The 115,343-nt window shown below is 51.7% G+C and carries 108 protein-coding genes (1 of these 108 running past the window's edge); 52 read left to right on the top strand and 56 right to left on the bottom strand.

The window, feature by feature from the left end:
- Positions 1–515: 515 nt before the first annotated feature.
- Positions 516–1,151 carry a hypothetical protein gene (locus tag E6Q52_RS05990; RefSeq protein ID WP_292819762.1) on the bottom strand — a complete coding sequence of 212 codons (636 nt, stop codon included), beginning with the start codon at positions 1,149–1,151 and terminating at the stop codon, positions 516–518.
- Between the two features lie 207 nt (positions 1,152–1,358).
- On the opposite strand from E6Q52_RS05990, the gene yajC reads away from it, so the two are divergent.
- The 11 genes from yajC (at position 1,359) to E6Q52_RS06045 (ending at position 15,407) form a co-directional block, all read left to right on the top strand.
- Positions 1,359–1,673 carry a preprotein translocase subunit YajC gene (yajC, locus tag E6Q52_RS05995; protein ID WP_292819765.1) on the top strand — a complete coding sequence of 105 codons (315 nt, stop codon included), beginning with the start codon at positions 1,359–1,361 and terminating at the stop codon, positions 1,671–1,673.
- Between the two features lie 45 nt (positions 1,674–1,718).
- Positions 1,719–3,548 (top strand): protein translocase subunit SecD, encoded by a 1,830-nt coding sequence (gene secD / locus E6Q52_RS06000; protein WP_292819768.1) that lies wholly within the window; start codon positions 1,719–1,721, stop codon positions 3,546–3,548.
- A gap of 43 nt (positions 3,549–3,591) precedes the next feature.
- Positions 3,592–4,536 carry a protein translocase subunit SecF gene (secF, locus tag E6Q52_RS06005; protein ID WP_292819771.1) on the top strand — a complete coding sequence of 315 codons (945 nt, stop codon included), beginning with the start codon at positions 3,592–3,594 and terminating at the stop codon, positions 4,534–4,536.
- A 108-nt stretch (positions 4,537–4,644) separates the two neighbouring features.
- Positions 4,645–5,916 carry a CNNM domain-containing protein gene (locus E6Q52_RS06010; RefSeq protein WP_292819774.1) on the top strand — a complete coding sequence of 424 codons (1,272 nt, stop codon included), beginning with the start codon at positions 4,645–4,647 and terminating at the stop codon, positions 5,914–5,916.
- A 94-nt stretch (positions 5,917–6,010) separates the two neighbouring features.
- Positions 6,011–6,322 (top strand): ATP-dependent Clp protease adapter ClpS, encoded by a 312-nt coding sequence (gene clpS / locus E6Q52_RS06015; protein ID WP_019881392.1) that lies wholly within the window; start codon positions 6,011–6,013, stop codon positions 6,320–6,322.
- Between the two features lie 291 nt (positions 6,323–6,613).
- A complete protein-coding gene (gene clpA, locus E6Q52_RS06020) occupies positions 6,614–8,869 on the top strand; it encodes an ATP-dependent Clp protease ATP-binding subunit ClpA (protein ID WP_292819777.1) in 2,256 nt (751 codons plus the stop codon).
- Between the two features lie 206 nt (positions 8,870–9,075).
- The gene (locus E6Q52_RS06025) at positions 9,076–9,411 is read left to right on the top strand and encodes a hypothetical protein (RefSeq protein ID WP_292819779.1); all 336 of its coding nucleotides are present in this window, start codon (positions 9,076–9,078) and stop codon (positions 9,409–9,411) included.
- A gap of 107 nt (positions 9,412–9,518) precedes the next feature.
- Complete coding sequence (locus E6Q52_RS06030) at positions 9,519–10,769, top strand: TolC family protein (RefSeq protein WP_292819782.1); 1,251 nt, start codon at positions 9,519–9,521, stop codon at positions 10,767–10,769.
- 10 nt (positions 10,770–10,779) lie between these two features.
- Positions 10,780–11,931 carry an efflux RND transporter periplasmic adaptor subunit gene (locus E6Q52_RS06035; RefSeq protein WP_292819785.1) on the top strand — a complete coding sequence of 384 codons (1,152 nt, stop codon included), beginning with the start codon at positions 10,780–10,782 and terminating at the stop codon, positions 11,929–11,931.
- Between the two features lie 3 nt (positions 11,932–11,934).
- Positions 11,935–15,036: an efflux RND transporter permease subunit gene (locus tag E6Q52_RS06040; protein WP_292819788.1), complete on the top strand. Its 3,102-nt coding sequence runs from the start codon at positions 11,935–11,937 to the stop codon at positions 15,034–15,036.
- 38 nt (positions 15,037–15,074) lie between these two features.
- Positions 15,075–15,407 (top strand): P-II family nitrogen regulator, encoded by a 333-nt coding sequence (locus E6Q52_RS06045; RefSeq protein WP_292819791.1) that lies wholly within the window; start codon positions 15,075–15,077, stop codon positions 15,405–15,407.
- A 21-nt stretch (positions 15,408–15,428) separates the two neighbouring features.
- On the opposite strand, the gene E6Q52_RS06050 is transcribed toward E6Q52_RS06045, so the two are convergent.
- Genes E6Q52_RS06050 through dapA form a run of 3 tightly spaced genes read right to left on the bottom strand, consistent with a single transcriptional unit; the run spans position 15,429 to position 18,383 of the window.
- On the bottom strand, positions 15,429–16,196 hold the full coding sequence (locus tag E6Q52_RS06050) for an MBL fold metallo-hydrolase (protein WP_292819793.1): 768 nt from the start codon (positions 16,194–16,196) through the stop codon (positions 15,429–15,431).
- Positions 16,197–16,208: 12 nt separating this feature from the next.
- Positions 16,209–17,465: an outer membrane protein assembly factor BamC gene (gene bamC, locus E6Q52_RS06055; protein WP_292819794.1), complete on the bottom strand. Its 1,257-nt coding sequence runs from the start codon at positions 17,463–17,465 to the stop codon at positions 16,209–16,211.
- Positions 17,466–17,495: 30 nt separating this feature from the next.
- The gene (gene dapA, locus E6Q52_RS06060; RefSeq protein ID WP_292819796.1) at positions 17,496–18,383 is read right to left on the bottom strand and encodes a 4-hydroxy-tetrahydrodipicolinate synthase; all 888 of its coding nucleotides are present in this window, start codon (positions 18,381–18,383) and stop codon (positions 17,496–17,498) included.
- Positions 18,384–18,552: 169 nt separating this feature from the next.
- On the opposite strand from dapA, the gene E6Q52_RS06065 reads away from it, so the two are divergent.
- The 9 genes from E6Q52_RS06065 to E6Q52_RS06105 all read left to right on the top strand — a co-directional run bounded on the left by E6Q52_RS06065 (position 18,553) and on the right by E6Q52_RS06105 (position 23,851).
- A complete protein-coding gene (locus tag E6Q52_RS06065; RefSeq protein ID WP_292819798.1) occupies positions 18,553–19,215 on the top strand; it encodes an RnfABCDGE type electron transport complex subunit B in 663 nt (220 codons plus the stop codon).
- Between the two features lie 28 nt (positions 19,216–19,243).
- Positions 19,244–19,903, top strand: a complete 660-nt coding sequence (gene nth / locus E6Q52_RS06070; RefSeq protein ID WP_292819801.1) for an endonuclease III — start codon at positions 19,244–19,246, stop codon at positions 19,901–19,903.
- A 2-nt stretch (positions 19,904–19,905) separates the two neighbouring features.
- Positions 19,906–20,355: a DUF1841 family protein gene (locus tag E6Q52_RS06075; protein ID WP_292819803.1), complete on the top strand. Its 450-nt coding sequence runs from the start codon at positions 19,906–19,908 to the stop codon at positions 20,353–20,355.
- A 20-nt stretch (positions 20,356–20,375) separates the two neighbouring features.
- Positions 20,376–20,918, top strand: a complete 543-nt coding sequence (locus E6Q52_RS06080) for a sigma-70 family RNA polymerase sigma factor (RefSeq protein WP_292819805.1) — start codon at positions 20,376–20,378, stop codon at positions 20,916–20,918.
- Positions 20,919–20,934: 16 nt separating this feature from the next.
- Entirely contained in the window at positions 20,935–21,183 is a 249-nt protein-coding gene (locus tag E6Q52_RS06085; RefSeq protein ID WP_292819807.1) for a zf-HC2 domain-containing protein, read from the top strand.
- 37 nt (positions 21,184–21,220) lie between these two features.
- Entirely contained in the window at positions 21,221–21,535 is a 315-nt protein-coding gene (locus E6Q52_RS06090; protein ID WP_292819810.1) for a hypothetical protein, read from the top strand.
- Between the two features lie 30 nt (positions 21,536–21,565).
- Positions 21,566–22,444, top strand: coding sequence for a DUF692 domain-containing protein (locus E6Q52_RS06095; protein WP_292819813.1), 879 nt, complete (start codon positions 21,566–21,568; stop codon positions 22,442–22,444).
- Complete coding sequence (locus E6Q52_RS06100) at positions 22,444–23,205, top strand: putative DNA-binding domain-containing protein (RefSeq protein ID WP_292819816.1); 762 nt, start codon at positions 22,444–22,446, stop codon at positions 23,203–23,205. The genes E6Q52_RS06095 and E6Q52_RS06100 overlap by 1 nt, the downstream gene beginning before the upstream one ends.
- Positions 23,206–23,383: 178 nt before the next feature.
- Positions 23,384–23,851: a MarR family transcriptional regulator gene (locus tag E6Q52_RS06105; protein WP_292819819.1), complete on the top strand. Its 468-nt coding sequence runs from the start codon at positions 23,384–23,386 to the stop codon at positions 23,849–23,851.
- 96 nt (positions 23,852–23,947) lie between these two features.
- Here the strand turns inward: E6Q52_RS06105 and E6Q52_RS06110 are convergent, their stop codons facing one another.
- From E6Q52_RS06110 to E6Q52_RS06120, 3 genes are all read right to left on the bottom strand, one after another.
- On the bottom strand, positions 23,948–24,133 hold the full coding sequence (locus tag E6Q52_RS06110; RefSeq protein WP_292819822.1) for a DUF1289 domain-containing protein: 186 nt from the start codon (positions 24,131–24,133) through the stop codon (positions 23,948–23,950).
- A 22-nt stretch (positions 24,134–24,155) separates the two neighbouring features.
- Positions 24,156–26,888: a preprotein translocase subunit SecA gene (secA, locus tag E6Q52_RS06115; protein WP_292819825.1), complete on the bottom strand. Its 2,733-nt coding sequence runs from the start codon at positions 26,886–26,888 to the stop codon at positions 24,156–24,158.
- Between the two features lie 108 nt (positions 26,889–26,996).
- Entirely contained in the window at positions 26,997–27,929 is a 933-nt protein-coding gene (locus E6Q52_RS06120; RefSeq protein ID WP_292819828.1) for a M23 family metallopeptidase, read from the bottom strand.
- Positions 27,930–28,037: 108 nt separating this feature from the next.
- On the opposite strand from E6Q52_RS06120, the gene E6Q52_RS06125 reads away from it, so the two are divergent.
- Positions 28,038–28,484 (top strand): DUF721 domain-containing protein, encoded by a 447-nt coding sequence (locus E6Q52_RS06125; protein ID WP_292819831.1) that lies wholly within the window; start codon positions 28,038–28,040, stop codon positions 28,482–28,484.
- Positions 28,485–28,645: 161 nt separating this feature from the next.
- Positions 28,646–30,676: a sodium-translocating pyrophosphatase gene (locus E6Q52_RS06130; protein WP_292819834.1), complete on the top strand. Its 2,031-nt coding sequence runs from the start codon at positions 28,646–28,648 to the stop codon at positions 30,674–30,676.
- 62 nt (positions 30,677–30,738) lie between these two features.
- Here the strand turns inward: E6Q52_RS06130 and ppa are convergent, their stop codons facing one another.
- From ppa to gap (E6Q52_RS06150), 4 genes are all read right to left on the bottom strand, one after another.
- Complete coding sequence (gene ppa / locus E6Q52_RS06135; RefSeq protein ID WP_292819836.1) at positions 30,739–31,287, bottom strand: inorganic diphosphatase; 549 nt, start codon at positions 31,285–31,287, stop codon at positions 30,739–30,741.
- 72 nt (positions 31,288–31,359) lie between these two features.
- A complete protein-coding gene (locus tag E6Q52_RS06140; protein ID WP_292819838.1) occupies positions 31,360–31,656 on the bottom strand; it encodes a YkvA family protein in 297 nt (98 codons plus the stop codon).
- A gap of 6 nt (positions 31,657–31,662) precedes the next feature.
- Positions 31,663–32,562: a phosphoribosylaminoimidazolesuccinocarboxamide synthase gene (locus E6Q52_RS06145; RefSeq protein ID WP_292819841.1), complete on the bottom strand. Its 900-nt coding sequence runs from the start codon at positions 32,560–32,562 to the stop codon at positions 31,663–31,665.
- Positions 32,563–32,639: 77 nt separating this feature from the next.
- Positions 32,640–33,701, bottom strand: coding sequence for a type I glyceraldehyde-3-phosphate dehydrogenase (gene gap / locus E6Q52_RS06150; protein WP_292819845.1), 1,062 nt, complete (start codon positions 33,699–33,701; stop codon positions 32,640–32,642).
- A gap of 146 nt (positions 33,702–33,847) precedes the next feature.
- On the opposite strand from gap (E6Q52_RS06150), the gene E6Q52_RS06155 reads away from it, so the two are divergent.
- Entirely contained in the window at positions 33,848–34,837 is a 990-nt protein-coding gene (locus E6Q52_RS06155; protein ID WP_292819847.1) for a sensor domain-containing diguanylate cyclase, read from the top strand.
- Between the two features lie 25 nt (positions 34,838–34,862).
- On the opposite strand, the gene E6Q52_RS06160 is transcribed toward E6Q52_RS06155, so the two are convergent.
- On the bottom strand, positions 34,863–36,056 hold the full coding sequence (locus tag E6Q52_RS06160; protein ID WP_292819850.1) for a phosphoglycerate kinase: 1,194 nt from the start codon (positions 36,054–36,056) through the stop codon (positions 34,863–34,865).
- 98 nt (positions 36,057–36,154) lie between these two features.
- Complete coding sequence (gap, locus tag E6Q52_RS06165) at positions 36,155–37,156, bottom strand: type I glyceraldehyde-3-phosphate dehydrogenase (protein WP_292819853.1); 1,002 nt, start codon at positions 37,154–37,156, stop codon at positions 36,155–36,157.
- 164 nt (positions 37,157–37,320) lie between these two features.
- Here gap (E6Q52_RS06165) and msrA point away from each other — a divergent pair, with 164 nt between their 5' ends.
- A complete protein-coding gene (msrA, locus tag E6Q52_RS06170) occupies positions 37,321–37,836 on the top strand; it encodes a peptide-methionine (S)-S-oxide reductase MsrA (RefSeq protein ID WP_292820107.1) in 516 nt (171 codons plus the stop codon).
- Between the two features lies 1 nt (position 37,837).
- On the opposite strand, the gene E6Q52_RS06175 is transcribed toward msrA, so the two are convergent.
- Together E6Q52_RS06175 and E6Q52_RS06180 are read right to left on the bottom strand one after the other, a co-directional pair.
- Positions 37,838–38,371, bottom strand: a complete 534-nt coding sequence (locus tag E6Q52_RS06175) for an RNA pyrophosphohydrolase (protein ID WP_292819856.1) — start codon at positions 38,369–38,371, stop codon at positions 37,838–37,840.
- 151 nt (positions 38,372–38,522) lie between these two features.
- On the bottom strand, positions 38,523–39,245 hold the full coding sequence (locus E6Q52_RS06180) for a hypothetical protein (protein ID WP_292819859.1): 723 nt from the start codon (positions 39,243–39,245) through the stop codon (positions 38,523–38,525).
- Positions 39,246–39,467: 222 nt separating this feature from the next.
- Here E6Q52_RS06180 and E6Q52_RS06185 point away from each other — a divergent pair, with 222 nt between their 5' ends.
- The 9 genes from E6Q52_RS06185 (at position 39,468) to folE2 (ending at position 47,035) form a co-directional block, all read left to right on the top strand.
- Entirely contained in the window at positions 39,468–40,457 is a 990-nt protein-coding gene (locus E6Q52_RS06185; protein ID WP_292819862.1) for a YncE family protein, read from the top strand.
- A 158-nt stretch (positions 40,458–40,615) separates the two neighbouring features.
- Entirely contained in the window at positions 40,616–41,161 is a 546-nt protein-coding gene (locus E6Q52_RS06190; protein ID WP_292819865.1) for an SRPBCC family protein, read from the top strand.
- 456 nt (positions 41,162–41,617) lie between these two features.
- Entirely contained in the window at positions 41,618–41,944 is a 327-nt protein-coding gene (locus E6Q52_RS06195) for a prepilin-type N-terminal cleavage/methylation domain-containing protein (RefSeq protein ID WP_292819868.1), read from the top strand.
- 55 nt (positions 41,945–41,999) lie between these two features.
- Positions 42,000–42,332 (top strand): prepilin-type N-terminal cleavage/methylation domain-containing protein, encoded by a 333-nt coding sequence (locus E6Q52_RS06200; RefSeq protein ID WP_292819871.1) that lies wholly within the window; start codon positions 42,000–42,002, stop codon positions 42,330–42,332.
- 89 nt (positions 42,333–42,421) lie between these two features.
- The gene (locus E6Q52_RS06205; protein WP_292819874.1) at positions 42,422–43,087 is read left to right on the top strand and encodes a dienelactone hydrolase family protein; all 666 of its coding nucleotides are present in this window, start codon (positions 42,422–42,424) and stop codon (positions 43,085–43,087) included.
- 82 nt (positions 43,088–43,169) lie between these two features.
- Entirely contained in the window at positions 43,170–43,415 is a 246-nt protein-coding gene (gene xseB, locus E6Q52_RS06210) for an exodeoxyribonuclease VII small subunit (protein ID WP_292819877.1), read from the top strand.
- A gap of 26 nt (positions 43,416–43,441) precedes the next feature.
- A complete protein-coding gene (locus E6Q52_RS06215; protein ID WP_292819879.1) occupies positions 43,442–44,332 on the top strand; it encodes a polyprenyl synthetase family protein in 891 nt (296 codons plus the stop codon).
- A 2-nt stretch (positions 44,333–44,334) separates the two neighbouring features.
- Positions 44,335–46,179 carry a 1-deoxy-D-xylulose-5-phosphate synthase gene (gene dxs / locus E6Q52_RS06220; RefSeq protein WP_292819882.1) on the top strand — a complete coding sequence of 615 codons (1,845 nt, stop codon included), beginning with the start codon at positions 44,335–44,337 and terminating at the stop codon, positions 46,177–46,179.
- A 49-nt stretch (positions 46,180–46,228) separates the two neighbouring features.
- Positions 46,229–47,035, top strand: a complete 807-nt coding sequence (gene folE2, locus E6Q52_RS06225) for a GTP cyclohydrolase FolE2 (RefSeq protein ID WP_194740434.1) — start codon at positions 46,229–46,231, stop codon at positions 47,033–47,035.
- Between the two features lie 60 nt (positions 47,036–47,095).
- Here folE2 and E6Q52_RS06230 read toward each other — a convergent pair whose 3' ends face one another.
- Positions 47,096–48,268 carry an MFS transporter gene (locus E6Q52_RS06230; RefSeq protein ID WP_292819888.1) on the bottom strand — a complete coding sequence of 391 codons (1,173 nt, stop codon included), beginning with the start codon at positions 48,266–48,268 and terminating at the stop codon, positions 47,096–47,098.
- Positions 48,269–48,325: 57 nt separating this feature from the next.
- Positions 48,326–49,417: a chorismate synthase gene (gene aroC / locus E6Q52_RS06235; RefSeq protein WP_292819891.1), complete on the bottom strand. Its 1,092-nt coding sequence runs from the start codon at positions 49,415–49,417 to the stop codon at positions 48,326–48,328.
- A gap of 121 nt (positions 49,418–49,538) precedes the next feature.
- On the opposite strand from aroC, the gene corA reads away from it, so the two are divergent.
- Positions 49,539–50,630, top strand: a complete 1,092-nt coding sequence (gene corA, locus E6Q52_RS06240; protein WP_292820110.1) for a magnesium/cobalt transporter CorA — start codon at positions 49,539–49,541, stop codon at positions 50,628–50,630.
- Between the two features lie 3 nt (positions 50,631–50,633).
- On the opposite strand, the gene E6Q52_RS06245 is transcribed toward corA, so the two are convergent.
- The 5 genes from E6Q52_RS06245 to waaC all read right to left on the bottom strand — a co-directional run bounded on the left by E6Q52_RS06245 (position 50,634) and on the right by waaC (position 56,806).
- Positions 50,634–51,425 (bottom strand): ParA family protein, encoded by a 792-nt coding sequence (locus tag E6Q52_RS06245; protein ID WP_292819894.1) that lies wholly within the window; start codon positions 51,423–51,425, stop codon positions 50,634–50,636.
- 452 nt (positions 51,426–51,877) lie between these two features.
- A complete protein-coding gene (gene dnaJ / locus E6Q52_RS06250) occupies positions 51,878–53,005 on the bottom strand; it encodes a molecular chaperone DnaJ (protein WP_292819897.1) in 1,128 nt (375 codons plus the stop codon).
- A gap of 116 nt (positions 53,006–53,121) precedes the next feature.
- On the bottom strand, positions 53,122–55,044 hold the full coding sequence (dnaK, locus tag E6Q52_RS06255; RefSeq protein ID WP_292819900.1) for a molecular chaperone DnaK: 1,923 nt from the start codon (positions 55,042–55,044) through the stop codon (positions 53,122–53,124).
- Positions 55,045–55,147: 103 nt separating this feature from the next.
- Positions 55,148–55,681: a nucleotide exchange factor GrpE gene (gene grpE, locus E6Q52_RS06260; protein ID WP_292819903.1), complete on the bottom strand. Its 534-nt coding sequence runs from the start codon at positions 55,679–55,681 to the stop codon at positions 55,148–55,150.
- Between the two features lie 126 nt (positions 55,682–55,807).
- On the bottom strand, positions 55,808–56,806 hold the full coding sequence (gene waaC, locus E6Q52_RS06265) for a lipopolysaccharide heptosyltransferase I (RefSeq protein WP_292819906.1): 999 nt from the start codon (positions 56,804–56,806) through the stop codon (positions 55,808–55,810).
- Positions 56,807–56,809: 3 nt separating this feature from the next.
- Here waaC and E6Q52_RS06270 point away from each other — a divergent pair, with 3 nt between their 5' ends.
- Positions 56,810–57,943, top strand: a complete 1,134-nt coding sequence (locus E6Q52_RS06270) for a glycosyltransferase family 4 protein (RefSeq protein WP_292819909.1) — start codon at positions 56,810–56,812, stop codon at positions 57,941–57,943.
- On the opposite strand, the gene E6Q52_RS06275 is transcribed toward E6Q52_RS06270, so the two are convergent.
- From E6Q52_RS06275 to bioB, 6 genes are read right to left on the bottom strand one after another with little or no spacing between them, the layout of a single operon-like run.
- Positions 57,940–58,992 carry a rhomboid family intramembrane serine protease gene (locus E6Q52_RS06275; RefSeq protein WP_292819912.1) on the bottom strand — a complete coding sequence of 351 codons (1,053 nt, stop codon included), beginning with the start codon at positions 58,990–58,992 and terminating at the stop codon, positions 57,940–57,942. The genes E6Q52_RS06270 and E6Q52_RS06275 overlap by 4 nt on opposite strands.
- Positions 58,992–59,636 (bottom strand): dethiobiotin synthase, encoded by a 645-nt coding sequence (gene bioD / locus E6Q52_RS06280; protein ID WP_292819914.1) that lies wholly within the window; start codon positions 59,634–59,636, stop codon positions 58,992–58,994. Before bioD ends, E6Q52_RS06275 begins: the two co-directional genes overlap by 1 nt.
- A 2-nt stretch (positions 59,637–59,638) precedes the next feature.
- On the bottom strand, positions 59,639–60,514 hold the full coding sequence (bioC, locus tag E6Q52_RS06285; protein WP_292819916.1) for a malonyl-ACP O-methyltransferase BioC: 876 nt from the start codon (positions 60,512–60,514) through the stop codon (positions 59,639–59,641).
- Positions 60,514–61,305 carry a pimeloyl-ACP methyl ester esterase BioH gene (gene bioH / locus E6Q52_RS06290; protein WP_292819919.1) on the bottom strand — a complete coding sequence of 264 codons (792 nt, stop codon included), beginning with the start codon at positions 61,303–61,305 and terminating at the stop codon, positions 60,514–60,516. The genes bioC and bioH overlap by 1 nt, the downstream gene beginning before the upstream one ends.
- Positions 61,302–62,486 (bottom strand): 8-amino-7-oxononanoate synthase, encoded by a 1,185-nt coding sequence (gene bioF, locus E6Q52_RS06295; protein WP_292819922.1) that lies wholly within the window; start codon positions 62,484–62,486, stop codon positions 61,302–61,304. The genes bioH and bioF overlap by 4 nt, the downstream gene beginning before the upstream one ends.
- Positions 62,486–63,478 (bottom strand): biotin synthase BioB, encoded by a 993-nt coding sequence (gene bioB / locus E6Q52_RS06300; RefSeq protein WP_292820113.1) that lies wholly within the window; start codon positions 63,476–63,478, stop codon positions 62,486–62,488. Before bioB ends, bioF begins: the two co-directional genes overlap by 1 nt.
- A gap of 103 nt (positions 63,479–63,581) precedes the next feature.
- Here bioB and E6Q52_RS06305 point away from each other — a divergent pair, with 103 nt between their 5' ends.
- Positions 63,582–64,343, top strand: a complete 762-nt coding sequence (locus tag E6Q52_RS06305) for a ComF family protein (RefSeq protein WP_292819925.1) — start codon at positions 63,582–63,584, stop codon at positions 64,341–64,343.
- 22 nt (positions 64,344–64,365) lie between these two features.
- Here the strand turns inward: E6Q52_RS06305 and E6Q52_RS06310 are convergent, their stop codons facing one another.
- From E6Q52_RS06310 to E6Q52_RS06380, 15 genes are all read right to left on the bottom strand, one after another.
- Entirely contained in the window at positions 64,366–65,541 is a 1,176-nt protein-coding gene (locus tag E6Q52_RS06310) for a lipopolysaccharide assembly protein LapB (protein WP_292819928.1), read from the bottom strand.
- A gap of 19 nt (positions 65,542–65,560) precedes the next feature.
- Positions 65,561–66,451, bottom strand: coding sequence for an AAA family ATPase (locus E6Q52_RS06315; protein ID WP_292819931.1), 891 nt, complete (start codon positions 66,449–66,451; stop codon positions 65,561–65,563).
- 12 nt (positions 66,452–66,463) lie between these two features.
- A complete protein-coding gene (gene mshL / locus E6Q52_RS06320; RefSeq protein ID WP_292819934.1) occupies positions 66,464–68,233 on the bottom strand; it encodes a pilus (MSHA type) biogenesis protein MshL in 1,770 nt (589 codons plus the stop codon).
- Between the two features lie 63 nt (positions 68,234–68,296).
- Positions 68,297–68,722 (bottom strand): hypothetical protein, encoded by a 426-nt coding sequence (locus tag E6Q52_RS06325; protein ID WP_292819936.1) that lies wholly within the window; start codon positions 68,720–68,722, stop codon positions 68,297–68,299.
- A gap of 1 nt (position 68,723) precedes the next feature.
- A complete protein-coding gene (gspM, locus tag E6Q52_RS06330; RefSeq protein ID WP_292819938.1) occupies positions 68,724–69,443 on the bottom strand; it encodes a type II secretion system protein GspM in 720 nt (239 codons plus the stop codon).
- A 2-nt stretch (positions 69,444–69,445) separates the two neighbouring features.
- Entirely contained in the window at positions 69,446–70,300 is an 855-nt protein-coding gene (locus E6Q52_RS06335; protein WP_292819941.1) for a PilN domain-containing protein, read from the bottom strand.
- On the bottom strand, positions 70,297–71,235 hold the full coding sequence (locus tag E6Q52_RS06340) for a hypothetical protein (RefSeq protein WP_292819944.1): 939 nt from the start codon (positions 71,233–71,235) through the stop codon (positions 70,297–70,299). Before E6Q52_RS06340 ends, E6Q52_RS06335 begins: the two co-directional genes overlap by 4 nt.
- Positions 71,236–71,512: 277 nt before the next feature.
- Positions 71,513–74,503, bottom strand: coding sequence for a DUF6701 domain-containing protein (locus E6Q52_RS06345; protein ID WP_292819946.1), 2,991 nt, complete (start codon positions 74,501–74,503; stop codon positions 71,513–71,515).
- 12 nt (positions 74,504–74,515) lie between these two features.
- On the bottom strand, positions 74,516–74,986 hold the full coding sequence (locus E6Q52_RS06350; RefSeq protein ID WP_292819949.1) for a hypothetical protein: 471 nt from the start codon (positions 74,984–74,986) through the stop codon (positions 74,516–74,518).
- Positions 74,983–75,726, bottom strand: a complete 744-nt coding sequence (locus E6Q52_RS06355) for a prepilin-type N-terminal cleavage/methylation domain-containing protein (RefSeq protein WP_292819951.1) — start codon at positions 75,724–75,726, stop codon at positions 74,983–74,985. Before E6Q52_RS06355 ends, E6Q52_RS06350 begins: the two co-directional genes overlap by 4 nt.
- 16 nt (positions 75,727–75,742) lie before the next feature.
- Positions 75,743–76,363: a type II secretion system protein gene (locus E6Q52_RS06360; protein ID WP_292819954.1), complete on the bottom strand. Its 621-nt coding sequence runs from the start codon at positions 76,361–76,363 to the stop codon at positions 75,743–75,745.
- Between the two features lie 33 nt (positions 76,364–76,396).
- Positions 76,397–76,900: a prepilin-type N-terminal cleavage/methylation domain-containing protein gene (locus E6Q52_RS06365; RefSeq protein WP_292819957.1), complete on the bottom strand. Its 504-nt coding sequence runs from the start codon at positions 76,898–76,900 to the stop codon at positions 76,397–76,399.
- Positions 76,869–77,267 carry a Tfp pilus assembly protein FimT/FimU gene (locus E6Q52_RS06370; RefSeq protein WP_292819960.1) on the bottom strand — a complete coding sequence of 133 codons (399 nt, stop codon included), beginning with the start codon at positions 77,265–77,267 and terminating at the stop codon, positions 76,869–76,871. The genes E6Q52_RS06365 and E6Q52_RS06370 overlap by 32 nt, the downstream gene beginning before the upstream one ends.
- Before the next feature lie 180 nt (positions 77,268–77,447).
- Positions 77,448–78,662 (bottom strand): type II secretion system F family protein, encoded by a 1,215-nt coding sequence (locus tag E6Q52_RS06375; protein WP_292819963.1) that lies wholly within the window; start codon positions 78,660–78,662, stop codon positions 77,448–77,450.
- A gap of 20 nt (positions 78,663–78,682) precedes the next feature.
- The gene (locus tag E6Q52_RS06380; protein ID WP_367124952.1) at positions 78,683–80,335 is read right to left on the bottom strand and encodes a GspE/PulE family protein; all 1,653 of its coding nucleotides are present in this window, start codon (positions 80,333–80,335) and stop codon (positions 78,683–78,685) included.
- A 142-nt stretch (positions 80,336–80,477) separates the two neighbouring features.
- Between E6Q52_RS06380 and trmL the strand changes: the two genes are divergently transcribed.
- The 3 genes from trmL to E6Q52_RS06395 all read left to right on the top strand — a co-directional run bounded on the left by trmL (position 80,478) and on the right by E6Q52_RS06395 (position 86,008).
- Positions 80,478–80,942: a tRNA (uridine(34)/cytosine(34)/5-carboxymethylaminomethyluridine(34)-2'-O)-methyltransferase TrmL gene (gene trmL, locus E6Q52_RS06385; RefSeq protein WP_292819969.1), complete on the top strand. Its 465-nt coding sequence runs from the start codon at positions 80,478–80,480 to the stop codon at positions 80,940–80,942.
- Between the two features lie 973 nt (positions 80,943–81,915).
- Positions 81,916–84,096 (top strand): DNA helicase II, encoded by a 2,181-nt coding sequence (gene uvrD, locus E6Q52_RS06390; RefSeq protein WP_292819972.1) that lies wholly within the window; start codon positions 81,916–81,918, stop codon positions 84,094–84,096.
- A 127-nt stretch (positions 84,097–84,223) separates the two neighbouring features.
- Positions 84,224–86,008 carry a GGDEF domain-containing protein gene (locus E6Q52_RS06395; protein WP_292819975.1) on the top strand — a complete coding sequence of 595 codons (1,785 nt, stop codon included), beginning with the start codon at positions 84,224–84,226 and terminating at the stop codon, positions 86,006–86,008.
- Between the two features lie 46 nt (positions 86,009–86,054).
- On the opposite strand, the gene E6Q52_RS06400 is transcribed toward E6Q52_RS06395, so the two are convergent.
- The 4 genes from E6Q52_RS06400 to E6Q52_RS06415 all read right to left on the bottom strand — a co-directional run bounded on the left by E6Q52_RS06400 (position 86,055) and on the right by E6Q52_RS06415 (position 89,030).
- The gene (locus tag E6Q52_RS06400; RefSeq protein ID WP_292819978.1) at positions 86,055–86,840 is read right to left on the bottom strand and encodes a BPSS1780 family membrane protein; all 786 of its coding nucleotides are present in this window, start codon (positions 86,838–86,840) and stop codon (positions 86,055–86,057) included.
- Positions 86,841–86,869: 29 nt separating this feature from the next.
- Positions 86,870–87,796 carry a homoserine kinase gene (locus E6Q52_RS06405; protein ID WP_292819981.1) on the bottom strand — a complete coding sequence of 309 codons (927 nt, stop codon included), beginning with the start codon at positions 87,794–87,796 and terminating at the stop codon, positions 86,870–86,872.
- Positions 87,797–87,835: 39 nt separating this feature from the next.
- Positions 87,836–88,180 (bottom strand): DUF2782 domain-containing protein, encoded by a 345-nt coding sequence (locus tag E6Q52_RS06410; protein ID WP_292819984.1) that lies wholly within the window; start codon positions 88,178–88,180, stop codon positions 87,836–87,838.
- 124 nt (positions 88,181–88,304) lie between these two features.
- Positions 88,305–89,030 (bottom strand): TIGR00730 family Rossman fold protein, encoded by a 726-nt coding sequence (locus E6Q52_RS06415; protein WP_292819987.1) that lies wholly within the window; start codon positions 89,028–89,030, stop codon positions 88,305–88,307.
- 95 nt (positions 89,031–89,125) lie between these two features.
- Here E6Q52_RS06415 and polA point away from each other — a divergent pair, with 95 nt between their 5' ends.
- The 3 genes from polA to E6Q52_RS06430 all read left to right on the top strand — a co-directional run bounded on the left by polA (position 89,126) and on the right by E6Q52_RS06430 (position 92,519).
- Positions 89,126–91,888: a DNA polymerase I gene (gene polA, locus E6Q52_RS06420; RefSeq protein WP_292819990.1), complete on the top strand. Its 2,763-nt coding sequence runs from the start codon at positions 89,126–89,128 to the stop codon at positions 91,886–91,888.
- 56 nt (positions 91,889–91,944) lie between these two features.
- Positions 91,945–92,163 carry a hypothetical protein gene (locus E6Q52_RS06425; protein WP_292819993.1) on the top strand — a complete coding sequence of 73 codons (219 nt, stop codon included), beginning with the start codon at positions 91,945–91,947 and terminating at the stop codon, positions 92,161–92,163.
- Between the two features lie 116 nt (positions 92,164–92,279).
- A complete protein-coding gene (locus tag E6Q52_RS06430) occupies positions 92,280–92,519 on the top strand; it encodes a GlsB/YeaQ/YmgE family stress response membrane protein (RefSeq protein ID WP_292819996.1) in 240 nt (79 codons plus the stop codon).
- 21 nt (positions 92,520–92,540) lie between these two features.
- Here E6Q52_RS06430 and E6Q52_RS06435 read toward each other — a convergent pair whose 3' ends face one another.
- Entirely contained in the window at positions 92,541–94,139 is a 1,599-nt protein-coding gene (locus E6Q52_RS06435; protein ID WP_292819999.1) for a diguanylate cyclase, read from the bottom strand.
- A 259-nt stretch (positions 94,140–94,398) separates the two neighbouring features.
- On the opposite strand from E6Q52_RS06435, the gene E6Q52_RS06440 reads away from it, so the two are divergent.
- Positions 94,399–95,139 (top strand): molybdopterin-binding protein, encoded by a 741-nt coding sequence (locus E6Q52_RS06440; RefSeq protein ID WP_292820115.1) that lies wholly within the window; start codon positions 94,399–94,401, stop codon positions 95,137–95,139.
- 6 nt (positions 95,140–95,145) lie between these two features.
- Positions 95,146–95,424 (top strand): YkgJ family cysteine cluster protein, encoded by a 279-nt coding sequence (locus E6Q52_RS06445; protein ID WP_292820002.1) that lies wholly within the window; start codon positions 95,146–95,148, stop codon positions 95,422–95,424.
- Here the strand turns inward: E6Q52_RS06445 and lgt are convergent.
- From lgt to E6Q52_RS06470, 5 genes are all read right to left on the bottom strand, one after another.
- The gene (gene lgt / locus E6Q52_RS06450; RefSeq protein WP_292820004.1) at positions 95,421–96,212 is read right to left on the bottom strand and encodes a prolipoprotein diacylglyceryl transferase; all 792 of its coding nucleotides are present in this window, start codon (positions 96,210–96,212) and stop codon (positions 95,421–95,423) included. The two genes, E6Q52_RS06445 and lgt, sit on opposite strands and share 4 nt — an antisense overlap.
- A gap of 45 nt (positions 96,213–96,257) precedes the next feature.
- Positions 96,258–97,529: an MFS transporter gene (locus E6Q52_RS06455; protein ID WP_292820007.1), complete on the bottom strand. Its 1,272-nt coding sequence runs from the start codon at positions 97,527–97,529 to the stop codon at positions 96,258–96,260.
- A gap of 117 nt (positions 97,530–97,646) precedes the next feature.
- The gene (locus tag E6Q52_RS06460; protein ID WP_292820010.1) at positions 97,647–99,110 is read right to left on the bottom strand and encodes an efflux transporter outer membrane subunit; all 1,464 of its coding nucleotides are present in this window, start codon (positions 99,108–99,110) and stop codon (positions 97,647–97,649) included.
- Positions 99,107–102,241, bottom strand: coding sequence for an efflux RND transporter permease subunit (locus E6Q52_RS06465; RefSeq protein WP_292820013.1), 3,135 nt, complete (start codon positions 102,239–102,241; stop codon positions 99,107–99,109). Before E6Q52_RS06465 ends, E6Q52_RS06460 begins: the two co-directional genes overlap by 4 nt.
- Positions 102,242–102,327: 86 nt before the next feature.
- The gene (locus E6Q52_RS06470; protein WP_292820016.1) at positions 102,328–103,500 is read right to left on the bottom strand and encodes an efflux RND transporter periplasmic adaptor subunit; all 1,173 of its coding nucleotides are present in this window, start codon (positions 103,498–103,500) and stop codon (positions 102,328–102,330) included.
- A 199-nt stretch (positions 103,501–103,699) separates the two neighbouring features.
- Here E6Q52_RS06470 and E6Q52_RS06475 point away from each other — a divergent pair, with 199 nt between their 5' ends.
- The 8 genes from E6Q52_RS06475 (at position 103,700) to E6Q52_RS06510 (ending at position 112,471) form a co-directional block, all read left to right on the top strand.
- Positions 103,700–104,326 carry a TetR family transcriptional regulator gene (locus E6Q52_RS06475; protein WP_292820018.1) on the top strand — a complete coding sequence of 209 codons (627 nt, stop codon included), beginning with the start codon at positions 103,700–103,702 and terminating at the stop codon, positions 104,324–104,326.
- Between the two features lie 80 nt (positions 104,327–104,406).
- The gene (gene dusB, locus E6Q52_RS06480) at positions 104,407–105,450 is read left to right on the top strand and encodes a tRNA dihydrouridine synthase DusB (protein ID WP_292820020.1); all 1,044 of its coding nucleotides are present in this window, start codon (positions 104,407–104,409) and stop codon (positions 105,448–105,450) included.
- Positions 105,450–105,686 carry a helix-turn-helix domain-containing protein gene (locus E6Q52_RS06485; protein ID WP_029148035.1) on the top strand — a complete coding sequence of 79 codons (237 nt, stop codon included), beginning with the start codon at positions 105,450–105,452 and terminating at the stop codon, positions 105,684–105,686. The genes dusB and E6Q52_RS06485 overlap by 1 nt, the downstream gene beginning before the upstream one ends.
- Positions 105,687–105,760: 74 nt before the next feature.
- Positions 105,761–107,365 (top strand): bifunctional phosphoribosylaminoimidazolecarboxamide formyltransferase/IMP cyclohydrolase, encoded by a 1,605-nt coding sequence (purH, locus tag E6Q52_RS06490; RefSeq protein ID WP_292820026.1) that lies wholly within the window; start codon positions 105,761–105,763, stop codon positions 107,363–107,365.
- Between the two features lie 128 nt (positions 107,366–107,493).
- Entirely contained in the window at positions 107,494–108,762 is a 1,269-nt protein-coding gene (gene purD / locus E6Q52_RS06495; RefSeq protein ID WP_292820028.1) for a phosphoribosylamine--glycine ligase, read from the top strand.
- A 21-nt stretch (positions 108,763–108,783) separates the two neighbouring features.
- Positions 108,784–109,698 carry an oxygen-dependent coproporphyrinogen oxidase gene (gene hemF, locus E6Q52_RS06500; RefSeq protein WP_292820030.1) on the top strand — a complete coding sequence of 305 codons (915 nt, stop codon included), beginning with the start codon at positions 108,784–108,786 and terminating at the stop codon, positions 109,696–109,698.
- 2 nt (positions 109,699–109,700) lie between these two features.
- Positions 109,701–111,005 carry a M18 family aminopeptidase gene (locus tag E6Q52_RS06505; protein WP_292820032.1) on the top strand — a complete coding sequence of 435 codons (1,305 nt, stop codon included), beginning with the start codon at positions 109,701–109,703 and terminating at the stop codon, positions 111,003–111,005.
- A gap of 68 nt (positions 111,006–111,073) precedes the next feature.
- The gene (locus E6Q52_RS06510; protein WP_292820034.1) at positions 111,074–112,471 is read left to right on the top strand and encodes an amino acid permease; all 1,398 of its coding nucleotides are present in this window, start codon (positions 111,074–111,076) and stop codon (positions 112,469–112,471) included.
- A gap of 60 nt (positions 112,472–112,531) precedes the next feature.
- Here E6Q52_RS06510 and E6Q52_RS06515 read toward each other — a convergent pair whose 3' ends face one another.
- The 3 genes from E6Q52_RS06515 to ilvD all read right to left on the bottom strand — a co-directional run.
- On the bottom strand, positions 112,532–112,855 hold the full coding sequence (locus E6Q52_RS06515) for a c-type cytochrome (protein ID WP_194741069.1): 324 nt from the start codon (positions 112,853–112,855) through the stop codon (positions 112,532–112,534).
- A gap of 204 nt (positions 112,856–113,059) precedes the next feature.
- Positions 113,060–113,995: a D-hexose-6-phosphate mutarotase gene (locus tag E6Q52_RS06520; protein WP_194740378.1), complete on the bottom strand. Its 936-nt coding sequence runs from the start codon at positions 113,993–113,995 to the stop codon at positions 113,060–113,062.
- Positions 113,995–115,343, bottom strand: partial view of a dihydroxy-acid dehydratase gene (gene ilvD, locus E6Q52_RS06525; protein ID WP_292820037.1) — the 3' portion only. 508 nt of this gene lie beyond the right edge of the window; the window shows 1,349 of its 1,857 coding nt (coding positions 509–1,857); its start codon lies off the right edge, out of view — the gene reads right to left on this strand; its stop codon occupies positions 113,995–113,997. The genes E6Q52_RS06520 and ilvD overlap by 1 nt, the downstream gene beginning before the upstream one ends.

The raw sequence follows: 115,343 nt of genomic DNA on the forward strand, positions 1-115,343 counted from the left end.
AAAAAACAGATTCTGTTTTTATTCAGTTCGCGAACAGTTGCAGTCGCATGGTGTTCGGGGTCCCCATCTGCAGCGCCGAGCAACGCAGGGTTGGCGGGAGCTTTCTCGGCCATCGGCTGTCCGAATCCCGCAGCAGCTCACGCTTTGTGTGAGATGCCAGGTTGAGTTTCGATGGACGCCCTGCAAGCCGAGTAGCACAGGAATCAAGCGGAAGCTGGGGTGCACTTTCTTTTGGTTACTTGTTCTTTGGGCAAGCAAAGAACAAGTAACTCGCTGAAAAAGCGAAAAGCAACATCACAAACAACCACAAAACACGCGTGAGCAAAAATGCCCACCCTACAACGACCAGATCCCGCCGAAAAGGCGAAAAGAAACCGTCCAGTCATAGAATAACTTTTTATTTTAATCTCACCACGCGCGAACTCCACTGCCCCTCTGAAACAACAAAAAAGCCAGCACGCTAAACACGCACCGGCTTTTCAAACTTGACTAGCCTCATCCACTAACAGCACCCATCAGGCCTTTCTGCGCAACCTTAAGCAAACAGGAATCAGCCCGGCAGCAAACAAAGCCAATGGCTCAGGTTCAGGCACCACGGTTGCCGTGCGGAAAACCACTTCACCCAATCCAGGCTGTGCACCGCCATCGGTGGTCAGAATCTCCATGTGCACATAACGGGTAGAAACATCGCCGAAAGTGAATGCCTGACCAGGATCTGCCGTTGTGTAATTCGAGCCTAGCGCAGTAAAACCACCCAGCAGGCCGCTGTTGCCATTGCTAAAGTCATTGTCACTATCTGCATATAAGTTAAAATTCAAAACTGACCCGGTATTGTCGGTCGCCCATAGTCCAATGGAGTCAATATTGTAGACGGCGCCGAGGTCATAGCTAAAGCTGCCAAAAGGGCCGACACTGAAGCCGGAATTTAATGCAGCCAGTCCATCATGTGTGGTGCTGGCGACAAAGCTGTCAAAATCCGTGACGCCTGCGACATAACCAGCAGATAAGCCTGACTGGTTGATCTGATTGACCAAGGCATACGAGCCACCGAAGTCGGGATGAGAGGCGCTAATCGCCGTTGCCTGCACGATGACGCCGGCTTGCGCGACCTGACACGAAACTGCTAAAGAGACGGCTGCGAGACACTTCATGTAACTTTGCATATGCTTCTCCAATATCAAAAATGTTGTCATCAAAACACTTGGACGCCAAACCGCACCGGCGAACAAATATTAAAATATCTTTACAATTATTAGTCAAGTCTTTATTGCGATGCAGGCAGGCGGACGGTCGGTGACAGATTAAGGAGGCTCTATGATAGAATCATGCGTTATTTTCAGTATGACTTAGGAACAGATATGTTTATCAGCAACGCTTACGCCGCTGCCGCGCCAGCCACCGACATCATGAGTTTTTTGCCTATGGTGGTAATTTTTGTCTTGTTTTACTTTATGTTGATTCGCCCGCAAATGAAGCAGGCCAAACAACACAAGTCTATGCTAGAGACATTAAAGGCGGGCGATGAAGTCGCGACCACCGGCGGCATTGTCGGCAAGGTGACCAAAGTCAGTGAACATTTTGTCAGCATTGAAATTGCCGCCAACACCGTCGTCAATGTGCAAAAACACACGGTACAGACCTTGTTGCCTGCTGGTACATTGAAGTCTATTTAACCCACACAAGACGCGCCTGTCTTTCATTCTGACCAAGAGTTTGTTATGAACCGTTATCCGATATGGAAATTCGTGCTGATTGGCACAGTGTTTATCATTGGCCTGCTGTACACGATCCCCAACTTTTTTGGGGAATCGCCAGCTGTGCAAATCAGCCCGGCCAAAACTTCATTAAAAGTAGATGAAGGCTTGCTACAAAAAGTGGAGAGCACGCTGCAACTGGCCAACATTCCGTTTGACGGTTTGTTTATGGATGCCAGTGGCGTCAAAGTGCGTTTTGCCAATACGGATACGCAATTGCTGGCCAAAGACAAACTGGTCAGCAACCTGGGCAAAGACTACACCGTAGCGCTCAATTTGGTACCACAAACGCCAAACTGGCTGCAAAGCATCGGCGCCAAGCCGATGTATTTGGGTCTGGATTTGCGAGGCGGCGTGCACTTTTTGCTGCAAGTCGACATGAAAGCGGCGCTGGATAAAGCAGCCGAAAGCACCGTGGGTGACTTCCGCATGTCTTTGCGCAAAGAAAAAATCAATTACTACGGTATTGAGCGCCAAGGCCAGGTAGTGGTGATTAAATTTGAATCAGAAGCCGAAGCGACCAAAGCGCGCAATCTGCTGGCCAAAGACTTTTCTGACCTGACCTACAAAATTGCAGGCAGTGACAAAGACTTTAACCTCACTGCCAGCATGAGCGTGATGGCGCAAAAACGCATCCAGGAGTTTGCGCTCAAGCAAAACCTGCAAACCCTGCATAACCGGATTAACGAGCTAGGCGTGGCTGAGCCTATCGTGCAGCAACAAGGCCTGGACCGCATTGTGGTGCAATTGCCAGGCGTGCAAGATACGGCAAAAGCCAAAGAGATTCTCGGTCGTACGGCAACGCTGGAAATCCGCATGGTCGATGAAGAAAAATCTGACATGGCCACGCTGCAAAAAGCGCAGGCAGGCCAGGTGCCGTTTGGTGACGAGTTATTTTCTGACCGTGAAGGCCGCCCGGTATTAGTGAAAAAGAGCGTGGTGCTGACGGGCGACCGTATCACCGACGCGGGCCCTGGCGTCAATGGTCAAAATGGTTCATCCGTGGTCAACGTGACGCTGGATGGCCGCGGTGCAGGCATCTTTAAAAACGTCACCCGTGAAAACGTCGGCAAACGCATGGCGATTCTGCTGATTGAAAAAGGCAGCACCGAAGTGGTCACTGCGCCGGTGATTAACGAAGAAATTGGTGGTGGCCGCGTACAGATTTCTGGCATGGCCAATGCGCAAGAAGCGACAGATATTTCACTGCTGCTGCGTGCCGGTGCCCTGGCTGCACCGATGGAAATCATCGAAGAACGCACGGTAGGCCCAAGCATGGGTGAAGAAAACATCAAACGCGGCGTGCATTCAACGCTGTGGGGCTTTGCCGCCATTGCGGTGATGATGATTGTTTACTACATGGTGTTTGGTGGTGTGTCTGTGATGGCGCTGGGCGTGAACCTGCTATTGCTGGTGGCAATTTTGTCCATGCTGCAAGCGACACTGACCTTGCCTGGGCTGGCGGCGATTGCGCTGGCACTGGGCATGGCGATTGATGCCAACGTGCTGATTAACGAGCGTATCCGTGAAGAGCTGCGCAATGGCAACACGCCACAAGCCAGTATCCACGCTGGCTATGACCGCGCATTTGATACCATTCTCGACTCCAACGTCACCACCTTGATTGCCGGCCTGGCCTTGTTTATGTTTGGCACTGGCCCGATCAAAGGCTTTGCCGTGGTACACGTGCTCGGCATCATGACTTCGATGTTTAGTGCTGTGCTGGTCTCGCGCGCCCTGGTTAACTTGCTATACGGCTACCGCCGCAAGATCGAGCATCTGCGGATTGGCTAATCGCCGCCTTGCACGCTGACAACGCATACTAAGAGAATAGATTATGGAATTATTCAGAATTAAAAAAGATATCCCGTTCATGAGCTACGGGCGTCTCACCACCTCAATTTCGCTGATTACGTTTGTATTGGCGATCCTCTTCCTGCTGCATCGCGGCTTGAATTACGGCGTGGACTTTACCGGTGGTACGGTGATGGAAGTGCATTATCCGGCTGCAGCCAATATCGAGCAAATACGTCAGGTCATGGATGGTGTGGGCCTGAAAGACGTGACAGTACAAAACTTTGGCTCTAGCCAGGATGTATTGATCCGCCTGCCGGTCAAGAAAGAACTGTCGATTGCTCAACTCTCTGAAAAAATCTCCAGCGCGCTGAAAGCAGCTGATGCTGGCGCAGAAATCCGCCGCGTGGAATCTGTGGGTTCACAAGTCGGTGAAGAGTTGTATGAAAACGGCGCACTGGCTTTGCTGCTGGTGTGTGCAGGCATCATGGGCTACCTGGCTTTGCGCTTTGAGTGGCGCTTTGCGGTGGCGGCGATTATCGCCAACATGCATGACGTCATCATCATTCTGGGGTTCTTTGCGTTCTTCCAGTGGGAGTTTAACCTCACGGTGCTAGCAGCGATTCTCGCGGTGTTGGGCTACTCGGTGAATGAGTCCGTGGTGGTGTTTGACCGCGTGCGTGAAAACTTCAAAAAAATGCGGAAAGCCAGTGCAGTGCATGTGATCGACAATGCGATTACCCGCACTATGTCGCGCACCATCATCACTCATATGATGACGCAGACCATGGTGTGCTCGATGTTGTTTTTTGGTGGCGAAACCCTGCACAACTTCTCGCTGGCGCTCACCATTGGTATTTTGTTCGGCATTTACTCTTCAGTCTTGGTCGCTTGCCCAATTGCCATGTGGCTGGGTGTGAGCCGCGCCAACCTGATTGGTGACAGCGAGAAAAAACCGAAAGAAGACGAAGCCGCTGTTGCACCTTAAGCAAGCGTAATAGGGCAATTTAGCTCTACAAGCACTTAGTCTGTCTTTTTCTTGATTTTTAGCCACTGGTGAGTACACTAGTGGCTTCTTGTTTTTAATCCCACTCTTTTGGACAACATCCCCTTAAGCTGGCAGATTGGTCTGCTATTGCTACTGCTGTCACTGACAGCCTTTTTCTCCATTGCCGAAACCAGCCTGATGTCGCTCAACCGTTACCGGATGCGACACATGGCCAAAGAGGGTCATCGCGGCGCCAAGCTGGCCAGTCGCCTGATTTCACAAACAGATAAAACACTGGGCGCCATCCTGTTAGGCAATACCTTTTGTATCGTCGGCTCCTCCACCTTAGAAGTCGTGATTTCAGAGCGTCTGTTTGGCGAAGGCGATTATGTGCTGATGTTTGGCTCACTCGCCATCACCTTTGCCATTTTGGTGTTTAGTGAAATCTCGCCCAAAGTCATTGCTGCTGCACATGCCGAAAAACTGGGGTTTGCCACTAGCTACTTGCTGTATCCGCTCATCTGGTTATTTACACCGGTGGTCTGGTTTGTCAATCTGTTCGTCAAAGCTTTTCTCAAGCTGCTGGGGGTGCGCGTCAACTTTGACGGCCAGGCACAATCAGTCACCACCGAAGAACTGCGCAGCATTGTCAGCGATGCCGGGCAATATATCCCGTCGCAAAGTCGCACTATTCTGCTCAATCTGCTAGACCTGGAAGACATTATTGTAGACGATGCGATGACCGCGCATACCATGGTGGAGTTTATCGACCTGGATCACCCGATAGACCAGATCATGGAACAACTGACATGCAGTCACCACTCACGCCTGCCGGTGCGAGAAGGTGACAACGAAGATATCGTCGGCATTTTGCATGTGCGTAAAGTCCTGCCCTTGCTGCGCGACTTTCATATCGGCAAGGCGCCATCCAAAGCCTTATTACAAGCGGCCATGAGCCTGCCCTACTACATTCCCTCTGGCACCCCGCTTTACACCCAGTTGCAGCAGTTTCAAAAAAGGCATGAGCGGATTGCGTTGGTCGTCGATGAATACGGTGAATTCAAAGGCTTGCTGACGCTGGAAGATATTCTGGAAGAGGTGGTCGGTGAATTCACCACCCAATCCCCCGAGCACGCCAGCCATTACCATCAACATGAAGACGGCAGCTGGCTGGTTGACGGCGCCAGCTTATTGCGCGACCTCAACCGTAAATTGAAACTCTCCCTGCCGACTGACGGTCCACGCACATTGAATGGCTTAATTCTTGAGCATTTTGAAGGCATTCCAGAACCAGACACCAGCTTTAAAATTGGTGAGCACAAACTGGAAATCTTGGATGTTGAGGATCGCGTCGTCAAGCGCGTCAAAATTTATCTTTAATTTATCTTTGAAAAAGCCGGAATTCTCCTGCATCAAGCCCTTGAATTTTTTACTACAAGGCGCAAAATAGGTCCTAAGACAGGTATACAAAACTATGGTACGACCCAAGCGTGAAGGTGATTTGGCACTTGAATCCCAAGTGGCCAAACCCAAGCCTCCAGAGTTATATAAGGTGTTGTTGCTGAACGACGACTACACCCCAATGGAGTTTGTCGTCGCCGTCATTGAACGTTTTTTTAACAAGTCTCGTGAACAAGCGACACAAATCATGCTCCAAGTACATACAGAGGGCATGGGCGTCTGTGGCGTGTATCCACAAGATATTGCCGAAACCAAAATGCATCAGGTCTTGGAGTCTGCCCGTGAAGCACAACACCCTTTGCAATGTGTGATTGAAGCCGCTTGAAACGTAATGATGTGAGGCTAAAGGCGTTTGACTCATGGTGGCATCCTGAGAATATCGGGCAAATACACTGACATACTCGCGGTTCAACTGAGCGTTCACAGTGGTAGCATGGTAATGAGGTGATTCTGTCGCGCTTGACTCATATAAACGTGAGCCAAAAGTAGCGACGGAGCATTGAATTTTTTGAAAAAAAGCACGATAACAATAAACGGACAAGTGTTGCCGGATTGCATGGATTGGCATCTGTGAATGAGGCGTTTTTTGTAGTGTAGTGTATTAAGGAAAGTCATCATGATTGCTCAAGAACTTGAAGTTAGCCTGCACATGGCGTTTATGGACGCGCGACAAAAGCGTCACGAATTGATTACGGTTGAGCATCTGTTACTGGCTATGTTGGACAACCCGACTGCCGCAGAAGTCCTGCGTGCCTGCGGTGCCAAGTTTGATACGCTGCGTAATGAACTGACCCAATATATCGAAGAACACACACCCACCGTGGCCGGGACTGAAGAAGTCGATACGCAGCCAACCCTGGGTTTTCAGCGTGTGATTCAGCGTGCCATGCTGCACGTACAATCTTCAGGCAAAAAAGAAGTCACCGGCGCCAATGTGTTGGTGGCGATTTATGGCGAAAAAGATTCCCATGCGGTGTTCTTCCTGCATCAGCAAGGCGTGACCCGTCTAGACGTGGTCAACTTTATTTCGCATGGTGTGGCCAAAATTCAGGAAAGCGAACCTAAAGCCACCGGCACCGAGCAGGAAACGGAAGGCGAAAGCGTCAGCACCGGCGCGCTGGAGAGCTTTACATTAAATCTCAACGCACAAGTGATTGCTGGCAAGATCGACCCTTTGATTGGCCGTAGCCAGGAGCTAGAGCGCGTGATCCAGACCTTGTGCCGTCGCCGCAAAAACAACCCCTTGCTGGTTGGCGAAGCCGGTGTGGGTAAAACTGCCATTGCCGAAGGTCTGGCCTCGCGTATTGTCAGCAACGACATTCCAGAAGTGCTGGAAAACGCCACCGTTTACTCACTCGACATGGGCGCCCTGCTGGCAGGCACCAAATACCGTGGTGACTTTGAGCAACGTTTAAAAGCCGTCATGAAACAGCTGGCAGAAAAGCCGGATGCGATTCTGTTTATTGACGAAATCCATACCTTGATCGGCGCGGGTTCTGCCAGTGGCGGTACGCTGGATGCCAGCAATTTGCTGAAACCAGCGTTATCTAACGGCTCGCTCAAATGCATAGGCGCCACCACTTACCAAGAGTATCGCGGCATCTTTGAAAAAGACCATGCGTTATCACGCCGCTTCCAGAAAATCGACGTGCAAGAGCCAAGTGTGGCCGAAACCATTGAGATTCTCAAAGGCCTCAAAACCAAGTTTGAAGAGCATCATAGTGTCAAATACAGTGCCAGCGCACTGACGGTTGCGGCAGAACTGTCCGCCAAGTACATCAACGACCGCCACTTGCCAGACAAGGCGATTGACGTGATTGATGAAGCCGGTGCTGCGCAACGTATTTTGCCAAAAAGCAAACAGAAGAAAATTATTGGCAATAAAGAGATTGAAGAAATCATTGCCAAAATTGCGCGTATTCCGCCCAAAAACATTTCCAGTGACGACCGCAATGCGCTCAAAACCCTGGAACGCGACCTCAAAGCCGTGGTCTTCGGTCAGGACAAAGCGATTGAAGTGCTGGCTTCTGCCGTCAAAATGGCCCGTAGTGGCTTGGGTAACAGCAGCAAACCGATTGGTAGCTTCTTGTTTGCAGGCCCAACCGGGGTTGGTAAAACCGAAGTAGCCAAACAATTGGCTTATGTGCTTGGCATCGAACTGCTGCGTTTTGACATGTCCGAATATATGGAGCGTCATGCGGTTTCACGCCTGATTGGTGCGCCTCCGGGCTATGTGGGATTTGACCAGGGCGGTCTGCTGACTGAAGCCGTGACTAAACAACCTTACTGCGTATTGCTGCTGGACGAAATCGAGAAAGCGCACCCGGATATTTTCAATATCCTGCTGCAAGTGATGGATCATGGCACGTTAACGGACAACAATGGCCGCAAAGCCGATTTCCGCAACGTGACCATTATCATGACCACCAACGCCGGTGCCGAAAACCTGTCTAAATCCAGCATAGGCTTTACCAACAGTAAAGACAGCACTGACGAAGCCGCAGATCTCAAACGCTTATTTAGCCCTGAGTTCCGCAACCGTCTGGATGCCACCGTCTCATTCAGCGCCCTCAGCCAGGACGTGATTCTGCGCGTGGTCGACAAGTTCCTCATGCAGTTGGAAGATCAATTGCACGAGAAAAAAGTCGATGTGACCTTTAGTGACGAACTCAAAGCTTATCTGGGCAGAAAAGGCTTTGACCCACTGATGGGCGCACGCCCGATGGCCAGACTAATTCAGGATACTATTCGTAAGGCATTGGCTGATGAACTACTGTTTGGTCGCCTGAACGAAGGTGGTCATGTGCATATCGACATCGATGATAAGGATCAGATCAAACTGATTTTTAAAGAAGAAACGATTTCGGCCTAGCCTGGCTCAAACTTTGATCCCACAGTGACATCTACTATCATGTCACTGTGGTTTTCACGCACCAGTCTGGTGCAAAAAATTCTTATTGTGCGATCAACCCAGCCAATATTGGTCACGGATGATGTTAGAATCAATCACTTAGATGTGGTCGCATAGCTGGTATACTTATTGCTGTAAATAGATTGCCAGACTGATATGATTTTGTAATGCAAAAGATATTTTATTTTCTACATGCGTTGTGTTTGATGTTTGCTTTGCAGACAACCGCTGCCGAACCGGCAGTCACAACTACGCTACTAGAAACCGGTATTTCAGCAACCAGCCTGTCGAATGCCATTGATGATAGCTTATCGGCCGACTTTGGCGAAGGATATTGTTGCGTCGACATGCTGGAAATCGCTGAGGTCGATGTCGACAAAATCCTGTTACCAGGATTTAGTTATCCGCTGCACAAAACCACTCACCTCGCCCCAGAACATCAACCCTCCTCCTACCATCTGCTCCTCAGCTTCTGGCTAGACCGGCCCCCGCAACGCGCTTAAAAAACTGTCCAACGCTATTTGCCATCCAGGCAGACAGCGTCATTTTAATCATAAGTTAAGATGACTGTGACATCATGCGATGAACAGTCATCTGAAAAAGGATCGTTATGTTAAGTCAGACCCGCTGGCGGAAAGCATGCAGGCTCTTGTGGCTATATTGCTGCATCACTCCCGTTGCGTTTGCAGAAACCACTTTTGACCTGAAAACCCTGTTGGATAAAGCCGTCGCCGAAAACCCGATGATGGCAGTGAGCAAAGCACAAATTGAGGCCGCTGCGGCAGGCATTACTGTCGCCAGGTCGTTTTATAATCCGGATATGGAAGTGATGGCAGGCCCGGCCAGATACCGCGGTGTACCAACACCAGGCGCCACTGAGAGAAACTACGGCATCACCATTTCGCAACCGCTTGATTTTCCTGGCACACGGACCTCACGCCGCGAACTGGCTGAACAGCAACTGACTTACGCGGAAAAAGGCATACACACCACCAGCTTTGACTTACGCAACCTGATCAAGCAGGCCTATTTAACCGTGCTGTTGCGCCAGCAGATTCTGCAAATGCTGGGTGCCAACTTGAGTATTCTGCAGGAAATCCAGACCAAAATTAAACGTAAGGTGGATGTCGGCGAAGCCGCCAGATATGAGCTGATCAAGGCCGACACTGAGGTGCTGGCCGCCGAGCGTGATTATGCCAGTGCGCAAACTCGTATTGACGAGGCCAAGGCTATTTTGCGCGGCATGATAGGCAATATGCCAGACACGTTTGAGGTTAAATCTGAGCTGCCTGCAATTTCTACCTTGCCCAGCATTATTGAGTTACGCAAATCTGCCGAAAACAATCCTTACTTACAGCAGCTGATCACCGCAAAAGACAGTGCGGAAGCTAAGTTAAAGCTGGAGCAAGCTTTGCGTTTTCCCGGCCTCACTTTGAAGTCTGACTTCACCCAAGACCCCGACCTGAACACCTTCAGGGTGGGCGTGGTGGTGCCATTACCTGTTTGGAACCGTCGTGAAGGCCAGATCGCACAAGCGGCGGCAGGCATTGATGAGGCAGATGCCAATATCAAACTTCAACAACAGATATTGCGCAAAGAAATCGATAGCGCCTATCAGCGCACAGTGATTGCCAGCAACCAGCTCAAAGTGTTTGAGAATGGCTTGCTGCAACAATCAGAAGCGACTCTGAGTCGCGCACAAGCCGCCTATAAGTTCGGAGAACGCGGCATCCTGGAATATCTGGATGCACAACGCGTCAATCGTGATGTCAGACGTGACTATCTGATTGCCAAATTCGATTATTTTTTCAGTGTATTGCAAATCGAACGCTTCATCGGTTCGGATTTGGTTCAACCATAAGGGGATGGTCATGTCTCGTATTTTATTCTCAACTTTGCTGACTGCCGCGCTGGCCGTCATGTCCACCGCGTGTAGCGAAAAACCCGCCCCGGCCGCAGAAACTAAAGAAGTCGTCGACCCCAACTTGGTGATGCTGACCAAAGAACTGGAAGCCAATGTCAAAACTGGGCCAGTGACAGAATTTCAGTTTGTCGACACCCTGCGTATCCCTGGCCGTATTCAGGTCGATGAACAGTATGAATCCAGAGCCGGTGCATCCATCACAGGACGTATCAGCACGCTGGATGTGAATCTGGGCGACGAAGTGAAAGCAGGCCAGCGTTTGGCAACCATTAAAAGTACTGAACTGGCGCAATACCAACTCAGCTATATTAAAGCCAGCCAGCAAATGCAGTTGCAAACCAAAGCCGTCGACCGCGCCAAACAATTACTAGAAGCAGACGTGATCAGCCTGGCAGAATTACAGCGCCGCGAAGGTGAGCTCAATGCAGCGAACGCCGAACTCAACGCCGCCCGCGATCAGTTACTGGTATTAGGCATGGCACCGGCCAGCATCTCGCAACTAGGCTTGCACAACAGTGGCATGTCTACCAGCCAGGTCAACTCTAAAATCACCGGCACCGTCATTGCGCGTAAAGCCCGGCTGGGCCAAGTGGTGGCGCCGGCAGAAGAGCTGTTTGTGATTGCTGATTTGTCACACGTGTGGGCCGTGGCAGAAATCCCTGAGCAGCAAATTGCACATATTAAAGAAGGCCAGTCGCTGGATATTGAAGTCCCCGCCCTCGACGATGCAGAACTGACCGGCACGCTGGCCTTTGTCGGTGACATTGTGAATCCGGCCACGCGTACCGTGATGGCACGCGCCAACATCAGCAATGACAAAATGCTGCTCAAGCCTGACATGCTGATCACCATTTTGCTCGAAGCCAAACCGGAAAAAGTGATTGCCATCCCCTCCACCGCGGTGGTACGTGAAAACAATGCCGACCATGTATTTGTACAAACCTTAAAACCGACGCAGTATAAATTGCTGCCAGTGACCCTGGGCCGTACTTATCAGGACAAGAGAGAAGTGCTGCAAGGCCTGCAGCCTGGCGATCAAATCGTGCTCGATGGCGCGTTTCATGTGAACAATGAACGCAAGCGCAAAGAAATGGAGTAAAGCATGATTGAATCGCTAATTAGAGGCGCGCTGAAGCAGCGCCTGATTGTGTTGGTCCTGGCTGTCGGTTTTATTCTTGCAGGCTTGTTTGCAGTCAAAAAATTGTCTGTCGATGCGTTTCCTGATGTCACCAACGTGCAGGTGATGATTGCCACACAAGCCACCGGTAAATCACCGGAAGAAGTCGAACGCTTTATCACCGTGCCGCTCGAAATCGCCATGACCGGCTTGCCCGGCCTGACTGAAATGCGCTCGGTGAATAAAAATGCGTTGTCGCTGATCACCTTGGTCTTTACCGATAGCACCGACGTCTATTTTGCCCGCCAACTGGTGATGGAACGCTTGATGGAAGTGATGGAACGCATGCCGCAAGGCGTGACGCCCATCCTCGGACCGGTCTCGACCGGTTTGGGTGAGGTCTATCAGTTCACGCTGGATAAACCCGATGACGGTAAAAAAGCGCTGACGCAAGCCGACCTGACAGAACGTCGCGCCATCCAGGACTGGGTAGTGCGCCCCTTGCTGCGCGGCATCCCCGGCGTGGCTGAAATCAACTCGCAAGGCGGCTACGTTAAGCAATATCAGGTGCTGGTCAACCCGGACCGCATGACGCATTTTTCAATCAAACTCAAAGATGTATATGAAGCGCTAGCGCGCAACAATGCCAACAGCGGCGGTGGCATTTTGCCGCATTATGCCGAACAGTACCTGATTCGTGGCGTCGGCCTGGTGCAAAACCTGGACGACATCCGCAACATGGTGCTCAAGGAAGAAAACGGCATTCCGGTCTATATCCGCGATGTGGCGGAAGTGACCATTGGCCATGAAGTGCGGGTAGGCGTCGTGCTTAAAAACGGTGACACCGAATCCGTCGGCGGCATTGTGATTATGATGCGTGGTGGCAACGCCAAAGAAGTGGTCAGCCGTATCAAAGCGCGCGTTGAAGAAATCAACAGCAAAGGCATGTTGCCACACGGCTTGCAAATTGTGCCCTACTATGACCGTAGTGAGCTGGTCGATGCCGCGCTGCATACGGTGACCAAGGTGCTGATTGAAGGCATTATCCTGGTGATTGTGATTTTGTTCCTGTTTTTGGGCGATGTACGCTCCAGCCTGATAGTGGTCGGCACCTTGGTCCTGACACCGCTGATTACATTCATGGTCATGAATCACTATGGGATTTCTGCCAACCTGATGTCACTGGGCGGGCTGGCGATTGCCATTGGCCTGATGGTCGATGGCTCGGTGGTGGTGGTTGAAAATACCTTTCACCACCTGGGTCATCGCAAAGACGAAAGTCGCATTCGGGTAGCGCTAGAGGCGGCGACTGAAGTGGCGACGCCGGTACTGTTTGGCGTCGGCATCATTATTCTGGTGTTCTTGCCACTGATGACGCTGGAAGGCATGGAAGGCAAAATGTTTGCCCCCTTGGCTTACACCATCGCCATTGCGCTGTTTGTGTCACTGGTCTTGTCGCTGACCCTAACACCTGCCTTGTGCTCGTACGTTCTCAAAGGTGGTAGCGGTGACGATACCAAACTGATACAAGCCATCAAGCGGCCCTATTTATCAGCGCTAAACTGGGTACTCGACAACGAGAAAAAAACCATTTTAGCCTCGGCGTTGGTGTTTGTCGGTACGATTGCGCTGTTTCCGTTTCTGGGCACCTCATTTATCCCAGAAATGAAAGAGGGCTCTATTGTGCCCGGCATTAACCGCGTGCCGAATATCTCGCTCGAAGAATCCATGAAAATGGAAAACAAGGCGATGAAGCTCATTATGGAGCAAGTGCCAGGGGTCAAATCAGCGATCTCCGGCCTGGGCCGTGGTGAAAGCCCGGCCGATGCGCAGGCACAAAACGAATCTACGCCGATTATCAGCCTCAAACCACGTGACCAGTGGCCTTCAGGCTGGACCCAGGATGACATTGCCGAGAAAATGCGCGCCGTGCTGGAAAAATACATTCCTGGCGTGCAAATCATCATGGCGCAGCCGATCTCTGACCGCGTCGATGAGTTGCTAACTGGCGTGCGTGCGGATGTGGCGGTGAAGATTTTTGGTGAAGACCTCGATACACTCAAGCAAAAGGCGGACGAAATCGCCAAGATTGCCGGCTCGGTGACTGGCGCGACCGAAATCAAGGTCGAAAAAGTATCGGGGCAACAATACCTGAATATCACCATCGACCGTCAGGCGATTGCCCGGCATGGCATCAATGCGTCGGATGTGCATGACGTGATTGAAACCGCAATTGGCGGCAAGATTGCCACCGAGATTTTTGAAGGCCAGCGTCGTTTCTCAGCCGCCGTGCGTTATCCGGAATCGTTCCGCAATAATGAAGAAGCGATCCGCAATATCATGCTCACCTCGCCCAATGGCTCACGCGTGGCGCTGGAGGACCTGGCAGACATTGAAATCAAGGATGGTCCGGCGCAAATCAGCCGCGAGCTAGCCAAACGTCGCATCGTGATTGGCGTCAACGTCAAAGACCGTGACCTCGGTGGGTTTGTGGCTGAGCTTCAGCAAGTGTTAGGACAAAAACTGCAGTTACCGGATGGCTATTATCTGGAGTACGGTGGCCAGTTTCAGAACATGGAACGCGCCATGGGCCACCTGATGATTATTATCCCAGTCACGATTGCGGCGATTTTCTTCTTGCTGTTCCTGCTGTTCCAGTCATTGCGGTTTGCCACCATGATTATTCTGGTGCTGCCATTTGCTTCGATTGGCGGCGTGATCGCCTTGTTTGTCACCGGCGAGTATTTGTCAGTGCCAGCATCAGTCGGCTTTATTGCCTTGTGGGGCATTGCCGTGTTGAATGCGGTGGTGTTGGTCTCGTATATCCGCACACTGCGTGAAGAAGGTCTGAGCCAGCTAGAAGCCATTCGCAAAGGCTGCGCCCAGCGCTTTAGACCGGTGATGATGACGGCGACCGTGGCCATGCTGGGCCTGGTGCCTTTCCTGTTTGCGACAGGGCCGGGGGCCGAGGTACAACGGCCATTGGCGATTGTGGTGATCGGCGGCCTGATTACCTCAACGCTGCTCACCCTGATTGTGGTACCCACACTCTATCGTAAGTTTGAAGAAAGCAAGATAGAGGCATAATGCCGACCCAGTGAGTCTATGCACAAAAGGATACTTTTATGAAAGAAATCAAAGCAGTCATACAACCGTCGCGATTGCCTAAGATACGTTCCGCACTGCGTAATATCAAAGGCTTTCCCGGCATGTCGGTCAACAAAATGGAAGGGTGCGGCCCCCACTTGCAAAAGCCGAGTGTGGGTGTACGCGAGGAGCTGACCGACTACAGCCCCAAAATGTATTTGTATATGGTGGTGCCGGATGAACTGGTCGAAGGCGTCTTGCAGACCATTGTTGAAGTGGCACATACTGGCAATGTCGGTGATGGCATCGTCTGGGTGACGCCGGTGGAACGCATGATCCGTTTATCAGAACAGATTATGGTGCTGGATTAAATAGCACTGGATTAAATGCGCTTATAAACAACGCCAGTCCAGCCCCATGTGCTGGCTGGCAATTTGTACCCAGTCCTCGCTGCAATTCAACACCCCACTCAACGCCTGCTGTGCTAACGCAGGCGTATTATTTTTTTCACTTAAATGTGCCGCCACCAGGTGCTTCAGTTTACTGTTATCCAGTTGGGCAAGGAGCTGCGCACTGGACTGATTATCCAGGTGCCCCAGCCAGCCGCCCACACGCTTTTTCAATGAGTGGGCATACGGGCCGCTACGCAACATCTCCAGGTCATGATTGCACTCCAGCAGCAATCCATCACACGCTTGCAACATCGTCACAATATGCGGCGTTACGCTGCCGACATCGGTCAATACACCGAATTTACGCACGCCGTCAGCAAACACAAATTGCGCCGGTTCACGCGCATCGTGCGGCACTGGATACGGCTGTACCTCGATTTCTTGCAACGCAAAAGTCGTATGAGCATCGATGATGTTAATGGTCACAGATTGTGTGGGCAGGTAGCGCTGGCACATGCTGTAAGTGCCATGCGTGAGCCAGACCGGGATTTGGTAACGGGCGGCAAGTTTGAACACCCCGCGCGCATGATCGTCATGCTCATGCGTGACCAGAATGCCTGAAAGTTGTTCAGGTTGCAGCGACAGGCGCGCTAAACGTTGTACGGTTTCTTTGACGCTAAAACCGCAGTCAAGCAAAAGCCGGGTTTCCCCGGCCTCTACCACAGTGGCATTCCCTGCACTGCCACTGCCTAATGATGCAAATCGCACGCGCTGCCTCGGTTACTTCAATTGCTCATATAGCAGTGAAATAATGCGGTTAGCCGTCGTCGACGTATTACGTTTGTTATCCACAGTGAGCACATAGACATCGGTCGTGTCATCCGCGTTTTCCAGCACCTGAATACGATATTGCTTACTGGATTTGTCACCGTCTGAGGTACCTTTCCAGAATCTGGTTTTATCGCCGGGTTTCACTTCTGCCGGTGCTGGCGCTTTTTCGTCTTCATCGCTGCCCCAGAATTTCAGGCGCTCCAGCAACCCTTTTTTCTGCTTGATTGGGTCTTCAGCATCAGTATCTGCATAACGCACATAGAAAATGCCTTCAGAACGATTTTTGTCTTCGGTGACAAACCCAATACGATCCAGTGCCAAACCTACACGACGCCAGGCGCGGTCAAACGGCTCATTGAGTTTTAACGTCACACTCTGATCAGGCTCTTTAATCACATCTGCGCGCTTGTCAGAAGCCACTTGCGTCATCACATGATCTGCTTTTTGCTCATCCAGACCCAACTTGACCATCATGCGGCGCAACAACTCAGCATCAAGGTCTGCATCAAACTCCTGACCAGCGTTGTTTTTATTGTCAGCCGCATTGACACGATAACCCGTATCAATCCTGCCCAACTGCGTGTTGACATAGTTTTTGCCATCATCCGGCGCACCCGCCACCGTACGATGCGTCATATAGATTTCGGTGGTGCCTTCTTTTTCACCGCGCTCCAGCCGGGTGCGGAATTTGCGTCTGTCAGCAAAGCCGGATAACTTGTCCAGCCAGGCATCAAACTTTTCACCGTAACCACGGTTATCTTCTTTTGGTTTAATCACATCTGACTGCAACCACTCGGTTTCAATCACACCCAGTTCAGGATTTTCTACCTTGACCGCGAAGCCCTGGTCTAACCAGAAATCACGCACAATCGGCCAGATTTTTTCAGCCGGGGCATTCACCACCAGCCAGCGTTGTTGTCCGGCTTTGACCATGCGCACATTTTTCATGTCGGCCAACACAGGTTGCGGGCCATTTTGCTCCTGCGCATCCTGATTCTGGCTATAAGCAGAATAACTGGTACTACCCGGCACGTTGTAGGTGCTGCTGGTGCGTACAGAGGTCAGGTCAGGAGGCACTTCCAACGGCTTGGAGCGCCCTGCGCCCTTGTAGTCTGAGCTGTTATTCATAAACGGGATAGAATCACAAGCAGCCAGCACTGTGACCAGGCTGACCAACACCGCCCGTTGTAACCAAACATGATTCATGTATTTCACTTATTTCACCCTAAATTAGTCTTAGCCCACTGAAGCGGCAATCTCGGCCTGCTGCATGGCGCTGCGTAATACTGCATGATATTGGCTGGACAAATTGACCAGCGGCAAACGAATGCCGGTCGCAATCAAGCCCATTTGCTGTAATACCCATTTCACTGGAATCGGATTTGCCTCGACAAATAATTTTTGATGCAGGGCAAACAATTTGGTGTTGGCAGCTTTGGCGGCAGCAACGTCGCCCTTCAAGGCATGCACACACATCTCGTGCATCAATTTTGGTGCCACATTGGCGGTGACTGAAATCACGCCTTTACCGCCTAGCAACATCAAGGCCAGTGAAGTAGCATCATCGCCGCTGTAAACAGCGAATTCGGCAGGCACACGCAACAATAAATCGGTGCCGCGCTCAATGCCGCCGGTGGCGTCTTTAATGCCCACAATATTCGGCACCTGGGCCAAACGCACCACTGTATCGTTGGTTAAATCGCAGCCAGTACGGCCAGGCACATTGTATAAAATTTGTGGAATGGCAACCGCCTCGGCGACGGCTTTAAAATGTTGATACAAGCCCTCTTGTGAAGGCTTGTTGTAGTAAGGCGCGACCAACAGGCAGGCATCGGCACCCAGGCTTTTCGCTTTTGCTGTCAGTTCAATCGCCTCGGCGGTCGAGTTAGCGCCGGTACCAGCAATCACCGGCACCCGCTTGGCCACATGCTCAACCGTGGTTTTAATCAGCAAACAATGTTCGTCCACATTGACGGTGGGCGACTCGCCGGTGGTGCCGACGATGACGATGCCATCGGTGCCAGCATCGACATGAAAATCGATCAGCTTTTTGAGCGCGTCCAGATCCAAACGACCATCTTCAAACATCGGGGTCACGATTGCGACCAAACTGCCCGTAAACATACCTAGCGCCATTCAATAATAAAGCGAATATTTTAACTGATTATGCGCCTGAACGCCAAAGAAGCCGTCTACCCAGCCAGCGTGGCCTGTCAAGCCATCGTCAAACAGGCTTTCAGTTATAATGACAGCCTTTGCAACAGGGATTGAATAGCGTTTTTGCCAGGGTAATATGCAGACGACACGCCGACTCACGCAGGAGACATTGATTGCGCAGATTGATGCCCTGCTGCCGCAAACACAGTGCCGCCAGTGTGGCTATGACGGCTGTAAACCCTATGCGACGGCTATCGCCAATAGTGAAGCAGACATCAATCAATGCCCGCCAGGCGGCGATGCAGGGATACACGCATTGGCCGCCTTACTGCAACGCCCCTACCAGCCGTTAAATCTCGCCCATGGCGTGACCAAACCCAAAGCCGTCGCGGTGATTGACGAGGCCACATGCATTGGTTGCACCCTCTGCATCAGCGCCTGCCCGGTCGATGCCATCCTCGGCGCCGCCAAATTCATGCATACCGTGATTAGCCAGGAATGTACCGGTTGTGAACTGTGCCTGCCGCCCTGCCCGGTCGATTGCATCAGCATGCACACGGTGACCGGCCGTGAATTGGCAATGAATACTGAGGAGGCAACCCTGGCGCGACGCCGCCACGAGCAGCGAAACCAGAGGCAGGCGCTTGAAAAACACCACAAAGCCCAAACCTATCACAAGCCAGCCACTGCACATACTGACCATGCAGCAGCTGAGACCACAAACACCAACGCAGAAGCGCTTAAAAAAGCAGCGATCGCCGCCGCGATGGCCCGAGTAAAAGCACAAAAAGCAGGTTAAGCCTGGCTTTAATCAACGAATTTTTGATATGAATGCCCAAAAAAGACTGGCGATTTTCGAGAGACTATCACAAGCCATCCCTAACCCCACCACAGAGCTGGAGCATGACTCTACCTTTGAATTACTGATTGCGGTGATTTTGTCGGCGCAAGCAACTGACAAAGGCGTAAACATTGCCACACGCAAACTGTTCAAAGTTGCCAACACACCTCAAGCCATTCTCGACCTCGGTCTGGAAGGCCTGGAGAGCTATATTAAAACCATAGGCCTGTACCATGCCAAAGCCAATCATGTGCTCAAATGCTGCCAGCAATTGCTGGAGTTGCATGGCGGCGAAGTGCCAGATACCCGCGCGGCGCTTGAGGCGCTGGCCGGGGTCGGTCGCAAAACAGCCAATGTCATTCTCAACACCGCTTTTGGCCAACCAACGATTGCTGTCGATACACATTTGTTTAGGGTCGGCAATCGCACCAAACTGGCGCCAGGAAAAAATGTGCTTGAGGTCGAGCAGCGCTTTTTAAACACTACCCCCAAGCCATTTTTAAAAGACGCGCATCATTTGTTAATCTTGCATGGTCGCTACACCTGCACGGCGCGCAGCCCCAAGTGTGGCGAATGCTGCATCGCCGACTTATGTGAATTTCAAGACAAGCAAATACAACCGGTTAAACCACCGGCAGAGAGTTAACCATGGCCTTATTCAACCCCAGCCGCGATGAAGTCCGCCAATTTTTCTTTGACGCCTGGTCAAAATTTAAGCAACAAAACACACTGACTGACCTTGAAAAAATGGCGGTGAGCATTATGCATATGCATCCGGAATACCACGCGATTCTGGACAATCCCGAGCACTACCTGGCGCAAGCCTATTACCCGGAAATGGGTGAAACCAACCCGTTTTTGCACATGAGTTTGCATTTGTCGATCCAGGAGCAAATCAGCATTAATCAGCCGATCGGTATTACCCAAGCCTACGGCAAACTATGCACGCGCTTTCAGCAAGAACATGACGCGCAACACGTGTTACTCGAATGCCTGGCCGAAACCATCTGGCTGGCGCAGCGCAACCAGACCGGACTGGATGCCGCGCATTACCTGAACCTGATCGAGCAGCGCGCCGGCATTGCTCCGTCGGCCTAAACTATGCTTCAATAGCCGGCATGACCTCTAACTCGCACGACTGGCTTAATGAACATGGTGACTATTTATACCGTTTTGCGCTGACACGGCTGCGCGACCCGCATCAGGCGGAGGATGTGGTACAGGAAACCCTGCTGGCGGCGATCAAAAATCCTAGCTTTGCACAACAATCCAGTCCGCGCACCTGGTTAACTGGCATCCTTAAGCACAAAATCATTGATTGCATGCGCAAGCAGGTGCGCGAAATCCCTGCCTCGACTCTGATGTCTGAGGAAGACGCCAATATGGATGAGTTTTTTGACGACACCGGGCATTGGGCAGAAAAACCGCAAGCGTGGGATGTGCCGCAAGATGCCTTGCAGCAAAAACAATTTTTGCAGGTCTTACAGCAATGTATGGACCGTTTGCCACAAAAACTGGCTGCTATTTTTTCCATGCGCGACGTCGATGACATGGACAACGAGGAAATCTGTAAGGCGCTGGAGATTACCGCGACCAATGCTTGGGTGATGTTATATCGGGCCAGAATGGGGCTAAGAAAATGTCTGGAAATGCATTGGTAAATACGGTGGAGTGAATATGTTGAGTTGCAAACAAGCCAGCCTGCTGGTCTCACAATCACTAGACCGCCGGCTGCGCTGGCGCGAAAGAATGTCGGTGCGCATGCATCTGTGGATATGCGTCTATTGCCGACGCTTTACACAACAGCTCGCCTTGATTCGTCGCATGATGCACGCCTGGCAAGATCAAGCGACAGATCAAAGTGAAGTGGCGTTATCCCAAGCCGCACGCGAGCGAATTGCACAACAACTGGACAAGTTTTACTGATGTCCGACTTTAACCCCTGTTTTAAAAAGGAATCGAGATGACAACACCTAAAATAGCTGTTATGACTGGCGCAGTTGCGTTATCGATTGCAGCGGCGACGGCCCATGCAGACATTAATCCATTTGAGGTTAAAGCATTAAACCAAGGCTACCAGGTAGCCGATGCCACTGATAGCAAAGCCAAAGAGGGCAAATGCAGTAGCGGCAAATGCGGCGCCGAGAAGAAAAAAATGAAAGAAGGCAGCTGTCATCATGACAAAGCCAAAGAAGGGAGTTGCTCTGCGGACAAGATGAAAGAAGGCAGTTGTTCGGCTGAAAAAATGAAAGAAGGCGCTTGTCACGCAACTAAATAATTCGCAACGTGATTAGCGGCGCGTAAACGCATGGCAGAACTATCAGAGATTCGGGGGGCAGGCCTGGGACTTAAGCGCGAGCTCCTTCCGCAGCTGATGCAACAACATGGGCAGCCCTTGCTCAGCCAGTTGCAGTTTGTAGAAATTGCGCCCGAAAACTGGATAGAGGCCGGTGGTAAATATGCCGCCGAGCTAGACTGGTTTGCCCAGCGCTATCCAATCGCATGTCATGGTTTATGCTTGTCACTGGGTGGGCCGGACCCACTCAGCGTTAAATTTCTCAAACAGATCAAACAATTTTTAACTGATTTTGAAATCCCGCTTTACACCGAGCATTTAAGCTATTGCACTGATACCAGCAATGGCTACATTTACGACCTGTTACCTATCCCGTTTACTGAAGAAGCCGTGCAGTATGTGGCGCAACGCATCCGGCAAACACAGGAGATTCTGCAACGCCGGATTGCCGTAGAAAATACTTCTTTTTATGTGGATTCGCCGATCTCGGAAATGGATGAGATCAGCTTTATCAACGCTGTATTGACTGAAGCCGACTGCGATTTACACCTGGATATCAATAATGTCTATGTGAATAGCGTCAATTTCGGCTTTGATGCGTATGCTTTTCTGGATCAAATCCCCGCGCAGCGCATTGTATATGGGCATCTGGCCGGGCATTTACAGGTAGCGCCCGACTTACTGGTGGATACGCATGGCGAAGCGATTATTGAGCCGGTGTGGCATCTGCTCAAATACGCCTATAACAAGCTTGGCGTGTTTCCAACCCTACTGGAACGCGATAGCCATATTCCCCCCTTGCCTGTGCTAATGACCGAGGTCAACCGTATCGCTGCACTGCAACAGCCGACACGTCCTAGCCATACGCACCCCTTGCAGCAAGTCGCCTGATGAAAGCGTTTCAAGCCTACCAAACAGCCTTTACCACGCACTTGCGACAGCCTGCCCTGCATGCCAAACCAGCGGGATTGAGCGATAAACGCATGCGGATTTATCGTGAAATCGTCTTTAATCATTTTTTAGCCAGTATTCGCGCCTGCTTTCCGGTACTGCACGAGATTCTCGGCAAACGGCGCTTTAGCACACTGGTGCGTCAATGTTTCTACTCACAGCACTTTAACAGCCCCTTGTTTAGAGATATTCCCGGCAGTTTCGTGACCTTTTTACAAACACAAACAGTGGCCGACCTGCCAGCCTACACCGCGCAACTTGCGCATTACGAATGGATAGAGCTGCACCTTAGCCAGCAACTTGAGACCACATCGGCGGCGTTCTCCAGCGTGCCAGAGACTAGCGAGAAGGCATTGCTGCAGCGCGTTGTGAGGCTATGCGAGGTGCACCGATTATTGCATTACGACTATGCAGTGCATCAGCTATCTAAAAAACACAAAACGGCTGCCCCCATCGCCACCTTTTTATTGGTCTATCGCACGCCAGCATTCAAGGTGTGCTTTATCCAGTTAAATGCAATCACTTATCAACTCTTGCAACAACTGCACACACAAACCGCGACCGCACATCAGCACCTGCTGCAGTTAGCGCAGTCGATGCCGCATTTGCCGGTTGAGACTGTCATCCAATTTGGCCTGCAAACGTTATATACGCTTTATCAGCAACTGGCCATCACAGCCGATGGACAGTTGGCAAAATAAGCCTCATTTCAGACAGACCGGTCTGGCAAAACAGCTGATCGGTTGTGATTAAAAACGACTTTTTTGTCTAAAATCACTGAATATCCCGGGAATTTTTATCGCGCGAAACATCGAGAATTCATGTTATCTAGAGGAAACTGGTAAAATGAACATATAAAATATTTACATTAAATTAATCATGCAAAACTCACTCGCCAAAGACGCTTTAAAACAATTTCGAATTATTTTCGGTACAGTCAGACAACATTTTAGAGAAATTGAAGCGTCCTGCGGCATCTCCGGTTCACAACTGTGGCTGTTACATGAAATCGCCAGCCATCCTGAACTCGGCGTCTCACGTTTGGCAGAAAACTTGGCCATCCACCAATCCACCTGTAGCCTGCTCGTTGAAAAACTGGTTAAAAAACAGCTGGTCGAAAAACAGCGCCTGAGCCAAGACCAACGCAAGGTCGGGCTGATTGTCACCGAAAAAGGGCATGCCGTGCTGGCCAAAGCGCCTGAGCCCGTTGATGGAATTTTGCCGCAAGTCTTGGCCACGCTAGATGCAGAGGCTCTCGAAACGCTGAATATCTCCCTCAAAATGGTGATCGGTAAACTCGATGCACAAGCAAACGCGCTGTCCAATCAGCCACTGGCTGACATGTAATTAGCGCCACCCCGCATATCAAAAAAGCCGGCGATTGCCGGCTTTTTACTTTGTCATATGAAACGGAGTGATGTAAAACGGATATTGATTTGCCGTTTATTCCCCAAATACAGCAGATTCACGCGCATTGGCAAGCTTGATCACTTCGGCTTTCCCGGCGTGATCAAGGTCCCACCACTGGCGGATTTCTTCTATGGTTCTAAAACAGCCCTGGCAAAAACCGTTACTGTCATCAATACTGCACACCCCGACACATGGGGATGGGATTTCCTGTTCAGACATATTCAAGCTCCTTGTGTATTGATTAGCTCAATGCGCCATGGCAGTTTTTAAAACGTTTACCAGAACCACATGGGCAAGGGTCGTTACGACCAACGCGCACACCTTCTGGCAAGCCCGGTGCAGACTCAGTTGCATCTCCACTATTGGTCAAGGCTGAGTCATAGTCGGTGTGCTGATACTGCAAATTACCCACATCAGTGGCACGCATCGCCTCTTCAGCACGACGCTCTTCTTCTTCAAGTTCTTCGCGCGAGCGCACTTGCACCTGCATGGTGACCTTGGTGACTTCACTCTTGACCGTGTTCAGCAAAGACTCAAATAGCTCAAACGCCTCACGTTTGTATTCCTGCTTAGGATTCTTTTGCGCATAAGAGCGTAAGTGGATCCCTTGACGCAAATGATCCAGCGCTGCCAGGTGCTCACGCCAGTGATTGTCCAGGCTTTGCAACATGACTGCGCGCTCAAAATTGCGCATATTGTCATTGCCCGCCATTGACTCTTTTCCGGCATAGCTCTCATTCGCCGCATCCATGATGCGCTCACGCAAGGTTTCTTCGTGCAAGTCTGGGTTGTTCTCCAGCCATTCGCCAACCGGCAAGCGGATACTCAACTCGTCTTGCAACGCCTGCTCCAGCGCAGGCACATCCCATTGCTCTTCCACGCTGCCTGGTGGCACATAGGTATTAAACAGACTGTTAATCACATCTTCACGCATGGCGCGGATGGTCTGGCCCACATCAACGGATTCCAGCAACTCATTACGTTGCTCGTAAATCACCTTGCGTTGATCGTTAGACACATCATCATATTCCAGCAACTGCTTGCGGATATCAAAGTTACGGCCCTCAACCTTGCGCTGTGCATTTTCAATCGCACGCGTCACCATGGCATGCTCAATGGCTTCGCCCTCTGGCATATTGAGGCGAGTCATGATCGCCGCCACGCGCTCACCAGAGAAAATACGCAGCAATTGATCTTCAAGTGACAAATAGAAACGGCTGGAGCCCGGGTCACCCTGACGGCCGGAACGGCCACGCAACTGGTTGTCAACACGACGCGATTCGTGGCGCTCGGTACCGATAATATGCAAGCCACCCGCTGTCAGCACGGCATCGTGGCGTTGTTGCCACTCGGCTTTGAGCTGGGCAATTTTGCTTTCTTTGTCAGCCTCGCTCAAACTGGCGTCATTGCGAATCGCGTGAATTTCACCTTCTGAGTTACCGCCCAAGACAATGTCGGTGCCGCGACCGGCCATATTGGTCGCAATCGTGATCATGCCTGGACGGCCTGCTTCAGCGACGATGGTCGCTTCGCGCTCATGCTGCTTGGCGTTTAAGACCTGATGTTCCAGCTTGGCTTGCGTCAGCAATTGCGAAATCAATTCGGAGTTTTCAATCGACGTCGTCCCGACCAATACCGGTTGCCCTTTGGCCTGACATTGCTTGATATCTTCAATCACCGCCTTGTATTTTTCCATGCCGGTGCGATAGACCTTGTCCATCGCATCCTGGCGTTGTACCGGTCTGTGGGTTGGAATCACCACCGTTTCCAGCGCATAGATCTGGTTAAACTCGTAGGCTTCAGTATCTGCTGTACCGGTCATGCCGCTGAGCTTTTGATACATGCGGAAGTAGTTCTGGAACGTAATCGACGCCAGGGTCTGGTTTTCTTTTTGTATCGCCACGCCTTCTTTGGCTTCCACCGCCTGATGCAAACCATCAGACCAGCGGCGACCTGGCATCATACGGCCAGAAAACTCATCCACAATGACGATTTCATTATTACGCACGACGTAGTGCTGATCGCGGTGATAGAGGTTTTGCGCGCGCAACGAGGCATACAAGTGGTGCACCAGCGTAATATTGGCTGGCTCGTACAGGCTGGAACCAGCTGTCAACAAGCCGGTTTGCTCCAGCAGTTGCTCGGCATGCTCGTGACCGATTTCACTCATGGTCACGCTTTGCGCTTTTTCATCGACCCAGAAATCGCCCTCACCGTCTTCAACTTGCTGGCGCACCAATTGCTTGGCGACTTCGTTAATCGCGCCATACAAATCAACACTGTGCTCGGCCTGGCCAGAAATAATCAGCGGTGTGCGCGCCTCATCAATCAAAATAGAGTCGACTTCATCCACCAGCGCATAATGCAAAGGACGCTGGACGCGCTCTTCTTTGCTAAACACCATGTTGTCACGCAGGTAATCAAAACCAAATTCGTTATTGGTTCCGTAAGTGATATCTGCGGCATACGCCTGCTGCTTGGCGTCATGCGTCATTTGCGACAGGTTGATGCCAACGCTCAACCCCAAAAAGTTGTAGAGTTGCCCCATCCATTCCGCGTCGCGTTTGGCCAAGTAATCGTTTACCGTCACCACATGCACACCTTTGCCGGTGAGCGCATTCAAATAGGTTGGCAGGGTCGCTACCAGGGTTTTACCTTCACCGGTACGCATTTCGGCAATTTTGCCTGCATTTAGCACCATGCCGCCGATCAGCTGCACGTCGAAATGGCGCATGCCTAAGGCACGCTTACTGCCTTCACGCACCACCGCAAACGCCTCTGGCAACAATTTTTCCAGAGACTCGCCATTGCTGTAACGCTGTTTAAACTCTTCAGTTTTTGCACGCAATTGCTCGTCGCTCAAGGCTTGAATCTCGGGCTCTAACGCATTGATTTGTTTGACGGTTTGCTGATACTGTTTGACCAGTCGATCATTACGACTGCCAAAGACTTTTTTAAACAACGAGGCTAACATGAGTCACACCGATTTCCGCATACGCGGCATTAAATTGGAATAAAGCGAGATTGTATAAGATATAGAGGGCGGTTGTCTCAATTATTGCATGTCACTGCCGGAATTCCCTCAGGAATGGTTCCTGAGATATTCACGCGGATCCAGCGGGTTACCATTGAGTCGAATTTCGTAGTGCAAATGCGGGCCCGTTGAGCGACCTGTGCTACCGATCAAGGCAATTTTCTGCCCTTTCATCACGCGGTCACCCGATTTCACCAGTAACTTGGAATTGTGCGCATAACGCGTTTCCAGGCCTGATCCGTGATCAATCTTGAGCAGGTTACCGTAGTCTGGCGTTTGCACAGCGGTGATCACGATACCATCTGCCGCGGCATAGACCGGCATACCGACAGAGGCGGGAAAATCCAAGCCCTCATGAAAAGCGCGATGACCATTCAACGGGTCAATTCGCCAGCCGTAACTGGATGAACTATACGCCGCCGCGACCGGGCTGCTGTTAGGCAGCATTTCGCGCAGTACACTCTTTTGCAACAGTTTTGCTTCAATTTTGCCCTGATACTCATCCCTAAAATCGAGATCAGCGGACATTTGCTCAATCGTCGCTTTCAAGTCTTCTTCGCTTAATGGTGAATCCTTCACCAACGGGCCGCCCTGCCCTAATGACTCACTGATTGGCGGCTCGCCAACCGGCAGTTCATTGACCGTCGTTCTTTCGTTAATCGGCTCCGCGGTCGATTTAACGCCAGCCAATTTGGACAAACGCTGGTTCTGCGCATCCAGGCGCAAAATACGCGCCTGTAGCTCGCCAATTTGCTTGGCATAGGCATCGAGGTGGTTTTGGGTAGACAGCATGGCGCCGCGCAAATGCGGCGGCAACATGGCTTTCACGCCCTGTGATTTGATCACTTGCTGTGGCGTAATAAATAGTAGGGTTAACACAACTGGCACCAGGATCAACGCCAGCAGCAGGCCAAGGCTCTCAAACACGCCCAGTGTTTTCGGCTTGGCCATTTTTTCTGAAACAATAATGATATTTATCATGCTAAGAACTCTCGCTATTCACCGGCACGCAATGATGACCCAACGGGTTAACCAACGCTTTCTGGCCTGGTGGTGTACAATATTCATGCATTCTGTGGACAACCCGCCATGTTCAAAATCAATCAGATTTTCAAGCATCATCACGATCTCAAGCCGCTATTACAAGAAGCGGATGATAGGCAGCAATTACAGCAATGCTGGTCAGCAGTTGCCCCGGAATTTTCCAGATTTTCGCATGTGCTGGCACTGCATGATGGCGCTCTGACGATTGCGGTGCAATCAGGCGCGGCGGCCAGCAGAATCAAGTTAATGGAAACCCAACTGTTGCAAAAAATCCGGGATTTTTGTCAAAATTCCAGGAAAATCAAAGGCTTAAACCTTAACGCAATTAAGGTCAAAGTGCAAGTAAAATCTCGCCCGCAAAGCAAGCATAAACGTATCAAAGCCCCTTCAAATCGCGCTTTAAATACGCTGGAGACCTATGCTAATGAGGCCAATAATCCAGCACTTGAAGCCGCTTTACGTCATTTTATTGACCAGCAACGCCACGACTGAGTGAGTCTTTTCCGGCTTAAAAACCGCCCTGAAAACCCGCTTGTAGACGCACTTTAATAGTGCAATAATGGCCCAACCTGTTACATTTTATTTACAACTAAAATAGCAGGGGATCAGCAGTCATTACGTTTAACGCAGTCTCATCAGGAACAGGAGAAGTCATGTCAGTCGCATTAATGTTAGCGCTCGGTGCTGCAGTGTTGGCGGTGCTCTATGGCGTAGTAATGAGCAAGTGGATTTCAGGGTTACCCGCTGGCAATGCCCGCATGCAGGAGATTGCGGGTGCCATTCAACAAGGGGCAGCAGCCTATTTGTCCAGGCAATACAAGGCGATCGCGCTGGTCGGTATCATCCTCGCCATTTTGATCGGCGTCTTTTTGAGTCTACAAACAGCCATTGGCTTTATCGTCGGCGCAACATTATCTGGGGCCTGTGGTTTTATTGGCATGAACGTGTCAGTCAAAGCCAATGTGCGCACCGCACAGGCCGCGACCAATGGCATCGGCGCGGCGCTGGATGTCGCGTTTAAAGGTGGCGCCATTACCGGCATGCTGGTGGTTGGACTTGGCCTACTCGGTGTGGCAGGCTTTTATATCTACCTGGGCGCAGAGCAAGCCACCGACTTAAATCCACTGATAGGCCTGGCGTTTGGCTCGTCATTAATTTCTATCTTTGCCCGGCTGGGTGGCGGTATTTTCACCAAAGGCGCTGATGTCGGCGCTGATCTGGTCGGTAAGGTAGAAGCAGGCATCCCCGAAGATGACCCGCGCAATCCGGCCGTGATTGCCGATAACGTCGGTGACAACGTTGGCGACTGTGCGGGGATGGCAGCCGACCTGTTTGAAACTTATGCAGTGACCTTAATCGCTACCATGGTATTGGGTGGCCTGATGGCGGCAGAAGCAGGTGCCAACGGCGTGATTTATCCCTTGCTGCTGGGTGCGGTTTCGATTGTGGCCTCGATTATTGGCTGTTTTTTTGTGAAAGCCTCCCCCGGCATGAAAAACGTCATGCCCGCGCTTTATAAAGGCCTGGCCGTGGCTGGTGTGTTATCCCTGATCGCATTTTACTTCGTCACACAATATGTGTTTCCGCAAGGCTACACACATGGTGAAGTGACAGTCACCAGCCAGGCCCTGTTTGGCGCCTGTGCGGTCGGCCTGGTATTAACTGCAGCGCTGGTGTGGATCACCGAATATTACACCGGCACCGACTACGCCCCCGTCAAACACGTGGCGCAAGCCTCGACCACTGGCCACGCCACCAACATCATTGCTGGTATAGGCGTTTCAATGAAATCGACCGCCCTGCCCGTACTGTCGGTCTGCCTCGCGATTTATGTCGCGTTTCACCTGGCAGGCTTGTATGGGGTAGCGATTGCCGCCATGGCCATGTTGAGCATGGCCGGTATTGTGGTCGCGCTGGATGCCTACGGACCAATTACCGATAACGCAGGCGGCATCGCCGAAATGGCCGAATTACCTAGCAGCGTGCGCGACGTGACTGATCCGCTGGATGCGGTAGGCAATACGACCAAAGCGGTCACTAAAGGGTATGCCATTGGCTCCGCGGGCCTGGCATCGCTGGTGCTGTTTGCCGACTACACACACAAACTGGAAAGTGCAGGCATCACTGCCAGCTTTGATTTAAGCGACCCTCAGGTGATTATCGGCTTGTTTATTGGCGGCCTGATTCCTTTCCTGTTTGCCGCCATGGCAATGGAAGCGGTAGGCCGCGCCGCGGGCAGTGTGGTGGAAGAGGTGCGCCGCCAGTTCCGCGAAATCAAAGGGATTATGGAAGGCACCGCCAAACCTGAATATGGCAAAGCGGTAGACATGCTCACCAGCGCAGCGATCAAGGAGATGATGCTGCCGTCCTTATTACCAGTCGCCGCGCCTATCCTGGTCGGATTATTCTTGGGCCCAGTGGCATTGGGTGGTTTACTCATGGGCACGATTGTGACTGGTCTGTTTGTGGCGATTTCGATGTGTACGGGTGGTGGCGCCTGGGATAACGCCAAAAAATACATTGAAGACGGCCATCATGGCGGCAAAGGCTCGGATGCGCACAAAGCGGCTGTCACAGGTGATACAGTCGGGGACCCTTACAAGGATACCGCCGGCCCGGCAGTGAACCCGTTGATTAAAATCATCAATATTGTGGCACTGCTGATCGTTCCGCTGTTGCATTAACCTGTCGCACAAGCAATAAAAAAGTCGGCCTAGGCCGACTTTTTTGTCACACGTCATACAGATTAAAACGCGGGCTTCACTTCTAACGCGTTGTAACGTTCAACGCCGCCTAGGATTTCAGCATGGGCAGACTCAATGCCTTCCCAACCTTCGATTTTCACCCATTTACCTTTGTCCAAATCTTTATAGTGCTCAAAGAAGTGGGCAATCATGTCCAAACGCCATGGGGACACATCGCTCAATGTTTTTTGATAAGCATACAAACCGCACACTTTTTCAATTGGCACCGCCAGCACTTTGGCATCGCCACCGGCTTCGTCAGTCATTTTCAGCATGCCCAATGCGCGGCAACGTACTACCACACCCGGCAACAATGGCACTGGTGTAATCACCAACACATCCACCGGGTCTCCGTCGTCACCCAAGGTGTGTGGAATGTAACCGTAGTTACATGGATATTGCATGGAGGTACCCATGAAGCGATCCACAAACAGCGCGCCACTTTCTTTGTCGACTTCATATTTAACCGGGTCGCCGTTGGCCGGAATTTCGATAATGACGTTAAAGTCGTGCGGCAAATCTTTGCCGCTAGGCACCAAATTCAAAGACATCTTCTTAAACCCATTTCAACAAAAAAGCGCCATTATAGGCGAATAATATGAACATTTGACTGACAAACAGCACTATTTTTGATCTTGCGCAACACGTATGGTATCGCGGCAGGCTTGCCGCACCGCGACCGGCGTCAGCTTCAATGCCAGGTAAAGCAGCAGTGGAATAATCACCAATTCATCCAGTTGGCCAATCACCGGAATAAAGTCAGGGATCAGGTCAAACGGCAACACCAGGTAAGCCAATGCCAGCCACAACAAGGCCTTGGCCAGCCAGGGCGTTTGCGGATGCGCATGCAAGGCACGGTAAAAAACCACCTCTTGTTTAAAGCGGCTAGCCAAGGCCGCCAGTTGCGCGCGCAAACCCATGTGTGATTAATCCACCTGCAAGGTACGACCGGTCAGCTTGGCAAACGCTTCCATATACTTATCAGAAGTCCGTTGTGCGACATCGGCGGGCAATTCAGGGCCAGGGGCAACCTTATTCCAGCCGCAACTTTCCAGCCAGTCGCGCACGTATTGCTTGTCATAACTCGGTGGATTACTGCCAATCTGGTATTGGTCGGCCGGCCAAAAGCGTGAAGAATCCGGCGTTAACGCTTCATCCATCACATGTAACACGCCGTGCTCGTCAACGCCAAATTCAAACTTGGTGTCGGCAATAATAATGCCCTTGGTGCGCGCATATTCCGCCGCACGCGTGTACAAAGCAATGGCGGCTTTTTCCACCTGGGCAGTCATGTCTTTGCCAATTAAGGCTTCGACGTGCGCCACACTGATATTTTCATCGTGCTCGCCAACCGCAGCCTTGCTTGAAGGCGTAAATAACGGTTTAGGTAATTGTTGTGCCAATTGCAGTCCGGCGGGCAATCCGATCTCGCACACGGTGCCCTTGGCTTGATATTCTTTCCAGCCACTACCCACCAGATAACCACGCACAATCGCTTCCAGTGGCAAGGCTTTGAGCTTTTTCACCACCACCGCGCGCCCTTTAACCTGCTCAACTTCGTCAGGGGCAACGACAGATTCAGGGGCAATCCCGGTGAGATGGTTAGGCACCACATCCTGCAATTGCTCAAACCAGAAATTGGCCATTTGCGTCAGCATGGCGCCTTTGTTGGCAATGCCCGTCGGCAAAATCACATCAAACGCACTGAGGCGATCAGTGCTGACCAGTAACATTGTGTGCGCATCAATATCGTAAATATCACGCACCTTGCCCTGGTGCAGTTTTTTCAGGCTTTTGATGGAAGTTTCGAGCAAAGGCGCACGCATAATGTCTATCACACAAGTAAAAACAGCATTATAAATGCGTGACGCGATTGCTGGCGAATAAATTGAAGTGCAACCAATTAGGCCGCGACCGCTTCGTCGTCTTCAACCGCAGGCAGGTTGGCCATGGATAATTTGGCATATGCCACATAGCGCGTTAAGCGCAACAGGTTGCAGGTATAGCCGTATTCATTGTCATACCAGCCGATCAATTTAACAAACGTGGGGTCGAGCATAATGCCTGCACCGGCATCAAACACACTGGCCGCCGAAAACCCGCGAAAATCGCTGGAAACCACAGCGTCTTCGGTGTAACCAAGCACGCCTTTTAAATCGCGTTCTGCCGCGTACTTCATCACGGCACAAATCTCTTCGTAACTGGTTTTTTGCTGTAACTCAACGGTTAAATCAACCACTGACACATCGGCCGACGGAATGCGCATCGCCATACCCGTGAGTTTTTTATTGAGCGCCGGAATCACCTTGCCCACTGCTTTGGCCGCGCCAGTACTGGAAGGAATAATGTTTTCAAATACACCGCGTCCGCCGCGCCAGTCTTTATTGGAGGTGCCATCGACTGTTTTTTGCGTGGCCGTGGCTGCATGAATGGTGGTCATCAGGCCGCGTTTGACGCCAAAATGGTCATGCAGCACTTTGACAATAGGCGCCAAGCCATTGGTGGTGCAAGAGGCCGCCGAGACAATATCTTCACCGTGGTAATGATAGTGATTAACGCCATAGACATACATGGGTGTATCGTCTTTGCCGGGCGCAGACTGCACCACGATACGCGCGCCACCGGCAATATGCGCCGCACAGGTTTCCTGGGTCAGAAAAACACCAGTACATTCGATCACCACATCCACCGCTTCCGCTTTCCAGTCGATGTCTGCCGGTTTGCTGTGCGCAGTCAGGCGGATTTTTTTGCCATCCACCACTAAAAAATCGCCCTCTAAGCGTGCATCCTGCGCCAGCCTGCCGTGCACAGAGTCATATTTGAGCATATACAACATATGGTCGGGGGCTTCGATGCCGTTAATGGCCACTACCTCCATATCTTTAAACTCAACCTGATTTAATGCGGCCCGCAACACCATACGACCAATCCGGCCAAAGCCGTTAATGCCAACCCGAATACCCATTTTTGACTCCTTTGTCACTGGATAAGGTAAGAACAAGCAATTTTGATGCTAATGTTCAATATTTAGCATTAGACAGGCGCGATAGCCTTGAATAGAATAGTATTGAATCTTTTGAATGTTGCAAGCCACTGACCATCGGATATTTTGTGAACATTGCAGAGCAATTACTGAGTGGTATCCTGGACACATTACCCCTGCAAATTGCAGTGATTGATGAGACCAGCAGCATTATTTACGTGAACCAAGCCTGGCGAAAATTTGGGCTGCTTTACGGCCTGGATCTGGAAACAGACTGGTTTGGCATCGCTTATCTTGATGTTTGCCGCGCCAACGAAGACACCAACCAACCTTTGTTAGTCGACGGCATTGAGCGTGTACTCAGCGGCTCTATAGCACTTTTCACGACTGACTATTTGTGTCACACGCCGACCCAGGAACCCACCTGGCTGACCCTCAGTTTACAGCCCATGCAAACCACGCTGGCAGACGGCAAACTATTTCTGCTGTCACTCACCAATATTACACACCACAAACAGACGGAAGATCGCATCTCGGCCCTCACTTTAACCGACCCGCTGACCGGGCTGGCCAATCGCCGTCGGCTGGAGCAGTTTATGCGTGACGAGTGGTCACGCGCCATCCGTCATCAATCCAGCCTGAGCGTGATGATGGTGGATGCCGACCACTTTAAACAGCTGAACGACAGTATGGGGCATGGTGCGGGGGATGAGTGCTTGCGCCAGTTGGCGGGCATCTTAAAACGCTACAGCAACCGCCCGGGAGACCTGGCAGCGCGTTTTGGCGGTGAGGAGTTTGTCCTGGTGCTTAGCCAAACCACGCAGCAAGAAGCCGCTAAAATTGCCGAACGTATCCGCCAAAAAGTCATGGCATTGGATATACGCTTTGCTGGTCACCGCCTGATGACCGTGAGCATCGGCGTAGCCTCATTGGGCATACAGCAGTCACAGTCACACAAAGAGCAGCATGCGCGCAACCAGTGGCTCAACTTCAGCGAAGACGGTAATTTATTGATAGAACAGGCTGACAAAGCCTTGTATGTGGCCAAAAAACAGGGCCGCAACCGGGTAGAAGTCTACGATAAACACCACAGGCTGACGGTGCCGCTCTCCGTGTAGCGACACGCATCAGCCCATAGACATCTTAAGCTGCGCGCGCTTCCAGAATCGCGACTGCTGGCAAGGTTTTACCTTCCAGGAACTCAAGAAAAGCACCACCGGCGGTTGAGATATAAGACACTTTGTCATAAATATCATACTTCTGGATCGCGGCAATGGTGTCGCCACCACCCGCCAGTGTAAAGGCCTTGGTTTCAGCAATCGCCTTGGCAATGGTTTTGGTGCCCTCACCAAACTGGTCAAACTCAAACACGCCAACCGGGCCGTTCCACACCACGGTGCCTGCTTTCATGATGATCTCCACGAGCTCAGCGGCTGATTGCGTGCCGATGTCAAAAATCATCTCATCGGCCGCGACTTCTGTGGCCGATTTTTTCACTGCAGGTTCATTGGCATCAAATTGCTTGCCGACCACCACATCTTTGGCAATTGGTACGCAGGCGCCACGCGCAGACATTTTGTCCATCAGGCATTTCGCGGTGCCAATCAAGTCATCCTCACACAAAGATTTGCCGACTTCCTGGCCAGAGGCTTTGAGGAAGGTGTTAGCGATACCGCCACCGACCACCAGTTGGTCGACTTTATCGGACAAGCTCTCGAGCACGGTCAATTTGGTAGACACTTTGGAACCACCGACAATTGCTACCAGTGGCCGCGCAGGGGCCAGCAAGGCTTTACTTAACGCATCTAGCTCTTGCGTCAACAAAATACCGGCACAGGCGACTGGCGCAAACTTGGCAATACCATGCGTAGAGGCTTCGGCACGGTGTGCGGTACCAAACGCATCCATCACAAATACATCACATAAGGCGGCGTACTTCTTGGCCAGCTCATCATTGTTTTTCTTTTCGCCGACGTTAAAGCGGCAATTTTCCAGCAAAATCAGCTGACCATCTTCGGTGGTCAAACTGTCTTCTGGCGCATTAGGTGCCAACCAGTTTTTCACCAGGCGCACCGGCTGCCCCAACAACTTGCTCATCACATCAGCCACTGGCTGCAATGAGTTTTCTTCGCTATATACCCCTTCTTCCGGGCGACCCAGATGCGAAGTCACCATCACTTTGGCACCAGCCTTGAGGGCAAACTCAATGGTAGGCATGCTGGCCACAATTCTGGCATCGCTGGTCACCACGCCGTCTTTCACTGGCACGTTGAGGTCGGCACGAATAAACACCCGCTTGCCACGCAAGTCTAGGTCGGTCATTTTGATGAATTTCATGAAGCTCTCCCTTGAGCGGTCGCCGCCGCTTGAATATAAACTGGTCAGGATAAGAATATCACTGAAAAAACAAACGGGGCATAAAGCCCCGTGCATGATTAAGCAATGTGTTGAACCAGGCGCAGAAGGTTACAGGTATAGCCGTATTCGTTGTCGTACCAGCCCACCACTTTGACAAAAGTTGGGTCCAGCATAATGCCTGCATCGGCATCAAACACACTGGCCGCCGCACTGCTACGGAAGTCGCTGGAAACCACTTTTTCATTGGTAAACTCTAGCACGCCTTTTAACGCACCATCAGCCGCTTGTTGCATGGCGGCACAAATCGCTTCATAGGTGGTTTCAGTGTTGAGTTCTACGGTCAAATCCACTACAGACACATCGGCGGACGGCACACGCATCGCCATGCCGGTGAGTTTTTTATTGAGGGATGGAATCACCTTGCCAACGGCCTTGGCCGCACCAGTGCTCGAAGGAATAATGTTTTCAAACACACTGCGGCCACCGCGCCAGTCTTTTTTCGAGGTGCCGTCGACCGTCAATTGTGAAGCTGTCGCCGCATGTATCGTCGTCATCAAACCACGTTTGATCCCAAAGCTGTCATGCAGCACTTTGGCTAAGGGCGCCAGGCCATTAGTGGTACAGGAAGCCGCAGAAATAATTGCCTGGCCAGCATATTCAGTATGGTTTACACCATATACAAACATCGGCGTGTCATCTTTGCCAGGGGCAGATTGCACGACTTTTTTAGCGCCGCCGCTAATATGCGGGTGGCAGTTGTCTTGGGTCAAAAAGGCACCGGTAGATTCAATGATGATATCTGCACCACCAATACGCCAGTCAATGTTGCTAGGATCACGCTCTGCGGTTAAGTGTATACGTTGACCATTTACCACCAGCGCACCATTGTCAGCTTCCACCTTGGCATTAAAGCGACCATGTACCGAGTCATACTTGAGCAAATACATCATGTATTCAACATCATACGAACTATTAATGGCTACCACTTCGATATTGCTGAACTCTGCTTGCTCAATCGCCGCACGCAACGCCATACGGCCGATGCGCCCAAACCCGTTAATGCCTACCTTCACTGACATATGCTCCCCAACATTGCTTAGAACTAAAGCTCAGTATTTTAACCTAAACCACCTATACTGGACAGATTGTAAGTATTTGATTTGATACACGACAAAGCATAAAAATCATACAAACACGGCTTCATGCCTGCATGAAGCCTAATAACGAACAGAAAGATTACCTGATGCAAGACACGATTATTTTGGCTGGCGGCTGCTTTTGGGGAATGCAAGATCTGTTTAGGCGCCTGCCTGGCGTCATCCATACGCGCGTGGGCTATACCGGCGGCGAGATTGCGCACGCCACTTATCGCAATCATGGCAACCATGCAGAAGCGATAGAAGTCGAATTTGATGCGTCACAGATCAGCCTGCGGCAATTGCTGGTGTTCTTTTTCCAGATTCATGACCCAACGACCTTAAACCGTCAGGGCAACGATCTGGGGCCGTCTTACCGTTCTGCGATTTACTATGCGAACGCCGCACAACAAGCCGAGGCAGAGCAACTGATTGCCGAGATGAATGCAACCCGCATCTGGCCAGGCAAAGTAGTCACAGAAGTCACCGCTGCGAGTGAGTTCTGGCTGGCCGAGCCCGAGCATCAGGATTATTTAGTGAAATATCCACACGGTTACACCTGCCATGGCTTGCGGCCAGATTGGATATTGCCGCAAGACCGCAGCGCGGCTGTCTGGCTATAGATTACTCAGGTGTGACAATCGGCGGCACAGGCTTACGTGGCTTGCCCCCGCTGCGCCTGCCAGAATGGTGCAAAAATGTCGCCAGCTCGTTGAGGGCGAGTTGATAGACTTCGCGCTTGAATTCAATCACATCTTCTAATGGCACCCAGTATTCACTCCAGCGCCAGGCATCAAACTCGGGATGCTCAGTCGCACGCAGCGAGACATCAGAGTCGCGGCCGGTGAGGCGCAATAAAAACCAAATTTGCTTTTGACCTTTATAGCTGCCGCGCCACTCGCGCTTGATCCAGCTGGTCGGCACCTCGTAGCGCAACCAGTCACGCGTACGGCCCAAAATCTGGACGTGCTCAGGCTTGAGGCCTACCTCTTCCATCAGCTCACGATACATGGCTTGTTCCGGCGTTTCACCATATTTGATGCCGCCTTGCGGAAACTGCCACGCATGCTCTCTGATACGCTTGCCCCAAAACACCTGATTGTGCGCATTGCATAACACAATCCCGACGTTTGGACGGTATCCATCACGATCTAACATAAAAAACTGCCTTCAATATTTGCTGCAATTTTTTCACACTTTGCCCTTTAATGAAAGGACAACCATCATCCGGCTGCCATAAAAGTATGTGTGTTTTGCGCAAAAAAAAAGCTCACTATGCGTGAGCTTTTTTTAATTGTCACCTGAAGTATCAGGATTTCATGCGACGAGTAGCCAAGCCACCCATCAATAACAAGCCTGCAAACATCATGGCAGTTGTATCTGCTTCTGGCACAGGAATCACTGTCATGCTAACAAATGTGTAGTCAGACTGATTGTCACATTTATGGCATGTAGAGTTAGGGTAGCCTTTAACCGCGGTAAATACGATGCTGTCTACTGAGCGGAAGCCAAATGGATTATTCAACTGCCATGCACCTGTACCACCATCGACTGCACCACTGCCGATAGACACTGCTGAACCTTCACCAGTCCAAGCAGCAGAGTGTACGCCAGTCGCTGTCAGGTAATAAACGCCTGTACCGCCATCCGCAAAACTCACCAGCATTTTAGCGACTTCTTTCACGTCGTTATATTCCGGGCCATCAAACAGCAATGCCAGATTGATCGAAGACACGATCACTTCTTTGGAGAAGGTGCCAGTCAATGTTTCACCAATATCAATTTCGCCATCAGTTCTACCACCGGCGATACCCACACCAGTGATCCCTGCCTGGCTTTTTTGTTTGAATGCACTACTACCAACAAAAGTAGCAGTGGTACCATCTGCAAATGTTGTGCCATAGCTGGTTTGACCGTTGACAAAATTACTACCAACAACCGTGCCTGTGGTCAGCGCGAAAGCCGATTGTGCTGTGACCAGCATAGACAACGACAGCAGCAACTTAAGGCCAGTATCCAATACTTTTTTCATTGTGGTTCCCTTGATTTAGTTTAAAAGTGTAAAGCAAATTAATTTTTCAGCCTTATTTTATGTCAAGGTAGTGAATGTATAAAATAGTCCGTTAGGGTCGGAGGCGAAAATCTTGTTTCTTTTCATACCTTTGCAAATAAATTGCCAAATCCCCACAACACATTTATGGTTATATAATCAATCACGCTGTCAACCCGACGCGCTCACAACCGTTTGACACATATGCTCCTGTTTTTCATGCTCATCACCCAGCCATTCAAACCACTACAAGCACGGCTAAGCGGATTGCTATTATTGGCGTGCAGCCTGCACGCTGTTGCAGGCAACCTGGCCTATATCACCAACCAAGGCAGCGACACGGTCTCGGTGCTGGATACGCAAACACTCCAGATCATACAGACCATCGCCGTTGGCAAAGCGCCGGTGGGCGTGGCCATCGCCGCCAAACAGCAGCGCGTGTATATAAGCAATGCCAATAGCCAAAGCGTGTCGGTCATCAACAGTAACACCCAGCAAAAAATAGAAGACATCCCGGTGCATGTGCAAGCCGTGGGGATCGCCCTGAGTCGAGACGAAAACACCTTATATGTCGCTGATTGGGGTGGCGAGCAAGTGGTTGCTATCGACACGGCACACCCTGACAGGCAAAAAACCTTCAAGGCTGGCAAAACGCCCTCAGGCCTACTCGTGAGTGCAGACAACAAAAAACTATTTATTGCCAACCGCGACAGCAACGATGTGACCGTGGTGGATACCAAAACACTGAAAACCTTGGCACAAATCCCGGTCGGGCTGCATCCGTTTGCACTTTCGCTAAGCCCTGATGGCCACACACTGTTTGTGGTCAACGTCGTCAGCAACACCCTCACCTTGCTAAACGTCGACACTTACCAATCGAGCACTCTCAAAACTGGACAACACCCTTATGGCGTGGCCATTAGCCCGGATAGTCGCTGGGCGTATGTCAGCAACAACCACGCAGAAAACGTTTCGCTGATTGACCTAAGCAATGGCAAAACCGTCAAAACGATCGCCGTCGGCGAATTTCCAGAAGGCATTGAGTATGACAAAACGACCAATCAAATTATCGTTGCCAACTGGGGCTCAGACACCGTGTCAGTAATTGACGCACGCACCAACCAGGTCACACACACCATCGCCAGCCCCAAACTGTGCCGATCATTTGGGCAATTTATACTTCAGGCCAAATAAAATATGTTTTTTTCACGGGATGACCAACGAATTAGTCGCAAAGAAGCTTTTTTTTAGGTAAAGTCACGGGTTGTTTTTAAAACTCAAAGACAGCCTGCTTTCATCAAGCGCCGCTTTACCTTTAGTTTTGAAAGTCTGTAAATATCAGGAGAAATGTAATGAAAAAAATTCTTGGCATTATTGCTGTTTCTTTATTGCCGTTGATTCCTCTGACTGCTGGCGCACACGGTGCAGCTGCGTTGCGTTTTGAAAAAACCGTGACCATCAAGGCAGCCCCGGCAAAAGTATGGGCCTTGCTCAAAGACTTTGGCAATGTGCAAGCATGGCACGCAGGGGTGGAATCGACCACGGTTGAGCAGAAAAAAGACGAAAACGGCGATGACGCAACTTATCGTACCGTTAAACTGAAAAACGGCGGCGTGATGTACGAAAAACTACGCTCAGCTGACGATGCAGGCATGCGTTTGAAATATGAATACGTGCTTGAGAAGAGCACCTTGCAAGTCGCCAACTTCTACCCAAGCATCACCGTGACTGGTAGCGGCAACGAAGCAGTGGTCACCGTTAAAGGTAGCTATACCCGCGCTGACTCTTCAAACATCCCTAAACCTGAACAAAATGACGACGCTGCCACTAAAGCAGTCAACGACTATTTTGACGCTGGTCTGGAAAGCCTGAAAAAGGTCGCCGAATCGGGAAAGTAATTAGCCAGGGTTCTGGAAAGCGCACGCAAGGCAACAGTAAACCCTGGTGGAAGTTCTGGTAAGTCTTACGTTGTAAACAACAGTTTTTTGCAAATGCAGTGTTTGGTCAAAAGCGAAACACTGACACCAAATAAAGGGATTGTGTACCACACAATCCCTTTTTTGCATTCTGCACCGCCAACCATCGCCTGACCAAAAACATCACCTGCATTGCCAAAATTTGACGAATGCTGTCATTTTACGTCATGCCCAGCTTTGCCGACCCAGCCAAAAAATCTTGAATTCAAATCGAAGAAATAAAGCATAAAAACATTTTAATTCATATTTTTCAATAAGTTATTGACATCAATACACAGCTGGCACAGCTGTTGCTTTAGGGTTTAGCGAACACTGTTGGAAAAGCAGTGAATGAAACAGAAGATGTTCACTTTAAACTTGACTCAAAAGGAAAACATGATGAAAAAACACGTACAACAAGGTTTTACCCTGATTGAATTGATGATCGTTGTTGCCATTATCGGTATTTTGGCTTCTGTAGCGATTCCAGCTTATCAAGATTACACCAGAGATGCAGCAGATAATGCATGTGCAGTTCAAACCAAGGGCTTCACAAATAATTATGTTCTCGCACAGCAAACTGGTAGAACATTGCCGACCAGTACCGCTGGCGCTTGTGCTGCCGCAGCAACGATTTCTGGCACAGATATTTCAGCTACTGCGAAAACACCTGGCAGCAAAACCACTACTTGCGTTCTAGCAACTGGCGTTTGCACATCTGCGTAATTAACCAATCTACCTTAAATGCCTTTTACAGGGCATTTAAGGAGATTTGAATATTATGAGGAAACAACAATTGAAGAATATTCATCGAGGCTTTACCCTCATTGAATTAATGATTGTGGTTGCAATCATAGGCGTGCTCGCTTCAATTGCTATTCCGGCATACCAAGATTACACAAAAGATACTGCAGACAACTCATGCGCAATTCAGACTAAGGAGTTTACAAACAATTATATCCTGGCCGACAAAACCGGCAGGTTGCTTCCAATAAGTACAAGTGGGGCCTGCAACGCAGCTGCAACAATCACCGCGACCACCATCTCGGCAACAGCCAAATTACCGGGAACGAAAACTACAACTTGCATCTTGGCAACTGCGGTCTGTTCTTGATTAATACCGTTTACATTTTAAATTTTCTTTTCTCTTTCAGTGACCCTATCTTAGACATTACAATTTCGCTCCCAGATTAGGAGTGAAAAATGTTGGCGTCTAATATTGAAAAAATTGAGATTAATGCTTTAAGTCAGAACGATGCCTGCATCATTTGGCTACACGGCCTAGGCGCCGACGGTCACGACTTTGAGCCCGTGGTTCAAATGCTCAATCTGCCACATATCAAATTTATCCTGCCGCATGCGCCTTATCGCCCGGTGACATTGAACAACGGTTACGAGATGCGTGCCTGGTATGACATTTTTGGGCTGCAATCAGATAGCCAGCAAGACGAGGCTGGCATCAACGGCATGCAAGCGACCATTAATGCCATGATTGAAGCAGAAATAGCTAACGGCATTCCTTCGCAACGTATTTTGCTGGCGGGCTTTTCACAAGGCGGCGCGATGGCATTACATACCGCAACGCGATTTGGTCAACCGCTAGCGGGCGTATTAGCGCTATCCACTTACCTACCCTTGAAGCAGCAATTGCTACAGGCACAACACCCAGCCAACCTGCACTGTCCGATCTGGATGGCGCATGGGCGACACGATAGCGTAATTACGCTGCCGACTGCACAATCCTCCAGGCAATCACTAGAAGCGGCAGGTTACGCGGTGGAATGGCATGAGTACGACATGGCACATAGTGTGTGTGAAGCCGAAATTGACGATATTCGTCAATTTTTACTGCGGGTTTTACCTGCCTGAGCCTGATGGACTGAGTTGAGAATAATCCCGCAAGCCGGGGGAGTTTTGTTAAAATAGCTGGCGTTTTAACAGGCCTATTTTCATGAGTGCTTCCAAAAAGTCACCGACCACGGTGAATGATCAACAAAGTTTTGCCGAACGGTTGGCAGCGTTGGAGTCCATTGTCAAAAATATGGAGTCAGGTGAACTGCCGCTGGAGGCCGCATTAACGGCTTACACCGAAGGCATGCAATTACTGCAAGCGTGCCAGACATCGCTACAGCAAGCCGAGCAGACCGTGATGATATTGAACCAGCAGCAACAGCTGATCCCTTTTGAGGCCAATTAACGCGCCTGCCCCTTCTGCTTTTATTCATGACCAACCCTGCATTTGTTTTTGACCATTGGGCCAGCGCACATCAGCAACGCGTTGAGGCGGTGCTTGCACGCACGCTGCCCGATGCGCACGTGCTGCCAGCGCGCTTGCATGAGGCCATGCGCTACGCGGTGCTCGGGGGCGGCAAGCGTGTACGTGCGCTGTTAAGTTATGCCGCAGCAGAGCTGGCGGGCGCAACCCCAAATGCGGCAGATGCAGCCGCTGCCGCCGTGGAGTTGATTCACGCATTTTCGCTGGTACACGATGATATGCCATGCATGGATGATGATGACTTGCGCCGCGGCAAACTGAGTTGCCACAAGCAATATGATGATGCGACCGCTTTGCTGGTGGGCGATGCCTTGCAAAGCCAGGCCTTTGAATACCTGGCGAGCACGAATGCTGCGCAAGCGTTAAAACAAGTGCAGGTATTGGCAAAAGCCACTGGCTCGCGCGGCATGTGTGGCGGCCAGAGCATAGACTTACAAAGCACCGGCAAATTGTTGTCGCGCGAGGCACTGGAAACCATGCACCAATACAAAACCGGCGCGCTGATTGAAGCAGCCGCGCTGTTAGGCGCTTATGCGGCAGAAAATACGGCGCAACCTCTGATCGACACCTTGACCCACTATAGTCAATACATGGGGCTGGCATTTCAGGTGGTTGACGATATTCTGGATGCCACCGCAGACACACAAACGCTGGGCAAAACGGCGGGCAAAGATGCATTGCAGGAGAAATCCACTTATGTCAGCTTGCTGGGGTTGGAAGATGCCAAAACACTGGTCAACAACTTGTATGCGCAAACCTTAGAGCGACTGGCTGGCTTTGGACCACAAGCGGATCCACTGCGTGGCATTGCCAAATTTATTTGTGAGCGCCCATTTTAATCATGACATCGCTGCTCTCCCGCATTGATTCCCCGACCGACCTGCGCACGCTGGAGCGCTCGCAGCTCAAAGTGCTTGCGGCAGAATTACGTACATTTCTGATTCAAAGCGTATCGCAAACCGGCGGGCACTTGGCCTCTAATCTGGGCGTCGTTGAACTCACCATCGCACTGCACTACATCTACAACACGCCGGACGACCGCCTGGTGTGGGATGTTGGCCACCAAACCTACCCGCACAAAATTTTAACTGGCCGCCGCGAAGCCATGGCTAATTTACGCAAAGCTGGGGGCATTGCGGGCTTTCCCAAGCGCGATGAGAGTGAGTACGATACCTTTGGCACCGGCCATTCCAGCACCTCGATTTCGGCCGCATTAGGCATGGCCGTGGCGGCAAAAGCGCAAGGCTCCAACCGCCGCAGCGTCGCAATTATCGGCGATGGCGCCATGACTGCAGGCATGGCATTTGAAGCCTTGAATAACGCCGGCGACATGGACACCAACATCTTGGTGATCCTCAACGATAACGACATGAGCATCTCTAACAATGTGGGGGCGCTCAACAATTACCTTGCCCGTTTAATGTCCGGCAAGCTGTATGACAGCGTACGTCGTAGTGGAAAAAAAGTGCTAGATATCATGCCGCCGGTCAAAGAATTCGCGCGCCGCGCCGAAGAACATGCCAAAGGCATGGTGACGCCGGGCACTCTGTTTGAGGAATTCGGTTTTAATTACATCGGCCCGATTGATGGCCATGATATCGACACGCTGATGGATACGCTGGGCAATATCCGCCAGTTGCAAGGCCCGCAGTTTTTGCATGTGGTGACACAAAAAGGCAAAGGCTACAGCCCTGCCGAAGACAACCCGAACAAATACCACGGCGTCAGCAAATTTGACCCACAAAACGGCCATAGCTTGAGCCACAACGAGCGCCCGACTTACACGCAGATTTTTGGCGACTGGCTGGTCGATATGGCCGCCGCGGACGACAAACTGGTTGGCATCACGCCTGCCATGTGTGATGGCTCTGGCCTTAACCTGTTTGCCGAGGCCTATCCGCAACGCTATTTTGACGTCGGCATTGCCGAGCAGCATGCGCTCACCTTTGCCGCAGGCATGGCCTGCGATGGCCTGAAGCCGGTGGTGGCGATTTACTCCACCTTTTTGCAGCGCGCTTATGACCAGTTGGTTCATGATATTGCCTTGCAAGACCTGGATGTCTTGCTGGCGATAGACCGCGCGGGCCTGGTTGGTGCCGACGGCCCAACGCATGCGGGCAGCTTTGATTTAAGCTTTTTGCGTTGCATCCCGAACATTGTCATCATGGCACCTAGCGATGAAAACGAATGTCGTCAGATGCTAACTACTGGCTACCATTTCCCCGGCACAGCTGCCGTACGTTACCCACGCGGTAGCGGCATTGGCGCCAGCATTTCACCAACATTAGAATCACTACCTATTGGCAAAGCCCAGTTGGTGCGTCAAGGCAAGAAAATCGCCATTCTGGCCTTTGGCAGTATGTTGCAACCAGCGCTGCAAGCCGCAGACACCTGTGATGCTACCGTGATTAATATGCGTTTTATCAAGCCGCTGGATGAAGCCATGGTGCTGGAGATGGCCCGTACGCACGACTATCTGCTCACCGTAGAAGAAAACGCCATCATGGGCGGTGCCGGTGCGGCCGTGATGGAATGCCTGCAAGCGCATGGCCTGGTGAAGCCTATCCGTTGCCTGGGCTTGCCTGATCAGTTTATTGAGCATGGCAACCACGAAACTATGCTGGCTGCGTGTGGTCTAGATAAAGACGGAATTAACGCTGCTATTGAGAAATTAATTTCCGAGTAGTAAACTCAACTATTAATTAACAGGCGGGAAAGCCCGCGATGGAACCCTGATGAATCAACCTGTGATCCCAACAACGATTGAAGATGTGCAGAATACGCCGGACGTGCGTAGACTGGACATCAACAAAGTCGGTATCAAATCTATTCGCCACCCGGTGATTGTCAAAGACAAAACGGGCGGTGAGCAACATACGGTTGCCATGTTTGATATGTATGTGCATTTGCCGCACAACTTTAAAGGCACGCACATGTCTCGTTTTGTCGAGATTTTAAACATGAACGAGCACGCCATTTCTATCGACTCCTTCGAAACCATTCTGCGTCAGATGGTAGAACGCCTTGAAGCAGAATCCGGCTACGTCGAAATGCGTTTTCCGTACTTTATCAACAAGGCAGCGCCAGTTTCAGGCGTGAAAAGCCTGCTGGATTATGAAGTCACCTTTATTGGTGAAATCAAAAACGGCCAGTTTGAAATCACCGTCCAAGTGATGGTGCCAGTGACCAGCCTGTGCCCATGCAGCAAAAAGATTTCAGACTACGGCGCGCACAACCAGCGCTCACATGTGACTGTGACAGCCCTGCTCAATGAGTTTATGTGGCTGGAAGACCTGATTACGCTGATTGAAGATCAGGCCTCTTGCCAGTTGTATGGCTTACTCAAACGCCCGGACGAAAAATTTGTGACCGAGCGCGCGTATGATAATCCAAAATTTGTCGAAGACATGGTGCGCGACGTGGCGGCGCAACTTAACGATGAAAAACGTATTGTGAAATATGTGGTTGAGTCAGAAAACTTTGAGTCTATCCATAACCACAGCGCTTATGCATTGATTGAACGCGATAAACGCGTCAATTAATTCAGCGATGTAATGCCATAAAAAATAGCCCGCATGCGGGCTATTTTTTATGGGTCAATCTTAATGACTAAACATGCCCTGACGTGCGTAAGGCTGCGACAAACGCAAGCCCAGTGCGACCACAATCGCCCCCAATAACGGGAACAACGCCGCCAGCGTAAACGTGAGCTGCCCGCCTAAATACTCCAGGGCAAAGCCGCCTAGCAAACCACCCAATGCACCGCCAACGCCATACGCCACACTGTTATAAATCGCCTGTCCTTTGGCTTGGTGACGGCCATTAAAGTATTGCGTGACCACCTCAACCGAAGCGGCATGAAAACTGCCAAAGGTAAACGCATGCATGGTTTGCGCCAGCAATAACAGCCACAGCTGGTCCGGCACCTGACCCATCATGATAAAGCGCACCACGCCTATCAGCAGGCTGGTCAGCAAAATAGTTTTGAGCTTAAGGCGCGCCATGATCCACGGCATTTTCATAAAAATACCGATTTCGCAAATCACGCCCAGCCCCCACAACCAACCTATCATGCCTTTGCTGTAACCATGCTCAGCCAAGTAGATAGAATAGAAGTTATACATGAGGCCATGTGCGGTGACCATCATGGCGCAGCCGATGAGCAACGACAGTACTGCCGGTTGTTTTAAGATTTGCCAGACTGAAAAATCATCATGTGCATGTGGCGGCACGTGGGCTTCCGGTAGTTTCCAGGTCAGGCCAAACAAGGTGCATTGCACTAGCAAGATAAACCACAGCAGACTGCCAATGCCAAACCAATCGGTTAAATAGCCTAACAGCACCGAGGCGACAATAAACCCCCATGAACCCCACAAGCGGATTTTGCTGTAATGGCCATTGGTGCTGGCCAGATGTGCGAGTACCAAAGACTCGGAAAGCGGCAAGGTCGAGCTGGTAAACAGGCTGAGGGCGATCATCACCACAAACATAGTGGTAAAGTCGTGCGCCCAGAAAATAGCAATAAAGCCTAGCAAACCGAGAAAAGCAGTCGTGCGTATCCAGCGCACGCGTTGCCGCGTATGGTCTGCCAGCCAGCCCCACAAATTGGGCGCAATAATACGGCTGAGTTGAAACAGCGACATCAGGATGCCAATATCGGCCGGGGAAAACGATTCAGACGTCAGGTATAAGCCCCAGTAAGGGACAAATGCACCGACAAAAAAGTAGTAAATAAAATAGAAACGCGAGAGATTGAAGTGTAAGGCGTGACTCATAAAATACTCGCGCTTGGATGACCATCGCCCAAGGGTGAACTTGGGCGATGGAGGCAATTACAGTGTTGGCACCTTGGAATGCACGTCTGCATTCTGGCCACGGTTGCGCAATGCATGATCCATCAACACCAGCGCCAGCATGGCTTCGACAATCGGCGTCGCACGGATGCCCACACATGGGTCGTGACGGCCTGTGGTTTGCATCATCACAGACTCACCAGCCTGATTAATAGAATGACGTGGTTGCGGAATGCTGGAAGTTGGCTTGAATGCAACATTGACCACAATATCCTGGCCGCTAGAAATACCGCCCAAAATGCCACCGGCATGGTTGGTGGCAAAGCCTTCTGGCGTCAACTCGTCGCTGTGTACGCTGCCGCGCTGTGCCACGGAGGCAAACCCGGCGCCAATCTCCACACCTTTGACCGCATTGATGCCCATCATGGCATGCGCAATATCCGCATCCAGGCGATCAAATACTGGCTCACCCAAGCCCACCGGTACTTTCTCAGCCACCACGGTAATCTGCGCGCCAACCGAGTCACGCTCGCTGCGAATCTGGTCCATATAGGCTTCCAGCTGCGGCAGAATCTCTACATTGGGTGAAAAGAAGGCGTTACCTTCTTGTGACAAGGCATCCCAGCTCACAAACGGCACTTTAATGTCGCCGATCTGGCTTAAGTAGCCACGGATCTGCACGCCGTATTGCTGCTTGAGCCATTTTTTAGCAATGGCGCCAGCGGCCACTCGCACCGCGGTTTCACGTGCGCTGGAGCGGCCACCGCCGCGGTAGTCGCGAATGCCGTACTTTTGCGTATAGGTGTAGTCCGCATGACCAGGACGGAAAGTCTCCATGATCTTGCTGTAATCCTGTGAGCGCTGATCTGTGTTGCGGATCAGCAAACCAATGGGCGTGCCTGTGGTTTTACCTTCAAACACGCCAGACAAAATCTCCACTTCATCGGCTTCGGCGCGCTGGGTCACATGGCGCGAGGTCCCCGGTTTACGGCGGTCGAGATCGACTTGTAAGTCAGCCGCGCTGAGTTCCAGGCCTGGTGGGCAGCCATCCACAATGCCGCCAATCCCAGGGCCATGTGACTCGCCAAACGAGGTCAAGGTAAACAAGGTGCCGATGGTATTGCCAGACATGCGTTTTATCCCACTCAATAATTTTCTTTATTTTAGCATAGACTGGCCAGCCACCTGTCTGTGGGTTGATTTCCAGCCAGTGAACGCTTATGCTGGAGCGGCATTTTTAGCTGGGATGACCATGGCCAAACGTAAACACAGCCACCGCAAGCACAGATTGCTGGGGGCCGACAACACGACATCTGTCGAGACAACTGCAGGCCAAGATTTACCTGCGGCCTGTATTCACAAGATTTGCTACAACGTAGAAGATATCGTGTCGCAACAACTCACCATGCAGGAGATCGTCAACTGGCAACCACCCGCCGGGCACGTGGCCTGGATTAATGTGCATGGCGTGCTGGACATCCCCTTACTACAAGCCGTGGCTCGCCGTTTCAAACTGCACCCGCTGGTGCTGGATGATATTTTAAATACCGAACAGCGGCCTAAGCTTGATACTTACCCGGATTATCTGTTTCTTGAAACGCGCTTGTTTTACTACGATACAGAAAATCTTAGTGTCAGTTCAGAACAAATCAGTATGGCATTGGGACGTGAGTGGCTGCTTACTTTTCAGGAGCGCCCCTCTGGCAGCTTTGAGCCGGTGCGCGAACGACTACGCCAGGGCCAGGTCTTGCTTCGCCAAAGCGGCCCTGACTATTTATGCTACGCCCTGCTAGATAGCTTGATGGAACGCTATTTTCAGGTGCTAGAGGCGATTAATGACGATGCCGAGCAACTGGAAAATCATCTATTGGATCGCCCCAGCCCGGAAGACTTGCAGAATATTCACCGACTCAAGCATGTCACCATACAACTGCGGCGTGCTGTCTGGCCGTTGCGCGAAGTATTGAACAGCTTGATTCGGAATGAACACGGATTCTTCAGCCCGCAAACTGTGCCTTATTTGCGTGACCTATACGACCACACAGTGCATTTCACCGAATCCCTTGAGGCCATTCGCGACACTTTAAGTGGCTTGATGGATATTTACATGACTAGCCTCAGTCAGCGCGTGAACCTCGAGGTGCGCGCGCTGACAGTGGTCGCCATGCTGTTTATGCCTGCCACGCTGATTGCCGGGATTTTTGGTATGAATTTTAACGAAATGCCATGGCTAAAAGACCCGGATGGATTTTGGTGGGCCATCGGCATGATGCTATTGATCGCGATAGCGATGTTGCTGGTGTTTTGGCGACGACAATGGCTAAGTAGCCGCCGTGAATCTTAATGACTACGCGGCCAGCAGTTCAGCACGCGGTAATTGCTTGCTCACATCCTGCAACTCGTAGAATAACGCCATATAGTCTTGCGCAGCTGCGCTGTCGGCGTCATATTCAAACACATGCTGACCCATACGCGCACTCTCCGTCAAGGCAGCATGTTCATAGATTTTGCTCATCAATACTTCGTTGCCAAACAGGCGGCGCATCTCCTGCTCCACCTCAGCCGTCATTGCCTTGCGTTTATCCGCCCGCGTCAGCAAATAGCGGCGCTGTATTTTTTGCTTTAAGACCGGCTGCAAGGCATTGAGTGCTTTATCCATTTTGACTGCAGAGTGGATGGATAAATAATCGGTTGAGACCGGAATCAGCACCAGGTCGCTGGCAAACACTGCACTTAATGAAATCACACCAAGATACGGGCAGCAATCCATCAACACCTGTAATGATGGTTGCGCCGCTGCGAGTGTCGCAAGCCCTTGCCCTAATTTATTCAAGGTGGCTGGGCCACGACCAAATTGCGAATCGACCTTCATTAGTTCAGCGCTGGCAGCAATCAACTGCAAGCCATTGCGCAAAGGTTGGCACAAGCTATCCAGCGGTGTCGCATCTTGATAAAACTTGAATAAATGCTGCTGCGTATCAAGGCCGGTATGCTTGTAAATCTCGGTGAGCCTGGCTTGCGGATCCATATCCAGTAAGGCCACCTGACGTTTTTTACGTTGAATAGCAGCGGCCAGATTGAGTGCAGTGGTGGTAGACCCCACGCCTGCTTTCTGATTAAAAATTGCGATTTTCAACATGATGGTGTTTGCTCAGACCTGGTGTTAAACATCAAATACGGCATAAGATGCGTGTCATCATAAACGATGTTGCCAACAGAGGCCACCCCGCCAAAGACAGCATGGGTAGTAAAAGCATCGGTAGAAAAAAAGAAACCCGCTATTGCGGGTTAAAAGGGGGTTTGGATCAGGAGGAAATCAATGCTAGTTGTTGAAAATCAACTAAACCAGCCATCAAACAAAACATTTTGTGTTTCGTTTAAAGATGAGTTCAGTATAGGGAGGAGTTATTGCAGCAATTTGACCAAGCTGTAACTGAATTGTAAAAGGCTAAATTCAATTGTTATCAAATTGTAACCTTAATAAAAACAACAACTTGCAGACACTGTTTAATAAAAACAGTAAAAAAACAAACGACTGATAGTCTAGCAGAATCCTGCTTGCCAGACGATCAGCCGTGAGATTACAAAAAACTAACTGAAAAAGTCGCGCGCTTTATCAACCCAGCTTTTATTCTTGGGGCTGTGTTTACCAGCATCGGCTTGCGTGCTGCTTTCAAATTCGCGCAGCAGGTCTTTCTGCTTCTCGGTTAAGCGCACCGGCGTTTCAACCACCACATGCACCATCAAGTCACCATGCTCACTTGAGCGTAAAGGCTTGATGCCTTTACCACGCAAGCGGAACACGCTGCCGGTTTGCGTTTCAGCTGGGATTTTCATCTTGGCGGCGCCATCCAGCGTAGGCACTTCGATTTCGCCCCCCAACGCTGCCGTGCTAAAACTGATCGGCATTTCGCAATGCAGATTGGCACCATCACGTTGAAAAATCGGGTGCTCTTTGAGATGCACAACAACATACAAATCACCGGTTGGCCCGCCATTGACGCCGGCTTCGCCTTCACCGCTCAAGCGGATACGATCGCCTTCGTCGACACCCGATGGAATCTTCACATTGAGGGTTTTGTTTTGCTTGACGCGACCACCGCCATGGCAAGTCGGACAAGGCTCTTTCACCATCTTGCCAGTGCCATGGCATTTGGGGCAGGTTTGCTGCACAGAGAAAAAGCCCTGCTGCATACGCACCTGGCCGTGGCCATTACACGTCGTACACGTCACTGGTGAAGTACCTGGGCGCGCGCCCGAACCATGACAGGTTTCGCAGCTGGTTTGCACCGGGATGCGAATCTTGGTCTCTGTCCCCTTGGCGGCATCTTCGAGCGAAATTTCCAGGTTGTAACGTAAGTCAGCACCGCGATAGACATTGGAGCGCTGATTGCGGGCACCCCCAAAAATATCCCCAAAAATATCGCCGAAAGCGTCACTGAAATTGCCGGAGTTAAAGCCACCAAAACCGCCGCCACCCATGCTGGGGTCTACCCCGGCGTGACCATACTGGTCATAGGCGGCACGCTTCTGGTCGTCGCTCAGCATTTCATAAGCCTCTTTGGCTTCTTTAAAGCTTTCTTCGGCTTTCGGGTTATCCGGGTTGCGGTCCGGGTGAAACTTCATGGCCAGCTTTTTAAAGGCTTTTTTAATTTCCTCTTCGCTGGCGTCGCGGTTCACACCTAACACTTCGTAATAATCTTTTTTTGCAGCTGCCATAGTTTTTCCGTTTAACGCGCTTGCGTCATAAAGACAAACACACCCGCGATGCGCGTAGTGTGTTTGCCGACATCATTGAAAAAGGGCGAGTATCTGCATACCCGCCGTTTTCACGCTTAGTCTTTTTTAACTTCTTCAAACTCGGCATCCACCACATCGCCTTCAACCGTTTTTTCACCTTCAGGTTGTTGTGCGCTCTCGGTGTTGGCCTGCGCTTGTTGCTCGGCGTAGACTTTCTCACCCAGTTTTTGTGAGGCTTCCATCAAGGCATTGGTTTTGGCTTCGATCACTTCTTTGTCATCGCCATCTTTGGCCACGGCTTCGAGGTCTTTGATCGCGTCTTCGATCTTGGCTTTTTCGTCTGCCTCAATCTTGTCGCCATGCTCAGCCAGTGATTTTTTCACGCTGTGCAACACACTGTCAGCCTGGTTACGGGCATCGACCAGTTCACGCAGTTTTTTGTCTTCATCAGCATATTTCGCCGCATCCTCTTCCATGCGCTGAATTTCTTCTTCAGACAAACCGGAGTTCGCCTTGATGGTGATTTTGTTTTCTTTGCCGGTGGCTTTGTCTTTGGCAGACACATGCAAAATACCGTTGGCATCGATGTCAAACGTCACTTCAATTTGCGGCATGCCACGTGGGGATGGTGGAATGTCGCTCAGGTTAAACTGGCCCAGGCTCTTGTTGCCAGAGGCCATTTCACGCTCGCCTTGCAGCACGTGAATGGTCACGGCGTTCTGGTTATCTTCGGCAGTCGAGAACACTTGTGATGCCTTGGTCGGAATCGTCGTGTTTTTCTTGATCAGCTTGGTCATCACGCTGCCCAACGTCTCAATCCCCAGTGACAACGGTGTCACGTCCAGCAGTAACACGTCTTTGACGTCGCCTTTCAATACGCCACCCTGAATCGCAGCACCTACCGCTACGGCTTCATCCGGGTTCACGTCTTTACGTGGCTCTTTGCCAAAAATCTCTTTCACTTTTTCTTGCACTTTTGGCATACGGCTTTGACCACCAACCAAAATCACGTCAGAAATATCAGACGGAGACACACCCGCATCTTTCAAGGCAGTTTTACAAGGTGCAATCGTGCGCTCGATCAACTCTTCCACCAGTGATTCCAGTTTGGCACGGGTGATTTTCACCACCAAGTGCTTAGGACCGCTGGCATCTGCCGTGATGTAAGGCAAGTTCACTTCAGTTTGCTGTGCGCCAGACAATTCGATCTTGGCTTTTTCAGCAGCTTCTTTCAAACGCTGCTTGGCCAGCAAGTCGTTGCGCAGGTCCAGGCCGTTTTCTTTTTTGAACTCATCCGCCAAAAAGTCGATGATGCGGTTATCGAAGTCTTCACCACCCAAGAACGTGTCACCGTTGGTAGACAACACTTCAAACTGGTGTTCGCCGTCGATTTCAGTAATTTCGATAATCGAAATATCAAACGTACCGCCTCCCAAGTCATACACCGCAATTTTGCGGTCGCCTTCTTGTTTGTCCATACCGAACGCCAACGCAGCTGCGGTTGGTTCGTTAATGATCCGTTTCACATCCAGGCCAGCAATACGGCCTGCATCTTTAGTTGCCTGACGCTGGCTGTCGTTAAAGTAAGCAGGCACAGTAATCACGGCCTCGGTCACTTCTTCGCCCAGGTAGTCTTCAGCGGTTTTCTTCATTTTGCGCAAGACTTCGGCAGAAATTTGCGGTGGCGCTTGTTTGTTGCCACGCACTTCTACCCAAGCATCGCCATTGTCGGCTTTGGCAATGGTGTAAGGCATCAGGTCGATGTCTTTTTGCACTTCTTTTTCGTCAAAACGGCGACCGATCAAACGCTTCACCGCAAACAAGGTGTTTTTCGGGTTGGTCACGGCCTGGCGTTTTGCCGGTGCGCCGACCAGAATCTCGCCATCTTCCTGATAAGCGATGATAGAAGGCGTAGTACGTGCGCCTTCAGCGTTTTCAATCACACGTGGCTTGCCGCCTTCCATGACAGCAACGCAAGAGTTGGTCGTCCCCAAGTCAATACCGATAATTTTTGCCATATTGTATGTTCCTTAAATTCGTTAATCTTTAATCTACTGATGCAGTGAACATTGGGATGCTGAGACAGATTTCAAGCCCCTGTTCATTAAATGGTCTTTAGGCCTACTTGGCCTGAATCACGGTCACCAATGCCGGACGCAATACGCGCTCATTCAGGCTGTAGCCTTTTTGCAACACGCTCAACACGGTATTTGGCTCACCTTCGGCAGGCACCATGCTGATGGCCTGATGTTTGTTCGGGTCAAACTTTTCACCCAGCGGGTTAATCTCGGCAATATTGAACTTCTCAAATACGCTCAACAATTGCTTGGCGGTCAGCTCCACGCCGTTTTTATAGCTGGCGACTTCGTTGCTTTCTACTGCCAAAGCCGCATCCAGGCTATCTTTGACTGCCAGCAGTTCACCACTGAATTTTTCCAGCGCAAACTTGCGGGCCTTATCAATATCATCAGACGCGCGACGACGAATATTTTCGCCTTCCGCTTTCACATACAGTACTTGTGCCTTGGCTTCTTCGAGCGCGGCTTCCAGCGCAGCAATGCGTGCTTCTTGAGTATCAGCCGGGCTGGCCTGTGCCGCCTCATTCAAGGCGGATTCGTCGGTGTTCACCTCGGTAGGTGTATTTGCTTCTTGCATGCAGCTCCCCTTTTTGTTCAACACTGTTCACCTGAAACAGTTTTATGCAGACTGTTTCAATATTTCTACAATGTTGGGATGCCCCTACTGATTTCAAGGGTAAAGCATGCATTTGTGCATGATTTTTTAGAAATGGCTGGAAACTGCACTCACCATGGTGGACACCTCTGCGACGACTGCCGCAACGGATGGCACTTGCCCCTTACCACCGAGATTGACCGCAGGCGCCACGCGGCCGCCTGCCACCCCGGTAAACGCCGGTTCGGTATCGGTATACAAGGCAACAATGGGGATATCCAGCGCGGCGGCCAGATGTGATAAACCGGTATCCACGCCCACGGCAAAGCGTACCTGCGGCATTTGGCTAGCCAGTTGTTGCAGCGTCAGTTTAGGCAGCACTAACGCTTGCGGCACGTGCGCTGCAATCCGTTCCGCACGCGCTTTTTCGCTGTCACTGGCCCAAGGCAACCACATATGCAACCCTTGCGCAGCATAATGCTGCCCCAAGGCGACCCAATGCGCTTCCGGCCATAGTTTGCTATCGCGACTGGTGGCATGCAGCGCTAAAAAAGCCTCGACTGGCGTGTGACGCCCCAAACCCACTAGCCCATAAGCTGGCTTGTTTTGTGGCACCGCATAACCGAGCGCCAGCGCCGCCAGTGTGCGCATACGCACCACCGCGTGCTGGCGATAACTAATGGCGTATTGATGCTGGTAAAAACGGCTGGCCAGTGGTTCGCGAATCGAGTGCTTGTCGTAGCCATGGCGCGGCGCGTGCGCCCACGTCGCCATGACCGCGCTTTTCACCAAGCCTTGTAAATCCAGCACCAGATCATAAGGGTGTGCTGCCACAGCCTGCTTCACGGCAGCGATTTCACGCCAGGTCTGGCAACGCCACCATTGCTTGCGCCAGCGGCGAACGGCCACCGTAAACACTTGCTGCACCCGCGGATGCAGGCGGGGAATATCGGCAAAACTTTCTTCTACCAGCCAGTCGATCTGCGCATCAGGACAGTATTGCAGGATATCCTCCACAACAGGCAGGGCATGGACCACGTCGCCCATGGAGGTGGTTTTGACAATCAGGATGCGTTTCATGGCCGCTATTTTCGCATACAATGCCATCGCATGAAGTTTGCGTTTCTCATATTCAAATACTTTCCTTACGGCGGTGTGCAGCGCGATATGCTGCGCATTGCCAGAGACTGCGTCGCCCTCGGCCATGAGGTCACGATTTTCACTGGCGAATGGCGCGGTGCGCTGCCACAGGACATCAGCGTCCATCTGTTAAAAGCCAGCGGCTGGCTCAATCACCATAGACACCAATCGCTGATCAAGCAAATGCAGCAGGCGGTACAACAGCAAGGGTTTGACCGCGTGGTGGGTTTTAACCGTATGCCCGGGCTCAATGTGTATTTTGCCGCCGACCCTTGCTACGCCGAGCGCATGTCGCACGAACCCTGGTACAAAAAACTGTCTGGCCGCTATCGTTTCTTTTCGGCCATGGAACACGCCGTCTTCGGCAAACAGGCGTCGACGCAGATATTGCTGCTGAACCAGCATGACCAGGCGATGTTCCAGCGCTGGTATGGCACAGACGCTGCGCGTTTCCACCTGATTCCGCCCAATATTCCGCTACAACGGTTCAACGACCTTGCAGCGCAAGATCATCGCGCCTATGTACGCAGCAGCTTTAATCTGCCTGACGATGCCATTGTCTTGCTGACGGTGGGCTCGGCGTTTGTGCGCAAAGGCGTAGACCGGGCGATAGAGGCCTTAAGCAGCTTGCAAGAAGACCTTAAACAACGCTGTTGGTTATTGGCGGTGGGCGAATTTGAATCCAGCAGCAATATGCAGGCCTATGCCGAACAACGCGGGATTGCCGACCGCTGCATAGAAGCAGGCGGCCGCCCGGATATTCCGGCACTGATGTTAGGCTGTGATCTGCTGATTCATGCGGCACGCTCGGAACTGGCGGGTATTGTGCTGATTGAAGCCATGACGGCGGGCCTGCCGCAAATGGTGACCGGCGTCTGTGGTTATGCGGGCTATATTAGTGCGGCGCAGGCTGGCCTGGTGTTAGCAGAGCCGTTTGATCAGGCAGCCATGAATCGGGCCCTGGTTGAGATGCTGCGCCAATTATCAACCCAAGCCTGGTCAGACAATGCCAAGGCGTTTGTGCAGCGCATGGCGGCTTCGCAACTGGCCCACCCTGAAGCCAATATCATTGCGTCGCCACCTTCTGGCGAACAAGCGCCTTAAGGGCTTGCCGGTTTGCCCGGCATAAATGGCACATTGCGTAACTTGTCTGCCGCCGCTTTGCTGGCTTCGCTGCGTTGCAAGGCATAAGCTTTCGCCTGTTCTAATAAGGCCGCAGAAGGCAAGTTAGGATCTTCCGGCAACGCTGACAGTTTCTCAAAACTCTGCTCATAAGGTGTCGCGACCTGGGCATCAATCTGCGCCGCTAACTCATCAAAACTGACACTGCCTTCACGGCCTTCGAGCATAATCTGCCGCCACTTTTGCTGTGCCTGCTGGTCAATCTGATTGAGCTTTTGCACCTGCTTTTGTATCGCGATTTCTTGTTGCCAGCGATATTTTGGCGCAGGCAAATGGGTCACCAAGACAAACAGCGCTACCACCCATGATATGGCCGCCAGCCATTGCGTCAGCGTTAATTGTTTGCTGGGCACAATCGTGGTCGGTAACAACAGCGCCGCCATCACCATGCCAGTGGCAAAGCCGCCAATATGCGCCGAATTATCAATGCCGGGAATGATGTAGCCCATGGCAATGGTGAGGGCAGAAAACAGCAGCGCGCCCCAAAACAGCCAGCGGAACTCCTGCACTTGCATCTGGCGCCGACCAAACCAGACATACACCAGCAGCGCACCATAAATCCCAAAAATGGCCCCGGAGGCCCCGCCAGATACCGCATCATTGCCTTGGATCACCAACGACAACAGATTGCCACCGACGCCACTGATCAAGTAAATCACCACAAAACGCACGGCGCCGAACATGCGCTCGACCAGTTTGCCGCCATCCCACAGGGCCAGCATATTCATGCCCAAGTGCAAGGCGCCAAAGTGCAGAAACATCGCACTTGCCAGTCGCCACCATTGGCCATCGGCAGTGGCCGGGGCAAAATTGGCGCCCCAGGTCAGCTGCACGGTATTGGGCGAATGCCAAAAACCAGCGCCGCCAAACAACATGACCACAAACACCAGCACATTCAGCATGATCAGCAGCCGCGTCATCGGCGGCACCGGCGCGCGTAACTCAATGCGGTTGAGCAGTGACTGATCCATTAGCTGAGCGATGCCTGAAATGGGACTTGCAGCACCGGGGGCTGTTGCAAGCCTGTGATCAGGCTCTGCAAGTTTTCTTGTGGCACGGACATCTGCGGGTCTATGTTGTTCGCCACCCAGCCACAACAATCGATATTCCGTTGCTTGAGCACCTGTGCCGTGAGCAGCGCATGATTAATACACCCCAGTCGCATGCCCACCACCAGCAATGCCGGGAGCTGTAATGCCTGAATTAAATCAGCGATGGTTTGGCTGCCATTGAGCGGCACCAGCAAGCCGCCTGCCCCCTCGACAATCACGACATCGGCCATGCTCGCCAATTGCGCATAGGCCGCTTGAATGACGTGAAAGTCGATCGTCACGCCCGCCTGGGCCGCTGCGATATGCGGCGCAATAGCCGGTTCAAAACAATAGGGGTTAATGAGCTCGGGCGGCGCACTCACATTAGACGCAGCGGTTAATTGCAACACATCGTCATTTTGCCAGCGGCCATCCACCCATGCACACCCGGACGCAATTGGTTTCATGCCGATCACGGTCAAGCCTTGCGCGATCAGTTGCTGCATCAGGCGCACGGTAACCGTTGTTTTACCAACCCCGGTATCCGTGCCAGTGACAAAAAAATGACGTGGCAAGCTGTGCATGATTACTCTGCATGCGCCGCTTTGCGCGGCATAAACTGTACCGGACTGCTACCCGGCGCGGTGTAAGGTTGACTGCCCGTCCAGGCATGCACAAACACCACTTCATAGGTGGCTGGCAGTTTACCTTCGTGGCGAAACGCCTCATAGCCTTGACGCAGCTGCTGTAAAAAGCCTTTGCCGCTCAAGCCCTTGGCACGACCAGCGGTGGCGTTGTGCGCACCAATCGCCTTGAGGTCGCGCATCAAAGATTCCACCGTGTCATAGGTTAAGGTGTAATGCATCACATCCAGCACCGGCGCGCTGAAACCCGCGCGCGTCAGCGCATCGCCAATATCATGCATATCAATAAACCGGCTGACATGGGTATGGTCTGCGCCAGACGCGGCGCGTAACTCTTTGAGCGTATCCGGGCCCAGGGTAGCAAACATCAGCAGGCCGTTCGGGCGCAATACGCGGCGCCATTCTTGCAAGGCGGCATCGAGATCGTTACACCATTGCACAGCGAGGTTGGACCACACCATATCGACACTGGCGGTCGCTAGCGGCAGCGACTCGATATCGGCACAGACAAAACGTGGTTTGGCCTGCCAGAACCGATACCTGGGAAATAAGGCACGACTGCGTGCCAGCATGCCTTCGGCAATATCCAGCGCAATGCCCTGTGCGCTTTTAAAGTGTTTGAGCAAGGCATGCAAGCCATGGCCGGTGCCGCAACCGGCATCCAGAATCACGGCGGGTTCGAGTTTAACCACATCCAAGCGACTGAGCATTTCTTTACGCACCTGGCGCTGCAAAATGGCGGCGGCATCATACTTTTTGGCGGCGCGGTGAAACGACTGCCGCATGCGCGACTTGTCGATCTGGTAAACATCCTGCATTAGCTGCTCACTTGCTGTGTGGCCTGGTCATCGGCCATAAATGCTTCAACAGTCTCGCAGAAAGCATCCGCATGTGACAAGAATGGCGCATGCGCCGCCCCGGCCATCACGCGTAACTGCGCGCGCTGTAAATGCATGGCCAACCAATGTGCGGCGGCCACCGGCGCGAGTGTGTCGCGGTCACCATGTATCAGCAAGGTCGGCTGAAATATCCGACCCACCTCTTCACGCAAATCGGTTTGCAGCAAAATATCCAGCGCCTGGTTGAGGTTGTCTTGCGTCGGTGTTGGTTTGGCCGCGAAGGCAGTGCGCAACTGACGCACGGTCGCGCGGGCATCTTTGGCGTGCATGCATTGCAGGGTTAAAAAATTCAGCAATGTCGCGTTAAAGTCCTGCTCAAAGCGCTGATTAAACTGCTCAAAATGTCTGGCGGCAATACCGTTTGGCCAATCCGGCTTGCTGACAAAACAAGGGTTGGTCCCGACCAGAATTAACTTCTCGACGCGGTCAGGTTGGTTCAGCGCAATCTGTTGCGCCACCAGGCCGCCTAATGACCAGCCTAGAATCGTCGACACGCCAGGAATCTCTTCGGCCACCGCTTCAGCCAGGCTATGCAAATGGTAAGGGTACACCGGGCGGCTTTGGCCCATGCCAGGCAAATCCACCAGAAATAAACGGTAGCTAGCCGACAGACGCTTGACCACGCGCTCCCAGACCGCACTGTTCATCGCCCAACCATGTAGCAACACGAGCGGCTTGCCCTGCCCCATGATTTCGATAAAACAACTCATGCCTGCGTCCCGGCCGGAATCTCAAGCTCGGCGGCATGCAGGGCCGCAATCAATGTACGCACGTTCGCCTCGCTGTGCGCAGCCGAGAGTGAAATACGCAAACGCGAGGTATTGGCAGGCACGGTGGGCGGACGAATCGCTGGCACCAGAATGCCACGTGCCTGCAGATATTGACTCAACGCCAGCGCCTCGTGCGTGTCACCAACGACCAAGGGCTGAATCGCTGTTTCAGAGGGCAGCAGGTGCCAGCGTGACAGTGATAGCTCACTTTTGAGCAAGGTAATCATGTCAAACAATTGTTTTCTGCGCGCATCGCCCTGCTCTATTTCTTTGACCGAGGCCAGCAAGGCGGCTGACAACGGTGGCGGCGCCGGGGTGGTGTAAATATAGCTATTGGCGTATTGAATCAGGTAGTCGATGACAATTTTCCCGCCAGCGACAAAGGCGCCAGCCACGCCCGCGGCCTTGCCCAGTGTGCCCATCATGATTAAACGTGGCGACTGCAAACCCAGGTGCTTGAGCGAACCGCGACCTTGTGGCCCCAGTACACCAAAGCCATGGGCATCATCTACGTACAGATAGGCATCGTAGCGCTCACACAGCTCGAGGTAAGCGGCCAAGGGCGCCAGATCGCCATCCATGCTGAACACCGCATCGGCCGTCACCAGTTTGTGGCGTGCCGTGCTGGCTTGCAACAATTTTTCAAGCGCAGCCACATCATTGTGCGCAAAGCGGTGATGCGTGGCCCGTGACAAAAAGGCGCCATCATTGAGGCAAGCATGGTTGAGCTTATCGGAAAACACGGCATCGTCACGCCCCATCAAGGCACTGATGACGCCAATATTGGCCATATAGCCAGTCGAAAACAGCAAGGCCGCCGGTTGGCCGACAAACGTCGCCAAGACCTGCTCCAACTGGTCATGATAACGGTGGTGGCCAGTGATTAAATTGGAGGCACCACTGCCGACGCCAGCTTCGGCCGCCGCGGTTTGCAGTGCGGTCACCAGCGCAGCATCATTGGCCAGGCCCAGGTAGTCATTACTGCAAAACGACAGAAATGGCTGGCCATTGGCCGTAATATGCTCGGCTTGCGGCGAGTCCAGCAAACGGCGCTGGCGCATCAGGCCCAGGGTTTGCCGCTTGTCGAGGTCGGCGCGTAAAGACTCCAGCAAATCGCTCATTAGATTTTCTTCAGGCCCAACTTGGCGAATAACACGTTATCTGACTCGACTTCAGGATTACCAGTCGTCAGTAATTTTTCACCGTAGAAAATACTATTGGCACCGGCATGGAAGCATAGCGCCTGCACGGCCTCGCCCATGCTCTGGCGGCCTGCGGACAAACGCACAAAGCTGGTTGGCATGGTGATACGCGCAATCGCGATGGTGCGTACAAATTCCAGCGGATCGAGTGGCTCGGTGCCATGCAATGGCGTGCCTTCCACTTGGGTCAGCAAGTTAATCGGTACGCTCTCTGGTGGCTGCTCCATATTGGCCAGCTGCGCCACCAAGCCTGCACGTTGGGCACGGGTTTCACCCATGCCAATAATGCCGCCACTACACACATTGATATTCATGCTGCGTACACGGTCCAGCGTATCCAGGCGGTCCTGGTAAGTACGGGTGGTGATCACATCCCCATAAAACTCTGGTGCGGTGTCGAGGTTATGGTTGTAGTAATCCAGCCCAGCCTCTTTCAATTGCTCGGCTTGGCCATCTTTGAGCATACCCAACGTGGCGCAGGTTTGCAGCCCCATGGCCTTCACTTCAGAAATCATTTTTAACACTGGCTCGAGGTCACGTTGCTTGGGGCCGCGCCAGGCAGCGCCCATGCAAAAACGGCTGGCGCCACTGTCTTTGGCGGCTTTGGCCGCCGCCAATACCTCATCCAGTTTCATCAACGGCTCATTTTCAACCTCGGTGTGGTAACGCGCCGCTTGCGGGCAATAGCCACAGTCTTCAGAGCAGCCGCCAGTTTTAATCGACAGCAAGGTACTCACTTGCACCGCATTCGGGTCGAAGTGTTCTCTGTGCACGGTGTGTGCCCGATCTAGCAAGTCATTGAATGGCAACTCAAACAGTGCCATGATGTCTGCTACCTGCCAGCGCTCTACCGTAGGGTGGCAGACAGACGACGGTTTTAAGCCATCGAGGTTAATAACGGAGGTTTGCATTTCGCTGTGACAACCAGCCGCAGAAGTTTGTTGTTCCATAAACACCATGCCATAAAAATTGTATGAATAACTCGAGCGAATTATATGTTGTTTAAAATATCACGTGAAAAATTTTTACAATAGATTAAAATTTAATCACATTAAGGTTTACCAGCAGCTACAGCAATGGCTGGGGACCAGCTTGCCGTGCGTGCTGTGTGATGCGCCAGCCACGGCGCCTAATCACGCACACTTGGCACTTTGCGCCCATTGCATCGATGTATTACCTTGGTATCACGCACCACGTTGCCCGCAATGTGCCCTGCCCACCGTCTCAGGCACACTATGCGGCATCTGCCTGCAACACGCCCCGGCCTTTGACCACACACTGACGCCATTCCGTTATGCCTATCCACTCGACAGGCTGCTGCATCAATTCAAATACCATCAACAGCTGTCGTTAGGCCATTTGCTGGCTAACAGCCTGCTCAGCCCATTATCAACCCTGACAGAAAACGCACGGCCAGAGGTCGTGATGGCCATGCCTATGCACCGCAATCGGGTGCAAGCACGTGGATTTAATCATGCACTGGAACTGGCGAAACAGGTGCAGCAACAGTGGCAGATACCGCTGGACATTGCAGGATGTACGCGTGTGCTTGATACGCCGACGCAGGCCGGCATGGATATGAAAACCAGAACACGTAATCTGCGCGGCGCCTTTGCCACGCAGCGGTCATGGCAAGGTCAGCATGTGATGGTGGTGGATGATGTGATGACCACAGGGGCCAGTATGCACGCAGTGGCTAAGGTATTAAAACAGGCTGGGGCTAGCCGGGTGACGGCACTGGTGCTGGCGCGGACATTAAAAAGCGACGAGCCCTGATATGACGATGCGCACGTAATCCCTATTCACTGCGCACGACCGCCGTGCCGCCCAACTGGCGAATACGCTGCCCAACAAACTCCGACAAACGATCACTTAAAGGCAGGTTATACGCTTGCTGCAATTGCTGCAGAGCTTGAGCAGGCTGGCCTGCGGCCTGCAAAGAAATCGCATATGCCACAATCCACTGCGCATGCCCGGGACGCAATAAGATTGCGCGTTCAAAATGCGGTAACGCGGCCGCATGTTGGCCGCTTTGCTGATAGGCCATGGCCAGCATCCATTGTGATTCAGCATCTTGCTGCAGCTGGTTGGCAACCGGTTTTAGGGTTTGCAACACGGCGTCTGGCTGGGCGTGTGCCAGTTGCCACTTGGCCAGCGATCTGGACAAGCCAATTTGCCCTGGAAACTGCTTGATCCCCGCTTGCAACACCGCTACCGCCTCCGGCTCCTGTCTTGCCTCGAACAAATACGCCGCCAATAACTGCCGCGCATCTTCTGACTGCGGTGCGGTGGTCATTGCCTGGCGCAGAATCATCAGTGCCTCGTTCAGACGCCCTTTCTGCTCCTGGTCAACCGCACGTTGAATCTGCACATTCACCTCTTGTTCGGGGCGCATCTGCTTATTCACCACGCCTTGAGAGCCAGCCTCTTCATCCTGCATTCTGGCCGGTTTGGTGGCATTGCCAGCACTCATTGGCGGCTCAATGGCGCTGACGACGGGGTTGGCCGTCGCAATCGTAAATTCGCCCTCCACCTGCGGCTGCGAAGCGACTTTCGGCAGCACTGGTTTGCTGGTCCCTGTTGGGGCGACTGCAGCAGGCATCGCTGCTGTGGCCGGTTTTTGCCATGCGCTAAACAAGGCTTTGGTTAACTGTGGCGGTGCCCAGGCGGGTGTATCCGTCACGACGGGCCTGGCTTCCACAGCGGCGCTTGCAACAGCAGCCGAAAGGGTAGGCGTCACCGCAAGGTGATCGACGGATGCGGGGTGAAAACGTGCCACCAAACTGGGCCAATTGAGCAGCAAGCCGCCAATCAATGCCAACAGCAACAGCCCTCCCAGTAACTTGTGCCCCCAGGCAGCCGTCGCATCGCCTTGATAGGACAGCACTGGCTTCACCTGTCCGGCCCAGCCATCGACTGCCGCAACGCCCTGGCGCGCCTCAACGTTTTGCAATACCTGATTAATTAAACTCAAGTGTTTCCCCAATATTTAACTAGCGGCCCAGACCAGCCAGCGCCGTATGCAGCGTCAGCCACCATTTAAAGCCATGCTCCAACCAGCGATGCTGTGCCTTGACGCTGGCCTGGGTGTCCATAATGGCCGCCCTGACATCCTCTGCCGATACGCCTTGCTGGCCACGGCCAAACGCTGACAACAACGATTTATGCGCCAAGATATTCAGCAAGCGCGGAATACCGTTAGCATAGCGGTAGAGCAAACGCAGGCTGGCAGGCGTAAAAATCATGCCCCCCTGATAACCGGCAATATGCATGCGATGATTCAGATAAAAACCTAATTCCGACCATTGCAGGCCTTTGAGGTGATACTCAAAACCGATGCGCTGGCGCAATTGGCGGATAGACGGATGATTAATACGCTCTTCGAGTTCCGGCTGGCCAAAAATGACCACCTGGATCAGTTTGCGCTTTTCGGTCTCAAGGTTACTCAACAGGCGCAGGGCTTCCAGTGTTTCCAGTGGCATCGCCTGTACTTCGTCCAGACACACCACCACATGCCGCCCCTCGTCCGCAAAAGTGAGTAGCTTGCGATTCAGCGCATCAATCATGTCGTGATGGGTAAAGTCTGGCTTGAAAGCCACGCCAAATTCGGTGGCCAGGGTCATCAACAAGGCGTGCGGGTCTAAATAAGGGTTAGGAATGAAAACCACCTTACAATCAGGCTCTAGCGCCTTGAGCAGACGGCGGCACAACAAGGTTTTACCGGTGCCGACCTCACCGGTAATCTTCACGAAGCCTTCGCCAGACTGAATCGCAATCAACAAGGTATTCAGCGCCTCTTGCAGGCTACGCGTGGCGTAATAAAAACTGGTATCCGGGGTGATGGTAAACGGATATTCCTTCAACCCAAAATGTTGCAGGTACATGCCCGCTCGCTCCTAAAAACTGCTATCGCTCTTCAGCTTCTCAACCCTGTCCTGGCTATCGAGCATGTCTTGCGCCCAGCTCTCGCCACTGCGCACCACGGTAGATTTCAGCAAAATCACCAGCTCAGTTTTAACACTGGCCAAGTCTTTCTGACGGAACAGGCCGCCCAGGAATTTCACATCGCCTAAGCCTGGTACTTTGGTGCGTGTATTGTCTACGGTTTCAGACATCAGCCCGCCAATCGCAATCACACTACCATCTTTGGTACGCACAATACTATCAGTCTCATTAATATTAGAAGACGCGGTTGGAATGGTATACGTACCGCCGTTCGCACTGGATAAGGTCACCGTTCTATTGACTTGCGTCACATCGCTAATGAATGGATGCACGTGCAAGGTGATATTGTCGTCTTTATCAATCTGCGGCGTCACATCGAGTGAGATCCCTGAAAAATAAGGTTGCAGCTGAATATCCGGTGTCACAATCGCGCCGCCAGTGGTGGTGGTCACATTGGTTTTCACATTGGTCACATAAAACGCGTCATTACCAACTTTAAGCACGGCTTTCTGGTTGTTGATGGTCGCAATGCGTGGGCTGGAAAGCACTTCTACATTGCCCTGCGTTTCGAGAAAGTTAAGCAATGCCGAGAAACCTTTACCCTGCACGGCCAGTGCAAACATCGAGCCGCCCAAAGAGGTCACTGCGTTATTAGTTAATGCACCCGGCTCGGTCGTAGTCACAACGCCATTGGTCAAATCACCGGTTTCACTCAGCGAAGCATTGCCATTGATGTTACCAAACGTGACATCACGGCCACGCGTATGGCGAGCAGCCGCCCAGTTAATCCCCTGTTGCGAGTTTCTGTTCAGCTGCACTTTAATGATTTTGGCTTCGAGAATCACCTGACGATCTACCGTGACCTGCATCAGGCTCAAAAACTTTTCAACCTGGCGGATTTCTTTCGGCATGGCTTTCACCATGATCAGGCCAGACTGGGCATTGATAATGACTTTACGGCCACTTTCTTCGCCAATCAGACTGCTCAGCGAGGCGGCAATTTCTTCCCAAAAATCATTATTGGTCCGCATGCTGACGTCTGAAGCATACACTTGCAGATTAGACGCACCAGAATTACCTACTGCCCCCGTACCAGTGCCTGTCCCTGTGCCGGTTGACCCGTTCATGGCTGCCGCTTGGCCTGCCACACCTGCCGCGCCACCGGCACCTGAGCCACTAGCCGTACCAGAGGTTACGCGGGTGGCCGAGGTGCCTTTACGCGCACCGGTAATATAGTTGACTTGAAACACACGGGTTTGAATCGTTTGCGGCTCCACAAAAATCTGCTTGCCGTTCATTTTGTATTCGTAGCCATACAAATCACGCAAGGCATTGAGGGCTTCAAACAAGGTCACATCCCGCAAGTTAATTGAAATATCCCCTTTAAGTTCAGGGCTCAATGCAATGCTGTAAGGGCTGCCGGAGACAATGCCCATCAGCACTTGTGCCGCAGGCGCTTTGTTCACCACCAGGTCAAACCTGGGCTCAACACGCTTGGCGAGTGCTTTGGGTGGCTCAATTTTAAGCGGCTCGAACAACTCATCAGTGATCTCTTTGGGAGGAGGCGATACCTGTGTTTGCGCCTTGGCCGCCGCAGTTGCCAATTCGTTCTGAATTTTAGGATTAATTGATGTATTGGTCGGCGCAAACGGGTTGCTGGTACACCCCGCCAACCCGGCACCGATCATCATCACACCCAAGGTATTCACTAAAGTTTTCATAGCAGTCTCTCTATTGATGTTCGCTTGCTGCCTCACTGCGTGAGCCGGCAAGTGTTTGTCACTTTATTTATCAATCGTTATTTTTTCAGTCTTTTTTGACTGATGTTTTACTCTTTTTGGCGCGCTTGCCTTTTTTGGGCCTCGCTCCGCAGTCACTGGCGTCATCACATTGCTCAGGCCCATGGTCAGCACTTTTTTCTCACCGAGCTTGCTGACAAACAAGGCTTTCTGATGTGTGACCGAGATTAATTTAAAGTCCTCGTAATAACCGCCCACGGGCACCATTTGTCCGTTGACCACCGCAAAGCCGTTTTTACCGTTATCCTGGATCGCCGACAGCTCCCAGGCTTTTTCTAGCTGCGCCTCGCCGTGTGGCAAATACGCCATCACAGACACTGGCGGCCGGGTCGGGTCGACCATGCCATCGGCCATCACTCCCTGGGCGTGCACCAGGCCGGTTGCTAATACTGCTGTTATTAAGCTGCGCATGCTAAATCCCCAACCATGCATTTTCACCACTCAAGGTATACACCTGCACTGTCAATTCACTTTCCGGATACTCGGCTTTTAATTCCGCCGTTTCCCAGGCAAGTTTCTGGCCAATCGCCTTTAACGATTGTGCATAAGCCATCAAGGCAAAATATTTGCCTTTGAGACGCACTTTGACCGCATGCTGGTAGACATGCGGCACATTCTTCCACACCTCTTCAGCACTGGCTTGCGACGTGCTGGCAGCTTCGGCAGGGGCGGCTGACTGCAGCAACTTTCTTTGCTTTTCGATAAAGTCGACAACCGGTAACGATTGCATTTCTACCACTTGCACATCGGCATGCTGTTGCAACAGTTTTTTCAAAAACGCCACCATGTCTTGTGGTGAGACCATATAAGAAGACACTTGCACCAAGTCGGCAGCCTGGCTGTTGATTTTGTGGTTGGTCTCGTCTATTTCATGCTGAAACGCGTTGCTGGCCGGTTGCGGTGCAGCTTGCGCGGCAATGTTGGTCATCTGCTCAGTGAGACTGGTCGTATCATTCTGAATTTTGAGGACTTCTTGCTGGGTCGCGGCCAGTTGCACGCGTTGCGGCTCTAGCAGAAAAGTATCCAGCAAGCCCACGACAGCAAACAATCCGGCGCCAAAAATCATCCAGCGTTCGCGCTTGGAGAGCCCTTGCCACTTATCCACCATTGTTTGTAATTGTTCAAATTGCATGCTTATTCTTTCCGAGGCTGCGCGGCTGGTGATGTCTGCGTGGTGCCACGCACAAAGGCATCCCAAGTCACCGTATTGAGCAATTTGGCTGTCGCTTGCACGTCCTGACCTTTGACCTCAAACGCGTAGACTTTCAGGCTGGTCGCAGCAGGACTGGCCACAGGGTTTGCCGGAGTGGCTGCGGCTACCGCACTTGCAGGACTGGCTGGATTGTCAGCACTAGGTTTACCAGACAGCACAGGCTCGCTTGCAGCAGCAATAGGCGCTGGCGTCGCCGGGGCGGCAGGCGCAGCAGCTGGATTCGCATGTAACTCGACTTGTTTAAACTGAATGCCAGAAAATTGCGTGCCTTCAAACACGCGTTGGGCAGATAACATATCCAGATAGAGTGGAATATCTTCTGACTGCAATGCCTGCCCGCTCAGAGACAAGTGTTGTGAACCCGGCTCGATTCTAAATCCGGTCAACCACAAGCCCGGTTGCTGCTGTGCTGTCAACGCACGCATATAATCAATCAGGTGATAAGCCGAGACTGACAATGACTGCTGGAAGATCGCCAGAATCTGTGACTGCATCTCAAAACGGGCTTTGAGGTTTTTCAGCGTCGCTTCTAACTGTGTGTTATCAATCGGTGTCGCACGCTGGGCAAACTCATTGACCTTTTTCTGCATGGCTTCGTACTGGGCCATGGCCTGGTTACGCTGCACTTGCAACTGGGCGTTTTCCGCCTGCAGGCCGGTAAACAAGTAAACCATCACGGCTGCGGCCAGCACATAAATGCCAGCCACCACCGGCAGACTAAACCAGTCTCTGGATTTAACCAGCCCACCTTCAAACAGGTTAATCTGCTGACTCATGCGGCCATCTCCTGACGCAAGGCAGCGCCTAAAGCAGGCAATAACATGGCTTGTTTTTCCAGGCTGGAGAAATCCTGATCGGCAGGCAATTCGACAATATCTTCAAGATTAAAGACATTCACTGGCACATAGAGGCTGGCACTCAAACCACTGACCAGATAATCACGATTGGACACTGGCGACACCACCAGACGATTCAGGCTCAAATAAGGAAACTGACGATCGAAGCTATCTAACGAGCGCTGTAACTCCAGCACCAGCTTGTCAAAGTTACTTTTAAACAGATCACCACGATCGTTCAAAAAATCGCGATCCAGCTCAATCAGGCGCGCATGGTACAACTCACCTTTGGCGGTAAATGTCAGCAAACGTCCGCGCGGCAAAATGCTGAGCATCACCAGCGCCCGGTCTTCATGCTCCAGCAAATGCGCAATATTGCGCTGCACCAGCGCATGCACATCGACCGACTTCACGTTAAACCCGGCCTCGGATAATTGATTGCCGACCGCAGACACCACCGCTTTTTTGGCACAGATGGCTAACATTAATGGCTGGCGATTGGCATAGGCCTGGTCAACCGGTATATCGATGCCGTCAACCACCGCTTGCTCTACCGAATAATCCAGCAGGCCTTTCAACTTCCAGCGCAAGGCAGGTTTAATCTCTGCATCCGGCATGTTGGGCTTATCAATTTGTACAATATTGTATTGATCCACATTTAAAACCAGATTGCAGGGAGAGGTCTTCAGGTCATTTTTGGTCACAAAGTGACGCAATATGGACGTTGCATGTAAGGGCACCTGCTCAACTGCGGCCAATGAGACGACCGGCTTGGACCCTTCGGATGGTGGCATCAAAGCGACAGTACTCACATGCATATCAGTGATACTGACACCCACTTGCTGTTTGTTCTTTTGTCGTTTAAACCATTCCATAGGGGCGCATCTGTCTTTCTAAATAATTTTTTTATTTAAAATCAAAGCATAACAAAGACAACTTCAAGCTTTATCGGAGATTAGTATACACAAAAAATCTCCCCGGTGAAGCCATCACCCACTGCGCCAAATCACTGATATTTAACACGTTGCCTGAATACCACTTTGTTAACTCTTTATAGTTCATTTTAATAAGAGCAACTTTAGTGCCTGCTATGCTGCTTTAAAGCGAGGATAAAAAGAACAAAACCACCTGATTTAGGTGGTTTTGTTTGCGCTAGAAATTTTCTCGCATGTAGATAATCGGCGCCTTGTAGATGCCGAAGGTAGCACGGCCTACGGGATCTGTGCCGCCAAACCATGGGATCGAACCATTGGTAGCCGAAGATGCCGTCGCACTGGTACATGTCATTTCTCCGCCAGCGGCAGCAGCAAGGTTAACCTCTAAATCGACACTACCGGTATTGGGCGTGCCCCCTGTGACGCCAGGGGCGCTTAAACGCGCTCTCAGCACCCCAGCAGTCATGGGCGAACTCACTGTGAGTTGGGTTTCACAAGCGTTTAAATTGCCCTTGTAGTTCTTCATGACAATGGTTGACTGCGCAATAGATGTGCAGCTGTCATTCACATTTCTGACGTAGCCGATGCCGTTCCAGTACTGCGCCTCAATTGGCACTGAGAGCGGTAACAACTCTGAGCCATGTGCAGATGTGACGGCTAGACGCCCAAACCTGAACCCGGGATAGGCTGAGCCAGACGCAGGTACAAACACATCTGCTCTGGTTGAGTTTATGGTCACCCCACTGTCATTAACGCTAGGCTGTGCGGAAATTTTTACCGTTTGTGGGGCAACTGCAGTATTTGGGCGGGTGATCTTATGTGCTGCCCGAACATTTGCAATGCCTGCACCCCAAGTGCCAGTGGGACTTTGACTGCTTGCAGTTAACGTTGCCCCATTGGTCAATGCTTGATTATTACTTGCCGACTTTGCCTCAAAGGAATAATTGGTCCAAGTTGAGAGATTAAATAAAGCGTAATCTCCTGTGTAATATTGTGTGGTGACGTCAGCTGAATTTTTTGCTTCCAAAACGAATGGTGTAATCAATCCAGGGTCTTGGTCAAAGTAGGTAAATGTGCCGCAACCATCTGTATAGGTACTGCCTGCCGTCACCTTAAAATGATCGGGGATAAAGCGGCCAATATAACTACTCACAGCCGTGTTGCCGAACTTGCAGCCGAAGCGTTTGGGCGTGCCAACACCATTATTTTCAAATGAATTGTCGCAATCACCATTCGCAATATCGACTGTCGCATAAGTGTCATCGTAAACGCCCTGCACCTGGAATCTGAAATGCCCAACTTCTGAATAGGTAAACGTTGAGCCCGAACTCACGCCCAGCGTTGCCGCAGCAAAGCTACCTCCAACTTGTCCAACAGAGGTGATTCCAGCATGCGTATCCAGCTTACCACTATCCACTTTAGGCGTTCCGGTATAGGTGGGCTCGTTGGTTGATACCGTGACACTAAAGTTATCGGTACCCGCTCTGCGCACAGGAGTCGATGTATTGCTCGGTGATAACTGCTGCGGACTGACACTGGTTACCGTCAAGGAGGCTGGACGGATTGCAAAATTATCAGAGGAGCATCCAGTTTTAAGCAAAGCGATGTCAGTGACCTTACACCTCAAGTTCGGGTGAGGTCGCGTAATATCGGCTACAGAAAAAGTCACTTTTTTGCGTCCATTATCTGATGCAGCAAATGCCACCTGCTTCGTTGCGATAATCGTTGAACCGCAACTTCCCGAATCATCAGAGACTAAACTGACGTTTAAGCCTAATGTTGAGTTATAGCCAGTCGATTGTGCGCCATTTGCCAGCAAAGCGACCACATCCACATCAAAACTGGCGCCGATCGCTTTGGTATATAGCGGATTGCGTGCCGAAGGGTTGCTAGTGCGATTATTATAAGTCAGCGTATTTTCCATACATTCAAACGTATTGACGCAAGGGGTATTGGTAAATGTAAAGCTGCAACTCTGCGCGTTTGTGGTTGTGTTGTAGCATTTGACGCCACTGAGTGGCGTTTTAGTCAGTCCACTGACACCCAAGGTATAGGTTGCTGCCGCACTGCCTTGCATCGTGACCGTTGCAATAGACTGATTTGTACCCAGTGTAAATGGATCAGGGCTTTCAGTGACAGTCGGGGTCGTCGGTGCAAAGGTCAGGCTGCCTGTTAGCTCACCAGAGCTAACCAGTTGATTGTCCGGGCAAGGCACGGCTGAAGACAGGCACGCCAGCACTTTAACCTCTGTAGGACACAAGGTCGCACTGCCAGCATGGCGAATTTCAAAATGATCATAATCTGGCACAAAGGTCGATCCGACCACAAAGTCATAGCTGAAAGTGTAGACACCTGGCGCGGTAAAGTCATACTCAATCGCCACCCCGGTATCTTGATAAGTGGTCGTGATGGTATCGCCAAGACTACCTGTTTTGCTGATGGCACAAGATGGTGGATTGGTTGACGTGCTCCAAAAGTCGCTCCAGAAACCAACACAATAATGGTCAAATTTACCGCTACGCTCGCGGAATGATTCAACCACGTCGAGGTTGGCCGGGAGAGAATTGCTGGAAGGACAGTTGCCATTAGTCAATGGGTATGTCCCAATCACTCTTTTGCCGTTGGTATCGGTATATCGCACCCCACACCCCCTGTCGTCGCCACCCAAATAAGTATCGACCGCATGGTAATAGCGGATTGGGTTACTACTACTGACCGTTGCTGTAAGCGGAATAGTCACGGTGACCTCAGCAGTCACATAATCAAGCGGATAAGTATATTTCCAAGCAATAGAAACTCTAGGCGTGCTCAATGATGCCGAGGTTAAAACTAGGCTGGATGTGCTGGACTGGGTGACGCCCTGAGAAATGTTACTCGGCTGCTCGGAAGTAATGCTGTCACTGTTATATGCGGTCGCGGATGCATAGGCAAAGTGGTTCAAGCCATACATTCTATTGTTGTAGCGAATGTAAACGCCATTGTCCAGCAGGTTGTTGTCCGGGTATGCGCCCGGGTTATACAGTTGCCCTCCACCCAATCGCTTGACCTGCATTTGCGTTGTATCAGAGATACTGATCTGCAAACCATTACTGGCATTGGTGCCACCATTTTTGTTGAGCTGTCTCACCTCGGCATGCACGTTGCCAAAGAAGATGATCATCGCGACATAAAGTAAATTGATTAATACATTTTTAATCAATCTGTTCATAATAAATTCCTGTTAATTACACTCTTCTGCCACCGTGCCTGGAGGGGCGCCAGGATCCAAGTATAAGCATCGACTCAGTGTGACAGCGATTTGTCGCTCTATACGATCTTGTGCACCTACCGCGCCTATCGAGGCCGTGGAGGTAATGCTATACATGCCAATATCTTGTGTATTGCCTTTGTCTTTTGGTACGGTTCGGTTGCATGTTAACAACACAGTAAAGTTATTAATCGTGAGTGTCGTTGGCGAGGCGATACAGCTCTGCATGGAAACCGAGCCGGGTGACAGCACCTGATAAGCCGCCCACTCCACGCCCGCTCTGGCGGCCAAATAGGCATTGGCACCTTGCACATCCTGTATCGTGCCCATTTGCGCGAGCAACGACAACCGCATGGCATACCCTACCAGTGCAGCCAACGTCACCAGTAAAAATATTGCCACAGGCAACATAAAACCCTTTGCGCGATAAGCAATGCTTTTCATGGCGAGTTCACCACATTAATCAAGTTCACCAATCTTGCCACACCACCATTTTTAGCAAGCGTCAATTGCGCAGTGACGACACTGGAATGCTGCATGACGCCGGGCGTGTAGGTAAAGCTACAATCGGTCACATCCTCAGCCACCACATTGGCCGTCAGGCCATTAAAGTTAGGCGCCAGACCGGCGGAGATATCAACATTTGAATACATGACCAAACGACGATTAGGCAGATCGCAGGCATAGATCACGGCGGTATTCACCACATAAAAACGGCCACCTGGTGACGCGAAGGGGAAAAGTGCGCCGGTAAAAGTGACCGAGCTCGCGTTTGCACTCACTGGCCGGATATTGCTCCCCTCATACACATCAGCCCCCGCAATGCCCATGTTATAAATCACCAATTTGTCACCGGCATCTACATTTACCATCGGCCCTAACACATCTAATGTGAGGCTGCCTGCATCGAAATCTTCTTGCTGATAACGGCCCCCTGCTTTAATTGGCACAAACTGCACGTAACTGCCAGAGCCACCCGGCACCCATACACTATTAGGCAATGCATTGCGGATATCCCGCGACATGCGGCGCAAGGAAATATCAGCGCGATCAGCCAGCTCGTAATAAGCTTCTGAGTTCACATAGGCAAGGACAGAGTTTTTAATAAAACTGACGGAGATACCGCCCAAAATAGCCATGACGACAATCACAATCACCAGCTCCACCAAGGTGAAACCAGACATCGCCAAGCGAGGCTGCTTAAATTTTCGGCGCATAGCGAACCTTAAACCCCGTCAGGCGAATCACTGTGTTGGCTGGCCCGTTCACGGTGACGATGATTTGCAACACAGCATCGGCAGGCAATCCGGCAAAAGGACCGGCACCGCCCGCTTGAGCTATGGCAACGGAGGCAGAATAGGCATTTAACCCAGCCAGTGCCGTCGCATCCCCAATACGGCAGATCCCCGCACAGCCACCGCCGGGCATGGTAAAGCCGCTGTAATCAGCCACGTTATCAAAAGGATTAGCAGCGCCGTAACGGCTCTCACCTGCCGGGCTAGGGCCTGCTAAGTTAGCTTGTGAGGTCGCGCAGTCAGCCGCGCTATTGGCGGTTGAGGCGTTGGGATCATCCGGGTCACAAAAGGTAAAAGGCATTTGCTGGATTTCTTGCATCAGCGATTCAGCAATCGCGATGGCCTGTTTGCGCGCGAGCGGGTCAGCGGAGTGTCCACTCATAAACGCCAGCGCGCCAATCACCCCGGCAATGGCAGTGGTCACAATGACAATAAACACAACCATTTCAACCAGCGAAAAACCGTGATGGTTTTTTTTGCTGGGTGGTATGTGTGTATTATTTTTGTGATTATGTTGTTTGCCCATATGCGTCACCGGGTCAATGACTAGGTGGTTTGTTTAGTGGATGTAGCCAGTGTTTGCCTCGACATTAATAGTGACTATCTGAGCATTATTTTTTCTATTTGTGACGGTATAACGTGTACCCACATCAGGGACGGCACGCCCAAGCCCATCAAACCCCAAGCCCGGATTTAATGAGACGACATCCACATTTGTAGAACTTGTGAACACATAAGCCCCAGCAGTCTCAGGGCTGATCACAGGTTGGTTGCAGGCTGCGTCAAAGCACAACCTGACCACATCTGGGATCGCATCCGTGTGAAGAACAAACACATTTTTTCGCTGCGCAATCGCCGTTTTTTGCGCATAGCGCAGCGTAGACGAAAGTAAACCCGCGTCACCGCGGGTTTCGAAAATATCGCCATTGGCGAATCTGGGGGCGGCGACGGTGACAAGAACGCCCATCACCGCAATGACTACCACAAGCTCAACGAGGGTAAATCCTTTCATAAAGCGATTGTGTGTGTAGTTAACATCCACCCACTGTTGCTTTACCATCATTAGGATTGTACGTCACCGTGCAAGTAGAGTCGGTTCTCACGAACGTACCTGGCGTTGCATTATCGTTAAAGCCAGCAGTATCTTGCAACGCAGCTTTAATTCCTGCTGCCGTTGGCCATCCAGCTGCGCCCACTTCAACAGGAACAGTATCCATAGTAATTTGTGTGCCTACACTACCTCCTGCGATCCAAGACGCGCGCGCAAGATTAGATGCGGAAACAATAGACCCTGCCAACCCGTTTGCAGCAGCTTTTTGGGCGCTTGCTTGCACATTCACAAATCTTGGCAACGCTGTCGCTGCCAAAATACCCAATACTGCAATTACTACTACCAATTCAACCAATGTAAAACCAGCTTGTTTTTTCATTACTCAAACTCCTAATCAAAATTCCCTACCGTTATCATCACAGTGGCAGGTTATAACTGCGTTAATTTACCATTAGCAAAAGATGTGCCAGACAATTTTGGTCCATCTTCTCAACCCTTATCTAGACACATCAAACTAAGCATAAACAATAAAACGACACTCCATTAAAGCCCACTACCATTAACCACCCTTTAGCATCACAGAACTCATGTCCCATATTGGCAAAAACACGCCCAAAGCTAATACAAGAACTAAGACGCCTAAAAAAACAATCAAAATAGGTTCGATTTGTGCGCCCAATGTCTTAACGTCATATTCGACGTCAGCTTGATACATATCGGCCACTTCTTGCATTAAATCATCCAGCGAACCAGATTCTTCGCCCACAGCAATCATCTGCAATACCAGCGGATTAAACACACCAGTTTGTGTGGCAGTTCTTAAAATGGTCTCACCGCGCTCAATGCCAGCAGACATACTCAGAATCTTAGCTCCGAGGTAATCATTCTCAACCGTCTGCGAAACCAGACGCAAAGCCGAAAGAATCGGCAAACCGCTACGCGTAGACAACGCAAAGGTGCGCGCAAACCTGGCCATGGTGCCTTTAAAAATAATTTTGCCCGCAATGGGGATGCGCATCTTGTAACGATCCCATTGAGCACGCCCAACCTCTGTACTTGTGTAAGATTTGAACATCCAAACCGCACCTACAATCATGCCAATCAGCACAAACCAGTAGTTGCGCATAAAACTTGAGAAGGCAATCAGTAATTGCGTAATGAATGGCAAATCGGTATGCATGCTGGCAAACACTTTTTCAAACTGTGGAATCACCATGACATTAATCACAACAATCGCAATCGCCATCGCGATGAGTACGAAAGTGGGATATTGCAATGCAGACTTGATTTGGCCGCGCATAAAGCGCTCAAATTCGATATGTTCTGCCAACCGTAAAAAAATATTATCAAGATTACCGGTGCCTTCACCGACACGGATCATGCTGATATAAAAGCTATCAAATACTTTAGGGTGTTCAGTCATGGCCACTGACAGTTCGCGGCCTGAGTCCAAACTCACGCGTAACTGACCGACCACTTGTGCCAGCTTGGCATTACCTACCGAGCTTTGAATGCCTGCCAGGGCGCGCATAATCGGGATACCGGCTTTGAGCAGGGTGTACATCTGCTTGCTGAATAACATCACATCCAAGCTGGTGACTTTTTCCTCAAACAGATTAAAGGCGACTGCGCCCGCAGCTTTTTGCTTGATTTCAATCGGGGTAATTTTAGAGAGGATGAGCGCCGCACCCAAGGCGTCGAGGTCCGCTGCCTCCTGCACGCCGCTGACCATCATGCCATCGTCGGTACGTCCTTTATATTCAAACATTGGCATAGGCGTGACTTTTTAAAGGGTTATTCTTCAAACTGGTTATCCACGCGCATGATTTCATCAAGCGTGGTCTTGCCGTCTATGGCCAATTGCAATGACTGGTCGCGCAGAGTTTTGCCTTTGAGTCTCTCGCGCGCTTTTTTGATGAAGATATTGGTGTCTGGCATGTTGGCAGCCATGGCCAGATCATCCGTCATTTCTAAAAATTCGTATAAGCCCACACGGCCTAAATAACCCGTGCGGTTGCAATGCTGACAGCCTTTGCCGTGACGAAAGTTGGTGACGACATCGGGCTGTTTGATCACTTGATTCAACCATACTTCTTCCGACTCCGTCGGCGTGTGCTCTACGGCACAATGCGGACAAATGAGTCGAACCAACCGTTGCGCCAGCACGCCTAACAAAGACATTGCCACCATAAAGCGCGGCACGCCCATGTCGATCAAACGCACCGGGGCGGTGGAGGCATCGTTGGTGTGCAAAGTGGAGAGCACCAGGTGACCCGTCATCGAAGCGCGCAAACCGGTTTGGGCGGTTTCTTCGTCACGCATCTCACCCACCAGCACGATGTCCGGGTCCTGACGCAAAATGGCACGTAACAGTTTAGGGAAGTCGAGCTCGATTTTTTCGTTAACCTGGGTTTGAATAATGCCTGGCAAGCGATATTCCACCGGGTCTTCTACCGTAATCACTTTGGTTTCCGGGGTGTTTAACTCACTGAGGGCAGAATATAAAGTGGTGGTTTTACCACTACCGGTCGGCCCCGTCACGAGCACCATACCGCTAGGACGGCCGATCATTTTACGGAAACGTGCCAGCAAATCTGCCGGCATACCCAGCTTGTCCAAATTAAAATGGCCGGTATTCTGGATTAGCAAACGCATCACTACCGTTTCGCCGTATTGGGTCGGCATGGTAGAGATACGCATATCCACCGCCCTGCCCTTCACGGTAAAACCAAAGCGACCATCCTGCGGCAACCGTTTTTCAGAAATATCCAGGCCCGCCATGATCTTGAGGCGCATCACCAAGGCGGTGGCAATCTTGTTGTCCGCCTGGGTTTGAAAGTGCATCACACCATCAATCCTAAATCGAATCAGCAGTTTATTTTCTTGCGGCTCAATATGCACGTCAGACGCGCGCACCTGCACGGCGTCTTCAAAAATAGTTTGCAACAGCTTGACCACAGGCGCATCGTCAATGCCCAAGTCCACGCCCATCAGGCTGGCGAGATCTACATTACTCGCAGCCAAATCTTCTTGCAGCTCTAACGCCAGTGTCGAAATTTGCTCAGTCTGACGATAAGAGCGATCAATCGTCTGCATGAGCAGACTTTCCTGCACCACCACAATATCAATGTCACGCTTGAGCAACCTGACCAGCTCGTCATAAGCATACACATCCGATGGATCAACCATCGCGATCAAAAAGCTGTTGGGTCGCTCTTCAAGCAAAATGGCGCGAAAACGGCGCGACTGGACTTCAGGGAGTTTTTGAACCTGCTTCACGTCAAGCTCGTACTGGCCCAGGTCCAAAAAGGGGATATTCAATTGATGTGCCACCGCCTCGGCAATTTGCCGCTCGTTAGCATAGCCTTTTTCAGCAATGACGCGACCCAGGCGTCGACCCGTCTTGCGCTGTTCTTCCAGCGCCTGATCGAGCTCAGCTTGGGTCATGAAATTCTGTCTGACCAGAATTTCACCTAATCTAATTTTCTCGGGACGAGCCATGGCGTTTTAATTATTTATCTTGATAGACTTTTCTCGACTATCATATCACTGTCATTCTACCCTTACGTTTGTAAACAAACAGCCAAAAATGTTTCATATCGTGCTTTTCGAACCCGAAATTCCACCTAACACCGGAAATATCATCCGCTTATGCGCCAACGCAGGTGCAAAACTGCATCTGGTCAAACCCTTAGGCTTTGAGTTATCCGACAAACACCTCAAACGCGCCGGGCTGGATTACCACGAATATGCCGAACTCACGGTATATGAAGACTGGGCCGCATGCCAGCAAGCACTGCACGGCAAGCGCATGTTTGCGCTCACTACCAAAGGCAGCACCCGGCATACCGACTTACAATTTAAAGATGAAGACGTGTTTGTATTTGGTCCTGAGTCACGCGGCTTGCCAGAAGACATCCGCGCACAGTTTGCGCCAGAGCACCGCGTCAGGTTACCCATGCTGCCGCATAGCCGCAGCCTCAACTTATCCAACTCAGCCGCCATTTTGCTCTATGAAGCCTGGCGGCAAACCGGCTTTACCGGCGGCGTATAAAAATAATAGACAAAAAAAGCCCCGATTAAGGGGTAAATCGGGGCAACAGGCCTCATCGTAAAGGCTTCCGCTCAGGGAGGAAAGAAGCGGAAAGATGATTCATCATCATCGTGCTGATATGAGTATTAGGTGTTTTGAAAAGTTCCGATAATTTATTTGCGTCAATTAATTTGCTGCAGATGTGCATGACAACTTAACTACTGAATGCACGGAAAAGTAATTCTTTGGTGAGCTTTATCCGATACTCCAGCATTTGCTGATTATTTTGGTGCTTCGTTTCGCCTTGTTGGCGAGTCACTTTCTGGTGCTTGTCCCCCAGAAAGCAACCAAAGAGGACGACACCCAGCCATCACGGCCTGCGGCTGCCTTGCGTTGCTCAACAAAATAAGCGGTCACGAAACTCGCCCTGACAAGCCACACACTTCGTGGCTTGTTGCGGAACTCGGACAGTCGCTCCCTCTATTCTTATTTTGTCTCCGCTACTCAGCGTGATGGGATGGGACTTATCTCACCAAACTCATATAGTAGAAGTTTGGACGATTCAAAAACCAGATTCATTTCTTAAAGTCACTAGTGGTGGCGCTCGCATGGTGTTAGGGCCCCATCTGCCGCGCCGAGTAGCGCAGGCGAAGTGTGGGATGTCGGCCATCGGCTGTCCGAGTTCCGCAGTGGCTTGCGCCTTTTGCAAGCCGCCAGGGCGAGTTTCGATGGCCGCCCACTTTGACGAGCAACGCAGGAATCAAGCGGAAGCTGGGGTGCATTTCTTTTGGTTACTTGTTCTTTGTGCAAGCAAAGAAAAGTAACTCGCCGAAAAGGCGAAAAGCAACATTACAAACAACCACAACCGCGTGGCCACCCATGCCCACCCTACGACAACCAACCTTTTATTGCAATCTCACCACGTCAGCATGACGCGCTACTAGCAACCAAACAATCCGCAAAATTACCCTGCACATCATGCGATAATACCTGCATGCAATCTGAAACCAATCTCCTCCAGGGTCTCAACGACAAACAGCTGCAAGCGGTCACCCTGCCGCATCTCTCGGCACTGATTCTGGCAGGCGCTGGCAGCGGCAAAACGCGGGTGCTGACGACGCGCATCGCCTGGCTGATCCAGACCGGGCAAACTTCACCTATGGGCCTGATGGCGGTGACTTTTACCAACAAAGCGGCCAAAGAAATGCTGACGCGTTTGACCAGTATGTTGCCGATTAATACCCGCGGCATGTGGGCAGGCACGTTTCACGGTTTGTGTAACCGCATGTTGCGCGCGCATTACCGCGAAGCACGTTTGCCAAGTACGTTTCAGATTCTGGATACGGCAGACCAGTTGTCTGCGATCAAGCGTGTGATGAAGGCGATGAACGTCGACGATGAAAAATATCCACCCAAGCAAGTGATGGGCTATATCAATAGCTGCAAAGAAGAAGGCTTGCGCGCCGAGACGGTAGATGCCTATGACGGCCACAGCCAGAAATTGCGTGAGATTTATGCAGCTTATGACCAGCAATGTAACCGCGAAGGCGTGGCGGATTTTGCTGAGTTGTTATTGCGTTGCTACGAGCTTTTGGAGCGCGAGCCTCATATTCGCGCCCATTATCAGCAGCGTTTTCAATATATTTTGGTCGATGAGTTTCAGGATACCAACCGCCTGCAATATTTATGGCTAAAGCTGCTGGGTGGCGCGCATAACAGTATTTTTGCGGTGGGGGACGACGATCAGAGTATTTATGCTTTCCGCGGCGCGCGTGTCGGCAACATGAACGACTTTCAGCGCGACTTTAATGTGCAGAATATCGTCAAGCTGGAAGAAAACTACCGTTCGCACAGCAATATTCTGGATGCGGCCAACGCCATCATCACCAACAACCGTAACCGCATGGGCAAGAACCTGTGGACCTCGGCGGGCAAAGGCGAGCCGATTCGCATTTATGAGGCCTACAACGATACCGACGAGGCGCAGTTTATTGTCGATGAAGTGAACATGCTGCAAAAAGAAGGCGTGCCACTGGGTGACATGGCGCTGCTTTATCGCAGCAATGCGCAGTCGCGCATTCTTGAGCACACCTTGTTTTCCGCCAACATCCCCTACCGCGTCTATGGCGGCCTGCGCTTTTTTGAGCGCGCCGAGATTAAACACGCACTGGCTTATTTGCGCCTGATTGCGAATGCGAATGACGACACAGCCTTGTTGCGCATTGTGAATTTTCCGCCACGCGGCATCGGTGCGCGCGGCCTGGAACAACTGCAAGAAGCCGCCCGCCAGAACGAATGCAGCTTATGGCAAGCCGCGACCAACAAGGTCGGCGAAGGCAAGCTGGGCAGCAAAGGGCTGGATGGCTTTGTCGCGCTCATTCGCCAGATGGTGGATCAGGGCTACGGCATCACATTGGGTGAAATGGCAGAAATGGTCATTAACCTGAGTGGCCTGATGGCGCACTACCAGAATGACAAAGAAGGTGAAGACCGCATCGAAAACTTGCAGGAGCTGGTCACGGCTGCGGTGGCGTTTAGCAACCGCGACTTAGGCAATCACCATAATATGGAAGAAGATGCCGACCTGCTGACGCAGTTTTTAAACCATGCCAGCCTGGAAGCAGGCGACCACCAGGCCGATGTCGGCCATGAAGCCTTGCAACTCATGACGGTGCACGCTGCCAAAGGCCTGGAGTTTCACAGCGTATTTATCGGCGGCGTAGAAGAAGGCTTGTTTCCGCATGAGCAGGCGGCCTACGAAAACGGTGGCCTCGAGGAAGAACGCCGCCTGATGTATGTTGCTGTCACGCGTGCGCGCCAACGCCTCTACCTGACCTACGCGCAGAGCCGCATGCTGCATGGCCAGATGCGTTATGGCATTGCCTCACGCTTTATCGACGAAATCCCGACCGAGCTGACCAAACGCCTGAATAGCAAACCAGTGGCCAAGCCTTATGCCGCAGGCGGCCAATACCACGCACCAGTGGCACAAGCCAGCAGTGCACAAGCCAACTACCCGTTTAAAATTGGCCAGAGCGTGCGCCATGGCAAATTTGGTGAAGGCGTGGTGGTGAGCTACGAAGGCAACGCCAATGACCTGGCGATTAAAGTGAATTTTGGCAGTGCGGGCCTGAAAACGCTGATGCTGGATTACGCCAAACTGGAAAAAGTGTAATCGCCATTTGGCACCCAGTCGCCATGCCACTAACACGGGCATGGTGACAATATCATTGTCATAAATATTTCATCCCGCGTTATCACAACTTAATCAAGAAGCAGTTAAAAGAGTCGATACTGCTTGCATGATATATGCCCCTCCCCAGCACGAAGTAGAAGCTATTTTGGCGCAGAAAAACCTGTTGCCACTGTTTCAACCAATTGTGGATCTCAAACAAGCCCGCGTGTTTGCGTATGAGGCGCTGATTCGCGGCCCGGTGGAATCCAGATTACATTCACCGATTGCATTGTTTAATGCGGCCAGTCTATGCGGCTTGAATCTCGAAATGGAATATGCGGCACGTGAAGTGGTGTTTAATGAATATAGCCGTACCGAACGGGCACATCCGCTGTTTGTAAACTTTAGCCCGGACTGTCTGTTATTAAGTGATAGCCACTTATCTTTTGGCTTAACGCAACTGGAGAAATGCGGGCTGCAGGCGAGCGACATCGTGATTGAAATCACTGAGAGCTCGACCATCCGCGATTATGCCGAGCTACGCGATGCGATTGTCCGCTTTAAAGCGATGGGCTTTAAAATTGCACTGGATGACCTCGGCGAAGGCACCTCCAGCTTGCGTTTGTGGTCTGAGCTGTCGCCTGAATATGTCAAAATAGACAAGCATTTTATTGCCAATATCCATAACGATCCCATCAAGCTGGAGTTTGTACGCGGCATCCAGAAAATAGCAGTTGAATCCAACACGCTGACTATTGCTGAAGGTATTGAAACCAAAGAAGAACTGGCGGTGATCAAAGACTTGAAAATAGACTTTGCCCAAGGCTATTTGTTTGGACGGCCATTTCCCAAGTTTCAGTATGTGCTGACTGAAGAAGTGAACAATCTGCTCAATAAAAACATTGTGCGTTTGTTTGCCGACCAGCAACTCCATGCATCCAAACAGGCCACGGTGGTTGGCTTAACCAGTTATCAAGCGGCCGCTTTTCCTGAAATGACCAACGAAGAAGTTTACAACTGGTTTAACAGCGACACTGCCCTTAACTCGATTCCGGTGATCAACCAGCAAGGCACACCGTTGGGCTTGATCAGTCGCTACGACACCATAGACCGCTTCGCGCGGCGCTACCAAAAAGAGTTACATGGCAAAAAGTCTTGCACCACGTTTATGGACACGCACTGCCTGATGGTACAAAAAGATATGACCATTTTGGCGTTGAGTGAGCTGATTCTGGCGGCAGACCCCAAATACCTGCTCAACGGCTTTATGATTGTGGATGGCGAACGCTATGTGGGCATGGGCAGCGGCCATGCCTTGCTGCGCGAGGTGACCAATATGCAAATCCACGCCGCGCGCTATGCTAACCCGCTCACCCTGCTGCCAGGCAATGTGCCGATTAATGCTCATATTGATAAATTGCTGGAGCGTCGCATCCCGTTTGTGGCCTGCTATTGCGACTTAGACCACTTTAAACCGTTTAACGACGCTTATGGCTATCGCCGCGGCGATGAGGTGATTCAGTTTGTCGGGCGTTTACTAGGCAGTATGGTCAATCATGAGCAGGATTTTGTCGGCCATATTGGCGGCGATGATTTTGTGCTGATTTTTCAAAGCGAGGATTGGGAAGTGATTTGTCATGACATCCTCGAGACGATTGCCAAGGTCATGCCAGATTTTTATGATTTGAAAGACGTACAACTGGGCGGCATCCGCATCGAAGACCGCCTGGGCAACGAGCATTTTTATCCGTTTGGCAGTTTGTCGATAGGCGCGGTGCGCGCCTGCTCAGACGCCTTTGCCAGCCATCACGAAGTGGCGGGCGCCATGAGCAATGCCAAAAAACAGGCCAAAAAGACCATAGGCAACAGTTTGTTTATAGAGCGGCGTAAACTGTCACCCAATGCCGCCTGATCATAGAGGGCGTTCAAGCACTAGCCCTTCAATCAAGTGATCAAGCTTAGACCTGGGGCGCCGCCCTGAATACATCCTTGTAGCTGATGTACTGAAAAGCAAACATCAAGGCATTAATCACCAGCAAGGCGGCAAACACCAATAAAGGCATCAGCAATTGCGCCAGCATAGGGATCAACGCGCCCAGAATGCCAATCACCAGCCCCAGGCCCAGCATCACCACCAGCATACCGATGGTCATCACCAGCCACGAAACCCCCATGGGCACGGTGTATTGCAGCATGCCCGCAATGCTGGATTTAATCGCCTTGAGTAAAGGGTAACCATTTAACGCAATCAGCATGGGCGAAAACCATGTGGCGATAAACAATGGCAGTAACAGCAGCAATACCTTGACGATAAAAGACAGCGTATTTTCTAAAAACAGCGTCATTTGCGACTCAGTCATGCCCGCTTTGGTCGGCGCATGTGAAATCAGTGACGCCAGATCACTACTGAGCAAATAGGTCGCGCAAACGGCATAGACCAGGCAGCTGGCACCCAGCAAGGCCAGGGGTTGAAAGTGTTTTTGCAACTGCTGCCACACGGCAGGCGGTGACATTGTGCCCTGCACATCGACCTGCTGATACAACATGACCACCAAGGCCATGCACACCGGCCAGATCACCACCGAAAGCAGGCCCAGAAAACCCAGCATGGGCAATGAGGGCAAGACCATGAAAATCACAATATAGGCCAGCGAACACAACATCCAGATATGCGGTTGTGTGCGGAACAAGGCCAGGCTTTCTTTTACCCAGCGCACCCCGCGCTGGCTCCCGGTTTCTGTCATAAGTATCCCTTTTTTATATGCTTGATAATTTAAGTCAACCCTTTGCGATTGAGCAACACACGCTCAAAATGCGCTGGGTCTTTGGCATGCGTGAGCTCGCCCGCCACCGGGTAATAAAAATCATACAGACGTGATAACCAAAAACGCAAAGCCGCCCGGCGCAACAAAGCGGGCCAGTGGGTTTTCTCAGCCTCGGTAAATGGGCGCTCGGACTGGTAGGCATGCATAAACGCCGCGAGCTTGTCATCGACAAAGTTGCCAGCGGCATCTACGCACCACTCATTCGCAGCAATCGCCACATCGTAGGCCAGCACGTCGTGGCAGGCATAATAAAAATCAATAAAACCGCCCAAAGCATCGCCATCAAACAACACATTGTCACGGAACAAATCGCCATGAATCACGCCATGTGGCAGACGTGACAAATCCAAGCTGTGCTGAAACTCTAATTCTTCTTGCAGCAAGTGCTGCTGCACCGGCGCCAGTTTGGGCATAACCTGTTGCGCAGTCATTAAGCGCCAGCCTTGCCCGCGCTGATTATGTGACTGCTCATGAAAATCCAGCCCAGCCACATGCATGCGCGCCAAGGTTTTGGCCACGGCTTCAATCTGTTTTAAATTGGGCTGACTGACATCGCTGCCTTGCAGGCAACTCACCATCAACGCCGGTTTGCCGTGAATACGCTGCAAAGCGATGCCTTTAGCATCGGTAATTGGCCGCGGGCACAAAATGCCATGGCGCGACAAATGCGTCATCAGGTGCACAAAATAAGGCAGTTCATCAAAGTCGTTTTTTTCAAACACCGTCAGCACAAAGCGGGACTGACTGGTTTCAACGAAATAATTGGTATTGGTGATACCGGCTGCAATGCCACGTAAAGTGTGCAGCTCGCCAACATTAAAAGGCGCCAACCAGTGGCGCACTTCATCCAAACTCAGAGTGGTAAAAACAGACATGGTATGTACTAGCCTGCCAGTGATGGCAGGCGATCAGAATTAGAATCGGAACAGAATCCACTTAGGAACTGACAAAGGGCGGGTTGGGCCATCATGCACCCAGTCACCATTACGGTCTTCGCGATGCAGGTAGTAAGATTTACCACTCGGTGGCGTCACTTTCACCATATACACTTCGCCGTTCAGACTGTATTCCTCGATGTCATTCTCGCCATCTTTGCGTTTATTGACGCTGGGCTGGTCAATCGGCTGCCCTTCAATCACCTTGGGTGGCGAGGGTACTTCTTCTAGCAACTCAGCATTGTTGGGGGCGGCAGCCCACACAGGCATTGCTATCGCGGCAATGCAGATACAGGCCAGCAATAAACGGGAAAAATCACGCATGGAAGACTCCTTAGTCAGTGATGACTATTCTAGCAAAAACCCACGCGCTGGCGGTCACTGCAAGCATAATAAACTTATAAAAAGCATGCCGGGCAAGCTCGGCCAGGCATGCCAAGGCACACAATTACAGATAAAGCTGCATCTTGCGCTCAGCTGGCGTCAGCTCAAAGCCGGTGGTTTCATAGTGCTTGAAGATCGCATCGACAATCTGCTGCGGCTCATCAATGATCTGAATCAGGTCCATATCGCCTGGCGAGGCCATGCCTTCTGCCACCAGCGTATTGCGCAACCAGTCGACCAAACCGGCCCAGAACTGACTACCCACCAGGATAATCGGGATTTTGCGGCTCTTGCCGGTTTGCACCAGCGTAATCGCTTCCATCACTTCGTCCAGCGTGCCAAAACCGCCAGGCATCACTACAAACGCGCTGGCATACTTCACAAACATGACCTTGCGCATAAAAAAGTACTTAAAGCTAATACCAATATCCTGATAAGGATTGCCGTGTTGCTCGAACGGCAATTTGATATTGAGGCCGACGCTAGCGCCCCGGCCAGGGAACGCGCCTTTGTTGGCGGCCTCCATAATGCCGGGGCCACCGCCAGAAATCACACTAAAGCCTGAGTCTGACAATAAACGGGCAATTTCTTCGGTGAGCAGGTAATAAGGGTGATCTGGCTTGGTGCGCGCACTGCCAAAAATAGACACCGCAGGCATAATGGCTTTGAGGTTTTCGGTGGCGCCGACAAACTCGGCCATGATCTCAAATGCGCGCCAGGATTCATGAGTGACGTCATCGCCATCTAACAATTCAGGCTCTACCATGCTTGGTAGCTTTCTGCTATTCATACATCTATCTTTCAAATGACACAGCAAATTAGTGTACATGAAGTCGCTTTGAAATGCGTAAAATACGCCATTGATTTGATTGACGAGAACGCACCATGAAAACCTTGCTTCTGGTAGATGGCTCCAGCTACCTTTATCGCGCCTTTCACGCCATGCCGGATTTACGCAACTCGGCCAACGAGCCGGTGGGCGCGATTCAGGGCGTGCTCAATATGCTGCGCCGCCTGCATAAAGACTACCCATCCGACTACAGCGCCTGTGTGTTTGATGCCAAAGGCAAAACCTTTCGTGACGACTTGTACCCTGAATATAAGGCCAACCGTGCCAGCATGCCGGATGACCTGCGCGCGCAAATTGAGCCGCTGTATGAAACCATCCGCGCCATGGGCTGGCCGCTGATTATTGAAGATGGCGTAGAAGCCGATGACGTGATTGGCGCGCTGGCCAAGCAAGCCGAACAGCAAGGCATTAAAACCATTATCTCCACCGGTGATAAAGACATTACGCAACTGGTGAATGACCACATTACAGTGGTGAATACCATGCGAGATGCCTTCCGTAAAACCGATGACGTACTTGATGTGGCCGGGGTTGAAAACAAGTTCGGCATCCCTCCCAGCAAAATCATTGATTACCTGATTCTGGTCGGTGACACGGCAGACAACGTGCCTGGCGTAGAAAAAGTGGGCCCCAAAACAGCAGTGAAATGGCTGACCGAATATGGCACGCTGGATAACATTATTGCCAATGCCGACAACATCAAAGGCGTGGTCGGTGAAAACCTGCGTAAGGCCCTGCCGTGGCTGCCAACGGCACGTGAGCTGATCACTATCCGCTGCGATGTTGGCTTATGTGAAAGCTTTGACCAACTGACGACACAAACGCCTGATAAAGAAAAATTGCTGGCCTTGTTTGACCACTTTGAATTCCGCAGTTGGAAACGCGAACTGGACAAACTGGCAGATGGATCGACCGCAGGCGCTACCAGCACCACAGTCGCCGCGGCCAGCCAGGCCGATGAACCAACGCTGCCTAATTACACACCAGATACCCGCCGCCAGTACCAGACGATTCTGAGTGAGGCCGCACTGGATGCCTGGTTAGCCAGACTGCAACAAGCCGAACTGATTTGTTTTGATACCGAAACCACCTCGCTTGATGCCATGCAGGCAAAAATTGTCGGCGTATCGTTTAGCGTAACGCCGGGCGAAGCCGCTTACGTGCCACTTACCCACGATTATTTTGATGCGCCTGAGCAATTGCCTTTGCAGGCCACCTTAAACAAATTGCAGCCTATTCTGGAAAATCCTGCGATTAAAAAAGTCGGCCAGAACCTGAAATACGACATGCATGTGCTGGCCAATCATGACATTCATTTGCAAGGCGTGGCGCACGACACCTTGCTCGAATCTTATGTGTTCGAGAGCCACAAAGGCCATGGCATGGACGAACTCAGTGAGCGCCACTTAGGCATCACGCCTATCAGCTACGAAACCGTGGCAGGCAAAGGCGCCAAACAAGTCGGGTTTAGCCAGGTGACGGTGGAGCAAGCGGCTGAGTATGCGGCAGAGGATGCCGACATTACACTGCAATTGCATCAGGCCTTGCATCCACAAGTAAGCGCCTCCGAAAAGCTCAATTTTATTTACGAACAAATTGAATTGCCCAGCATGCAGGTGCTGCAACGCATAGAGCGCAACGGCGTGCTGATTGATTGCCATATGCTTAACCGTCAGAGCAACGAGATCGGCCTGCGCTTGATGGAGATTGAGAAACAGGCATTCGAGTTGGCCGGGCAACCGTTCAACCTTGGCAGCCCCAAGCAATTGCAAGAAATTCTGTTCGGCAAACTGGGCATCAAGCCGTTAAAGAAAACGCCTTCTGGGGCGCCCTCGACTGACGAAGATGTGTTGCAGGAACTGGCGCTGGATTACCCGTTGCCTAAAGTGATTCTGGAACACCGCAGCCTGGCCAAACTAAAATCGACCTACACCGACAAACTGCCAAAAATGATCAATGCGCAGACCGGGCGCGTGCATACCAACTACAACCAGGCCGTGGCGATCACTGGCCGCCTGGCGAGCTCAGACCCGAACTTGCAGAATATTCCCGTGCGCACGGCCGAGGGCCGCCGTATCCGCGAAGCCTTTATCGCGCCGCCAGGTGCGCACATTGTGTCTGCTGACTATTCGCAAATTGAATTACGCATCATGGCGCATTTATCACAAGACGCAGGCATGCTGAGCGCCTTTGCCAACAACGAAGACATTCACCGCGCCACCGCGGCAGAGATTTTTGGCGTTGAGCGTCACGCCGTCGACAACGAACAGCGGCGCTATGCCAAGGTGATTAACTTCGGCCTGATTTACGGTATGAGCGCCTTCGGCCTGGCGCAAAACCTCAATATCGAGCGCAGCGCCGCCGCCAACTATATCGAACGCTATTTTGCCCGTTATCCCGGCGTCAAAGCCTACATGGAAAACACGCGCGCACTGGCCAAACAGCAAGGCTACGTAGAAACCTACTTTGGCCGCCGCCTGTGGGTACCCGAAATCAACAGCGCTAATGTCCAACGTCGCAACGGCGCCGAACGTGCCGCCATTAACGCGCCCATGCAAGGCACCGCCGCTGACCTAATCAAACTAGCCATGATTGCCGTCGACCAATGGCTGACTGCCGAGAAACTGCAAACCAAACTGATTATGCAGGTACACGATGAACTGGTGCTGGAAGTACCGGATGCAGAATTGGCGGTGATTCAGAAAAACCTGCCCAAACTGATGCAAAGTGTCGCCACGCTGGACGTGCCCTTACTGGCAGAGGTAGGTAGCGGCAACAATTGGGAAAGTGCGCATTAAACCCGCAGCCTATGTTAAGGTAATACATCAAATTTTTAACAAACGGAGTATTGGCAATGAAGTCGTCACTCATGATTGGGATTATTCTGGTTGCACTCGGCGCGACTGGGTTGGTATTTAAAGGCTTTAGTTACGAGAGTAAAGAAACGGTGGCCAAAATCGGCTCGCTGGAAGCCAGTGCAGAAGTTACCAAAGACGTCGAGGTGCCACAGCCGTTGAGTATTATTGTGTTGGTGGCAGGGGTGGCCATGGTACTGGTCGGGCTGAAAAAATAAGCCAGCACAAGAGGTTTGCCAGTCTTTTCTGACAGGCTTTTCCTGCAATCACTGACAGATCGCATCACTGTTTCTGGTTAGCATACGGTTTCATCACAACAACAAGGGAGAATCACATGCTTTGGACAATTATCGTGGGTATTATCGCCGGTTGGTTGGCTGGATTGATTATGAAAGGTGACGGCTTTGGCCTGATCTGGGATTTGATTTTGGGCATTGCCGGGGCGGTCGTCGGCGGCTGGCTGTTTGGCTTATTGGGCTTGAGTGCCAGCGGCGGTGTGGTCGGCAGTATTATCGTCGCGACGATTGGTGCCGTGTTCCTGATTTTTATTTCACGTCTGCTCAGAAAAGTCTAATCACAGCGCTAGGTGTACGCATTAAATGCTGGAAAAGACGACTTTTCCAGCATTGCTTTTTTTAGCCAGATACATGGCAGCATCTGCTTTCTCTAGCAACTCTTCAATTTCTTCTTTCTTTTTGGGCCAGGCAAAGGCTACGCCTATGCTGCATCCCACCGTGATTTCTTGTCCGGATTGCAAACGGATAGGCTGCTGAATACTCTCGATCAGTTTATCGGCAATTTTGCTGGCAAGCAGCCTCGGATGCTCAGTAAACGTTAGCAAAATCACAAATTCGTCGCCGCCAAAGCGGCACACCATATCCTCTTCACGTAGCACGCCGGGAATACGCTGCGACAAGGTGATTAACACCTCATCGCCAGCCGCATGCCCTAGTGTGTCGTTCACCGACTTAAAGCCATCCAAATCCAGAAACAATAAAATCATGCCCCGGTTGACGTTGTGCGACTGCGCGCCGCTGGCAATGCCGCGCATCAAGCTCATTAAGCCGCGCCGGTTAAACAGCCCAGTCAGTGGGTCTTCGGTCAGCAGTTTTTCCAGTGCGTTTTGCTGGGTGTGAAACGCGGTCATATCCATCAAAAAACTGATGCAAAAGGTTGACTCGTTTTCAACCACTCTGGTCAGGGCAATCCTGAGCGGGATTTCGTGTCCATCGGCATGGAATCCCTGACGCTCGGCCACCATTTTTTCAGTCGTATCCCGTTGCCTGCGTTTTTTGGCATAGGCATTTAACTGCTTCCAGTCTGGGATCATTTTTGAAATATGTTTACCGGTAAGATGCTGCGCCTGATAGCCAAACATGCCTTCAAAAGCGCGATTGACCGTTTGGATAAAGCCTTTGGCATCGGTGATGACAATGGCATCAATCGCATTTTGAAAGATCACGCGCATTTGGTGTTCCTTGAACTGCAAATCACGTGCGAGCTGACGTTGCCTGACAATCATGTTTTGCGCAATCACCGCGCCAATCAAGGTGATGGCGCCCAAGGTGACCAGTGTCGACAGATACCAGCGATCCACCGTCGGCACAGGCTGCGCAAACTCGGCCAAGCCGACAAAGGTGGCGGCAGCCATGCCCACATAATGCATGATGGTAATGGCGGCACCCATCACCGCCCCGCTGACCACGTGACGCCACGCACGGAGGCGTTGCAGTCGCTCACATTGCTGGCGAAACCATAAAGCGAGCACGGCCAACAGCACCGCCACCACCACAGACATGGCAACCCACCATGGTTTAAACGTCATGTCGGCAGCAGTGCGCATGGCTAACATACCGCTGTAGTGCATCACGCCGATACCCAAGCCAATAATCGCGCCACCTAGACATAAATGTTTAACGTCACGCTCCGTTTGCGAAATCCAGCGCATCGCCGCCCAGGCGGCCACAAACGCAGGCAAAATCGACAACAGGGTGGGCACAGGCGCGTACTTGACGGTGACGCAGAGTTCGAATGCGAGCATGCCTAAAAAGTGCATGCTCCAGACCGCAGCGCCCAATGCAATCGCGCCACTCAGCAAGGCAAACTGTTGATCATTTTTTAACTGGAACTGTTTGGCCTGGTCGGCCAGATGCATGGCAAGAATAGAGGCAACGGCGGCAATAAGAGATGACAAAACAACGATCCAACCCTCATAACGATAGAGGAGAATGGACCCTACTGGATGCACAAAATCAAACAAAAAGTTTGTCAATGGCTTGTATCCAATCACACAGAGTGACTTCGTCTGGGGTAGCGCCACTGCTTTGACGCTGACGAGATGGCGCTAGATTAAGTTTTGTGTGTCTGTCACAGCAACTTAATGTGAACCAGCTCCTGCTGGTATTATGATGACCTTGAAAAACACTTTCAAAACACATTTACGCAAATTAACCATGCATCAATTTGGTATTTACATTATTGGCGACGAAATCCTGTCTGGCAAACGCCAGGACGCGCATTTAAGTAAAGTGATTTCGCTGCTGTCAGCACGCGGTTTGCAACTGAGCTGGGCGCATTTTCTTGGCGATATCCCCGACCAGATCACCAGTCACCTCAAGGCCAGCATGGCCCGTGGCGATGTGGTGTTTAGCTTTGGGGGCATAGGCGCGACGCCAGATGATCATACCCGGCAATGTGCCGCGGCCGCAGCGGGGGTGAGTATTGAGCGCCATGCCGGTGCGGTGGCCAATATTGAAGCACAGTATGGCGAGGCGGCTTATCCCAAGCGCGTGTTGATGGCTGACTTTCCGCAAGGCTGCGATCTGATCCCTAACCCGGTCAACCGCGTGGCGGGATTTAGCCTTAATCAGCATTATTTTGTGCCGGGCTTTCCAGAAATGGCGCACCCGATGGTCGAATGGGTGCTGGAGACTTATTACAGCCACCTGTTTCATGCCACTGATTATCTGGAACAATCGATTGTGGTCACCGAGGCAGGCGAGAGTGACCTGATTGATTTAATGAACGACATGCTCAACCGCTATCCGGCGCTGAAACTGTTCAGTTTGCCGCGCACCAACCAGCGTCGCACCACCGAAGTTGGCATGAAAGGCGAAAGCGCATTGGTCAAACAGGCGATGCAGGATTTAAAAACCGGGGTATCGGCACTCGGCTACCCGTGGGTAGACGTTTAAACGGCCATGGATTGCCGCCCGCAGTGTGGCGCGTGTTGTATTGCGCCCTCAATCACCAGCCCGATTCCTGGCATGCCGAACGGCAAACCGGCGGGCGTTGCTTGCATACAATTAGACGCCTTATTCAGGTGCAAACTGTTTGGCAAACCCGAGCGACCAGATTTTTGCGGCGGTTTGCAGCCTAGCCTGGAGATGTGCGGCGATGTGCAGCAGCCGCGTGAATATGCTATACGCTGGCTGAGTGCACTGGAGTTAGCGACCCAGCCAGACTTAAAGGCAAATTAAGGCTTGCGATAAGCCCAGCGCATCATGGCGATGCCGACCAGAATCATGGGCACACACAACCACTGCCCCATGCTTAAGCCCAGTGACAACAAGCCTAAAAAGCTATCTGGCTCACGCGTGAATTCGACAATAAACCTGGAGCTGCCATACCCAAGCAAAAATAGCGCAGAGACGGCACCAATCGGGCGTTTTTTACCGGCAAACGTCCACAACAGCACAAACAGGACGATGCCTTCCAGCGCGAACTCATACAATTGCGACGGGTGGCGCGCTAGGTGGTCAACGGCAGGAAACACCATGCCCCAGTCGGCGTTGGTCGGCCGGCCCCATAACTCACCATTGATAAAGTTACCCAAACGCCCTGCCCCCAGGCCAATCGGCACCAAAGGCGCGACAAAATCCATCAGTTGCAGCCAAATCACGCCACGCTTACGCGCAAACAGGGCCATGGCCAGCATGACACCAATAAAGCCACCGTGAAACGACATACCGCCTTGCCACAGTGCAAAAATCTCCAGCGGATGCTGCAAAAAATAAGCAGGTTGGTAAAACAGCACATAGCCGAGGCGCCCACCAAACACCACGCCCAGCGCAATATAAAACAGCATGTCATCCGGATCACGCTCCTGCCAGGGAGAGGCTGGATTGAGCTGGCGCAAGCGCTTGACCTGATATTGCCCCAACCACAAACCGCCAAAAAAGCCGACCAAGTACATCAGTCCATACCAGTGGATACCAAAACTGCCGATTTGCAATGCGATGGGGTTAAATCCAGGATGGGTAAACATGCCGTGTCACCGTGAAAAAAATTGCATTATACCTGCTCGCCAGCGCTACATCGCAGCGTCTTGCTGCCCGGGCGATGACATTTGCCACACCGCCAGCAGACTGATGGCGGCCATCAGCGACATATAGGCGCCGACCCAGGGCAAACCACCTTGCTGCACCAGAGACTGCGCAATGGCAGGTGCAAAAGAAGCGCCTAAAATACCGCCCAACTGATAGCTTAGACCGGCACCGCTGTAGCGTACCGCTACCGGAAACTGCTCAGGTAAAAACGCGCCCATGGGGGCAAACGTCACCCCCATCAAAAACAGCGCCGAGAATAAAAACACCAATATCCATAACCATTCACCGCTGCCCAACAAGGGGGCCAATGCAAATCCCAGCAACAGCGCCAACCCCTGCCCGATCATCAGCACCGGCCGCCTGCCAATACGGTCTGCCCACCACGCCGCGAGCGGCGTTGCGAGTGCCATGCCCATCACCGCCACACATAACAAACCTAAAAATAAGGGCCGCGCAATATGCAGGGTTTGTGTGCCATAGCTCAGGCAAAACACTGTTGCCGTGTAAAACAGGTTATAACACACGCCCATGGCCAACGCCCCCAGTACGATGGCGCGCCCATGTTGCAGCAACAGTGTTTTTAACGGCCAGCGGTGTAAGTGCTGTGCTGATTGCGCTTGGGCAAATACCGGCGTTTCGGCCAGCTTAAACCTGACATACAAACCCACCATGACCAGTGCCGCGCTGATGATAAACGGTACGCGCCAGCCCCATTGCTCAAACTGGGCCTCACTTAAACTCAAACTCAGGCCCAGAAAGGTCAGCGTCGCCAGTAAAAACCCAATTGACGGCCCCAGTTGCGGAAACATGCCATACCAGCCACGTTTGTGCGCGGGCGCATACTCGGTGGCCAGCAACGCCGCCCCAGCCCATTCGCCACCGAGGCCGATGCCCTGTGCAACCCTGAGCAGGCAAAGCACAATCGGCGCCCAAACACCCCAACTCGCGTAACCAGGCAGCAAACCAATCAAAAAAGTGGCGCTGCCCATCACCAATAAAGACGCAGCCAGCGTCGATTTACGACCGATACGATCACCGAAATGGCCAAACAGCAACGCGCCCACCGGGCGTGCAATAAATGCCAAGCCAAACGTGAGCAGTGCATTCAAGGACTGCATAGCCGGGTCACTGGCAGGAAAAAACACCTGCCCGATCACCAGCGCAGCGGCCATGGCATAAATATAAAAATCGTAGAACTCGATGGCGGTACCGATAAAGCTGGCAAAGGCGATATGCTTTAATGAAGGGGTGGTCATGCCAGCATCTTACATGCAGGCCTCTTAAAAATGCCAGCCGAGTTTGCTGTGCCCATAAAAAAACCGGGGTAACGATAGCTCGTTACCCCGGTTAGCTCACACATAAAACTTAAACAATTACTTTTTAGCGTTAGCCTCGGCCGTGACGCTATCAGGCTTCCAGCCGCCACCCAGTGCCTTGAATAAATCCACGGAGGCAGTCAAGGTATTCTGGCGGCTCTGCACCACAGCCTGTGTCGCCTCATTGTGGTTACGCTGGGCATCCAGCACTTCCAGATAGCTTGTATAGCCTGCTTCGTAGCGATTTTTAGCCACACGCAGAATATTGCCAGTGGTTTTTTCTTTGGACTCTGCCAACACCTCCTGTTCGCGGTATTGCTGCACGTTATTGAGTGCATCGCTCACTTCGGTAAACGCCGTTTGCAGAGTATTTTGATAGGTCGCGACCATTTGCTTCTGTTGCGCAGTGGCTTGATCCAATCGCGCATTCAGGCGCCCGCCGTTAAAAATTGGCAGGTTAACATCAAAACCAAGTGACCAAACGCGGGCGGGCGATTTGAGCAAGTTATTCAACGCGATACTTTCACCACCGTAAGTGGTTGAGAGCGAAATGCTCGGGTAAAACGCTGCTCTGGCCACGGCAATATTGGCATTGGCGGAGACCATATCCTGCTCCGCCTGGCGTACATCAGGACGTGCTTCCATCAGCTCTGAAGGCAGGCCGGTCGGCACGATTGGCGGTGTTGGAATCGCCATCAGGTCGCCTGGCGCAATCTTCAAGCCCAGGTCGTTGGTCAGCAAACCTAGCTGATGCTCACTCAAGGCGCGCAATCTTTTCAGGTCTACGATCTGCGTTTGCAAGGTCGTCACCACCAGCTCTGCCTGATGCGCATCCAGCACAGTTGCCACCCCGCCTTCCACCCGGCGCTTCGCCAGGTCCAGGCTTTCTTGTGCGGTGGTCAGGTTTTGCTCATTCACGCGCAACTGGGCATCCAGACTGCGTATCGCAAGGTAATTGTTCGCCACCAGGCTGGACAATGACCAGGTCACCGATTCTTTGGCATATTGTGTTGCCAGCAGTTGCGCACGTGCCGCTTCGTTAGCGCGACGTAGTTTGCCCCAGAGGTCCAGCTCATAACTACCGTTTAAGCCGATTTTGTAGGTTTTACGCGGGTTGTTGCCAAACACCGGAAACACCCCTGATTCAGTCACACGGTTACGCAATCCTGAACCAGTGGCGGTGACGGTAGGCAGCAGGTTGCCGCCAACTTCACGCATCTGGGCATCGGCTTCTTCAATTCGTGCCACGGCCAGTTGCACGTTATTGTTTTTAACCAGCGCGGTGTCTATCAACTGGTTCAACTGGCTGTCATTAAACAGCGTCCACCATTGTTGCAAGGCGACTTGCTGCGCCGCGTTAGACAAACCAGCATTGGCCGAGTCATATTTTTCTGGCAGCTGTGGCGCCGGACGTGAATACAAATCACCCAGCATCTGGCAACCTGCCATAGACAAGGTCAGCAGCCCCAGCAGCAACGACTGCTGTAATGGTTTTAATGCAAACTTCATTGTCGGTTTCATACCGATTCCTCTTCTACAATATGCCCATGGTGACGCACTTTTTTCTCATTGGTCAGCCAGGTAAAGAACAACGGGATAAAGATGGTGGCAATAAAGGTTGCCAGCAGCATACCGCCAAACACACCGGTCCCCATAGACTGACGCGCTGCCGCACCGGCACCGGTGGCGAATACCAGCGGAATAATGCCCAGCATAAACGCCATCGATGTCATCACAATCGGTCTGAAACGCAGACGGGCAGCTTCCAGTGCCGCTTCAGCCAACGGCATGCCTTCTTCCATTTTTTGCGAGGCAAACTCCACGATCAGAATCGCGTTTTTCGCCGCCAAACCAATCAGCGTGATCAGCCCGATTTGGAAGTAAATGTCGTTGTTCATGCCACGTGTCAGCACTGCGATCAAGGCTCCCGTCATCGCAAACGGAATCGCCATAATCACCGCCAACGGCAAGGCCCAGGTTTCAAACTGTGCAGCCAAAATCAGGAATACCATGATGGTGGCGAACCCGAACGCGACTAATGCCGCAGAGCCGGTACGTCTTTCCTGATAAGCCTGACCAGTCCAGGCAATCTGGTAGCCGTCTGGAAGGTTTTCTTTGGCAATTTTTTCCACCAGTTTGATCGCGTCACCCGAGCTCACACCAGGCGCACCGCTACCAAATACCTTGGCAGACAGCAGACCGTTGTAACGCTCTAATTGCTCAGCACCGACGATATTGCTGACTTTCGCCAACGCAGACATCGGGATCATATTGCCATCCGGACTCTCTGCCGTTGGCTGGCTGCGCACATACACTTTGCCCAAGTCCTCAGGCTTCATGCGGTAATCAGCTTCAGCCTGCAACTGCACGCGATAAGTGCGGCCGCTACGGTTAAAGTCGTTGACGTAGAGCGAGCCCATGGTGCTTTGCAAGGTGGCGTAAATATCCGCAATCTTCACGTTTTGTGACAAGGCCTTGGCTTCGTCCACCTCAATAAATAGCTGTGGCACCGTTGGACGGAAAAAGCTGTTAATCCCAGTCAGTTGCGGATTGGCACGCATCGCATCCATAAAGTTATTCATGACTTGCGCCAGCTTGATCGGATCAGTATCGCCATGGCTTTGTACATAAACCTCAAAACCACCGGCAGAGCCCAAACCGCGAATCGCAGGTGGGTTCACGGCAAAACCCATGCCATCTGGCTGGCTCATGCCGATACCAATCAGCTTGCCCACCATCTGGTCAGCATTGGTTGTGCGCTTATCCCAATCGGTCATTCGCACAAACATGGTCGCCGCATTGGTTTTGTTAGCGCCGGTCAGCAACTCAAAGCCGTTCACTGCAAACTCATGCGCAGTGGCCGGGTCTTTCGCAACAGCCGCGCGGATATTTTCTGTGGTTTGCGAGGTGCGCTTCAAGGTCGCGCCATCCGGCATCACCACAATACTGATCACATAGCCCTGATCTTCTGGCGGCACAAAGCCACCCGGCACGGCACGGAACAGGAAAATCATCACCACCACCATGGCACCAAACACCACTGCACCAATTACCTTGTGATGCAGCGTCAGGTTCACGGTGCCGGTGTACAGGTTAGTCAGGCGATTAAAGCCCTGGTTGAATTTTTTGAAAAAAGCGTTCTCATGGTGGCCGTTTTTCAAAATCATCGCGCATAGTGCTGGCGTCAGCGTCAACGCCACCACGCCTGAAATCACCACTGAAATGGCGACGGTCACCGCAAACTGGCGATACAGCTCACCGGCAATACCGCCCTGGAAAGCCACCGGCACGAACACCGCACACAACACCAGCACAATCGCCACCACCGCGGCTTGTACCTGGGCGATAGATTTAATCGCCGCATGCAAAGGATTGAGGTTTTCTTCCTTCATCAGGCGCTCGGTGTTTTCCAGCACCACAATCGCGTCATCCACCACAATACCAATCGCCAGAATCATGGCAAACAGCGTTAGCAGGTTGATAGAAAAACCGAATAGATACAATCCGGCAAACGTACCAATAATTGAAATTGGCACCGCAATCATCGGAATCAGGGTCGCGCGCCAGCTTTGCAGGAACAGGAACACCACCAACACCACCAGAATCAGCGCTTCCCCAAAGGTATGAAACACCTCTTTGATGGTCGCTTTCACAAAGTCACTGGTGTCGTAAGGAATGTTGTAGTCCATGCCTTCTGGAAACTTGAGCTTCAACTCGTCCACTTTGGCCTTGATGGCTTCAGCGGTTTCGAGCGCGTTAGCCCCCGTTTGCAAAAAGATAGGCAAGGCGACGCCGGGCTGACCATTGAGTGCAGACGCCACGTTGTAAGTTTGTGCACCCAACTCAATGCGCGCCACATCTTTCAGACGCAGCACACCGTTAGGGCCTTGTGCACGAATAATAATGTTACCGAACTCTTCTGGCTCGATTAAGCGGCCTTTAGCAGTCACGGTAAACGCCAGTTGCTGGTTAGGCGTGGCTGGCTCAGCACCAATTTTACCCGCTGCATACTGCGCGTTTTGCGCGCCGATGGCAGCAGAAATATCACTGGTGGACACGCCCAGTTGCGCCATACGGTCAGGACGCAACCACACGCGCATGGAGTAATCCTGGCCACCAAAAATGGTGACATCGCCGACGCCCTTGATGCGTTTAAACTCATCCAGCACATTCAGCGTGGCGTAGTTACTCAAGAACAAACGGTCATGCTCTTTTTTCTTCGAGATCAGCATCACCACCAGCAAAATGTCGTTGGAGCGCTTTTGCACCACCACGCCGGTTCGGCGCACATCTTCTGGCAAACGCGGCAAGGCAATATTGACGCGGTTGCTGACGTTAAACGTCGCCTGGTCAACATTGGTGCCAATATCAAACGTGGCGGTAATGGTTAACGTGCCGCTACTGTCTGAGCTAGAGTTAAAGTACAGCAGGTTTTCCACCCCGCTTAACTGCTCTTCAATCGGTGCTGCCACAGTTTTAGACAGTGTTTCAGCACTGGCGCCAGGGTAGCTGGCAGTAATCAACACGGTTGGCGGCGCAATTTGCGGATATTGTGCAATCGGCAATTTAAATGCCGCTGCCAACCCTGCCAACACGATGATGATAGACAGCACGCTGGCAAAAATCGGCCGTGTGATAAAAAATCGGGTCATATCGTTTTTCCTGAGACGGGCCTGAATCGTAAACTCAGGCCCCAGATAACATGATTAAATCAAAACAAACTTAAACGTGGTGCCAATTAGCTTTTGGCTGCAGGAGCCGCAGCAGGCGCCGCGTCTGCCGCATGCGGTGCGACTGGCGCACCCGGGCGGACTTTAATCAGGTTATCGACAATCACCTGATCACCCGCTTTCAAGCCATCCAGCACAATCCAGCGATCGTTAAACCAGCCACCTGCCACAATCGGCCGTACGGCTGCCACGGTTTTGCCTTCTTTGTCTTTTTCGGCCACAAAGATAAATTTACCTTGTTGCCCCGTCAGTACCGCTGTTTGCGGAATCAGGAAGACACCATCGCGCTTGCCTGTGACTAAACGCACACGCACAAACTGCCCTGGCAGCAATGCACGGTCAGGGTTCTGAAACTCAGCCCGTAACTGTTGCGTGCCCAATGCCGGATCAATCTGGCTGGCAGAAAAGTTGATTTTGCCTGATTGTGGATACTCGCTGTTGTCACCCAAAATCAGTTTTACATCCTGCACCCGCCCTGGCGTCAAATGCCCGCCTAATGTCAGCAGGTCAGATTCAGACAAACTGAAACGCACCCAAATAGGCGAGACTTGCACAATGGTGCTTAGCAAGGTGGTGTTCGCACTGGCCAGCGCGCCTTCAGACAACACAAACCGTCCGGCGATGCCGCTTTCTGGCGCTTTCACATGGGTATAAGACAAATTGAGCTCAGCCTCACGCAGCTGTGCCTGATATTGCAGCAACGTTGCTGCCGCCACCGAGTTATCAGAGACCGCATTGTCATACTCGCGCTGACTGATCGATTTTGTCTCCAGCAAGCCTTTTAGACGCTGCGCTTCGCGCGCCGTTTGTTCAATACGGGCTTTTTGCTGTGCAATCAGCGCCCTGGCTTGTTCAACTTGTAATTGAAAAGGCATCGGGTCAATCAGGAACATATCCTGACCGGCTTTCACCGGCTCGCCTTCTTGATACAAACGTTTCAAGACGATGCCGCCTACGCGCGGACGCACTTCAATTTGTTTGGCGCCTTCTGTTTGCGCAACCACTTCGGTTTGCACCGGCACAGTTTCTGCCGTGACTGTTTGTGCCGTCACAGGCATCGCTGGCATGCCGCCTGCCGCAGGAGTTTGTTCGTTGGATGATTTTCCGCAAGCACTCAATATAACGCCTAAAGCAAGCACAAGCAGCGTACGACGAGGCTGGATAGTCTGTGAAATCAACATGTTATCCTCTAAAAATTTTTAAAATAGACTTGATTACATACAATCTTGGATGTATATTATATACAAACATGAATGTATGTAAATGGGTTTTGCAAAAAAGTTGCGGATTTAACCATCTAAAACAGCGCACCCGTACCAACTGGTAAAATACCAGACATACAAGAAACTTTAATGAATCTTAAACGAGCGATAGAAACTGATGGTACGTAAAACCAAAGAAGATGCTGCAATCACCCGCCAACGCATTATTGATGCGGCGCGGGAGATGTTCCTGCAAAAAGGGGTGAGCCGCACCAGCCTGGAACAAATTGCCACCCACGCCAGTGTCACGCGTGGCGCCGTTTATTGGCACTTTCAAAACAAGGCCGAGCTATTTCATGCCATGCGCGAAGAGGTTTATCTCCCGCTGATTGACCGCATGGATGATACCTTGCTTGGCAACGCCGACGAATCGACGATAGACCCACTAGGCCGCATCCGCAAGCATCTGGCCAGCACCATCCAGATTCTCGACAACGACCAGACAACACGCGCCACCTATGAAGTGATGATGACTAAATGCGAATATGTCGACGAATTTGCCGATGTACTCAAGTCTATTTTAAGTAACTGTAGCGGACTGGTGCACAAATTGGAACAGGCCTATGCCAAAGCGCAAGAAATTGGCCAAGTGGGTACGCAACTTTCTGCTGCCGAACTGGCAATGGACACCCACCTGTTTTTCTCCGGCTTGTTACATATGTGGGTGAAGGATACCGAAGGCACTTTATTCCGCGACCGTGCGTTGCAACTGATAGACACACATATCAACCTGCGTAAAAAATAAGCAATAATTCTTATTACGGATTCCCTGAAGCGTGATTTGCAGTTAAAATAGTCGGTCTTTTTCACTGTTTTTTCAATCACATGCAAATTGGTTCACACATTCTGAAAAACAATCTAGTGGTCGCGCCTATGGCGGGGGTCACTGATCGCCCTTTCCGCATGCTGTGCAAAAAAATGGGCGCAGGCCTCGCCGTCTCAGAGATGGTCACCTCCAACTCTTTGTTATATGGCAGTGAAAAAACCAAGCGCCGCGCCAACCACGAGGGCGAAGTCAGCCCGATCTCGGTACAAATTGCCGGGGCAGAACCAGCGATGATGGCTGAAGCGGCCAAACACAATGTCGACAATGGTGCACAAATCATTGATATCAACATGGGCTGTCCAGCCAAAAAAATCTGTAATGTGATGGCAGGCTCTGCCTTGCTGCGTGACGAGCCACTGGTATCACAAATCCTCAGGGCGGTAGTCAATGCAGTAGATGTGCCAGTCACACTCAAGATTCGCACCGGCTGGGACAGACAAAACAAAAACGCAATTCAAATTGCCAGAATGGCGGAAGACCTTGGCGTGCAGGCACTGACCATTCATGGCCGCACGCGTAACGACCTATATCATGGTGACGCAGAATACGACACCATTGCCGCCGTCAAACAGGCGATTAACATTCCCCTCATCGCCAACGGCGACATCACCACGCCGGAAAAAGCCAAATTTGTACTTGATTACACTCAGGCCGATGCGGTCATGATTGGCCGTGCCGCGCAAGGCCGCCCTTGGATTTTTCGTGAAACCGAATACTTTTTAGCCACTGGCGAGCATATGCTGCCGCCCACTGTCGATGAAATTCACCAAGTCATGCTAGAGCATCTGCATGATTTATATGATTTTTATGGTGACTTGACCGGCATGCGTGTCGCCCGTAAACATATTTCCTGGTACACCAAAGGCTTATCTGGCTCTGCGGCTTTTCGCCACAACATGAATACTCTGCAAACGATAGAGTTGCAATTGCAGGCCATTAACGACTTTTTTGCCGAACTCAAAGCGAAGAATGACCGCCTGGTCTATGTCGACAACGACGACGCTGATAGCGAAAACAATGGCAATGAGGAGTTGGCGGCATAATGCAGACCGATAGCAAACTGAGCCTCGCCGTGCGCGAGTCACTGGACGATTATTTCACCCACCTGGACGGACAACCGCCGCATGCCATTTACGACATGGTGTTAGGTTGCGTTGAAAAACCGATGCTGGAATACGTCCTCAACAAAGTCGGCGGCAACCAAAGCAAAGCCGCAGACATGATGGGCATTAACCGCAATACCTTGAGAAAAAAAATGGCCGCCTACGGCCTCGAATAGACTAAACCGGGTCTGATGAGCTGACTCATCGGACCTTTTCATTTTCTTTATCACGCAACTCCACTCTATTCATTATGACAATTAAACGCGCGCTTATCAGTGTCTCCGATAAAACCGGTGTGCTCGAACTGGCACAATCCCTGCACCAGCTTGGTGTAGAAATCCTTTCTACGGGCGGCACCGCCAAACTGTTCCGCGACCACCAGATTCCGGTCAAAGAAGTCAGCGACTTTACTGGTTTTCCAGAAATGCTGGACGGCCGCGTCAAAACCCTGCATCCGAAAGTGCATGGTGGCTTACTGGGCCGCCGTGATTTGCCTGAACACGTGGCTGCCATGCAGCAATATGGCATCGAAAACATCGACTTGCTGGCAGTAAACCTGTATCCATTTGAAGCGACGGTGGCCAAAGCCAACTGTACCTTGGAAGACGCCATTGAGAATATCGACATTGGCGGCCCGGCCATGGTGCGCTCGGCCGCTAAAAACTGGAATGACGTAGCAGTATTGACCGACGCGGCGCAATACGTTGAAGTGGTGAATGAATTGCAAGCCAACAACGGTGCGGTTTCAAAAGCGACGCGCTTTAAACTGTCTGTTGCTGCCTTTAACCGCATTGCGCAATACGACGCGGCCATCAGCAACTACCTGTCCGCCATCGACTTTGCCGAAACTGAAACGGCTGGCAAACCGGTCATGAGCCAGTTCCCAGGCCAGATGAACAGCAGTTTTGTCAAAGTACAAGACCTGCGCTACGGCGAAAACAGCCACCAGCAAGCGGCTTTTTACCGCGATGTGTACCCAGCCCCTGGCAGCCTGGCCACTGCGCAACAACTGCAAGGCAAAGAGCTCAGCTATAACAACATCGCCGATGCCGATGCCGCCTGGGAAGCCGTCAAATCTTTCACCGGCCCGGCATGTGTCATCGTGAAACACGCCAATCCTTGCGGCGTTGCGCTAGGCGCCAATGCGCTGGAAGCCTACAGCAAAGCACTCAAAACCGACCCAACCTCAGCCTTTGGCGGCATTATTGCGTTTAATGGCACACTGGATGGCGCCGCAGCTGAAGCCGTGAGCAAGCAGTTTGTAGAAGTATTGATTGCGCCTGACTTTACGCCAGAAGCGCTGGCTATTTTCACAGCCAAAGCCAATGTGCGCGTATTGAAAATCGCTTTGCCACAGAGCGGCAACACTGCCTGGGAGCAAGGCCGCAATGCCGTCGACTCCAAACGCGTTGGTTCAGGTATTTTGCTGCAATCTGCCGACAACCATGAGATGCAACTGGCTGATCTCAAAATCGTCACCAAACTCCAACCGACCCCAGCACAAATGCAAGACCTGCTGTTTGCCTGGAACGTCGCCAAATATGTGAAATCTAACGCCATTGTGTTTTGTGGAAATGGCATGACCCTGGGCGTAGGCGCAGGGCAGATGAGCCGTGTCGACAGCACCAAAATCGCCGCTATCAAGGCACAAAATGCGGGCCTGAGTTTGCAAGGCTCTGTAGTCGCCTCTGATGCCTTCTTCCCGTTCCGTGATGGCGTCGATGTGTTGGCCGATGCCGGTGCCAGCTGCGTCATCCACCCGGGCGGTAGCATGCGCGACGAAGAAGTCATCGCCGCGGCGGACGAACGTGGTTTGGCCATGGTAGTGACGGGCATTCGTCACTTTAGACATTAATGATTCTAATTGCCACAGAGATCACAGAGGACACAGAGAGCTGCAGCTAGCAAAAAAGACCACTGGCTGTATGTCTACTCTGTGCCCTCTGTGCCCTCTGTGGCTATAACTTTAGGCATGTGATAAATATGAAAATTTTAGTGATTGGTAGCGGCGGCCGCGAGCACGCGTTGGCATGGAAGGTAGCACAAAATAAAGAGGTGAGCCGCGTCTATGTCGCGCCTGGTAACGCGGGCACAGCCACCAACCCGGACATGGTCAACGTGCCGATCACCAAAATTGATGAACTGGTGAAGTTTGCCGAGGACGAGCAAATCGCGCTGACCATCGTTGGCCCGGAAGCGCCACTATCACAAGGCGTGGTCGATGCTTTTCGCGCCGCAGATTTAAAAATCTTTGGCCCGACCAAGGCGGCAGCACATCTGGAAAGCTCCAAAGACTTCGCTAAGGCGTTTATGGTGCGCCACAATATTCCTACCGCTAAATACCAAACCTTTAGCGATGCCGCAGAAGCCCACGCTTACATCGACGCTAATGGCGCACCGATTGTGATCAAAGCCGACGGCCTCGCTGCGGGTAAAGGCGTCGTCGTCGCCATGACGCTGGAAGAAGCCCATAACGCCGTTGACGCTATGTTGTCCGACAACAAACTGGGCGATGCTGGTGCCCGTGTGGTAATCGAAGAGTTTTTAACCGGTGAAGAAGCCAGCTTTATGGTCATGGTGGATGGTAAAAACATTTTGCCTTTAGCAACCAGCCAAGACCACAAACGCCTGCTCGATGCCGACCAGGGCCCGAACACCGGCGGCATGGGGGCTTATTCGCCAGCCCCGGTGGTCACGCCAGAGATTCACGCCAAAGCCATGCGCGAAATCATCGTGCCTACCGTTGAAGGCATGGCCAAAGACGGTATTCCTTATACCGGCTTTTTGTATGCCGGTTTAATGATTAGCCCAAGCGGCGAGGTCAAAACACTGGAATTCAATTGCCGCATGGGTGATCCGGAAACGCAACCGATTATGATGCGCCTGAAATCAGACCTGGTTGAACTGGCCGAACATGCCGTGAACGGCACATTAGACCAAGCCAAAGCCGAATGGGATTGGCGCTTTGCCTTGGGCGTAGTGATGGCGAGCGCCAACTACCCAGATAGCCCAAGACTGGGTGACGAAATTACCGGCTTGCCAAAAGACGTGCAAGACGGCCATGTGTTCCATGCCGGCACCACACTCAAAGATGGCAAAGTGGTGACCAGTGGTGGCCGCGTATTGTGCGTGACTGCCTTAGGTGAAACGGTTAAATTCGCGCAACAGCAAGCTTATAAAGTGCTCGAGCAGATCCAGTTCGACGGCGCACAATACCGTAAAGACATTGGCTACCGCGCCATCAAAAACTAAGCGCCATTAGCACTCACGACCATGACAGACCAGATCCAGCCTCAAGCCGTGTTTGACTTCCTGCAAGGGTTGCAGGCACGCATTGTAGAAGCCGTCGAGCTTGTTGACGGCAAAAACTTTTTGCAAGACAGCTGGCAACGGCCTGAAGGCGGTGGTGGCAACTCTTGCCTGCTCGAAGGCGGCAACGTGTTTGAGCGCGCCGGCGTTGGTTTTTCACACGTACTTGGCAATAAACTACCCCCGGCTGCCAGTATCGCCCACCCCGAGGCCGCAGGCAGGCCTTGGGAAGCGATGGGAGTCTCGCTGGTGTTTCACCCGCACAACCCTTATGTGCCGACGGTACATATGAATGTGCGCTTTTTTGTCGCCAAAGCCCAGCACGCAGGCGAAGAGGATATCTGGTGGTTTGGCGGCGGCATGGACCTCACGCCTTATTATGGGTTTGAGGATGACTGCATCCACTTTCACCGCGTGAACAAAGAGGCGTTAGCACCGTTTGGCGCTGGATATTATCCAGCGTTTAAAAAACACTGCGACGAATATTTTTATCTCAAGCATCGCAAAGAGCCACGCGGCATTGGCGGCGTGTTTTTTGATGACTTTAGTGAATTAGGCTTTGAGAAAAGCTTTGCCCTGCAACGTGCGATTGGCGATGCTTTTATCAATGCCTATTTGCCGATTGTGCAACGTCGCAAGGACACCGCTTATGGCGAACGCGAGCGTGACTTCCAGGCTTATCGGCGTGGCCGTTATGTCGAATTCAACCTGATTTTTGACCGTGGCACCATTTTCGGCCTGCAATCCAATGGCCGCACCGAGTCCATTTTGCTCTCCATGCCGCCGATTGTGAAATGGCGCTATGACTGGAGCCCGGAAGCCAACAGTGCAGAAGCCAAACTGTATAGCGACTTTTTGATTGAGAAAGACTGGGTGTAAGCATGCAAATTTCAATAGAAGCCAGACAACACGCGCAAGCCCTGCTGGACTTTATTGATCATAGCCCCAGCCCGTGGCACGCGGTTGAAGCTGTCGCCAATCAACTCAAGGCGCATGGCTTTAAAAACCTGCGTGAGAATGAGCCTTGGCAGTTTAAACAAGGCGGCAAATATTTTGTGGTGCGTGATGGCGGCTCCATCATTGCTTTTACCCTGGGCCAACAAGCGATTGCCGATAGCGGTTTTCGCATCGTGGGCGCACATACCGACTCCCCTGGCTTGCGCCTCAAACCGCAAGCGGCCTACAGCACCGAAGGGACAGCGCAACTAGGCGTCGAGGTGTATGGCGGCCCGATTTTGGCCACATTTACCGACCGCGACTTAAGCCTGGCCGGACGTGTGGTGATACGTGGCGCGCAAGGCCTGGAAACGCGCCTGGTGCGGCTAGACCAGCCGATTGCGCGCCTGCCAAACCTGGCCATCCACATGAACCGCGAAGTCAACGACAAAGGCCTGGTGCTGAACAAGCAAACCGGTTTGCCATTGATTTTTGGCCATGCCGCCAATACCGCCGTCGCCAAACAATTACTGACAGAGACCCTTGCCGGAAAACTGGCCGTACCAGCAGAAGCCATCGCCGGTTGGGATTTAGCACTCTATGACACCCAAAAAGGCAGCTTCTGGGGGATAGCACAAGAGTTCATCGCCAACAGCCAATTGGATAATCTGGCGTCTTGCCACGCCGCACTTGAGGCGTTAATTCAGAACCCAAAACCCGCAGCGACCACCATTTGCGCCTTATTCGACCATGAAGAAGTCGGCTCTGAAAGTGCCATCGGCGCAGGCGGCAGTTTTTTGCTGGATGTGATCAATCGCATCTGCCTATCTTCAGGCCTGACGCAAGAAGATCAACTGCGCAGCTTCGCCAATAGCTTTTTTATCAGTGCCGACATGGCGCATGCGTTTCAACCTAACCACGCTGGTAGTTATGAGCCATGCCACCATGTTCACATCAACCAGGGCCCGGTGATCAAAACCAACGCCAACCAGCGTTACAGCACCAATGCCGTCACTGCGGCGCGCTTTATCCAATTGTGCGAACAGGCCAAGGTGCCGCACCAGCAATATGCACACCGCACTGACTTGGGTTGCGGCAGCACCATCGGCCCCATCATGGCCGCGCAGCTAGGCATCGCCACGGTCGATGTCGGCAACCCGATGTGGGCCATGCATAGCATCCGCGAAAGCGCAGGCGTGCTCGACCATAGCTACATGATTGCCACACTGCAGCAACATTACGCCAGCTAACGTCTCACCAGCATTGACGCTGGTACAACGATTGCTTTACCCTAGGCAAACAAGGGGAGAATCAATCAATGTTAGAACAATTATTGCGCAAAAAACCAATCCAAGCACATGCGCACACCGGTCTCAAAAAATGTTTAACCGCCTTTGACCTGGCCTTACTAGGCATAGGCGGCGCCATCGGCACCGGCATCTTCGTCCTCACCGGCATAGCCGCGGCCACACAATCTGGCCCTGCCGTCGTCCTCTCATTCATTATTGCCGCCATCGCTGCGGGCTTTGCTGCGCTCTCATATGCAGAGTTATCGTCTTCGATTGGTGGCTCCGGCAGCGCTTACGGGTATAGCTATGTCGCATTTGGTGAGTTTGCGGCCTGGATGATGGGCTGGATGCTGTTACTGGAATATGGCGTTGGTGCCGCCGCAGTGGCTAATGGCTGGTCGGGCTATTTTGTTAACACCTTGAGTAACCTCGGCTGGCATTTGCCCGAGCACCTCACCAAGGCACCGATTCTAGGTGGCAGCATCAACTTGCCTGCCTTTACCATTATCTGGATCTTGACCTTATTGCTGATGGTCGGCGTCAAGGAAAGCGCCCGCGCCAATAACATCATGGTGATTATCAAGTTATCGACCATCGCGATTTTTCTGGCTTTATCTGTCGGCCATATCAGCACCGCCAACTGGCAACCGTTTATGCCATTCGGCTGGTTTGAAACGCTGGACAATGGCAAAAACATAGGCGTACTGGCCGGGGCCTCGCTGGTGTTTTTTGCTTATTTTGGCTTTGATGCCGTGTCGACGGCGGCTGAGGAATGCCAGCAACCACAACGTGACTTGCCCATTGGCCTGATCGCCTCACTGACCTTTTGCACCATTATTTATATCATCGTATCTGGCACCCTCACCGGCGTAATCCCTTACACCGAGCTCAACACCTCGTCTCCGGTGGCTTATGCCCTGACCAAGCTAGGGTATACCTGGTCCTCGACACTGGTTGCCACTGGCGTATTGGCTGGACTGATTACCGTGTTACTGGTGTTACTGTATGGGCTGACGCGTATTCTGTTTGCCATGAGCCGCGACGGTTTGATCTCGCCCGTTTTTTCAGCAGTCAACCCAGAGCGGCAAACACCGAGCAAAATCATCCTCATGTGCGGCATTGTTGTGTCTATTGTGGCGGGGTTTATCCCCTTGGGTGAGCTGGCGGAAACCGTCAATATTGGCACCTTGGCCAGTTTTATCATGGTGTGCTTTGGTGTCATGCGTTTACGCAAAACGCATCCTGACCTGGCGCGGCCGTTCAAGAATCCTTTTAATCCTTTGATTCCTCTTGGCGGCATCCTCTCATGTGCAGCACTGATGTCTTTTTTACCGGCAGAGACCTGGCATCGCTTTATCTCCTGGGCCATCATCGGTGTGATTTTTTACTTTGTTTACTCGTTACGACATAGTAAGTTACGCGCCTAAGCAGCCATAAAAAAAAGCCGACGCATGCGTCGGCTTTTTTGAATCACAGCAAAGCTGAAATTACAGAGACAATACCCACTCAACGATGGTCTTAATGTCTTCGTCTTTCACTTGTGGGCTGTTAGCAGGCATAGGGATATTACCCCAAACACCAGCACCGCCTTTTTTGACTTTTTCAATCAATTTAGCTTCTGCAGTTTTGTCGCCTTTGTATTTAGCAGCAACATCTTTGTATGCTGGACCTAATACTTTTGCATCAACGCTGTGACATGCCAAACAACCACTTTTTTGAGCCAATGCTTTAGCCGCTGCTGCGTCTGCAGCTTGTGCTGAACCAGCCATCAACAAAGTCGCTGCTGCGATTGCGGATAATAAAACTTTCATGCGATCTCCTTGAATATCCTCTAAACAAATAGAACCCCGTAATGCAATTCTCATGCATGTGGCATATTACCTGACCAGACAAAATCCACAATAGAAAAACCGTGAAAAGCAACGGTGATTCATATAATTTCAACCGGTTTGGCGTTTTGCCAACAAGCTAAAAACGCACGTGCAACGCTACGGTTGACAGGCGTCACAATAACGTTACAAGGTCTCGATCGAGTATTCCGCGCTGAGGATATGCTTGCGTCCCGGGTTAATCACCACCATGTTATCCATGGCGTTGGTGGTTTCCACACAAATGGTTTTGCGCCACTCTTCACCGACGCCCATGTCGCCCATGGCCCCGGCTTTTTCGGCGCCCGGATTCCATACCACGGTGGTATCACTGCCGGATTTGGAGACATGAATAATGCGGTTAAAGCCGCTGTCATGAATCGCACAATCGGAGCTATGGTGCACATAGACACGGTCGTATTCTTTGCCGTCAAATGTCAGCGCATTGTGTTCTACATTGCGCTCGTACTTGAGCAATTTATCCAGGTAGACCAGGTCTTGCATGCCAGTGATTTTAACGTTGGATAAATCACTGACATTAAAGTAAGTGTGGAACGCTTCACTGATCACAAACGGATGCTCAGCCAGGTTGGTCGTCGCCAGGTCAATCCGCAAACGACGGCCTATGGTAATCGTCAACGTCAGCTCATACGGGTAAGACAGCTGGCGCTGCGCTTCTGGTGTTTGCTGCATTTCAAGAATGATGCGCGTCGCGCCGGTCGGCGTGGCATCAATATCCATCACGCGCCAGGGAATCACACGCGCAAAGCCGTGTGGACACAAGGTGCTGTCAGTCGGGTGTGCACCAAACCATGGCCAGCAAATCGGTGTGCCACCACGGATAGAGCGACCTTTGACATAGCGTGCATTGCTGGACAACCATAGCACCGGATTCGACAGGAATTTAGGTTGCCACTGCATGACATGCGCGCCTTGCAGAGCAATTTTGCCTGTGGCCAGCGGATTATCAATTTCCAGGTACTGCAAGCCATTTTCATCCTGCCACTGGGTGACATGCGCATGCAAAGTCATGCGCTTGGTCATCTCCATCGTCTTGGCCAGGACACTACATTCGTCGCTCATTATTTCCCTCTCTCAATCTGTGACACATCACGCACCGCACCTTTGGCAGCGCTGGTACTCATGGCTGCATACGCACGCAAGGCTGGCGAAACCACACGCTCACGGTTTAATGGTTTCCAGGCATCACGGCCTTTGGCCTCCATCTGGCCACGGCGGTGCGCCATTTCCTCGTCAGTAATCACCAGGTGTATGGTGCGGTTAGGGATATCAATCTCAATGGTATCGCCCTCTTGCACCAGGCCAATCGCGCCGCCTTCGGCCGCTTCTGGTGAGGCATGGCCGATACTCAACCCAGAGGTGCCGCCTGAAAAACGGCCATCGGTCAGCAAGGCACAGGCTTTGCCCAGGCCTTTAGACTTCAGGTACGAGGTGGGATACAGCATCTCTTGCATGCCAGGGCCACCACGCGGGCCTTCGTAGCGAATCACCACCACATCCCCGGCGACAACCTCATCATTCAAAATACTGTCGACTGCCGCATCCTGACTTTCAAACACGCGGGCACGACCGTTAAATTTGAGGATACTGTCATCCACACCAGCGGTTTTAACAATACAGCCATCCAGCGCAATATTGCCGTAAAGTACGGCCAAACCACCATCTTGTGAATAAGCATGTGCCTTGTTACGGATACAACCATTTTCGCGGTCATCATCCAAGGTTGGCCATAACATGCTTTGACTGAATGCAATGGTCGTAGCAATGCCACCAGGCGCGGCGCGGAAGAATTTTTTCACCTCTTCATCTTGCGTGGTGACGATATCCCATTTAGCCAATGCATCCCCCATACTAGGACTATGAACGGTTGGCACTTCAGTATGGATGACACCGGCACGATTCAGCTCTGCCAGAATACCCATCACGCCCCCGGCACGGTGCACGTCTTCCATGTGATATTTGCTGGTGGCAGGCGCCACTTTAGACACGCAAGGCACTTGGCGTGAAATACGGTCGATGTCTTTCATGGTGAAATCCACTCCCGCCTCATGCGCAGCGGCCAGCAAATGCAGCACGGTATTGGTTGAACCGCCCATGGCCACATCCAGGCTCATGGCATTTTCAAATGCCTGCATGGTGGCAATACTGCGTGGCAAGACACTGTAATCATCTTGCTCATAATGACGCTTGGCCAGCTCAACGATCAAGCGACCTGCTTGCAAAAACAATTGCTTACGCGCAGCGTGTGTCGCCAGGGTTGAGCCATTGCCTGGCAAGCTTAAACCTAAGGCTTCTGTCAGGCAGTTCATCGAGTTGGCAGTAAACATGCCAGAGCAAGAACCACAGGTTGGGCAAGCAGAGCGCTCGATTTCAGCCACTTCAGCATCACTGACATGACTATCAGCAGCTT

This window comes from Methylophilus sp. (assembly GCF_008015755.1).
Classification (GTDB): domain Bacteria; phylum Pseudomonadota; class Gammaproteobacteria; order Burkholderiales; family Methylophilaceae; genus Methylophilus.

Bases quoted from the DNA above. Each gene is read 5' to 3' on its own strand.
- E6Q52_RS06440 (WP_292820115.1), top strand. From the start codon at position 94,399: ATGCATCAATTTGGTATTTACATTATTGGCGACGAAATCCTGTCTGGC.
- E6Q52_RS06515 (WP_194741069.1), bottom strand. From the start codon at position 112,855: ATGAAAGTTTTATTATCCGCAATCGCAGCAGCGACTTTGTTGATGGCT.
- E6Q52_RS06455 (WP_292820007.1), bottom strand. From the start codon at position 97,529: ATGACCACCCCTTCATTAAAGCATATCGCCTTTGCCAGCTTTATCGGT.
- ppa (WP_292819836.1), bottom strand. From the start codon at position 31,287: ATGTCTTTGAATTTGGTGCCTAGCGGCAAAGATTTGCCGCACGACTTT.
- E6Q52_RS06445 (WP_292820002.1), top strand. From the start codon at position 95,146: ATGGATTGCCGCCCGCAGTGTGGCGCGTGTTGTATTGCGCCCTCAATC.
- bioD (WP_292819914.1), bottom strand. From the start codon at position 59,636: ATGCACAGCTTGCCACGTCATTTTTTTGTCACTGGCACGGATACCGGG.
- E6Q52_RS06180 (WP_292819859.1), bottom strand. From the start codon at position 39,245: ATGAAAAAAGTATTGGATACTGGCCTTAAGTTGCTGCTGTCGTTGTCT.
- E6Q52_RS06505 (WP_292820032.1), top strand. From the start codon at position 109,701: ATGCAAATTTCAATAGAAGCCAGACAACACGCGCAAGCCCTGCTGGAC.
- dapA (WP_292819796.1), bottom strand. From the start codon at position 18,383: ATGTTTACGGGCAGTTTGGTCGCAATCGTGACCCCGATGTTTGAAGAT.
- secF (WP_292819771.1), top strand. From the start codon at position 3,592: ATGGAATTATTCAGAATTAAAAAAGATATCCCGTTCATGAGCTACGGG.
- E6Q52_RS06350 (WP_292819949.1), bottom strand. From the start codon at position 74,986: ATGAAAAGCATTGCTTATCGCGCAAAGGGTTTTATGTTGCCTGTGGCA.
- secD (WP_292819768.1), top strand. From the start codon at position 1,719: ATGAACCGTTATCCGATATGGAAATTCGTGCTGATTGGCACAGTGTTT.
- dusB (WP_292820020.1), top strand. From the start codon at position 104,407: ATGCAAATTGGTTCACACATTCTGAAAAACAATCTAGTGGTCGCGCCT.
- E6Q52_RS06415 (WP_292819987.1), bottom strand. From the start codon at position 89,030: ATGAATAGCAGAAAGCTACCAAGCATGGTAGAGCCTGAATTGTTAGAT.
- gap (WP_292819845.1), bottom strand. From the start codon at position 33,701: ATGGGTATTCGGGTTGGCATTAACGGCTTTGGCCGGATTGGTCGTATG.
- bioC (WP_292819916.1), bottom strand. From the start codon at position 60,514: ATGCAGGATGTTTACCAGATCGACAAGTCGCGCATGCGGCAGTCGTTT.
- E6Q52_RS06160 (WP_292819850.1), bottom strand. From the start codon at position 36,056: ATGAAATTCATCAAAATGACCGACCTAGACTTGCGTGGCAAGCGGGTG.
- E6Q52_RS06065 (WP_292819798.1), top strand. From the start codon at position 18,553: ATGCAGACGACACGCCGACTCACGCAGGAGACATTGATTGCGCAGATT.
- E6Q52_RS06410 (WP_292819984.1), bottom strand. From the start codon at position 88,180: ATGCGTGATTTTTCCCGTTTATTGCTGGCCTGTATCTGCATTGCCGCG.
- E6Q52_RS06465 (WP_292820013.1), bottom strand. From the start codon at position 102,241: ATGACCCGATTTTTTATCACACGGCCGATTTTTGCCAGCGTGCTGTCT.
- bamC (WP_292819794.1), bottom strand. From the start codon at position 17,465: ATGAATCATGTTTGGTTACAACGGGCGGTGTTGGTCAGCCTGGTCACA.
- E6Q52_RS06270 (WP_292819909.1), top strand. From the start codon at position 56,810: ATGAAGTTTGCGTTTCTCATATTCAAATACTTTCCTTACGGCGGTGTG.
- E6Q52_RS06335 (WP_292819941.1), bottom strand. From the start codon at position 70,300: ATGAGTCAGCAGATTAACCTGTTTGAAGGTGGGCTGGTTAAATCCAGA.
- E6Q52_RS06375 (WP_292819963.1), bottom strand. From the start codon at position 78,662: ATGCCAATGTTTGAATATAAAGGACGTACCGACGATGGCATGATGGTC.
- E6Q52_RS06365 (WP_292819957.1), bottom strand. From the start codon at position 76,900: ATGATGGTAAAGCAACAGTGGGTGGATGTTAACTACACACACAATCGC.
- E6Q52_RS06085 (WP_292819807.1), top strand. From the start codon at position 20,935: ATGTTGAGTTGCAAACAAGCCAGCCTGCTGGTCTCACAATCACTAGAC.
- E6Q52_RS06125 (WP_292819831.1), top strand. From the start codon at position 28,038: ATGTTCAAAATCAATCAGATTTTCAAGCATCATCACGATCTCAAGCCG.
- corA (WP_292820110.1), top strand. From the start codon at position 49,539: ATGGCCAAACGTAAACACAGCCACCGCAAGCACAGATTGCTGGGGGCC.
- E6Q52_RS06470 (WP_292820016.1), bottom strand. From the start codon at position 103,500: ATGTTGATTTCACAGACTATCCAGCCTCGTCGTACGCTGCTTGTGCTT.
- bioB (WP_292820113.1), bottom strand. From the start codon at position 63,478: ATGCAAACCTCCGTTATTAACCTCGATGGCTTAAAACCGTCGTCTGTC.
- dxs (WP_292819882.1), top strand. From the start codon at position 44,335: ATGACATCGCTGCTCTCCCGCATTGATTCCCCGACCGACCTGCGCACG.
- E6Q52_RS06120 (WP_292819828.1), bottom strand. From the start codon at position 27,929: ATGATAAATATCATTATTGTTTCAGAAAAAATGGCCAAGCCGAAAACA.
- E6Q52_RS06520 (WP_194740378.1), bottom strand. From the start codon at position 113,995: ATGAGCGACGAATGTAGTGTCCTGGCCAAGACGATGGAGATGACCAAG.
- msrA (WP_292820107.1), top strand. From the start codon at position 37,321: ATGCAAGACACGATTATTTTGGCTGGCGGCTGCTTTTGGGGAATGCAA.
- E6Q52_RS06025 (WP_292819779.1), top strand. From the start codon at position 9,076: ATGCAAAAGATATTTTATTTTCTACATGCGTTGTGTTTGATGTTTGCT.
- gspM (WP_292819938.1), bottom strand. From the start codon at position 69,443: ATGCAATTTGAACAATTACAAACAATGGTGGATAAGTGGCAAGGGCTC.
- E6Q52_RS06175 (WP_292819856.1), bottom strand. From the start codon at position 38,371: ATGTTAGATCGTGATGGATACCGTCCAAACGTCGGGATTGTGTTATGC.
- E6Q52_RS06030 (WP_292819782.1), top strand. From the start codon at position 9,519: ATGTTAAGTCAGACCCGCTGGCGGAAAGCATGCAGGCTCTTGTGGCTA.
- polA (WP_292819990.1), top strand. From the start codon at position 89,126: ATGAAAACCTTGCTTCTGGTAGATGGCTCCAGCTACCTTTATCGCGCC.
- xseB (WP_292819877.1), top strand. From the start codon at position 43,170: ATGAGTGCTTCCAAAAAGTCACCGACCACGGTGAATGATCAACAAAGT.
- E6Q52_RS06230 (WP_292819888.1), bottom strand. From the start codon at position 48,268: ATGAGTCACGCCTTACACTTCAATCTCTCGCGTTTCTATTTTATTTAC.
- E6Q52_RS06095 (WP_292819813.1), top strand. From the start codon at position 21,566: ATGGCAGAACTATCAGAGATTCGGGGGGCAGGCCTGGGACTTAAGCGC.
- purD (WP_292820028.1), top strand. From the start codon at position 107,494: ATGAAAATTTTAGTGATTGGTAGCGGCGGCCGCGAGCACGCGTTGGCA.
- clpA (WP_292819777.1), top strand. From the start codon at position 6,614: ATGATTGCTCAAGAACTTGAAGTTAGCCTGCACATGGCGTTTATGGAC.
- E6Q52_RS06460 (WP_292820010.1), bottom strand. From the start codon at position 99,110: ATGAAACCGACAATGAAGTTTGCATTAAAACCATTACAGCAGTCGTTG.
- trmL (WP_292819969.1), top strand. From the start codon at position 80,478: ATGTTTCATATCGTGCTTTTCGAACCCGAAATTCCACCTAACACCGGA.
- E6Q52_RS06035 (WP_292819785.1), top strand. From the start codon at position 10,780: ATGTCTCGTATTTTATTCTCAACTTTGCTGACTGCCGCGCTGGCCGTC.
- dnaJ (WP_292819897.1), bottom strand. From the start codon at position 53,005: ATGGCAGCTGCAAAAAAAGATTATTACGAAGTGTTAGGTGTGAACCGC.
- E6Q52_RS06510 (WP_292820034.1), top strand. From the start codon at position 111,074: ATGTTAGAACAATTATTGCGCAAAAAACCAATCCAAGCACATGCGCAC.
- secA (WP_292819825.1), bottom strand. From the start codon at position 26,888: ATGTTAGCCTCGTTGTTTAAAAAAGTCTTTGGCAGTCGTAATGATCGA.
- grpE (WP_292819903.1), bottom strand. From the start codon at position 55,681: ATGCAAGAAGCAAATACACCTACCGAGGTGAACACCGACGAATCCGCC.
- E6Q52_RS06400 (WP_292819978.1), bottom strand. From the start codon at position 86,840: ATGACAGAAACCGGGAGCCAGCGCGGGGTGCGCTGGGTAAAAGAAAGC.
- folE2 (WP_194740434.1), top strand. From the start codon at position 46,229: ATGAATCAACCTGTGATCCCAACAACGATTGAAGATGTGCAGAATACG.
- E6Q52_RS06425 (WP_292819993.1), top strand. From the start codon at position 91,945: ATGAAGTCGTCACTCATGATTGGGATTATTCTGGTTGCACTCGGCGCG.
- purH (WP_292820026.1), top strand. From the start codon at position 105,761: ATGACAATTAAACGCGCGCTTATCAGTGTCTCCGATAAAACCGGTGTG.
- E6Q52_RS06245 (WP_292819894.1), bottom strand. From the start codon at position 51,425: ATGTTGAAAATCGCAATTTTTAATCAGAAAGCAGGCGTGGGGTCTACC.
- yajC (WP_292819765.1), top strand. From the start codon at position 1,359: ATGTTTATCAGCAACGCTTACGCCGCTGCCGCGCCAGCCACCGACATC.
- gap (WP_292819853.1), bottom strand. From the start codon at position 37,156: ATGTCAGTGAAGGTAGGCATTAACGGGTTTGGGCGCATCGGCCGTATG.
- E6Q52_RS06370 (WP_292819960.1), bottom strand. From the start codon at position 77,267: ATGAAAAAACAAGCTGGTTTTACATTGGTTGAATTGGTAGTAGTAATT.
- E6Q52_RS06190 (WP_292819865.1), top strand. From the start codon at position 40,616: ATGAAAAAAATTCTTGGCATTATTGCTGTTTCTTTATTGCCGTTGATT.
- E6Q52_RS06340 (WP_292819944.1), bottom strand. From the start codon at position 71,235: ATGGAATGGTTTAAACGACAAAAGAACAAACAGCAAGTGGGTGTCAGT.
- E6Q52_RS06110 (WP_292819822.1), bottom strand. From the start codon at position 24,133: ATGTCTGAACAGGAAATCCCATCCCCATGTGTCGGGGTGTGCAGTATT.
- E6Q52_RS06090 (WP_292819810.1), top strand. From the start codon at position 21,221: ATGACAACACCTAAAATAGCTGTTATGACTGGCGCAGTTGCGTTATCG.
- E6Q52_RS06045 (WP_292819791.1), top strand. From the start codon at position 15,075: ATGAAAGAAATCAAAGCAGTCATACAACCGTCGCGATTGCCTAAGATA.
- E6Q52_RS06100 (WP_292819816.1), top strand. From the start codon at position 22,444: ATGAAAGCGTTTCAAGCCTACCAAACAGCCTTTACCACGCACTTGCGA.
- hemF (WP_292820030.1), top strand. From the start codon at position 108,784: ATGACAGACCAGATCCAGCCTCAAGCCGTGTTTGACTTCCTGCAAGGG.
- E6Q52_RS06040 (WP_292819788.1), top strand. From the start codon at position 11,935: ATGATTGAATCGCTAATTAGAGGCGCGCTGAAGCAGCGCCTGATTGTG.
- E6Q52_RS06105 (WP_292819819.1), top strand. From the start codon at position 23,384: ATGCAAAACTCACTCGCCAAAGACGCTTTAAAACAATTTCGAATTATT.
- aroC (WP_292819891.1), bottom strand. From the start codon at position 49,417: ATGTCTGGCAATACCATCGGCACCTTGTTTACCTTGACCTCGTTTGGC.
- E6Q52_RS06405 (WP_292819981.1), bottom strand. From the start codon at position 87,796: ATGTCTGTTTTTACCACTCTGAGTTTGGATGAAGTGCGCCACTGGTTG.
- E6Q52_RS06195 (WP_292819868.1), top strand. From the start codon at position 41,618: ATGAAAAAACACGTACAACAAGGTTTTACCCTGATTGAATTGATGATC.
- bioF (WP_292819922.1), bottom strand. From the start codon at position 62,486: ATGAGCGATTTGCTGGAGTCTTTACGCGCCGACCTCGACAAGCGGCAA.
- E6Q52_RS06185 (WP_292819862.1), top strand. From the start codon at position 39,468: ATGCTCCTGTTTTTCATGCTCATCACCCAGCCATTCAAACCACTACAA.
- E6Q52_RS06200 (WP_292819871.1), top strand. From the start codon at position 42,000: ATGAGGAAACAACAATTGAAGAATATTCATCGAGGCTTTACCCTCATT.
- E6Q52_RS06130 (WP_292819834.1), top strand. From the start codon at position 28,646: ATGTCAGTCGCATTAATGTTAGCGCTCGGTGCTGCAGTGTTGGCGGTG.
- E6Q52_RS06485 (WP_029148035.1), top strand. From the start codon at position 105,450: ATGCAGACCGATAGCAAACTGAGCCTCGCCGTGCGCGAGTCACTGGAC.
- bioH (WP_292819919.1), bottom strand. From the start codon at position 61,305: ATGAGTTGTTTTATCGAAATCATGGGGCAGGGCAAGCCGCTCGTGTTG.
- E6Q52_RS06215 (WP_292819879.1), top strand. From the start codon at position 43,442: ATGACCAACCCTGCATTTGTTTTTGACCATTGGGCCAGCGCACATCAG.
- mshL (WP_292819934.1), bottom strand. From the start codon at position 68,233: ATGAAAACTTTAGTGAATACCTTGGGTGTGATGATGATCGGTGCCGGG.
- nth (WP_292819801.1), top strand. From the start codon at position 19,244: ATGAATGCCCAAAAAAGACTGGCGATTTTCGAGAGACTATCACAAGCC.
- uvrD (WP_292819972.1), top strand. From the start codon at position 81,916: ATGCAATCTGAAACCAATCTCCTCCAGGGTCTCAACGACAAACAGCTG.
- E6Q52_RS06205 (WP_292819874.1), top strand. From the start codon at position 42,422: ATGTTGGCGTCTAATATTGAAAAAATTGAGATTAATGCTTTAAGTCAG.
- E6Q52_RS06430 (WP_292819996.1), top strand. From the start codon at position 92,280: ATGCTTTGGACAATTATCGTGGGTATTATCGCCGGTTGGTTGGCTGGA.
- E6Q52_RS06275 (WP_292819912.1), bottom strand. From the start codon at position 58,992: ATGGATCAGTCACTGCTCAACCGCATTGAGTTACGCGCGCCGGTGCCG.
- lgt (WP_292820004.1), bottom strand. From the start codon at position 96,212: ATGTTTACCCATCCTGGATTTAACCCCATCGCATTGCAAATCGGCAGT.
- E6Q52_RS06475 (WP_292820018.1), top strand. From the start codon at position 103,700: ATGGTACGTAAAACCAAAGAAGATGCTGCAATCACCCGCCAACGCATT.
- dnaK (WP_292819900.1), bottom strand. From the start codon at position 55,044: ATGGCAAAAATTATCGGTATTGACTTGGGGACGACCAACTCTTGCGTT.
- clpS (WP_019881392.1), top strand. From the start codon at position 6,011: ATGGTACGACCCAAGCGTGAAGGTGATTTGGCACTTGAATCCCAAGTG.
- E6Q52_RS06380 (WP_367124952.1), bottom strand. From the start codon at position 80,335: ATGACCCAAGCTGAGCTCGATCAGGCGCTGGAAGAACAGCGCAAGACG.
- E6Q52_RS06140 (WP_292819838.1), bottom strand. From the start codon at position 31,656: ATGGGTTTGCGCGCGCAACTGGCGGCCTTGGCTAGCCGCTTTAAACAA.
- E6Q52_RS06395 (WP_292819975.1), top strand. From the start codon at position 84,224: ATGATATATGCCCCTCCCCAGCACGAAGTAGAAGCTATTTTGGCGCAG.
- E6Q52_RS06360 (WP_292819954.1), bottom strand. From the start codon at position 76,363: ATGGGCAAACAACATAATCACAAAAATAATACACACATACCACCCAGC.
- E6Q52_RS06345 (WP_292819946.1), bottom strand. From the start codon at position 74,503: ATGAACAGATTGATTAAAAATGTATTAATCAATTTACTTTATGTCGCG.
- E6Q52_RS06325 (WP_292819936.1), bottom strand. From the start codon at position 68,722: ATGCGCAGCTTAATAACAGCAGTATTAGCAACCGGCCTGGTGCACGCC.
- waaC (WP_292819906.1), bottom strand. From the start codon at position 56,806: ATGGCATTGTATGCGAAAATAGCGGCCATGAAACGCATCCTGATTGTC.
- E6Q52_RS06075 (WP_292819803.1), top strand. From the start codon at position 19,906: ATGGCCTTATTCAACCCCAGCCGCGATGAAGTCCGCCAATTTTTCTTT.
- E6Q52_RS05990 (WP_292819762.1), bottom strand. From the start codon at position 1,151: ATGAAGTGTCTCGCAGCCGTCTCTTTAGCAGTTTCGTGTCAGGTCGCG.
- E6Q52_RS06080 (WP_292819805.1), top strand. From the start codon at position 20,376: ATGACCTCTAACTCGCACGACTGGCTTAATGAACATGGTGACTATTTA.
- E6Q52_RS06355 (WP_292819951.1), bottom strand. From the start codon at position 75,726: ATGTCTGGTTTCACCTTGGTGGAGCTGGTGATTGTGATTGTCGTCATG.
- E6Q52_RS06315 (WP_292819931.1), bottom strand. From the start codon at position 66,451: ATGTACCTGCAACATTTTGGGTTGAAGGAATATCCGTTTACCATCACC.
- E6Q52_RS06145 (WP_292819841.1), bottom strand. From the start codon at position 32,562: ATGCGTGCGCCTTTGCTCGAAACTTCCATCAAAAGCCTGAAAAAACTG.